General features: G+C 72.1%; 118 protein-coding genes, 1 tRNA gene and 1 pseudogene (2 of these 120 only partly in view). 64 read left to right on the forward strand and 56 right to left on the reverse strand.

What is annotated here, in order from left to right:
* Together FHU33_RS18160 and FHU33_RS18165 are read left to right on the forward strand one after the other, a co-directional pair.
* On the forward strand, nucleotides 1-553 hold the 3' portion of the coding sequence (locus FHU33_RS18160) for a biliverdin-producing heme oxygenase (protein WP_142026617.1). 83 nt of this gene lie to the left of the window's left edge; the window shows 553 of its 636 coding nt (coding positions 84-636); its start codon lies beyond the left edge, outside the window; it ends in the stop codon at nucleotides 551-553.
* 205 nt (nucleotides 554-758) lie between these two features.
* Nucleotides 759-1,061, forward strand: coding sequence for a SpoIIE family protein phosphatase (locus tag FHU33_RS18165; RefSeq protein ID WP_246063963.1), 303 nt, complete (start codon nucleotides 759-761; stop codon nucleotides 1,059-1,061).
* 311 nt (nucleotides 1,062-1,372) lie between these two features.
* On the opposite strand, the gene FHU33_RS18170 is transcribed toward FHU33_RS18165, so the two are convergent.
* The gene (locus FHU33_RS18170) at nucleotides 1,373-2,341 is read right to left on the reverse strand and encodes a ribokinase (RefSeq protein WP_142026620.1); all 969 of its coding nucleotides are present in this window, start codon (nucleotides 2,339-2,341) and stop codon (nucleotides 1,373-1,375) included.
* A 137-nt stretch (nucleotides 2,342-2,478) separates the two neighbouring features.
* Here FHU33_RS18170 and FHU33_RS18175 point away from each other — a divergent pair, with 137 nt between their 5' ends.
* Nucleotides 2,479-3,573, forward strand: coding sequence for a M20/M25/M40 family metallo-hydrolase (locus FHU33_RS18175; protein ID WP_211355183.1), 1,095 nt, complete (start codon nucleotides 2,479-2,481; stop codon nucleotides 3,571-3,573).
* On the opposite strand, the gene FHU33_RS18180 is transcribed toward FHU33_RS18175, so the two are convergent.
* Nucleotides 3,542-4,606: a LacI family DNA-binding transcriptional regulator gene (locus FHU33_RS18180; RefSeq protein WP_142026621.1), complete on the reverse strand. Its 1,065-nt coding sequence runs from the start codon at nucleotides 4,604-4,606 to the stop codon at nucleotides 3,542-3,544. The genes FHU33_RS18175 and FHU33_RS18180 overlap by 32 nt on opposite strands.
* A gap of 111 nt (nucleotides 4,607-4,717) precedes the next feature.
* On the opposite strand from FHU33_RS18180, the gene FHU33_RS18185 reads away from it, so the two are divergent.
* From FHU33_RS18185 to FHU33_RS18220, 8 genes are read left to right on the forward strand one after another with little or no spacing between them, the layout of a single operon-like run.
* Nucleotides 4,718-5,554: a BtpA/SgcQ family protein gene (locus FHU33_RS18185; protein WP_246063817.1), complete on the forward strand. Its 837-nt coding sequence runs from the start codon at nucleotides 4,718-4,720 to the stop codon at nucleotides 5,552-5,554.
* A complete protein-coding gene (locus FHU33_RS18190; protein WP_142026625.1) occupies nucleotides 5,551-6,435 on the forward strand; it encodes a carbohydrate kinase family protein in 885 nt (294 codons plus the stop codon). Before FHU33_RS18185 ends, FHU33_RS18190 begins: the two co-directional genes overlap by 4 nt.
* Nucleotides 6,436-6,490: 55 nt before the next feature.
* Nucleotides 6,491-7,504: a substrate-binding domain-containing protein gene (locus FHU33_RS18195; RefSeq protein ID WP_142026627.1), complete on the forward strand. Its 1,014-nt coding sequence runs from the start codon at nucleotides 6,491-6,493 to the stop codon at nucleotides 7,502-7,504.
* 3 nt (nucleotides 7,505-7,507) lie between these two features.
* Nucleotides 7,508-8,266, forward strand: coding sequence for an ATP-binding cassette domain-containing protein (locus FHU33_RS18200; RefSeq protein ID WP_142026629.1), 759 nt, complete (start codon nucleotides 7,508-7,510; stop codon nucleotides 8,264-8,266).
* Nucleotides 8,266-9,297 carry an ABC transporter permease gene (locus FHU33_RS18205; protein WP_142026631.1) on the forward strand — a complete coding sequence of 344 codons (1,032 nt, stop codon included), beginning with the start codon at nucleotides 8,266-8,268 and terminating at the stop codon, nucleotides 9,295-9,297. The genes FHU33_RS18200 and FHU33_RS18205 overlap by 1 nt, the downstream gene beginning before the upstream one ends.
* A complete protein-coding gene (locus FHU33_RS18210) occupies nucleotides 9,294-10,346 on the forward strand; it encodes a phosphotriesterase family protein (protein WP_142026633.1) in 1,053 nt (350 codons plus the stop codon). Before FHU33_RS18205 ends, FHU33_RS18210 begins: the two co-directional genes overlap by 4 nt.
* Nucleotides 10,347-10,353: 7 nt before the next feature.
* On the forward strand, nucleotides 10,354-11,103 hold the full coding sequence (locus FHU33_RS18215) for a glutamine amidotransferase (protein ID WP_142026635.1): 750 nt from the start codon (nucleotides 10,354-10,356) through the stop codon (nucleotides 11,101-11,103).
* Entirely contained in the window at nucleotides 11,100-11,750 is a 651-nt protein-coding gene (locus tag FHU33_RS18220) for a TenA family protein (RefSeq protein ID WP_142026637.1), read from the forward strand. Before FHU33_RS18215 ends, FHU33_RS18220 begins: the two co-directional genes overlap by 4 nt.
* 376 nt (nucleotides 11,751-12,126) lie before the next feature.
* On the opposite strand, the gene FHU33_RS18225 is transcribed toward FHU33_RS18220, so the two are convergent.
* The 3 genes from FHU33_RS18225 to FHU33_RS18235 all read right to left on the reverse strand — a co-directional run bounded on the left by FHU33_RS18225 (nucleotide 12,127) and on the right by FHU33_RS18235 (nucleotide 14,129).
* On the reverse strand, nucleotides 12,127-12,411 hold the full coding sequence (locus FHU33_RS18225) for a hypothetical protein (protein WP_246063820.1): 285 nt from the start codon (nucleotides 12,409-12,411) through the stop codon (nucleotides 12,127-12,129).
* Between the two features lie 22 nt (nucleotides 12,412-12,433).
* Entirely contained in the window at nucleotides 12,434-13,216 is a 783-nt protein-coding gene (locus FHU33_RS18230; RefSeq protein WP_246063822.1) for an SDR family NAD(P)-dependent oxidoreductase, read from the reverse strand.
* 76 nt (nucleotides 13,217-13,292) lie between these two features.
* The gene (locus tag FHU33_RS18235) at nucleotides 13,293-14,129 is read right to left on the reverse strand and encodes a polysaccharide deacetylase family protein (RefSeq protein WP_142026639.1); all 837 of its coding nucleotides are present in this window, start codon (nucleotides 14,127-14,129) and stop codon (nucleotides 13,293-13,295) included.
* Nucleotides 14,130-14,476: 347 nt separating this feature from the next.
* Between FHU33_RS18235 and FHU33_RS18240 the strand changes: the two genes are divergently transcribed.
* On the forward strand, nucleotides 14,477-16,345 hold the full coding sequence (locus FHU33_RS18240) for a S8 family serine peptidase (protein WP_170182516.1): 1,869 nt from the start codon (nucleotides 14,477-14,479) through the stop codon (nucleotides 16,343-16,345).
* 4 nt (nucleotides 16,346-16,349) lie between these two features.
* Nucleotides 16,350-18,989, forward strand: coding sequence for a putative bifunctional diguanylate cyclase/phosphodiesterase (locus FHU33_RS18245; RefSeq protein WP_142026643.1), 2,640 nt, complete (start codon nucleotides 16,350-16,352; stop codon nucleotides 18,987-18,989).
* A gap of 4 nt (nucleotides 18,990-18,993) precedes the next feature.
* Here FHU33_RS18245 and idi read toward each other — a convergent pair whose 3' ends face one another.
* Nucleotides 18,994-19,521 carry an isopentenyl-diphosphate Delta-isomerase gene (gene idi, locus FHU33_RS18250; RefSeq protein ID WP_142026646.1) on the reverse strand — a complete coding sequence of 176 codons (528 nt, stop codon included), beginning with the start codon at nucleotides 19,519-19,521 and terminating at the stop codon, nucleotides 18,994-18,996.
* A 244-nt stretch (nucleotides 19,522-19,765) separates the two neighbouring features.
* Here idi and FHU33_RS18255 point away from each other — a divergent pair, with 244 nt between their 5' ends.
* From FHU33_RS18255 to FHU33_RS18275, 5 genes are all read left to right on the forward strand, one after another.
* On the forward strand, nucleotides 19,766-20,596 hold the full coding sequence (locus FHU33_RS18255) for an alpha/beta fold hydrolase (RefSeq protein WP_142026647.1): 831 nt from the start codon (nucleotides 19,766-19,768) through the stop codon (nucleotides 20,594-20,596).
* A gap of 6 nt (nucleotides 20,597-20,602) precedes the next feature.
* Complete coding sequence (locus FHU33_RS18260) at nucleotides 20,603-21,952, forward strand: MFS transporter (protein ID WP_142026648.1); 1,350 nt, start codon at nucleotides 20,603-20,605, stop codon at nucleotides 21,950-21,952.
* 52 nt (nucleotides 21,953-22,004) lie between these two features.
* The gene (locus tag FHU33_RS18265; RefSeq protein WP_142026649.1) at nucleotides 22,005-22,343 is read left to right on the forward strand and encodes a cupin domain-containing protein; all 339 of its coding nucleotides are present in this window, start codon (nucleotides 22,005-22,007) and stop codon (nucleotides 22,341-22,343) included.
* A 109-nt stretch (nucleotides 22,344-22,452) separates the two neighbouring features.
* Nucleotides 22,453-23,571 carry an NAD-dependent epimerase/dehydratase family protein gene (locus FHU33_RS18270; protein WP_142026650.1) on the forward strand — a complete coding sequence of 373 codons (1,119 nt, stop codon included), beginning with the start codon at nucleotides 22,453-22,455 and terminating at the stop codon, nucleotides 23,569-23,571.
* Between the two features lie 72 nt (nucleotides 23,572-23,643).
* Complete coding sequence (locus tag FHU33_RS18275; RefSeq protein WP_142026651.1) at nucleotides 23,644-25,146, forward strand: RNA-guided endonuclease InsQ/TnpB family protein; 1,503 nt, start codon at nucleotides 23,644-23,646, stop codon at nucleotides 25,144-25,146.
* Nucleotides 25,147-25,184: 38 nt separating this feature from the next.
* Here FHU33_RS18275 and FHU33_RS18280 read toward each other — a convergent pair whose 3' ends face one another.
* A complete protein-coding gene (locus FHU33_RS18280) occupies nucleotides 25,185-26,339 on the reverse strand; it encodes an acyl-CoA dehydrogenase family protein (RefSeq protein WP_142026652.1) in 1,155 nt (384 codons plus the stop codon).
* A 154-nt stretch (nucleotides 26,340-26,493) separates the two neighbouring features.
* On the opposite strand from FHU33_RS18280, the gene FHU33_RS18285 reads away from it, so the two are divergent.
* Nucleotides 26,494-26,940 carry an STAS domain-containing protein gene (locus FHU33_RS18285; RefSeq protein WP_170182517.1) on the forward strand — a complete coding sequence of 149 codons (447 nt, stop codon included), beginning with the start codon at nucleotides 26,494-26,496 and terminating at the stop codon, nucleotides 26,938-26,940.
* A gap of 3 nt (nucleotides 26,941-26,943) precedes the next feature.
* Here FHU33_RS18285 and FHU33_RS18290 read toward each other — a convergent pair whose 3' ends face one another.
* Entirely contained in the window at nucleotides 26,944-27,798 is an 855-nt protein-coding gene (locus FHU33_RS18290; RefSeq protein WP_142026654.1) for an aldo/keto reductase, read from the reverse strand.
* Between the two features lie 131 nt (nucleotides 27,799-27,929).
* On the opposite strand from FHU33_RS18290, the gene FHU33_RS18295 reads away from it, so the two are divergent.
* Complete coding sequence (locus FHU33_RS18295; RefSeq protein WP_142026655.1) at nucleotides 27,930-28,529, forward strand: histidine phosphatase family protein; 600 nt, start codon at nucleotides 27,930-27,932, stop codon at nucleotides 28,527-28,529.
* A 34-nt stretch (nucleotides 28,530-28,563) separates the two neighbouring features.
* Here FHU33_RS18295 and FHU33_RS18300 read toward each other — a convergent pair whose 3' ends face one another.
* Nucleotides 28,564-29,628 carry an EAL domain-containing protein gene (locus FHU33_RS18300; protein WP_246063823.1) on the reverse strand — a complete coding sequence of 355 codons (1,065 nt, stop codon included), beginning with the start codon at nucleotides 29,626-29,628 and terminating at the stop codon, nucleotides 28,564-28,566.
* A gap of 182 nt (nucleotides 29,629-29,810) precedes the next feature.
* Here FHU33_RS18300 and FHU33_RS18305 point away from each other — a divergent pair, with 182 nt between their 5' ends.
* On the forward strand, nucleotides 29,811-30,422 hold the full coding sequence (locus tag FHU33_RS18305) for a TetR/AcrR family transcriptional regulator (RefSeq protein ID WP_142026657.1): 612 nt from the start codon (nucleotides 29,811-29,813) through the stop codon (nucleotides 30,420-30,422).
* A 62-nt stretch (nucleotides 30,423-30,484) separates the two neighbouring features.
* On the opposite strand, the gene FHU33_RS18310 is transcribed toward FHU33_RS18305, so the two are convergent.
* Both FHU33_RS18310 and FHU33_RS18315 read right to left on the reverse strand, forming a co-directional pair.
* Nucleotides 30,485-30,979, reverse strand: a complete 495-nt coding sequence (locus FHU33_RS18310) for a DUF427 domain-containing protein (protein WP_142026658.1) — start codon at nucleotides 30,977-30,979, stop codon at nucleotides 30,485-30,487.
* A 4-nt stretch (nucleotides 30,980-30,983) separates the two neighbouring features.
* Nucleotides 30,984-31,238, reverse strand: a complete 255-nt coding sequence (locus FHU33_RS18315; protein WP_246063825.1) for a DUF3618 domain-containing protein — start codon at nucleotides 31,236-31,238, stop codon at nucleotides 30,984-30,986.
* 64 nt (nucleotides 31,239-31,302) lie between these two features.
* Between FHU33_RS18315 and FHU33_RS18320 the strand changes: the two genes are divergently transcribed.
* Nucleotides 31,303-31,383: transfer RNA gene (locus FHU33_RS18320), tRNA-Leu, on the forward strand.
* A 19-nt stretch (nucleotides 31,384-31,402) separates the two neighbouring features.
* Here the strand turns inward: FHU33_RS18320 and FHU33_RS18325 are convergent.
* The 3 genes from FHU33_RS18325 to FHU33_RS18335 all read right to left on the reverse strand — a co-directional run bounded on the left by FHU33_RS18325 (nucleotide 31,403) and on the right by FHU33_RS18335 (nucleotide 34,925).
* Nucleotides 31,403-33,400 (reverse strand): putative bifunctional diguanylate cyclase/phosphodiesterase, encoded by a 1,998-nt coding sequence (locus tag FHU33_RS18325; RefSeq protein ID WP_142026659.1) that lies wholly within the window; start codon nucleotides 33,398-33,400, stop codon nucleotides 31,403-31,405.
* A gap of 105 nt (nucleotides 33,401-33,505) precedes the next feature.
* Nucleotides 33,506-34,441 carry a DUF6910 family protein gene (locus tag FHU33_RS18330; RefSeq protein ID WP_142026660.1) on the reverse strand — a complete coding sequence of 312 codons (936 nt, stop codon included), beginning with the start codon at nucleotides 34,439-34,441 and terminating at the stop codon, nucleotides 33,506-33,508.
* 43 nt (nucleotides 34,442-34,484) lie between these two features.
* Nucleotides 34,485-34,925: a cupin domain-containing protein gene (locus FHU33_RS18335; RefSeq protein WP_170182518.1), complete on the reverse strand. Its 441-nt coding sequence runs from the start codon at nucleotides 34,923-34,925 to the stop codon at nucleotides 34,485-34,487.
* 126 nt (nucleotides 34,926-35,051) lie between these two features.
* Here FHU33_RS18335 and FHU33_RS18340 point away from each other — a divergent pair, with 126 nt between their 5' ends.
* The gene (locus FHU33_RS18340) at nucleotides 35,052-35,663 is read left to right on the forward strand and encodes a class I SAM-dependent methyltransferase (RefSeq protein WP_142026662.1); all 612 of its coding nucleotides are present in this window, start codon (nucleotides 35,052-35,054) and stop codon (nucleotides 35,661-35,663) included.
* Nucleotides 35,664-35,742: 79 nt separating this feature from the next.
* Nucleotides 35,743-36,009, forward strand: a complete 267-nt coding sequence (locus FHU33_RS18345) for a hypothetical protein (protein ID WP_142026663.1) — start codon at nucleotides 35,743-35,745, stop codon at nucleotides 36,007-36,009.
* 22 nt (nucleotides 36,010-36,031) lie between these two features.
* Here the strand turns inward: FHU33_RS18345 and rdgB are convergent, their stop codons facing one another.
* Nucleotides 36,032-36,658: an RdgB/HAM1 family non-canonical purine NTP pyrophosphatase gene (rdgB, locus tag FHU33_RS18350; protein ID WP_142026664.1), complete on the reverse strand. Its 627-nt coding sequence runs from the start codon at nucleotides 36,656-36,658 to the stop codon at nucleotides 36,032-36,034.
* Nucleotides 36,655-37,392, reverse strand: coding sequence for a ribonuclease PH (gene rph / locus FHU33_RS18355; protein ID WP_142026665.1), 738 nt, complete (start codon nucleotides 37,390-37,392; stop codon nucleotides 36,655-36,657). Before rph ends, rdgB begins: the two co-directional genes overlap by 4 nt.
* Nucleotides 37,393-37,469: 77 nt before the next feature.
* On the opposite strand from rph, the gene FHU33_RS18360 reads away from it, so the two are divergent.
* Both FHU33_RS18360 and bcp read left to right on the forward strand, forming a co-directional pair.
* Nucleotides 37,470-37,874: a YjbQ family protein gene (locus FHU33_RS18360; protein WP_142026666.1), complete on the forward strand. Its 405-nt coding sequence runs from the start codon at nucleotides 37,470-37,472 to the stop codon at nucleotides 37,872-37,874.
* Between the two features lie 57 nt (nucleotides 37,875-37,931).
* The gene (gene bcp, locus FHU33_RS18365; RefSeq protein WP_142026667.1) at nucleotides 37,932-38,432 is read left to right on the forward strand and encodes a thioredoxin-dependent thiol peroxidase; all 501 of its coding nucleotides are present in this window, start codon (nucleotides 37,932-37,934) and stop codon (nucleotides 38,430-38,432) included.
* Between the two features lie 32 nt (nucleotides 38,433-38,464).
* Here bcp and FHU33_RS18370 read toward each other — a convergent pair whose 3' ends face one another.
* The 6 genes from FHU33_RS18370 to FHU33_RS18395 form a co-directional block, all read right to left on the reverse strand.
* Nucleotides 38,465-38,950, reverse strand: coding sequence for a DUF4262 domain-containing protein (locus tag FHU33_RS18370; protein WP_142026668.1), 486 nt, complete (start codon nucleotides 38,948-38,950; stop codon nucleotides 38,465-38,467).
* 83 nt (nucleotides 38,951-39,033) lie between these two features.
* A complete protein-coding gene (locus FHU33_RS18375; protein ID WP_142026669.1) occupies nucleotides 39,034-39,987 on the reverse strand; it encodes a DNA polymerase domain-containing protein in 954 nt (317 codons plus the stop codon).
* 9 nt (nucleotides 39,988-39,996) lie between these two features.
* The gene (locus FHU33_RS18380; protein ID WP_142026670.1) at nucleotides 39,997-40,737 is read right to left on the reverse strand and encodes an MBL fold metallo-hydrolase; all 741 of its coding nucleotides are present in this window, start codon (nucleotides 40,735-40,737) and stop codon (nucleotides 39,997-39,999) included.
* Between the two features lie 117 nt (nucleotides 40,738-40,854).
* Nucleotides 40,855-41,805 (reverse strand): PLP-dependent cysteine synthase family protein, encoded by a 951-nt coding sequence (locus FHU33_RS18385; RefSeq protein ID WP_142026671.1) that lies wholly within the window; start codon nucleotides 41,803-41,805, stop codon nucleotides 40,855-40,857.
* Between the two features lie 41 nt (nucleotides 41,806-41,846).
* The gene (locus FHU33_RS18390; RefSeq protein WP_135133421.1) at nucleotides 41,847-42,122 is read right to left on the reverse strand and encodes a ubiquitin-like small modifier protein 1; all 276 of its coding nucleotides are present in this window, start codon (nucleotides 42,120-42,122) and stop codon (nucleotides 41,847-41,849) included.
* Nucleotides 42,123-42,257: 135 nt separating this feature from the next.
* Nucleotides 42,258-42,731 (reverse strand): M67 family metallopeptidase, encoded by a 474-nt coding sequence (locus FHU33_RS18395; protein ID WP_142026672.1) that lies wholly within the window; start codon nucleotides 42,729-42,731, stop codon nucleotides 42,258-42,260.
* Nucleotides 42,732-42,833: 102 nt separating this feature from the next.
* Between FHU33_RS18395 and FHU33_RS18400 the strand changes: the two genes are divergently transcribed.
* Nucleotides 42,834-43,187: a hypothetical protein gene (locus FHU33_RS18400; protein WP_142026673.1), complete on the forward strand. Its 354-nt coding sequence runs from the start codon at nucleotides 42,834-42,836 to the stop codon at nucleotides 43,185-43,187.
* Here FHU33_RS18400 and FHU33_RS18405 read toward each other — a convergent pair.
* Both FHU33_RS18405 and clpS read right to left on the reverse strand, forming a co-directional pair.
* Complete coding sequence (locus tag FHU33_RS18405; RefSeq protein WP_142026674.1) at nucleotides 43,126-43,626, reverse strand: DUF2017 family protein; 501 nt, start codon at nucleotides 43,624-43,626, stop codon at nucleotides 43,126-43,128. The genes FHU33_RS18400 and FHU33_RS18405 overlap by 62 nt on opposite strands.
* A gap of 73 nt (nucleotides 43,627-43,699) precedes the next feature.
* A complete protein-coding gene (clpS, locus tag FHU33_RS18410) occupies nucleotides 43,700-43,996 on the reverse strand; it encodes an ATP-dependent Clp protease adapter ClpS (protein WP_142026675.1) in 297 nt (98 codons plus the stop codon).
* Nucleotides 43,997-44,056: 60 nt separating this feature from the next.
* Between clpS and FHU33_RS18415 the strand changes: the two genes are divergently transcribed.
* Together FHU33_RS18415 and FHU33_RS18420 are read left to right on the forward strand one after the other, a co-directional pair.
* A complete protein-coding gene (locus tag FHU33_RS18415; RefSeq protein WP_142026676.1) occupies nucleotides 44,057-45,364 on the forward strand; it encodes a nicotinate phosphoribosyltransferase in 1,308 nt (435 codons plus the stop codon).
* 14 nt (nucleotides 45,365-45,378) lie between these two features.
* Entirely contained in the window at nucleotides 45,379-45,948 is a 570-nt protein-coding gene (locus FHU33_RS18420) for a nicotinamidase (RefSeq protein WP_142026677.1), read from the forward strand.
* A gap of 102 nt (nucleotides 45,949-46,050) precedes the next feature.
* On the opposite strand, the gene serB is transcribed toward FHU33_RS18420, so the two are convergent.
* A complete protein-coding gene (gene serB / locus FHU33_RS18425; protein ID WP_246063828.1) occupies nucleotides 46,051-47,310 on the reverse strand; it encodes a phosphoserine phosphatase SerB in 1,260 nt (419 codons plus the stop codon).
* Nucleotides 47,311-47,419: 109 nt separating this feature from the next.
* Nucleotides 47,420-49,171, reverse strand: a complete 1,752-nt coding sequence (gene ctaD / locus FHU33_RS18430; protein WP_142026679.1) for an aa3-type cytochrome oxidase subunit I — start codon at nucleotides 49,169-49,171, stop codon at nucleotides 47,420-47,422.
* Nucleotides 49,172-49,392: 221 nt separating this feature from the next.
* On the opposite strand from ctaD, the gene FHU33_RS18435 reads away from it, so the two are divergent.
* On the forward strand, nucleotides 49,393-49,656 hold the full coding sequence (locus tag FHU33_RS18435; RefSeq protein ID WP_142026680.1) for a GlsB/YeaQ/YmgE family stress response membrane protein: 264 nt from the start codon (nucleotides 49,393-49,395) through the stop codon (nucleotides 49,654-49,656).
* Here FHU33_RS18435 and FHU33_RS18440 read toward each other — a convergent pair.
* Nucleotides 49,626-50,516: a putative RNA methyltransferase gene (locus tag FHU33_RS18440; RefSeq protein WP_246063830.1), complete on the reverse strand. Its 891-nt coding sequence runs from the start codon at nucleotides 50,514-50,516 to the stop codon at nucleotides 49,626-49,628. The two genes, FHU33_RS18435 and FHU33_RS18440, sit on opposite strands and share 31 nt — an antisense overlap.
* Nucleotides 50,513-51,022: a metallophosphoesterase family protein gene (locus tag FHU33_RS18445; protein WP_142026681.1), complete on the reverse strand. Its 510-nt coding sequence runs from the start codon at nucleotides 51,020-51,022 to the stop codon at nucleotides 50,513-50,515. Before FHU33_RS18445 ends, FHU33_RS18440 begins: the two co-directional genes overlap by 4 nt.
* Nucleotides 51,023-51,098: 76 nt before the next feature.
* Here FHU33_RS18445 and FHU33_RS18450 point away from each other — a divergent pair, with 76 nt between their 5' ends.
* A complete protein-coding gene (locus FHU33_RS18450) occupies nucleotides 51,099-51,281 on the forward strand; it encodes a hypothetical protein (RefSeq protein ID WP_142026682.1) in 183 nt (60 codons plus the stop codon).
* Between the two features lie 94 nt (nucleotides 51,282-51,375).
* On the opposite strand, the gene FHU33_RS18455 is transcribed toward FHU33_RS18450, so the two are convergent.
* The 3 genes from FHU33_RS18455 to FHU33_RS25975 form a co-directional block, all read right to left on the reverse strand.
* Nucleotides 51,376-52,335 carry a cytochrome c oxidase assembly protein gene (locus FHU33_RS18455; RefSeq protein ID WP_246063831.1) on the reverse strand — a complete coding sequence of 320 codons (960 nt, stop codon included), beginning with the start codon at nucleotides 52,333-52,335 and terminating at the stop codon, nucleotides 51,376-51,378.
* 121 nt (nucleotides 52,336-52,456) lie between these two features.
* Nucleotides 52,457-53,374 (reverse strand): cation diffusion facilitator family transporter, encoded by a 918-nt coding sequence (locus tag FHU33_RS18460; RefSeq protein WP_142026683.1) that lies wholly within the window; start codon nucleotides 53,372-53,374, stop codon nucleotides 52,457-52,459.
* Between the two features lie 97 nt (nucleotides 53,375-53,471).
* Nucleotides 53,472-55,082, reverse strand: a complete 1,611-nt coding sequence (locus FHU33_RS25975) for a M23 family metallopeptidase (RefSeq protein ID WP_246063833.1) — start codon at nucleotides 55,080-55,082, stop codon at nucleotides 53,472-53,474.
* Nucleotides 55,083-55,370: 288 nt separating this feature from the next.
* On the opposite strand from FHU33_RS25975, the gene FHU33_RS18470 reads away from it, so the two are divergent.
* The 3 genes from FHU33_RS18470 (at nucleotide 55,371) to FHU33_RS18480 (ending at nucleotide 58,959) form a co-directional block, all read left to right on the forward strand.
* A complete protein-coding gene (locus FHU33_RS18470; RefSeq protein WP_142026684.1) occupies nucleotides 55,371-56,552 on the forward strand; it encodes an alcohol dehydrogenase catalytic domain-containing protein in 1,182 nt (393 codons plus the stop codon).
* Nucleotides 56,553-56,751: 199 nt separating this feature from the next.
* Nucleotides 56,752-57,945, forward strand: coding sequence for an MFS transporter (locus FHU33_RS18475; RefSeq protein ID WP_142026685.1), 1,194 nt, complete (start codon nucleotides 56,752-56,754; stop codon nucleotides 57,943-57,945).
* Between the two features lie 165 nt (nucleotides 57,946-58,110).
* Nucleotides 58,111-58,959, forward strand: coding sequence for a DUF4190 domain-containing protein (locus FHU33_RS18480; RefSeq protein WP_142026686.1), 849 nt, complete (start codon nucleotides 58,111-58,113; stop codon nucleotides 58,957-58,959).
* Between the two features lie 54 nt (nucleotides 58,960-59,013).
* Here FHU33_RS18480 and FHU33_RS18485 read toward each other — a convergent pair whose 3' ends face one another.
* From FHU33_RS18485 to FHU33_RS18500, 5 genes are all read right to left on the reverse strand, one after another.
* Nucleotides 59,014-60,636, reverse strand: a complete 1,623-nt coding sequence (locus FHU33_RS18485; RefSeq protein ID WP_142026687.1) for an ABC-F family ATP-binding cassette domain-containing protein — start codon at nucleotides 60,634-60,636, stop codon at nucleotides 59,014-59,016.
* Between the two features lie 49 nt (nucleotides 60,637-60,685).
* Nucleotides 60,686-60,895, reverse strand: a complete 210-nt coding sequence (locus tag FHU33_RS18490) for a hypothetical protein (RefSeq protein ID WP_142026688.1) — start codon at nucleotides 60,893-60,895, stop codon at nucleotides 60,686-60,688.
* Between the two features lie 163 nt (nucleotides 60,896-61,058).
* Nucleotides 61,059-61,484 carry a DUF1801 domain-containing protein gene (locus FHU33_RS18495; RefSeq protein ID WP_142026689.1) on the reverse strand — a complete coding sequence of 142 codons (426 nt, stop codon included), beginning with the start codon at nucleotides 61,482-61,484 and terminating at the stop codon, nucleotides 61,059-61,061.
* A gap of 9 nt (nucleotides 61,485-61,493) precedes the next feature.
* Complete coding sequence (locus FHU33_RS26280) at nucleotides 61,494-61,619, reverse strand: hypothetical protein (protein WP_281281661.1); 126 nt, start codon at nucleotides 61,617-61,619, stop codon at nucleotides 61,494-61,496.
* Between the two features lie 29 nt (nucleotides 61,620-61,648).
* A complete protein-coding gene (locus FHU33_RS18500; protein WP_246063835.1) occupies nucleotides 61,649-62,245 on the reverse strand; it encodes a class I SAM-dependent methyltransferase in 597 nt (198 codons plus the stop codon).
* 20 nt (nucleotides 62,246-62,265) lie between these two features.
* Here FHU33_RS18500 and FHU33_RS18505 point away from each other — a divergent pair, with 20 nt between their 5' ends.
* Nucleotides 62,266-63,330: a winged helix DNA-binding domain-containing protein gene (locus FHU33_RS18505; protein WP_142026690.1), complete on the forward strand. Its 1,065-nt coding sequence runs from the start codon at nucleotides 62,266-62,268 to the stop codon at nucleotides 63,328-63,330.
* A 4-nt stretch (nucleotides 63,331-63,334) separates the two neighbouring features.
* On the opposite strand, the gene FHU33_RS18510 is transcribed toward FHU33_RS18505, so the two are convergent.
* From FHU33_RS18510 to FHU33_RS18520, 3 genes are read right to left on the reverse strand one after another with little or no spacing between them, the layout of a single operon-like run.
* The gene (locus FHU33_RS18510; RefSeq protein ID WP_142026691.1) at nucleotides 63,335-63,781 is read right to left on the reverse strand and encodes a nitroreductase family deazaflavin-dependent oxidoreductase; all 447 of its coding nucleotides are present in this window, start codon (nucleotides 63,779-63,781) and stop codon (nucleotides 63,335-63,337) included.
* Between the two features lie 18 nt (nucleotides 63,782-63,799).
* Complete coding sequence (locus FHU33_RS18515) at nucleotides 63,800-65,044, reverse strand: glutathionylspermidine synthase family protein (protein ID WP_170182519.1); 1,245 nt, start codon at nucleotides 65,042-65,044, stop codon at nucleotides 63,800-63,802.
* Nucleotides 65,045-65,069: 25 nt separating this feature from the next.
* Nucleotides 65,070-65,471 carry a hypothetical protein gene (locus FHU33_RS18520; protein ID WP_142026692.1) on the reverse strand — a complete coding sequence of 134 codons (402 nt, stop codon included), beginning with the start codon at nucleotides 65,469-65,471 and terminating at the stop codon, nucleotides 65,070-65,072.
* Nucleotides 65,472-65,599: 128 nt separating this feature from the next.
* On the opposite strand from FHU33_RS18520, the gene FHU33_RS18525 reads away from it, so the two are divergent.
* The 11 genes from FHU33_RS18525 (at nucleotide 65,600) to FHU33_RS18570 (ending at nucleotide 74,213) form a co-directional block, all read left to right on the forward strand.
* A complete protein-coding gene (locus FHU33_RS18525) occupies nucleotides 65,600-66,304 on the forward strand; it encodes an SIMPL domain-containing protein (protein WP_170182520.1) in 705 nt (234 codons plus the stop codon).
* Nucleotides 66,305-66,636: 332 nt separating this feature from the next.
* Nucleotides 66,637-67,437 (forward strand): hypothetical protein, encoded by an 801-nt coding sequence (locus tag FHU33_RS18530; protein WP_142026694.1) that lies wholly within the window; start codon nucleotides 66,637-66,639, stop codon nucleotides 67,435-67,437.
* A 3-nt stretch (nucleotides 67,438-67,440) separates the two neighbouring features.
* On the forward strand, nucleotides 67,441-67,962 hold the full coding sequence (locus FHU33_RS18535; RefSeq protein ID WP_142026695.1) for a phage holin family protein: 522 nt from the start codon (nucleotides 67,441-67,443) through the stop codon (nucleotides 67,960-67,962).
* 23 nt (nucleotides 67,963-67,985) lie between these two features.
* A complete protein-coding gene (locus FHU33_RS18540; protein ID WP_142026696.1) occupies nucleotides 67,986-68,654 on the forward strand; it encodes a DUF3618 domain-containing protein in 669 nt (222 codons plus the stop codon).
* A gap of 201 nt (nucleotides 68,655-68,855) precedes the next feature.
* A complete protein-coding gene (locus tag FHU33_RS18545; protein WP_211355184.1) occupies nucleotides 68,856-69,284 on the forward strand; it encodes a response regulator transcription factor in 429 nt (142 codons plus the stop codon).
* Nucleotides 69,281-70,597 (forward strand): PAS domain-containing sensor histidine kinase, encoded by a 1,317-nt coding sequence (locus FHU33_RS18550; protein ID WP_142026697.1) that lies wholly within the window; start codon nucleotides 69,281-69,283, stop codon nucleotides 70,595-70,597. Before FHU33_RS18545 ends, FHU33_RS18550 begins: the two co-directional genes overlap by 4 nt.
* A gap of 296 nt (nucleotides 70,598-70,893) precedes the next feature.
* Nucleotides 70,894-71,511, forward strand: coding sequence for a TasA family protein (locus FHU33_RS18555; RefSeq protein ID WP_170182521.1), 618 nt, complete (start codon nucleotides 70,894-70,896; stop codon nucleotides 71,509-71,511).
* A 32-nt stretch (nucleotides 71,512-71,543) separates the two neighbouring features.
* Complete coding sequence (locus FHU33_RS18560) at nucleotides 71,544-72,152, forward strand: signal peptidase I (RefSeq protein ID WP_211355185.1); 609 nt, start codon at nucleotides 71,544-71,546, stop codon at nucleotides 72,150-72,152.
* Nucleotides 72,149-72,745, forward strand: a complete 597-nt coding sequence (locus FHU33_RS25115; RefSeq protein ID WP_170182522.1) for a hypothetical protein — start codon at nucleotides 72,149-72,151, stop codon at nucleotides 72,743-72,745. The genes FHU33_RS18560 and FHU33_RS25115 overlap by 4 nt, the downstream gene beginning before the upstream one ends.
* A complete protein-coding gene (locus FHU33_RS25120; protein ID WP_170182523.1) occupies nucleotides 72,739-73,416 on the forward strand; it encodes a response regulator in 678 nt (225 codons plus the stop codon). The genes FHU33_RS25115 and FHU33_RS25120 overlap by 7 nt, the downstream gene beginning before the upstream one ends.
* Nucleotides 73,417-73,472: 56 nt before the next feature.
* A complete protein-coding gene (locus FHU33_RS18570) occupies nucleotides 73,473-74,213 on the forward strand; it encodes a response regulator transcription factor (RefSeq protein WP_142026700.1) in 741 nt (246 codons plus the stop codon).
* Here the strand turns inward: FHU33_RS18570 and FHU33_RS18575 are convergent.
* The 5 genes and pseudogenes from FHU33_RS18575 to FHU33_RS18595 form a co-directional block, all read right to left on the reverse strand.
* On the reverse strand, nucleotides 74,195-74,902 hold the full coding sequence (locus FHU33_RS18575; RefSeq protein ID WP_142026701.1) for a response regulator transcription factor: 708 nt from the start codon (nucleotides 74,900-74,902) through the stop codon (nucleotides 74,195-74,197). The genes FHU33_RS18570 and FHU33_RS18575 overlap by 19 nt on opposite strands.
* A gap of 385 nt (nucleotides 74,903-75,287) precedes the next feature.
* Complete coding sequence (locus FHU33_RS18580; RefSeq protein ID WP_142026702.1) at nucleotides 75,288-76,718, reverse strand: glycosyltransferase family 2 protein; 1,431 nt, start codon at nucleotides 76,716-76,718, stop codon at nucleotides 75,288-75,290.
* Complete coding sequence (locus tag FHU33_RS18585; RefSeq protein ID WP_142026703.1) at nucleotides 76,708-77,988, reverse strand: HEAT repeat domain-containing protein; 1,281 nt, start codon at nucleotides 77,986-77,988, stop codon at nucleotides 76,708-76,710. Before FHU33_RS18585 ends, FHU33_RS18580 begins: the two co-directional genes overlap by 11 nt.
* Nucleotides 77,989-77,990: 2 nt before the next feature.
* Nucleotides 77,991-78,383 carry an ANTAR domain-containing protein gene (locus FHU33_RS18590; protein WP_142026704.1) on the reverse strand — a complete coding sequence of 131 codons (393 nt, stop codon included), beginning with the start codon at nucleotides 78,381-78,383 and terminating at the stop codon, nucleotides 77,991-77,993.
* 218 nt (nucleotides 78,384-78,601) lie between these two features.
* Nucleotides 78,602-79,383, reverse strand: a pseudogene (locus tag FHU33_RS18595) (isocitrate lyase/PEP mutase family protein).
* A gap of 149 nt (nucleotides 79,384-79,532) precedes the next feature.
* Here FHU33_RS18595 and FHU33_RS26505 point away from each other — a divergent pair.
* On the forward strand, nucleotides 79,533-79,766 hold the full coding sequence (locus FHU33_RS26505; RefSeq protein ID WP_142026705.1) for a (2Fe-2S)-binding protein: 234 nt from the start codon (nucleotides 79,533-79,535) through the stop codon (nucleotides 79,764-79,766).
* Entirely contained in the window at nucleotides 79,699-80,235 is a 537-nt protein-coding gene (gene bfr, locus FHU33_RS18605; protein ID WP_246063837.1) for a bacterioferritin, read from the forward strand. Before FHU33_RS26505 ends, bfr begins: the two co-directional genes overlap by 68 nt.
* A 78-nt stretch (nucleotides 80,236-80,313) precedes the next feature.
* Here bfr and FHU33_RS18610 read toward each other — a convergent pair whose 3' ends face one another.
* Nucleotides 80,314-81,270 (reverse strand): ABC transporter substrate-binding protein, encoded by a 957-nt coding sequence (locus FHU33_RS18610; RefSeq protein WP_142026707.1) that lies wholly within the window; start codon nucleotides 81,268-81,270, stop codon nucleotides 80,314-80,316.
* 134 nt (nucleotides 81,271-81,404) lie between these two features.
* Between FHU33_RS18610 and FHU33_RS18615 the strand changes: the two genes are divergently transcribed.
* Complete coding sequence (locus FHU33_RS18615) at nucleotides 81,405-82,343, forward strand: siderophore-interacting protein (protein ID WP_142026708.1); 939 nt, start codon at nucleotides 81,405-81,407, stop codon at nucleotides 82,341-82,343.
* Between the two features lie 127 nt (nucleotides 82,344-82,470).
* Here the strand turns inward: FHU33_RS18615 and FHU33_RS26410 are convergent, their stop codons facing one another.
* Nucleotides 82,471-83,157 (reverse strand): GNAT family N-acetyltransferase, encoded by a 687-nt coding sequence (locus tag FHU33_RS26410; RefSeq protein WP_342778671.1) that lies wholly within the window; start codon nucleotides 83,155-83,157, stop codon nucleotides 82,471-82,473.
* A 292-nt stretch (nucleotides 83,158-83,449) separates the two neighbouring features.
* Here FHU33_RS26410 and FHU33_RS18625 point away from each other — a divergent pair, with 292 nt between their 5' ends.
* The 4 genes from FHU33_RS18625 to FHU33_RS18640 all read left to right on the forward strand — a co-directional run bounded on the left by FHU33_RS18625 (nucleotide 83,450) and on the right by FHU33_RS18640 (nucleotide 86,921).
* Nucleotides 83,450-83,869 carry a hypothetical protein gene (locus FHU33_RS18625; protein ID WP_142026709.1) on the forward strand — a complete coding sequence of 140 codons (420 nt, stop codon included), beginning with the start codon at nucleotides 83,450-83,452 and terminating at the stop codon, nucleotides 83,867-83,869.
* A 380-nt stretch (nucleotides 83,870-84,249) separates the two neighbouring features.
* Nucleotides 84,250-84,789 carry a class F sortase gene (locus FHU33_RS18630; protein ID WP_246063838.1) on the forward strand — a complete coding sequence of 180 codons (540 nt, stop codon included), beginning with the start codon at nucleotides 84,250-84,252 and terminating at the stop codon, nucleotides 84,787-84,789.
* Between the two features lie 273 nt (nucleotides 84,790-85,062).
* Nucleotides 85,063-86,538 (forward strand): HNH endonuclease signature motif containing protein, encoded by a 1,476-nt coding sequence (locus FHU33_RS18635; RefSeq protein ID WP_142026711.1) that lies wholly within the window; start codon nucleotides 85,063-85,065, stop codon nucleotides 86,536-86,538.
* A 176-nt stretch (nucleotides 86,539-86,714) separates the two neighbouring features.
* A complete protein-coding gene (locus FHU33_RS18640; RefSeq protein WP_142026712.1) occupies nucleotides 86,715-86,921 on the forward strand; it encodes a hypothetical protein in 207 nt (68 codons plus the stop codon).
* Here the strand turns inward: FHU33_RS18640 and FHU33_RS18645 are convergent.
* A complete protein-coding gene (locus FHU33_RS18645; RefSeq protein ID WP_170182524.1) occupies nucleotides 86,899-87,672 on the reverse strand; it encodes a MerR family transcriptional regulator in 774 nt (257 codons plus the stop codon). The two genes, FHU33_RS18640 and FHU33_RS18645, sit on opposite strands and share 23 nt — an antisense overlap.
* Nucleotides 87,673-87,781: 109 nt before the next feature.
* Between FHU33_RS18645 and FHU33_RS25125 the strand changes: the two genes are divergently transcribed.
* The 4 genes from FHU33_RS25125 to FHU33_RS18665 all read left to right on the forward strand — a co-directional run bounded on the left by FHU33_RS25125 (nucleotide 87,782) and on the right by FHU33_RS18665 (nucleotide 91,901).
* Nucleotides 87,782-89,629: a hypothetical protein gene (locus tag FHU33_RS25125; RefSeq protein ID WP_211355188.1), complete on the forward strand. Its 1,848-nt coding sequence runs from the start codon at nucleotides 87,782-87,784 to the stop codon at nucleotides 89,627-89,629.
* A 28-nt stretch (nucleotides 89,630-89,657) separates the two neighbouring features.
* On the forward strand, nucleotides 89,658-90,092 hold the full coding sequence (locus FHU33_RS18655) for a cupredoxin domain-containing protein (RefSeq protein ID WP_142026714.1): 435 nt from the start codon (nucleotides 89,658-89,660) through the stop codon (nucleotides 90,090-90,092).
* A gap of 10 nt (nucleotides 90,093-90,102) precedes the next feature.
* On the forward strand, nucleotides 90,103-91,407 hold the full coding sequence (locus FHU33_RS18660) for a hypothetical protein (protein ID WP_142026715.1): 1,305 nt from the start codon (nucleotides 90,103-90,105) through the stop codon (nucleotides 91,405-91,407).
* Between the two features lie 143 nt (nucleotides 91,408-91,550).
* Nucleotides 91,551-91,901, forward strand: coding sequence for a flagellar FlbD family protein (locus tag FHU33_RS18665; protein ID WP_142026716.1), 351 nt, complete (start codon nucleotides 91,551-91,553; stop codon nucleotides 91,899-91,901).
* A 43-nt stretch (nucleotides 91,902-91,944) separates the two neighbouring features.
* Here FHU33_RS18665 and FHU33_RS18670 read toward each other — a convergent pair whose 3' ends face one another.
* Entirely contained in the window at nucleotides 91,945-93,417 is a 1,473-nt protein-coding gene (locus FHU33_RS18670) for a protein kinase domain-containing protein (RefSeq protein ID WP_142026717.1), read from the reverse strand.
* 111 nt (nucleotides 93,418-93,528) lie between these two features.
* The gene (locus FHU33_RS18675; protein ID WP_142026718.1) at nucleotides 93,529-94,074 is read right to left on the reverse strand and encodes a gluconokinase; all 546 of its coding nucleotides are present in this window, start codon (nucleotides 94,072-94,074) and stop codon (nucleotides 93,529-93,531) included.
* 628 nt (nucleotides 94,075-94,702) lie between these two features.
* Between FHU33_RS18675 and FHU33_RS18680 the strand changes: the two genes are divergently transcribed.
* From FHU33_RS18680 to FHU33_RS18695, 5 genes are all read left to right on the forward strand, one after another.
* Entirely contained in the window at nucleotides 94,703-96,193 is a 1,491-nt protein-coding gene (locus FHU33_RS18680) for a SulP family inorganic anion transporter (protein ID WP_142026719.1), read from the forward strand.
* A gap of 23 nt (nucleotides 96,194-96,216) precedes the next feature.
* Nucleotides 96,217-96,669, forward strand: coding sequence for a MerR family transcriptional regulator (locus FHU33_RS18685; protein ID WP_246063841.1), 453 nt, complete (start codon nucleotides 96,217-96,219; stop codon nucleotides 96,667-96,669).
* 6 nt (nucleotides 96,670-96,675) lie between these two features.
* A complete protein-coding gene (locus FHU33_RS25515) occupies nucleotides 96,676-96,837 on the forward strand; it encodes a hypothetical protein (RefSeq protein WP_211355189.1) in 162 nt (53 codons plus the stop codon).
* Nucleotides 96,834-97,325, forward strand: a complete 492-nt coding sequence (locus tag FHU33_RS18690; protein ID WP_211355190.1) for a class I SAM-dependent methyltransferase — start codon at nucleotides 96,834-96,836, stop codon at nucleotides 97,323-97,325. Before FHU33_RS25515 ends, FHU33_RS18690 begins: the two co-directional genes overlap by 4 nt.
* 80 nt (nucleotides 97,326-97,405) lie before the next feature.
* Complete coding sequence (locus FHU33_RS18695) at nucleotides 97,406-97,738, forward strand: hypothetical protein (RefSeq protein WP_142026721.1); 333 nt, start codon at nucleotides 97,406-97,408, stop codon at nucleotides 97,736-97,738.
* A gap of 269 nt (nucleotides 97,739-98,007) precedes the next feature.
* Here the strand turns inward: FHU33_RS18695 and FHU33_RS18700 are convergent, their stop codons facing one another.
* Nucleotides 98,008-99,501, reverse strand: a complete 1,494-nt coding sequence (locus FHU33_RS18700) for a TIR domain-containing protein (protein WP_170182525.1) — start codon at nucleotides 99,499-99,501, stop codon at nucleotides 98,008-98,010.
* A 91-nt stretch (nucleotides 99,502-99,592) separates the two neighbouring features.
* Nucleotides 99,593-102,769 (reverse strand): type I restriction endonuclease subunit R, encoded by a 3,177-nt coding sequence (locus tag FHU33_RS18705; protein WP_142026723.1) that lies wholly within the window; start codon nucleotides 102,767-102,769, stop codon nucleotides 99,593-99,595.
* Nucleotides 102,770-102,907: 138 nt separating this feature from the next.
* On the opposite strand from FHU33_RS18705, the gene FHU33_RS18710 reads away from it, so the two are divergent.
* Entirely contained in the window at nucleotides 102,908-103,249 is a 342-nt protein-coding gene (locus FHU33_RS18710) for a hypothetical protein (RefSeq protein ID WP_142026724.1), read from the forward strand.
* Nucleotides 103,250-103,316: 67 nt separating this feature from the next.
* On the opposite strand, the gene darG is transcribed toward FHU33_RS18710, so the two are convergent.
* Genes darG through FHU33_RS18735 form a run of 5 tightly spaced genes read right to left on the reverse strand, consistent with a single transcriptional unit; the run spans nucleotide 103,317 to nucleotide 109,637 of the window.
* Nucleotides 103,317-104,372, reverse strand: a complete 1,056-nt coding sequence (darG, locus tag FHU33_RS18715; protein WP_142026725.1) for a type II toxin-antitoxin system antitoxin DNA ADP-ribosyl glycohydrolase DarG — start codon at nucleotides 104,370-104,372, stop codon at nucleotides 103,317-103,319.
* 18 nt (nucleotides 104,373-104,390) lie between these two features.
* Nucleotides 104,391-105,017, reverse strand: a complete 627-nt coding sequence (gene darT, locus FHU33_RS18720) for a type II toxin-antitoxin system toxin DNA ADP-ribosyl transferase DarT (protein WP_142026726.1) — start codon at nucleotides 105,015-105,017, stop codon at nucleotides 104,391-104,393.
* A gap of 28 nt (nucleotides 105,018-105,045) precedes the next feature.
* Nucleotides 105,046-106,236, reverse strand: a complete 1,191-nt coding sequence (locus FHU33_RS18725) for a restriction endonuclease subunit S (RefSeq protein WP_142026727.1) — start codon at nucleotides 106,234-106,236, stop codon at nucleotides 105,046-105,048.
* Complete coding sequence (locus tag FHU33_RS18730; RefSeq protein WP_142026728.1) at nucleotides 106,229-107,857, reverse strand: class I SAM-dependent DNA methyltransferase; 1,629 nt, start codon at nucleotides 107,855-107,857, stop codon at nucleotides 106,229-106,231. Before FHU33_RS18730 ends, FHU33_RS18725 begins: the two co-directional genes overlap by 8 nt.
* A 4-nt stretch (nucleotides 107,858-107,861) precedes the next feature.
* Nucleotides 107,862-109,637, reverse strand: a complete 1,776-nt coding sequence (locus tag FHU33_RS18735; protein ID WP_142026729.1) for a hypothetical protein — start codon at nucleotides 109,635-109,637, stop codon at nucleotides 107,862-107,864.
* Between the two features lie 356 nt (nucleotides 109,638-109,993).
* On the opposite strand from FHU33_RS18735, the gene FHU33_RS18740 reads away from it, so the two are divergent.
* Nucleotides 109,994-110,127 carry the 5' end (the start) of a hypothetical protein gene (locus FHU33_RS18740; protein WP_142026730.1) on the forward strand. The gene runs 841 nt beyond the window's last position, so 134 of the gene's 975 nt are visible here — the first part of the coding sequence; the start codon lies at nucleotides 109,994-109,996; the stop codon falls past the right edge of the window.

The following is a 110,127-nucleotide window of genomic DNA, read 5'->3' on the forward strand; positions in this document are numbered from 1 at the left end:
CGAGCACGAGGACGTCGAGCACACCCTGGCCCTGCTCGACCCGGGGCTGGAGCGCAGCCGGCTGACCGACGTGCTCGACCGGATGCACGGATTCTGGGTGGCCGCCGAGGCGGGCCTGGACCGGTGGGGCTCCCAGTACCCGCAGGACGCCGCGGCCGTGGACTGGCCCCGCCGTCGCCGGGCCGGCCTCTTCGCCGCCGACCTGGCCGCCCTGGGCGGGACCCCGACGGGCGACGAGCCGCACCTGCCCGCCGTGAACGGCACCGACGCGGCCCTCGGCCGGCTGTACGTGCTGGAGGGGTCCACACTCGGCGGCGTCGTCATCGACCGGCACCTGGCCTCGCTCCCGCAGGTGGCCGACGTCCGGCTCCGTGCCTTCACGCCCTACGGCAGCGAGACCGGAGCGATGTGGGCGGCGTTCCGGCGGGTGACCCGCGCGCGCGTCGACGCCGGCGGGGACGCCGACGCGATGATCGACTCCGCGCGCGGCACGTTCCGCGCGCTCGCCGCCTGGTGCCGCCCGGCGGCGTCGGCGCAGGCCCTGCCCGCGTGAGCGACCCCGGCCGGCAGATCGACTTCCTGACCCCCGGGACGCCGGTCGACCTCGGCAAGGACTGGACAATGCTGGTCATCGGCGGCGTCGTCGGCCACGACGCGGAGTGGAAACCCGCATGGGCCAGCTGCGTGCCCCCCTTTGAAGCGTCGCCTACGACAGCGGCGACGGCCCCACCCACGTACTGGTCCGGCTGGGCGTGGCGATGGAGGGCCTCGGGCTCGTCATCACGGCTCCGCTCCTCGTCGGGCGACTGGAGCCGACCGAGGAGGGTGCCGGGGCCACCCGCCCCCGCTGGGCGAGTCCCGGCCATCTCCCGCCGCTGCTGATCGGACCCGACGGCGCCCCGCAGGTGCTCACCGCCCGCCGGGCGGACCTCGTGCTCGGGGTCGATCCGCACGCCGACCGTACGGAGCAGATGGCGGTCATCGTCCACGGCAGCACGCAGTCGCTCTACACCGACGGCTGGTCGAGCGCCGGGACCAGGCCTTCGACGACGGGGGTGTAGCTCTCGGTCGTGCACTGGTCGGCCTGCGGGAGCGGTCGATGGAGCTCGTACGCGACGAGCTGCTCGGCCGATTGCTGCCCGAGCGCGCCGAGGACGGCGCCGTCCGCCTGCGCCCGCAGGACCGTTGACCAGCCGCGCAGAAGGTCCACTCGTTGCTCGACACCGACGGGCTGCTCGAGCAGTCATGGAGCACAGCCTGACTGCGGCAGAGCCCCCGGTCCGCTTCCCGGCGCGCAGGTCCTGTCCGCTCGGGCGCACGCGACCTCGACAGCGGCCTGGCAAGGTTGACCGAGCTGCTAGCCGAGGCCTTCCTACGGCCCCGAGGTGGCTGCCGTCCTCTCCGAGAGGACGGCTTCGAGCGCGGACTCCTCGACGTAGGCCGACTGTGCGCCCAGCCGGGTGACTGCCGCACTCGCGAAGGCAGCGGCGACGCGCGCGGCGTCGGAAAGGCTGTCGCCTCTGCTCAGCCGGGCAGCGAGCGCACCTACGAAACCGTCCCCGGCCCCGGTCGTGTCGACAGCCCGCACGCGGGGCGCCGGGATGTGCTCCACACCCGCCGCGGACGCGACCAGGGCGCCTTCGGGCCCGAGTGTCACGACGGCCGACCGAGCGCCGAGTGCGGTCAGCGCCGCCGCGGTGGCCTTGATGCCTTCCAGATTTGCGCCGAGGTCGACGCCGGCATGCGCAACGATGACTCCGGCCTCGTCCTCGTTGACGACGAGCGGATCGCACAGCGCGAGCACCTCGGGGGCCACTGCCGCAGCCGGTGCAGCATTGAGGACGAATCGCGCTCCCACCTGCGCTGCGCGGCGAGCAGCTCGCGTGACGGTCTCCATCGGAATCTCGAGCTGGGCGACCACGACGTCGTCGCCGGTCCACCTGGCTGCGCTGCGGTCCACGGCGTCCGCGTCGAGGGAGGAGTTCGCGCCCGGTGTCACGATGATCGAGTTCTCGCCGTCAGGAGTGATGACGATGACCGCATGGCCGGTCGGGGCGTCGACGACCGCGACTCCCGCCAGATCGACCCCTGCCTCATGCATGGATGACTGCAGCAGCCGGGCGTGCCCGTCGCGACCGACGCAGCCGACGAACGTTGCCCGTCCGCCCATGCGGGCCGCCGCGACTGCCTGGTTCGCACCCTTGCCACCCGGTGTCGTCGTGGACGTACCGGCCAGCACCGTCTCACCCGGTGCCGGTCGATGATGGACCTGCAGCACCAGATCGGCGTTGGCTGAACCGACGACGACCACGCGCCCTGTCTCCGCCTCGGTCCTGCTCATCGGGCTCCTCTCACAGCGACCCTGCCACCTCCGTGGCCCCACCTACTGACGCCATCAGCCTCGCAGGGCCGCCAGGCATCCCGGCTGGTGGTAGGCGAGTGTGGACGCCGGCAGTGAGATCTGTGCAGGATCGGACCATGGACCCTGCTGCCGCGGAGCTGGACGCGTCGGTTCTGGTGCGCGAGCTGGTCCGCCGCCCGACGGTGTCGGGGAACGCCACCGCCCAGCGCGACTGCATGGGGCTGGTCACCGAGGTGCTGCGTGAGCGGGCCCCGCATCTCGACGTCCGCGTCGGTCGCGACCCCGACCAGCCGTGGACCCTGCTCCGGACGCCGACCGACCCCGCTCGCGCGCAGCTGCTGTTCGCCTGCCATGTCGACACCGTCCCGGTGCCCGACCCCGGCGTCTGGCAGCGCGACCCGTTCGGTGCCGACGTCGAGGACGGCCGGGTGTGGGGCCGCGGCAGCAGCGACATGAAGTCGGGCTTGGTCGCGGCGGCTGCCGCGTTCGCCGCGACGGACCCGCAGACCCCGATCGCCCTCCTGCTGACCAGTGATGAGGAGGTCGGCTCGAAGGGCGCGATTGCCGCGGCAGCGGCCGTGGCCGAGCAGTCGGTCGGTGCGGTCGTCGTCCCCGAGGCCACCGGCAACCAGGTCGTGCTCGGCCACAAGGGCGCCCTGTGGCTCGCCGTCCGGACCGCCGGGCGGGCTGCCCACGGCAGCACCCCGGAGCGTGGTCACAACGCCGTCCTCGACCTTGTCGCCGTCCTCGCCCGGGCGCGGAGCGCCTTGCCGCTGGCCCGCGACCCCTTCCTGGGAGTTGAGACGTGGAACTGCGGGATCGTGGCCGGAGGCACGGTGCCCAACGTCGTGCCCCACCGGGCGGAGGCGGTCATCGACATGCGCACCGTCGCAGACGGCGCCGAGCTGCTGGCCTGGTGGCGCGCCCAACCCGAGGTCGCCGACGTGGAGGTGCGAGTCGACCTGCCCCCGGTGGGCACCACGGCCGACGATCCGTGGGTTGCCGCCCTGCCCGCGCCGGTGCTGCGGACGCCGGCCACGTACTTCACCGACGCCTCGGTGCTCGGGCAGGTGGTCAATGGCGCGCCGATCGTCGTGTGGGGTCCGGGAACGCCCGCGGTCATGCACGCCGTCGACGAGTACGCGGAGCTGGCCGAGTTGGAGGAGGCGGCCACCCTGCTCACCGAGGTCGCCGCCCGCTGGTCCCGCTGACCGGAGCGCCCGGGTGTGCCTGTCTCGGCGCCGGACCAGTGCTCGCGCGGACCACCAGGCTGGGACTCAGGGAGATGCGCGCCGGCTCGACGACAGAGGGTTCCAGGGCGCGTTGCAGCAGCCGGACCGCCTCCGTGGCGATGAGTTCCTGGGGTTGGCGCACCGTCGTCAACGGCGGAGCCGACAGCGCGGAGAACGGGATGTCGTCGAAGCCGGTGACGAGGACATCGCCGGGGACCTCGACCCCCGCCTCGGAGCAGGCCTGCACGACCCCGAGGGCGATGAGGTCGTCGGCGCAGACGATCGCGTCAGGCAGTCGCCGCGACCGGAGCAGCCGCGCGGTCCCTTCCCTGCCCCAGTCGATCGAGTACTCCCCCAGGAGCACGTGCTCGTCGTCGACCGCGATGCCGAGCCGTTCGGTGTGCCGGCGGAAACCCGCTAGTCGCAGTTCGGTGGAGGAGTTGGTCAGGCGCGAGCTGACGAAGGCCGCCGACCGGGCACCACGCGCGGCCAGGTGGTCCATGACGAGGACCATGCCGGCCTCGTCGTCCACCCCGACCCAGTCGCTGGGCACCCCCGAGACGTAACGGTCCACCTGCACGAGCGGCAGCTCCGCGGCGGCCCACGCCACCGCCTCGGTGCTCTCCGTGCCGTGGACCGGACTGATGACGATCCCGTCGACCTGCCGGGCGACCAGGCTGCGCAGTCGCTGCGCCTCGAGTGCCGGGTCCGAGCGGGACGAGCAGAGGAAGAGCTGGCGCCCGGCCTGCTGCAGCGCGTACTCGACGTTCTCGACCAGCGACGTGAAGAACGGGTTGGCGACGCTCGGCACGACCATGCCGACCGTGTCGGTGCGGCTACGGCGCAGGGCGCTGGCGATGCCGTTGCCCGAATAGCCCAGGTCCTGAACCGCCCGGTGCACCTGATCAGCCACCTCAGGGGAAACGGGGCGGGCCCCCGACAGCGCCCGCGAGACGGTGGCCGTCGAGACCCCGGCCCGGGCGGCTACGTCCCGGATGGTCACTCTCGGCACGGCTCTCCTCCTCGCGTCGCAACCGGAATGTAATCGATTGCTCTTGACATGGGCAGCGCGCCGCCCGCTACGGTTCTCGGCACTTGTAATCGATTACATGAGGTGCGCCACGTGGCTGCGTTCGGTGTCTTCCCGCCCAAACCGTCGGCGGTCAGGGCCCTCTTCGGGGAGGGCGAAGCGCTGATCGGGGCGGTCCATCTCCCCCCGCTGCCGGGAAGCCCGGCCTACCGCGGCCAGCCGGTGGCGGACATCTGCCGCTTCGCCGTCGAAGAGGCACGGGCCTACGTCGGCAACGGCTTCGACTCCGTGATCGTGGAGAACCACGGCGACCTGCCGTTCCTGAAGCCCGGCCAGCACGGCTACGAGGTCGCCGCCACCATGGGCGTGGTCACCGCGGCGGTGGTCGCCGAGCTCGGCCCGCACGTCGGGGTCAGCGTGCTGTCGAACGCCGGCGAGTGCGCGGTAGCCGCCGCCTGGGCCTCCGGCGCTGGATGGATCCGGGTCAACCAATGGGCCAATGCCTATGTCGCCAACGAGGGCATCATCGAGGGCCAGGCCGCCCGCACCACCCGGTACCGGCACGGCATCGGGGCCGACCCGGTCAGGGTCTTCGCCGACGTGCACGTCAAGCACGGGGCGCACGCGATCGTCGCTGACCGCACGCTGGCCGAACAGACCGAGGACGCCGAGTTCTTCGACGCCGACGTCCTCATCGCCACTGGTTCCCGCACCGGTCACCCGACGTCGGTCTCCGAGGTGGTCGGGATCCGCGACCACACACAGCTTCCGGTCGTCATCGGCAGCGGCATCGACCCGAGCAACGTCCGCGTGCTGCTCGACGAGTGCGACGGCGCCATCGTCGCCTCCGCCGCCAAGGAGAACGGTCGGTGGTGGGGGCGGGTGTCCCCGGACAAGGTCCGTGCCGTCGCCCGTGCCGCCGGTCGATGATCGTCTTCTGCGGGTACGCCAACCTCGACGTCGTCGCGCGGGTGCCGACGCTGCCGCGCCCCGACGAGAGGGTGCACGCTGCCGGGATCACGCACTCGCCCGGCGGCATGGCGGCCAACGCCGCGGTCGCCGCGGCCCGCGCCGGAGCGCGGGTCGCCTTCGCCGGCGTCGTCGGGAACGACCCGTTGTCCGGCCGCTTCCTCGAGGAACTGCAGGCCGAGAAGGTCGACGTGAGCTGGACCGACCGCTCGGCGTTCCTCTCCACGGCGATCGTGCTCGTCGACGCCGAGGGCCGCCGAGCGGTCGTGAGCCAGGACGACGCCCTCGGTCCCGCGCACGTGCTCTCCTCCGCCGCGCGCCTCGCCGCTGCCGGGGGTGGCCTGTTCTACCTCGACGGCTACCGCGCGGCGCAGATCGGCGCGGCGTCCGGGCCGGGCGTCGTCGTCGCGGTCGACCTGGACGGCTGCGACGACCGCGGCCTCGCCCTCGCAGGGTTGCGAGCCGCCGGGCACGTCATCGTCGGGCGGCGTCGGCTGGAGGAGCTCCTCGGCGTTCCACGCGCGGAGTGGGCGCGGCTGGCCCGCGAATCGGCCGCCTGCCTGCTGGTCACCGACGGCCCCCGCGGCTGGACGCTGCACGAGCCCGATGGCTCCGTGCTGACCGGCGAGGCGCTCACCGTCCCGGTGGTCGACGACACCGGCGCCGGCGACTGCTTCGTCGGCACGTACCTGGCCGGCATCGACGCAGGTCTGTCCCCGGCGGAGGCGGCGAGCCGGGCCGGTGTGGCCGCCAGCCTGTCCTGCACGGTGCCCGGGGCGCGCGGCGCTCCCCGGCGGTCCGACGTCGACGCCGCTCTCCCCCCGCTGCCGGCCACGTCCTGAGCAGCCCCGCGATCGCACCACGGCACTCCCACCGCACCCCACCTTGGAGGACGCAATGAGACGCACTCTCGCCCTTGCCGCCGGCGCCAGCCTGTTGGTGCTGAGCGCCTGTGACAGCAGCTCCCCGGCCGAATCGGGTTCGGCATCGGACGACGGCAGCAGCAACGCCAGCTCGCTGCCCGAGCCCAGCATGCAGCCCGAGGGTTGCGAGACCACCGACGAGCTGGAGATCGGCCTGGTGACGATCAACCTCCAGGCGCTGTTCTTCAACCAGATCAACGAGGCCGCCCAGGCGATGGCCGACGAGTACGGCGTCGACCTGCAGATCATCAGTGGCGAGAACGACTCGGTGACCCAGGCCAACGCGATCAACACCCTCGTCGCCGACGGCGTCGACGCGATCATCGTGGCCGCCATCGACACCGAGGGCATCAAGCCCGCCATCCGCGCGGCCGACGAAGCGGGTGTGCCGGTCGTCGCGGTCGATGCGATCGTCGAGGACCCGGCGGTCGACACCCAGGTCGGGACGGCGAACGCCGAGGGCGGCGCGCAGATCGGCGAGCTGTTGCTGGAGGAGTCCGGCGGCGAGGGCGAGGTCGGCATCGTCGGGGCGCTCAACAGCACGATCCAGCTCGAGCGCCAGCGCGGGTTCGAGGAGGCGGTCACCGAGGGTGGCATGACCATCGGCACCGTGGTCGACGGCCGCAACATCCAGGAGAACGCGCAGACGGCGGCCGAGAACCTGCTCACCGGCAACCCCGATCTGCAGTACCTGTACGCGACCGGGGAGCCGGCACTCATCGGGCTGGCCGCGGCCGTGCGGAGCCAGGCGGCGCAGGACCGCGTCACCGTCGTCGGGTGGGACCTCGCCGAGCCCGTGGTCGACGGCCTGGAGGAGGGCTGGATCGCCGGTGTCGTGCAGCAGAACACCTTCGAGTTCGGCTACCAGGCGATGGCGGCGGCGATCGACCTGGCCTGCGGCAATCCGGTGCAGGAGGAGTACCCGGTGGACACGCAGATCGTCACGCCGGAGAACTACGAGGACTACCTCTACTACCTGGAGGGCTGAGGCATGACTGACGAGACCGGGGACCTCCTCGTCGAGCTCAGGGGGATCACCAAGTCCTACGGACCGGTGCAGTCGCTCCGGGGCGTCGACCTGACCCTGCGGCGCGGGGAGGTCCTCGGCCTCGTCGGCGACAACGGCGCCGGGAAGTCCACGCTGATGAAGGTCCTGGCCGGCGCCGTGCAGCACGACGGCGGAGAGATCCGGGTACACGGCCGCCCGGTGAGCTTCGCCAGCCCGGCGGACGCACAGGGCGAGAAGATCGGCATCGTCTACCAGGACCTCGCGCTGTGCGACACGCTCGACGTGGCCAGCAACCTGTTCCTGGGCCGGGAGCCGCACCGCGGGCCGTTCGTGGACAAGCGGAAGATGCACGAGCAGGCGGCCCAGATCCTCGCCGACCTGCACGTGAAGGTCTCCTCCACCCACCAGGAGATCGGCACCCTCTCCGGGGGGCAGCGGCAGACCGTCGCCATCGCCCGGGCGGTCTCCTTCGCCCCGGACGTCCTCATCCTCGACGAGCCGACCGCCGCGCTGGCCGTCGCCGAGGTGGAGTCGGTGCTGCGGCTGATCACCGACGTCGCATCCCGCGGGGTCGGCGTCATCCTCATCACCCACCGGTTGCAGGACCTGTTCCGCGTCTGCGACCGGATCACCGTCATGTATGAGGGCGAGAGCGTGGACGACGTCCCGATCGGCGAGCTCGACATCGAGAAGCTCGTCGCCCTCATCACCCGTAGCGAGCCGCAGCAGGGAGTGGCCTGATGACCGCGACCACCCTTCCCGGAGAGGCCGACACCGCCAGCCGCCGATTGGCCCGACCGCAGTCGTGGTGGCAACGGGCGAACAAGGCCACGCTGATCATGGCCGTGGTGACGCTGGCCGTCTGCGCGTTCTTCGCGCTGTCGTCGGACACCTTCCTGACCTTCGCCAACATCTCCAACCTGGCCACCCAGGTCGCCCCGGTGCTCATCGTCGCCGTGGCCATGACCTTCGTGATCACGGCCGGCCAGATCGACCTGTCGGTCGGCTCGATCATCGCCTTCGTCTCGGCGGTCTGCGCGCAGCTCCTGGTCGCCGGCTGGGACTCCTCGCTGGTCCTCATCGCCGGACTGCTCATGGGCGCCGGCTGGGGGCTGGTCAACGGCTGGTTCACCGCCTACGCCGGCATCCCGGCGTTCATCGTCACGCTGGCCACCCTCTCGGTGATCCGCGGCATCGCGCTCCTCACCACGCAGGGCTTCTCCGTGCCGATCGATTCCAGCACCTTCTTCGCGCAGCTCGGCAGCGCCCGGTGGCTGGGCTTCTCCAGCAGTGCCTGGATCGCCGTGCTGATCGTCGCGCTGGGCCTGGTGACGCTGCATCGGCTCCGGTTCGGGCAGTACGTCGTCGGCATCGGAGCTGCCGAGGAGTCCGTCCGCCGGGCCGGGGTCAACGTCCGCCGGGTGAAGATGTGGACTCTCATGCTCAGTGGCCTGGCCGCTGGTATCGCGGGCATCCTGGTCGCGGCCCGGCTGGGCTCCGGCTCGGCGAACTCCGCACAAGGTTTCGAGCTGACCGTGATCGCCGCGGTGGTCCTGGGCGGAACCAGTCTGTTCGGCGGGCGCGGCACGGTGGTCGGCACCCTGATCGGCGCCGTGCTGATCACGGTGATCGCCAACGGCCTGACGCTGATCGGCGTGAGTCCCTTCCTGACCCCGATCATCACCGGCACGGTCCTGCTGCTCGTCATCTGGGTGAACCTGCGCAGCGTCGGCATCGCCCACGCGCTGCGGAGACTCGGCGTCCGCTCATGACGACCGTCCGGACGGTGCTCGGCGAGGTCGACTCGGCCGACCTCGGGCTGGTCCTGCCGCACGAGCACCTGGCCAACGACAACGCCGCCGCGGTCCGGACGGCGGAGGACCCGCGCGTCGCCGCACTGCTCGACGGTCCGGTCGGGGCCGAGCTGGCCTGGCTGCTCTCCGACCACCCGTACGAGAGCGCGGACAACTGCCGGCTCGACGACGACGACGCCATGGCCGCCGATCTGCGCGGCTTCGCCGCCGCCGGGGGCCGGACGGTGATCGACCTGACCCCGCCGGGCCTGGGCCGGGACCCCGAGCGCCTGGTATCCCTCTCCCGCGCCAGCGGGATGCAGGTGGTGATGGGTTCGGGGTGGTACCTGCAGGCCACCCATCCGCCGGACCTGGCGGCCGTCGCGGTGGACGACCTCGCCGCCGAGCTGACCGCGGAGTTCGAACCGGACCGCGCCGTCCGACCCGGTGTGATCGGGGAGATCGGCGTGTCCCCGGCCTTCACCCCTGACGAGCGGAGGGCTCTGCGGGCCGCCTGCCGTGCCCAGCGGCACGTGCGGGTGCCGTTGTTCGTGCACCTGCCCGGCTGGCAGCGGCGGGCGCACGAGGTGCTCGACCTCGTCCTCGAGGAGGAAGGTGTGGACCCCGGCGCCGTCGTCCTCTGCCACATGGACCCCTCCGGCGATGACCGGTCGTACCAGCAGGCGGTCGCGGCGCGCGGAGTGGTGCTGGAGTTCGACATGGTGGGCATGCCCTTCCACTTCCCCGGTGAGGGGCAGTCCCCGTCACCGGCCGAGACGGCCGCCGCCGTCAGTGCGCTCGTCGACGCCGGCCACGCAGAGCAGGTGCTGCTCTCCCACGACCTCTTCCTCAAGGCGATGCTCACCCGGTTCGGGGGCAACGGCTTGGCTTACGTGCCGGTGGTGTTCGCCGATCGGCTCCGACGCGCCGGCCTGGACCCGGCCCTGGTGACCTCTCTGATGACCGACAACCCGCGCCGGCTGTTCGAGCGCGCCCACTCCCCTGCCACACCACACGAAGGACACTGACCGCACCATGGCCCGAATCCTCATCGCCGGCGAGAGCTGGATGACCACCTCCACCCACGTCAAGGGCGTCGACGAGTTCTCGGTGCACTCCTACGTCGAGGGCGTCGGGCCGCTGCGGGAAGCGCTGACCGCCCGCGGCCACGAGGTGATCCACCTGCCCGCCCACCTGGTGCCGACCGACTTCCCCGGCGACGCGGAGGCGCTGTCGGCCTACGACCTCGTGGTGCTCTCCGACATCGGCGCAAACTCCATCCAGCTGGCCCCCGGCGTCTTCGAAGGCTCCCGTCCGGGCCAGGACCGGCTGGCTGTCCTGCGGGACTGGGTCGCCGACGGTGGAGCCCTGCTCATGATCGGCGGTTATCTGTCCTTCAGCGGCTTCCAGGCCCGTGCCGCCTTCCGCCAGACGGCGATCGCCGAGGTCCTGCCGGTCACCATGCTGCCCGAGGACGACCGGGTCGAATGCCCGGCCGGCGTCCACCCGACCGTGGTCGACGCCGACCATCCCGCACTCGGGGACGCCGGAGATGAGTGGCCGCTGCTGCTCGGCTACAACCGCGTGGTGGCCCGCGAGGGCGCCCACGTCCCGGTGCGCGTGGGAGACGACCCGCTGATCGCCCTGGGCGAGCACGGCCGCGGCCGTGCGGCCGCGTTCACGTCCGACTGCTCGCCGCACTGGGCCCCGCCGGCGTTCTGCGAGGAGTGGCCCGGCTACGCCGGGATGTTCGACGGCCTGGTCCGCTGGCTGGTCCGCGCGTGACCGGCCGGTCCGCCGCCCTGGTCGCCCGGCAGGCCGCGGCCCTGGACGACGCGTGCGGATGCCGGTTCGTGCGAGAGGCGACCGAGGGGGAGCTGTCGGACGGCGACTTCGCGCGGTACCTGGTCATCGAAGAAGCCTTCGTCCTCACCGCCGCCCGCGTACTGGGACGCGTTGTCTGGGAGTCGCCGTCGTGGGGGACCCTGCTCCCCCACGCCCGGTCGCTGACCAACCTGGTCACCGACCAGCGCGACTACTTCGCCGCCCTGCGCGATCGCTGGCCGGTGGACGCCGTGGACGCCGCTGCCACCCAGGTACGGGCTCGGTCGCTGTCCGACGTCGTCCTGACCCAGGTGGCTGCCGACGGCCGCCCGGCCGCGGTGACCGGGATGCTGGCCGCCGAGACCATGTACGCCCGCTGGTGCACGGCCGCCGCCGGAGCTGCCGCGGACGCCGTGACGCGCCGACACCCGGACCTGCAGGCCTGGATCGACCTGCACACCGGCCCGGACTTCCTCGCCCAGGTGAACGCCCTCAGCGACGACGTTGACGCTCTCGACCCTGACGAGGTCACCGACGAAGACCTCGATCGCTGGTTCCGCTCGGTACTGCGCGCGGAGATCGAGTTCCACGACGCCGTCCACGGCTGAACGCCACTCCACTTGCCGGGCCTACACCCGCCCCTATGGGGAGGAGGGCCACAGGGGGCCGAGGACATGGCAGCGGCAGGGCCCATCCCGAGTGGTCCGGTCGCCTGCGGCGGGCGATCCGCGTCAGCTCGGCTCGGCCGGTGACCGCCAGCAGGAACCCGGTGGGTCAGTGACCGCGATGTCCAGAGATCGCCGGTGGGTGGCTGCAGCCCGTCCAGGCACGTTCCGGCAGCGAGACGACGAAGAGATCCAGCCGCCTATGGCGACGAGATCCCCCGCACGAGGACGCGGCGACAGCGAGGAGGAGAAGTCGCGTTCGCGGGAACGCGTCCCGCCTGGGCGAGGGCGGCGACCGAGCCGCTGTTCACGTGGCGACTCAGTCGTCCAACTCCGGTGCGGTGAACACCGGCGTCAGCCCGTCGTCGGGCGGACCACCCCTGCCCGGCAACGGGCCCTCGTCCTCAGCGGCGCGGACCTGAGGCAGCGACTCCTCCACGGTGGGTTCCCGCAGGCCGCGCGCGTCCCGCTCGAGTGCCGCCAGGAGCCGCTCCTCGTCGGGCGCGAGGTCGCCGGGGCCCAGGTGGCCGCCGGCTCCCCCCGCGTCGGAGCCCGACGCCATGCCGGTCTCCGGGTCCCTGCCGTGCGGTCCGGCCATGCTCATGACGTCTCCTGGTCAGCGTGGCTCATCGAGGGAAGTTCGGCTCCAGCCGAGGCACGATCTGCATCTCCGGCACGAAGCTCGTGGGGTGCAGCGACACCAGGGTGCGGACCATGTCCGCGACCGCCGAGGGCGGCATCATCAGGTGGGACGGGATCCCCCACTGCTCCATCATCGGAGTGTCCATCGCGGCCGGGATGACCGCCTGCACGCGGCAGGGAAAGGGTCGCTCGGAGCCGTCGGGCTGCTGCACCGCCTTCTCGCGCAGCTCCCGCTGGATGCACCTCGTGGCGTTCAGGAAGCCGGCCTTCGAGCCGTTGTAGGCGATCGCCCCGCTGCCCGAGGTGATGGCCGACAGGGACACCACGTGCACGACGTCGGCGGTCCTGCCCTCGGGCAGGTGCTGCACCCGCTTGATGAACTCGCTGGTCAGGAAGACGGGGCCCTCGAAGTTGACCGCCTGGACGCGGCGGTAGTCGGCGAGGTCGATGTCGGTGACGTAGCCCGGGCGGTCGATGCCGGCGACGTTCACCAGGACGTCGAACGCGTCGCCGTGCCGGTCGAACAGGTCGGCGACGACCGCGCGCCGGTTCGCGTCGTCGGTCACGTCGAGCGGGACGACCTCGGCCGATCCGCCCGCATCGGCGACCCGGGTCCGCGTCTCCTCGCTGCCTGCCGCGTCGATGTCGGCGATGACCACGTGCGCACCGGCCTCGGCCAGGGCCACCGCCGTCGCACGGCCCAGCCCGCTGGCTGCGCCGGTCACCAGTGCCACCCGGCCCTTCAGGGCACCGTCGTCCCCCATCATGCCTCCGTTCCCCGTCGATTGCCGTCCCCCACAGCCTTGCCGAAGACGCGGCGGACCGCAGGTCGGCCGGGAACCGTCAGGAGGTGGCGGCGCGGCCGGTCGCGACGCTGCCGCGGAGTCGCTGCGCGGGAGTCGCCCACACGTCGGCGAGGGTGACGGTGCGCAGCCCGCGCTCGGCGATCAGCGCGAGCAGGTCCCCGTAGACGGTGGTCACCGTCGGGTGGTTGGCATGACCGACGACGATCCGCTGCGCTGTGCACCACTGCCGGGCAGCGGCCATCAGCTGCTCGGCGGTCAGGACGCGGGAGTCCTCGAGCGTCCCGTCCCACATGACGACGGTGGGATGCCCCTGGTCGGCGGCGATCCGGTCGATGCGCTCGTTGCGCGACCCGAAGGGCGGCCGGAAGAACGGGCTGTCGCGGATGCCGAAGACCGAGCGCAGGAAGTCCCGGTTGCGGCCGATCTCCTCGGCGACCTCGCGGTCGCCGAGGGTCCGGAGGTCGGGATGGGACCACGTGTGGTTGCCCATGGCCACCTGCCCCGACTCGACCAGGGGCCGGAGCCGCCCGGCGTTGTCCTCCCACGACCGGTAGCAGCCGTTGGGGAAGAACGTCAGCCGGACGCCGCTGTCGGCCGCGAAGGTGGCGAAGGCGGCCACGACCTCGGTGCTCGTGCCGTCGTCGATCGTGAGCGCCAGCGAGGCGCCGTCGCCGGGCAGGCCCTGCACCACGCCCGCGGGCGGCAGGAGGTGGAGGGCCGCGGGCACCTCGACGGTCGTCGCCGCGGCCGCGGCGAGCGGCGGTGCCGCGGGAGCCGCTACCGGGACGGGCCTGTCCTGGCCGACGGTGCCACGGCCCACGGCGGCACCGGCCAGCCCGGCCGCGAGGGCGAGCAGGAACCTCCGTCGCTCCATGCCGCGGGACCGTATGCAGCCCTCCGCGCGTGTCCCGGAACCGACTCCCGCGACGCGCCGCACCACTTCGCAGTGCCACCGGACAGCGGCGGACGGTGACCGTTCTCGTCACCGCTCGTATGTAACGGCTCGCAGTTAGTCACTCGCGTGGGTGTATCCGCTCCAGTCGAGTCCTCAAACGTTTCAGCACCTCCCGATCGCTGCCGAAGGGACGTCGCACACACATGGAAGTGCGGATCCACAAGGAGGTGTACGGAATGAGCAGCAGCAACCTGCATGGAGGTGCTCCAGACGCGCCGAGTCACGGCGTGACCTGGGGCGGCGTCCCCCTGCATGCCACGCGAGCGATGACCGTCGCCGTGGCCACGCTCGTGGCGGCAGGGCTCACCGGCCCCGCTACCGCGAACGCAGCCACGCTGATGTCGTCGGCCGACCCGGTGTCGGTCATCGTGCGCGAGGCCACCGGCTCGGGGAACGCCCCCGAGCGGGCGGTGGCCGCGTTCGGCGGCTCCGTCAGCCGGCAGCTGGGAATCATCGGCGGCTTCACCGCCGACGTCCCGGTCGACCGGGTCGACGCGCTCCGCGCGGTGCCCGGCGTCCAGTCGGTCACCGAGAACGCCGGGCTCGCCCTGCAGAGCACCGACGTGGAGAGCCAGCTGGCGCAGCCGGGTTCGCTCTACACGATCGCCAACGAGGTCACCGGCGCCTCCGCGATGTGGGACGCCGGGTTCACCGGCGAGGGCGTGGACGTGGCCGTCATCGACTCGGGCACCGTCCCGGTCGACGGGTTCACCGCGCCCGGCAAGCTGGTCTACGGGCCGGACCTCTCCTTCGAGGTCGGCACGCCGTTGGAGAACCTGGACACCAACGGTCACGGCACGCACATGGCCGGCATCATCGCCGGCCGGGACGACGCCGCGACCGGGGCGTACTCCGGGGACTCGAGCAACTTCGTCGGCATGGCGCCGGACGCCCGCATCGTCAGCATCAAGGTCGCTGACGCGCTCGGGCACACCGACGTCTCGCAGGCGATCGCCGCCATCGACTGGGTCGTGGAGCACGGGGACGACAACGGCCTGAACGTCCGTGTCGTCAACATGTCGTTCGGTACCGACGGCGTGCAGAGCTACCACCTCGACCCGCTGGCCTACGCGGCCGAGCAGGCGTGGCACAAGGGCATCGTGGTCGTCGTCGCCGTCGGCAACGAGGGCTTCGGGACGGGCAGGGTCAACAACCCGGCCACCGACCCGTACGTCATCGCCGTGGGCAGCAACGACGCCAAGGGCACGGCCGACCCGGCCGACGACGTCGTCTCGGCGTTCTCGAACGACGGTGACGGCACCCGCAACCCCGACGTGGTCGCCCCCGGCGAGCGCGTGGTGAGCCTGCGGAGCCCGAATTCGTTCCTGGACCAGGAGGCTCCGGCCGCCCGCATCGGCGAGCGGCTGTTCCGCGGTAGCGGCACCTCGCAGGCGGCAGCCGTCGTCTCGGGCGCCGCGGCGCTGCTGATCGACCAGCGTCCGGACATCACGCCCGACGAGGTCAAGGCCCTGCTCATGGGGACCGCCACGACGCTGCCCAACGCCACGGCGCGGCAGCAGGGTGCGGGCCTCATCGACCTGGCCGCGGCCATGAACGCGCCCACGCCGGAGAACGCGGTGCAGTCGTATCCGCGCTCCACCGGTGCGGGTTCGCTCGACGCCGCGCGTGGGTCGGTGGTCGTCGAGGTCGACGGCCAGGCGGTCACCGGTGAGGTCGACGTGGCCGGCAAGGCCATCGGCCAGTCCAACGCCCAGAACCTCGCCAAGGGCGTCAAGGAGAGGGTCGACAAGCAGGCGCGCGGACACGCCGCGGCGATCGGAAGGATGCCGGCCCACAAGCAGGCCCGGGAGATCGCCAAGCTCCCGGCAGCGCAGAAGGCCAAGGTCATCGACGCGCTCCCGCCGGGGCAGCGGAACAAGGTGCTCGCCCAGATGCCGGCCGAGGAGCAGGCCGCGCTGTCCGGGGTCACGTGGTCCGGGGTGACCTGGTCCGGGGTGACCTGGTCCGGGGTGACCTGGTCCGGCGTCACGTGGTCCGGCGTGACCTGGTCCGGCGTGACCTGGTCCGGCGTGACGTGGTCCGGCGTGACCTGGTCCGGCGTGACGTGGTCCGGCGTGACGTGGTCCGGCGTCACGTGGTCGGGCGTCACCTGGTCCGGTTCGGGCTGGGCGTGACCTGATGACGACGATGACGAACGGCTCCGACGCCGTGCAGATCACCCTCCTGGGCCGGCTCACCCCGTCCCAGCGGATCATGCTGCTCACTGCGACCGTGGCAGTGGCCGCGGTGGCGCTGTTCGTCATCGTCGTCCACCCGCTTCCCGGAGCCCCCACGGCCCTGAACCTGCCGTGGGTGCTCTGGGCGGCCGCCTTCGCCCTGGGCGAGGTGCTCGTCGTCCACTGGCAGTGGAAGCGGGACGCACACAGCTTCTCCATGGGCGACCTCGTACTGGCCGTCGCCCTCTTCCTGGCCACCCCCACCCAACTCGTGACCGCGATGGCGCTCGGATCGGGCGCTGCCCTGGTCCTGCACCGGCGTCAGCGCGGGCTGAAGCTCGCCTTCAACGTCGCCGAGTACGCCCTGGGCGCTGCCATGGCGCTGATCGTCTTCCACAGCCTCTCGGGTGTGCTCGGCGAACGGCTCGACTGGGTGGCCGCTCTGGCTGCCGTCCTGACGGCGACGCTGACCGCCGACCTGTGCATCTTCGGCATCATGACCATCCTCGAGGGCCGCATCGACACGGCGAAGCTCGTGGAACTGCTCGGCCTGTCCGTTCCGTTCGCACTGGGCTCGGCCGGCATGGGACTGGTGGTCGCCCGCACGGTGGTCAACGACCCGGCCTCCCTGGCGCTGCTGACGCTGCCGACCCTGCTCATCGTCGTGGCCTATCGGGCCTACACCGGCGCGAAGGAGCAGCAGGACAACCTGCGCCTGCTGCACGAGGTGACCTCGCTCCTGCACGCCGGGGACACGCAGGAAGCCCTCGGCGACTTCCTCGACTCGGTGCGCTCGGCCTTCCGGGCCGAGATGGCCGAACTCGTCCTGCTCGGCCCCGCCGGGCGCGAAGGCGCCACCGTGAGCCGGAGCCGCGAAGGCACCGAGCCCATCGTCATGGCCCCGCTCGACGACCCGGACGACCACCACCGGCTGCTGCGCCTGGCCACCTCGTCGGGTGCCCTCACCACGCGGACCGGCACCGGGCCGGGCGCGCAGCTGGACAGCTACGCCGCCGACCGCGGCCTCAAGGACGCCGTCGCCGCGGCGCTGCGCACCGAGGACCGGGTGCACGGCCTGCTGCTCGTCGGGGGTCGCATCGGCGACGTCACCACCTTCACCTCGCGCGACCTCGCCCTCCTGGACACCTTCGCCCGCCACGTCGCCACCTCGCTGGAGCGCGGCCGCCTGGAGGAGAACCTCCGGCAGGTCACCGACCTCAAGGAGCAGCTGCGGCACCAGGCCCTGCACGACCCCCTGACCGGGCTGCCCAACCGCACCCTGTTCCTCGACCGCGTGCGGCACGCCGTCGACAGCGCGGGGCGCTCCGGAGTCGCGCCGGCCGTCCTCTACCTGGACCTCGACGGGTTCAAGCCGGTCAACGACACCTACGGCCACGAGGCCGGCGACGTCCTGCTGCGCACGGTCGCCGACCGGCTGCGCGGCTGCCTGCGGCCGGCCGACACCGCCGCCCGGCTCGGTGGCGACGAGTTCGTCGTCCTGCTCAACGGCCCGATCGACCGGTTCGGCGTGGCGCGGGTCGTGGAACGCATCCGCGCGCAGCTCGACGTCCCTGTGCTCCTCGGCGCCGACGTCGTGACGACCGTAGGGGCCAGCATCGGTGTCGCCCTCGGCGACGATGTCCCGGACGCCGGCACCCTCGTCCGGCACGCCGACGTCGCGATGTACGCGGCCAAGCGCTCGAGCGGCAACGACTTCATCGTCTACGAGCCGGGCCTCGGCAACACCACGTCCACCCGCAAGGACTCCACGGCCGAGCTGGCCGCGGCGATCGACGCCGGCGAGCTGCGGACGGTCTACCAGCCGCTCATCGACATGCGCACCGGGCGCCCGATCGGCGCCGAGGCGCTCGTGCGCTGGCAGCACCCGGTCGACGGGCTGCGGTCGCCGGACCAGTTCATCGGCCTGGCCGAGGAGAGCGGCCTGATCACGCGGATCGGCGAGCTGGTCCTGGGCGACGCCTGCACGCAGGCCGCCCTCTGGGTGGCCGAGTCGCCGGACCAGGAGGACCTGCTGGTGACGGTGAACCTCTCGGCCCGCCAGGTCGCCGACGAGCAGATCGTGGAGCAGGTCAGCGCCGCGTTGGCCGCTTCCGGGCTCGAGCCGCACCGCCTGGTCCTGGAGATCACCGAGACCGTCCTCATGCACGACCGTGACGCCGCGGCCGCGACCCTGTGGCTGCTGAAGGGTCTGGGCGTGCGGATCGCGATCGACGACTTCGGCACCGGGTACTCGTCGCTGGCCTACCTGCGCCGCTTCCCGATCGACATGCTGAAGGTGGCCCGCGAGTTCGTCGACGGGCTCGGCCGGGACGCCCACGACGACGTCATCACCCGCGCGATCGTGGAGCTGGCCGGGACCCTGGGCCTGCTCACCGTGGCCGAGGGGGTCGAGACCACCCAGCAGTCGGAGACCGTCGCCGCCCTCGGTTGCGACATCGCGCAGGGCTACCTGTTCTCGCGGCCGATCGAGGCCGACGCCGTCAGCGCCGTCATGTCGGCGTCGCTGGTCGCGGCGCACCTCCGCCCCCGGCCGGTCGACCTCGGCCGTTCCGGCTCGACCGGAGAACTGGCGTCGGCCTGATCGATCAGGCGGCGGGCACCAGCCCGGCGTCCTCGATCATGCGCGCCTGCTCACGGCACCACGGCGACCAGGCGTCACCCTCGGACTCCTGCCGACGGCGGAATCCGGCCCAGTCCAGCAGCTCCCACTCCTCCACCTCGGAGGCGTCGGGCTCGGGCGAGCCGGTGAAGCGGCCCAGGTAGACCGGGCAGATCTCGTTCTCGACGACGCCCTGGAACTCCGCGCGGTAGCGGTACCCGGGCAGCGCAGGCCGGATGTCGGCCACCCCGAGGCCGAGCTCGAACCGCGCGCGCCGGGCGATCGCGTCGGCGTCGTCCTCGTCGGGGCCCGGGTGCCCGCAGACCGTGTTGGTCCACATCCCCGGGAACGTCGCCTTGTCCACCGCCCGGCGCGTGATGAGCAGGCGGCCGGCGTCGTCGAACAGGTAGGCGGAGAACGCGCGGTGCAGCGGTGTCTCGCCGTGGTGCACCAGCGGCTTGGGCATGGTGCCGATGGCCAGCCCGTCGTCGTCGACCAGCACGATGAGCTCCATGCCTCATTGTCTCCCTACCGGTCGACGACCGCGGCCAGGGGGCGTTCCCCGGTTGCGCTGAGCCCCTTTCGGCCCTCGTCGGGGACCCTTCGGGCCCCGCTCGTCACGCCGCCTCGCGGGGCGGCTCCGCGTCGCTCCTCGGGGAGCCTCCGGCCCCCACTCGTCGCGACGCAGCCTCCGGCCCCCGCTCGTCACGACACCACTCCTCACGACACCGCTCCCGCACTTTGGCAGCATCTGGGAGGTGGACAGCTTCCGCCGCGACGGCCTGACCTTCGACGTCCTCGACGCCGGTCCCTCCGACGGTGATCCCGTCGTCCTGCTGCACGGCTTCCCGCAGGACGCGACCGCCTGGGACCGGGTGACGCCGGCGCTGCACCAGCACGGACTCCGGACCCTGGCGCCGGACCAGCGGGGCTACTCCCCCATGGCCCGTCCCCGGGGCCGGGCCCACTACCGGCTGCGGGAGACGACCGGTGACGTCCTGGCCCTGCTGGACACCGCGGGGCTCGATAGCGCGCACGTCGTGGGTCACGACTGGGGTGGCCTCGTCGCCTGGGCGCTGGCCGCCTGGCACCCCGACCGGGTGCGGACGCTGACCGCGATCTCGGTGCCGCACCCGGGGGCGATGGCGAAGGCGATGGTGACCAGCGACCAGGCGCTGCGCTCCTCCTACGTGGGGCTGTTCCAGCTGCCGATGGTGCCCGAGCGGCTGATGCTCGCGGGCGACGGCGCGGCTCTCCGCCGGGTGCTGCGCCATGGCGGGCTCCCCGACGACGCCGTCGACCGCTATGTCGCCCGCATGTGCGAGCCGCGGGCGTTGTCGGGGGCGCTCGGCTGGTACCGGGCCCTGCCCTGGAGCGGGCGCGACCCGGTGGGGAAGGTCCGCGTGCCCACGTTGCACCTGTGGAGCACCCGCGACGCCTTCCTCGGGCGGGCCGCCACCGAGGCCACCGCGCAGTTCGTGGAGGGCCCCTACCGGCTCGAGGTGCTCGACGACGTTCCGCACTGGATCCCCGAACTGGCTCCCGACCGGGTCGCGGAGCTGGTCACCGCCCACGTCCGCACCACCTGAGGAACGATGACGGCGACCGACGCTCCGCTCCCCCGGGCCGAACGGCTCGACCGGCTTCCCTTCACCCGTGAGCACGGCCGGCTGGTCGTGGGCTCGGGGCTCGGCTGGGCGCTCGACGCCATGGACGTCGGGCTCATCTCCTTCGTCATGGCCGCGCTCGCCGTGCAGTGGCAGCTCTCCCCCACCGAGCTGTCCTGGATCGGCTCCATCGGCTTCGCCGGGATGGCGCTCGGCGCCACGCTCGGCGGCCTGCTGGCCGACCGGTTCGGACGGCGACAGGTCTTCGCGATCACGCTGCTGATCTTCGGCTTGGCGACCGGTGCCGCCGCGCTGTCCTGGTCGGTCGGCGCGCTGCTGGTGTTCCGCTTCCTCATCGGCCTGGGCCTCGGCGCCGAGCTGCCGGTGGCGTCCACGTTGGTCAGCGAGTTCGCGCCGGCCCGCGTGCGCGGTCGCGTGGTCGTGCTGCTCGAGGCGTTCTGGGCGGTGGGATGGACGCTGGCGGCGCTGATCGGCTACTTCGTGGTCCCCCGCAGCGACGACGGCTGGCGCTGGGCGCTGGCGATCGGCGCGCTCCCGGCGCTGTACGCCGTCGTCGTCCGGCTGGGGTTGCCCGAGTCGGTGCGCTTCCTGGAGACCCGCGGCCGCGTGGAGGAGGCCGAGGCGGCCGTCCGCCGGTTCGAGCGGGCCGCCGGGGTCGCACCGGTCGAGTCGCCGCTGCCGGAGCCGGCGCAGGCCCCCGGCCCCGGCGCGTTGTGGGCCGCGGCCACGCGAGTGCGCACGGCCGCGCTGTGGGTCGTCTGGTTCAGCATCAACTTCGCCTACTACGGGGCCTTCATCTGGCTGCCGACCCTGCTCGTGGCGAACGGCTTCTCGCTGGTCCGGTCGTTCGGCTACACCCTGGTCATCACGCTGGCCCAGCTGCCCGGGTACGCGGTGGCCGCGTACCTGATCGAGGTGTGGGGACGGCGCGCCACGCTCGCGACCTTCCTCGCCGGCTCCGCCCTGGGCGCCGGCCTGTTCGCGGCGGCCGACGGCGAGACCGCGGTCCTGCTCACCGGCATGGTCCTGTCCTTCTTCAACCTCGGCGCCTGGGGCGCGCTCTACGCGGTGACGCCGGAGGTCTACCCGACGGTCCTCCGGGCGACCGGAGCCGGCGCGGCGGCAGGGTTCGGCCGGCTGGCGTCCATCGCCGCACCGCTGTGCGTGCCGCCGCTGCTGGATGCGGGTGGCACCGGCCTGGTCTTCGGCACGTTCGCGGCGTTCTTCGTCCTGGGCGGCATCGCCACCCGGTGGCTGCCCGAGCGGCGCGGCCAGGCCCTGGACGACGTCGTCGGGGCCCCCGCCCGGTCGGCCTGAGCGGCGTCGCGGAGCCTGGTCACGGCGCCGTCGCCGGAGAACAGTGACGGCCATGAGCCTGGACCCGGTGCAGAGCAACCCCGAGCGCTACACGGTGGTCTACGAGAACGACCGGGTGCGCGTCCTGGAGTACACCGACCGACCCGGCGATTCCACGACCCCGCACCAGCACCCGGACAGCGTCATGCACACGCTGAGTGCATTCCGGCGGCGGTTGCGCTCGGGGGACGCCCACCGCGACGTGGAGATGCCGGCGGGCCTGACCGGTTGGTTGCCGGCGCAGGTGCACAGCGGGGAGAACATCGGCGACACCCCGACCCACGTGCTCTTCGTCGAGCTGAAGGACACACCGGCGGGGCCGGCCGACACCGCTCGCCTGGGACCGGACTGAGCGGCAGGATCGCCGGGTGACCAGCCCGCTGGCGTTCCCGTGCGCGGGCTTCACTCCGCTGAGACCTGCGGCCCCGGTTGGCGCAGGACGCGTCGGGTAGCGGCAGACCATGGCTGAGCTCTCCCCCGATCATCTCCAGGGCATGACGGTCGCGGTCACCGGCGCCACCGGGAACGTGGGCACCGCGCTCCTGCGCCGGCTGACGTCGCCGCGGTCGGGGATCGCCGAGGTCCGCGGTCTCGCGCGGCGGCAGCCACCGGACACCGAGCCGTACAGCGAGGTGCGCTGGCACCTCGCCGACCTGGGCGAGGCCGCCAGCGAGGAGGTCCTCGCGGAGTTCCTGGACGGTGTCGACGCCGTCGTCCACCTCGCCTGGGCGTTGCAGCCCGGACGCCGTCCCGACGACCTCCGCCAGGTCAACGTCGAGGGCACCCGCCGGGTGGTGCGGGCCGCGGCGGCAGCCGGGGTGCGGCAGTTCGTGCACATGTCCTCGATCGGCGCCTACGCCGCCGGCGCCGTCGGGCAGAAGGTCACCGAGGACTGGCCGACGACCGGGATCCCGAGCGCTCAGTACAGCCGGGACAAGTCCGAGGCCGAACGGGTGGTCCGGGAGGTGCTGTCGCGGCACCCGGGCACCACGCTCACCGTCGCCCGCCCCACGCTGGTCCTCCAGCCCGAGGCGAGCAGCGAGATCGGCCGCTACTTCCTCGGGCCGCTGGTGTTCGGCGCCGCCCGCCTGCTGCCCGGCGCCGTGGCCAAGCTGCTTCCCCTCCCGCTGCCGAAGGTGGCGGTCTCCTTCATCCACGCCGACGACGTCGCCGATGCCCTCGAGCGGATGCTGGACCACCGCGCCCCCGGCCCGTTCAACCTGGGCGCCGAGCCCCTGCTGGACTCCGACGCCATCGCCCGCGCGCTCGGCACCGTGCGCATCCCGGTCCCCGCCGTCGCGCTGCGGACCGCACTGAGCGCTGCCTTCGCGGCACACGTCGTCCCGACCGAGCCGGGGTGGCTCGACATCGGCACCGGTGTGCCCGCCCTCGACACCTCCCGGGCGCGGAGGCTGCTGGGGTGGACGCCGGTGCACCGCAGCGACGAGGTGCTGGCGCAGTTCGTCGCCGCCCTGGGACGCGGCAAAGGTGCGCCGGGCCCGCTCCTGCGCCCTGCGGGCGGGCCTTCCCTCGATCCGTCCGGCGACCCGGCCAACGCCCCCGACCCGCGCGAAGGCTAGTACCGCGGCCGGCAACGTTCGCCTCGTCGGTGCCGTCGTCGTTGTGTCGGTGGTGTGGGGCATGGTGCGGGTGTGCCTCGTCGTCGGGAGTCGTCCGCGCCACCGGTGGTGTACCGGACGGCGCGGGTGGCGCTGCGGGTGACGGTCGGTCAGCGGCGGCGGCTGTTCGGGCTGCTGCGGTCGGGTGGGGATGTGTGGGCGGCGGTGCTGCTGCTCAACCGCTGGCGCCGGCAGCGTGGTGACCGGCCGATCGTGGGCTATCAGGAGCTGTGCCGGGAGCTGGCCGCCGCCGGGGAGGGCGCCTTCGGTGAACTGTCCACCGTGGGCGCCCGGTCGGTGCTGCGCGCCTACTCGGATGCGTGGATGAGCGCCGCCCGACGCCGCCGGGCCGGCGACGAGACGGCGCGGTTTCCGCGGCGGCGGCGGGGGCTGGTGCCGGTCCGCTTCTACGCCGGCACCTTCACCGTGACCGGCGGGCGGGTGCGGCTGCCGGTGGCCCGGGGCCGCCCGCCGTTGTGGGTGCGGCTGGCCCGCCCGCTCCCGTACCCCGCGGAACAGGTGCGCTCGGTGCGGCTGACGTGTGCTGGGCGGCGGCTGTGCCTGGAGGTCACCGCCGAGGTCCCGGTCGCGGTCTACCCGGCGGGGGCGGGCCCGGATCCGGACCGGGTCGCGGGCGTGGATCTGGGCATCATCCATCCCTACGCCGTCCTCGCTCCCGGCGGCGGCGAGGGGCCGGATGCGGCGCTGCTGGTGTCGGGGCGGGCGCTGCGGGCCGAGCACCGGCTGCACCTGGCCGAGGCCAAGGCCCGCGCCCGCGCCGCCGCCCGACGCGCCCCGGCCCGAGGGCAGCGCGGCTCCCGGCGGTGGAAGCAGTTCCGCCGGCGCAGCCGCGTGCTGGAGGGCCGGCACCGCCGGCGACTCGGTCAGGCCCGGCACGAAGCCGCCAAGGCGGTCGTGTCCTGGGCCGTCGGGCAGCGGGTCGGCACCCTGGCCGTGGGCGATCCGCGCGGCGTGCTGGCCCGCGACGCCGGGCGGCGGCAGAACAAGGCCGTCCGCGACTGGGCCGTCGGTGACCTGCTGCGGGCGCTGGCCGACAAGGCCGCACAGGCCGGCATCGCCGTCGAGCTGGTCGACGAGCGGGGCACCTCCTCCTCCACCTGCCCGTCCTGCGCCGCCCGCGTGGCCAAGCCGCGGGGGCGGGTCTTTGACTGCCGGCACTGCCGGTTCACCGGGCACCGCGATCTGGTCGGTGCCGCCAACATCGCCACCCGCACCACCGCCGTCGCCGGTGGCGGCACCGGTGGTGGACCTGTCGTCGGCGGTTCGTCGCCGGTGACCACGCACCGTCGAGCCGGCCGGCACCTGCCCGGTGCCGGCCGGTCCCGGCGTGATCCCCGCCGCGGACTGATCAGCCGGCCCCCGGCCGGCCGATCTCCACCGATCCGGTGGGACGCGGCGGCGGGTCCATCTGGCCCGCCGTGGCCCGCCCCGGAACCGGTCCCGGTTCCGGGGAGTCGCTCGCCGGCACCCGCCGCGAGGATCAGGCACCGCCCCACCGGGGCGAACCTTGCCTGACACGGCACTAGGGCGCCGCGACGAACCCGGGCGCCGGGTCAGCCACGGGCCATGCCGGCCTCGCGCAGCAGGCCGCTGCCGATGATCACCCGCTGCACCTCGCTGGTGCCCTCGTAGAGCCGGAACAGCCGTGCGTCGCGGTAGAACCGCTCCACCGGCGTCGTCCGCAGGTATCCCATGCCACCGTGCACCTGCACCGCCGCGTCGGTCGCCCGGCCGACCATCTCGGTGCAGAAGAGCTTGGCCGACGACGGGCCGATCGACATGTCCTCGCCGCTGTCGTACCGGGCAGCGACCTCGCGCACGAGGCTCCGGCCGGCGAGCAGCTCGGCGTGCATGTCCGCGATCAGTCCCTGGACCAGCTGGAACCGGCCGATGGGGGCGCCGCCCTGCTTGGCGGTCGCGGCGTAGGCGACCGACTCGTCGAGCACCCGCTGCGCCATGCCCACGCACAGGGCGGCGATGTGCAGGCGGCCGCGGGAGAGCACCGTGAGCGCCTTCGCGTACCCCCGGCCCTCCTCGCCGATGAGCGCGTCGGCGGGCACGCGGACGTCGTCGAAGAACACCTCGGCCGTCCAGGCGCCCGACTGCCCCATCTTCTTGTCCTTGGGGCCGACGCTGACGCCGGGCGTCGTGGTCTCGACGACGAAGCTGGAGATGCCGCGGCCACCCCGCTCGTCGGGATTGCTGCGGGCGAAGACGACGAACAGGTCGGCGATCGGCGCGTTGGTGATGTAGCGCTTGCTGCCGTTGATCACCCATTCCTCGCCGTCGCGGCGGGCCGTCGTCCGCAGGCCGGCCGGATCGGAGCCGGCCTCGGCCTCGGTGAGGGCGAAGGAGCCGATCATGGAACCGTCGGCCAGCCGCGGCAGGTACTTCTTCTTCTGCTCGTCGGTGCCGAACTTGGCGATGACCTGCCCGGCGATGCCGTTGTTGGTACCGAACAGCGACCGGAACGCCGGGGTGGTGTAGCCGAACTCGAAAGCGAGCTGGACGTCCTCGGTCATGGTCACGCCCAGGCCGCCGTGCTCCTCGGGGAGCGCGTAGCCGAACAGCCCCATGTCGGCCGCCTGCGCCCGGAGGTCGTCGGGGATGCGGTCCTCGTCCTCGATCTGCTCCTCGCGGGGCACGACGGAGTCGCGGACCAGCTGGCGCACGGCGTCCCGGATCTGGCGGAAGTCTTCAGCGTCCACGCGGCCATGGTGACGCCTGCGCCGTCGCGGTGAGCGGCCGGGGTCCATCGACGGCGCGCCGCCCGCAACACAAACTTCTTGCAATCGAACGGTCGCTCTCCGTTGTGGAAGAGAGGGAGACGACCTAGCCTCGGAACTGGCCACCGTCGTCCGGGTGGCCGACGCGTCCCAGTCGTCGGAGGCATGTGTGCCCCTGCTCAACGCCACGCTCGTCCCGGCACCGGACCAGGTCGTCGTCCGGCTCACCGGGGACGCCGACCTGTCGACGGCACCGTTCGTGGCCGACGTCCTCACCCAGGCCGGGAGCCTGGGCACGCGGCAGGTCGTGGTGGACCTGGGCAGCGCGCGCTTCTGGGACTGCTCCGGCCTGCACGCGCTGGCCAGGTTCACCCGGGAGCTGACCGTGGCCGGCCGGGCCTGCCGGATCGTGGGTGCACAGCGGGAGACCCGCCGGCTGATCGGCATGGCGAACCTGGCCGGGGATCTCCAGCTCGACGGCCTCCCGACCGCACCGGCCAGGCGCGTCACCTCGACCGGGCGCACGCCCCTCCGGGAGCCCGTGGCCGTGGCCGACGGCCTGGTGGCCGCCGGTCACCGCTGAGGGTCAGGCGAGGGCGTCCAGCCGTGCCATGTCCTCGTCGGAGAGGGTCAGCCGCGCCGCACCGAGGTTCTCGGTGAGGTGGTCCACGGACTTGGTGCCCGGGATCGGCAGCACGACCGGCGACTTCTGCAGCAGCCAGGCCAGCGCCACCTGCGACGGCGTCGCATCCAGTTCACGGGCGATGTCGGCGACCGGGCTGGCGGGTGCGGCGAGGTCGCCGGTGGCGATCGGGAACCACGGGATGAAGGCGATGCCCTCGGCGGTGGCGTGGTCGAGGACGTCCTGGCTCTGCCGATTGATCAGGTTGTAGAGGTTCTGGACGCTGACGATGTCGACGATCTCGCGGGCGGCCTGCAGTTCCTCGACCGAGACCTCGGAGAGGCCGATGTGGCGCACCTTGCCCTGCTCCTGCAGCTCCTTGAAGGCGCCGAGCTGGTCGGCCAGCGGGACCTCGGGGTCGATGCGGTGCAGCTGGATCAGGTCGATCCGCTCCAGCCGGAGGTGCCGCAGCGACAGCTCCACCTGCTGCTTCAGGTACGCCGGCCGGCCGACGGCGGTCCAGATGCCGGGGCCCTGACGGGTCAGACCGGCCTTGGTCGCGATGACGAGCTGCTCCGGATAGGGATGCAGCGCCTCGGCGATGATCTGCTCGCTGACCTCGGGGCCGTAGGAGTCGGCGGTGTCGATGAAGTCCACGCCCTGCTCGACGGCGGCCTGCACGACCCGGACCGCGGCGGCCCGGTCGGCCGGCTCGCCCCAGACGCCCGGGCCGGGCAGCTGCATGGCGCCGTAGCCGAGGCGGTGGACAGGGAGGTTCCCGCCGATGGAGAAGGTGTCAGCGGGCGCGACCGTGGTCATGGGTCCTCCTGGGATGGGGGCGGCCCCGGGCGGATGCGCTCGGGGGTCTCCTTCGGCCAGCGCAGCAGCCGGTGATGCTCTTCCCGTCGTCCCGCGATGTGACCGGCGCCACGATCGATCGAGGAGGCCCCATGGGCGAGGTGGTGGTCGTCCGGCACGGGGCGACGGAGTGGAGCCGGAACGGGCAGCACACCGGGATGAGCGACCCGCCCCTGCTCCCCGACGGCGAGGACGACGGCCGGCGGCTGCGCCCGGTGCTGGCCGACCGGCAGCTCACGCACGCCTTCGTGAGCCCGCTCGCCAGGGCCCGGCGCACCGCCGAGCTGGCCGGGCTGCTCGACGGCTCGGTCGACACCCGCACCGAACCGGATCTGGTCGAGGTCGACTACGGCGGCTACGAGGGGCGGACGACGAAGGAGATCAGCGCGGAGCTCGGTCGCCCCTGGTCGCTGTGGGCCGACGGCACGGTGCCCGGGGAGACCCTCGGGGAGGATCTCGCACAGGTGGCCGAGCGGGTCGACCGGGTGCTCGCCCGGGTACGGCCGTTGCTCGACGACGGAGACGTGGTCCTGGTCGCGCACGGGCACGTGCTGCGGATCCTCACCGCCCGCTGGCTGGGGTTGGCACCCGAGGCCGGCGCGCTGTTCCCCCTGGCCACCGGGCGTTACGGCGTCCTCGGCACCGAGCACTCCTGGCCCGCCCTGACCGGCTGGAACACCGGTTGCCCCTGACGCCGCCGGTCAGCCGGATCGCGGCGGCTACCCCTCACCGCCGCGCGGGGGTGACCGGCTGCCAGCGCCCCTCGAGCTCCTCCACCGGCGGGTCGGGCCGCACCGGCCGGCCGAACAGCCAGCCCTGACCCAGGTCTGCACCGAGGGCGGTGACCTCCTCGGCCAGCCGCTCGGTCTCGATCCCCTCGGCCACGACCACGGCCCCCAGCTGGTGGGCCAGCTCGGTCACGGCCTTCAGGACCGTGCGCGCTCCGTCGTCGGGCAGTTCCTGCACCAGCCGCTTGTCGAGCTTCACCACGTCGGGCCGGACGGCGGCCAGCAGTGACAGGCTCGACCAGCCGGCGCCGACGTCGTCCAGGGCGACCCGCCAGCCCAGCGACCGGTAGTGGTCGAGGATCGAGACGAGGTGGCCCCGGTCGGCGATGGCGTGGGACTCCACGACCTCGAAGACCAGCTGCTCCGGCGCGATCCCGGTGTCGTGGACGACGCGCTCGGTGCCGACCAGGCAGACCTGCGGCCGGTAGATGGAGGTCGGGTTGAAGTTGACGAACAGGTCGTCGTCCCCGAGCCAGGGCACGGCTCCGGCGATCGCCGACTCCCGGCCGATCCGGTCGAGTCGGTGCAGCCAGCCCGCCTGCTCGGCGACGAAGAAGAGGTCACCGCCGCCGACCTCGCGGCCGTCGACGACGCCGCGCAGCAGCGCCTCGTGGGCGACGACGGAGCGGTCGGCGAGGGAGACGATCGGCTGGTAGACCGACCACAACTCCGCCTCGGCCAGCACTCCCACCTCGACGGTCACGCCGCGGCGAGCCAGCTCCACGGCCAGGGTCGGTGCCGTGAGCAGCCGGGCGGTGAGCGGGGCGCCGTCGGCCGGCGGATCGGTGACCACCCGAACCGCCTCGGTTTCGGCGGCGGTGAGCTCGCGGGCGAGCCGCTGGAAGAGCATGTCCAGGCGCCGCCCACCGCGGTCGTCGCGGATGTCGACGAGCTGCGGCGACGGGTGGACGGTCATGCCCATCGCCTTGGCCAGGCGTGAGACGGTCGGCAGCACGTGGCCGATGGAGGTCGCCAGCAGGGCGCGGGTCGCGGGCCCCGGCACCTCCCAGTTCTGGCGACATCCACAGACACCGCCGCAGATGGTTCCCACGAACGCAGGATGACTCACGGTGCGTTCCCGACCGGGCAGGCGCGCGGCGGTCGTCCGGCCCGTCCAGGTGATTGCCAGTCAAGTGACAGCGAAGTTCTGGAACGTTGCCAGCTTTATTGTCTAAGGTCAGCCGCATGATCGCCGTTCCGACAGCCGACGTCGTCCGCCCGAGCCGTGGTGGCCGCCCCCGCGACCCCAGTCGCGACGGAGTCATCCGCGCCGCCATCCTGCGGCTGCTCGCGGACGTGGGCTACGGCTCCCTCACCATGGACGCCGTCGCATCGGAGGCCGGGGTCGGCAAGGCGACGATCTACCGCCGCTGGCGGACCAAGCAGGACCTGGTCGTGGACACCATCTCCGACCTCAACCGCATCGAGGCCGCTGCGGTCGACACCGGCTCCCTCGAGGGCGATCTGCGCGCGATGATGCACAAGATGGTGGCGATGATCGACGGCCCGTCGGGCGCGGCCACGCTGTCGCTGCTGTCCACGATCCCGCACCAGCCGGCGCTCGCACAGGCCTTCCAGGAGGGCCCGCTCGCGGTGTGGCGGAAGGCGTTCGAGGACCTGTGGGCGCGCGCCGAGGCGCGCGGGGAGATCCGGCCGGGCCTGGCGAACTCGGTGATCGCCGAGACGACGAGTGCCCTGATGGTGCAGCGGTGGCTCCTGACCGGGCTACCCGTGGACACGGCCTTCGCCGACGAGGTCCTCGACACCGTGGTCATGCCCCTGATCCGCACCGCCTGACCGAGTGGCCCTGGCGGGCGCCCCTTCCGCATGGCGGAGGGGGCGCTCGGTGCGTCAACGGCCTACCAGCCGAGGGTGCCGGGCTCGCCCTTGAAGGGCCCGACGACCTCGTCGGTGATCCAGCCGCCGTAGAAGCCACCGGCCTGCGGGCGGACGTGCTCGCCGTCGAGGGTCGCCCGGCCGACCCGGCCGGGATAGAAGGCGACCGCACCCCGCAGGTGCTCGAAGCCGCGGGTGGGGTCCTCGTAGGACCAGCCGACCGCCGGGAAGCGGCGCCCGTCGACGACGGCGTCCCAGTAGGTCGCCGCGCCCTTCCACTCGCACCACGAACTGCCCGAGGCCTGCTCGAGCACGCCGTCGGCGACGTCGTCGCGGGGGACGTAGTAGACCGGCGGGTGGCTGGTCTCGCAGACGCGGACCGCGCGCACGGTGTCGGCGACCACGCGGCCACCGATCTCGACGACGACCCGCTTCGGGATTCGGTCCGCCGACGGCGGGCGGGGGTAGTCCCAGACCGACTCCTGGCCGGGACCGACGGGATCGCGGCGCCGGGGCACCGGATCAGTCGTTGCGGTGCCGGATCTTCTGGACGACGACGACGGTGACCAGCAGCCCGACGGCGGCGACCGTGGCCTGGCCGGCGGGCGTCTGCAGGAAGCGCTGGACGGCGAGCCTGCCCTTGGCCTTGATGCGCGTCGGGCTGGTCCGGTAGGTCAGCTGGTCCAGGGTGGCGGCCAGCGACTCGCGGGCGGCGTCGATCTCCAGCTGGATCTGTCGTGGGTCGCGAGGCACGGCGACAGCCTGCCAGACGTTCATCGGTCCAGCTCGCCCGGGAACGGCAGCGACACCCGCGTGGGGTACTTCTAGACTCCTGCGCTGAGCGGGAGTGGTGTAACGGCAGCCACGCCAGACTTAGGATCTGGTGCCTTCGGGCGTGGGGGTTCGACTCCCCCCTCCCGCACCGAGACGGCCGGGTGCCGTCAGCTGCGGAGGACTCCCCGGGTGGCGTCGTACCAGCCCTCCAGCTCCGACGCCGGCATCGGTCGGGCCAGGTGGTATCCCTGCGCGAGATCGCAACCGGCCGCCCGGAGCCGCTGCCAGGTGGCCTCGTCCTCGACCCCCTCCGCCACCGTCGTCAGGCCGAGGTTGTGCCCGAGCTCCACGACCGCGCGGACGATCAGCGCGTCGCTGCGGTCGGTGGTCATGGAGGCGACGAACGAGCGGTCGATCTTCAGCTGGTGGATCGGCAGGTCCTTGAGGTGCGCCAGCGACGTGTAGCCGGCACCGAAGTCGTCGATCGACAGCGTGATGCCGGCGTCGGCGAGCCGGCCGAGGATCTGCTGCGCCCGGGCGGGGTCGGCCATGATCGCGCTCTCGGTGACCTCCAGTTCCAGGCAGGCGGCCGGCACTCCGCGGCGGACGAGCAGTTCCAGCACGTCGTCGACGAAGCCGTCGTCGAGCAGGTTGCGTGCGGAGACGTTGACGGCCACCTGCAGCGTTCGACCCTCCGCCTGCCAGCGCGCGCACTGGGCCAGCGCGGTGTCGATGACGTACCGGGTCAGCGGGTGGATCAGCGGCGTGCGCTCCGCGAGCGGGATGAACAGCGCCGGCGGGATGATCCCGCGCTCGGGATGCTGCCAGCGCACGAGGGCCTCGACGCCGCAGACCTCCTCGCTGACCATCGCCATCTTGGGCTGGTAGTGCAGCACCAGCTCACCGGAGTCGATGGCCCGGCGCAGCTCACCGAGCAGGCCGAGACGTTCCGGGCTGTGGTCGTCCAGCCCCGTGTCGAAGACGCACACGCCGACACCACGGTCCTTGGCGGAGTACATGGCGATGTCGGCATTGCGCAGCAGCGACTCCACGTCGCCCCCGTCCACCCCCGAGAGCGCGATGCCGATGCTGGCGTCGACGTCCAGGGTGGCGCCCTCGGCCTCTATGGGAGCCTCCATCGCGGCCTGCGCCCGGGCTGCCAGCTCGAGAGCGGCGTCCGCCCCATGCACGTTCGGCAGCAGGATGGCGAACTCGTCGCCCCCCAGCCGGGCCACGGTGTCCGTGGCCCGCACCGCACCCAGCAGCCGCTCGCCGACGACCTGCAGCACGACGTCGCCGTACGCGTGCCCCAGCGTGTCGTTGATCTCCTTGAACCGGTCGAGGTCGATCAGCATGAGGGCCACGGTTCCCGGGCCCGCGGCTGCCGCGTCCAGCGCTGCTGCTGCACGCTGGCGCAGCAGCGTGCGGTTCGGCAGTCCGGTGAGGGCGTCGTGCAGGGCCTGCTGCCGGTTCTCCTCGGCCCGCGCGGCCGTTTCGCGGCGACTGCGATGCAGGACGGTGGTGCACCAGGCGACCAGCGCCAGGCCGACACCGAACACGGCCGGCGTCACCCACAGCAGCACCTGGTGGGCGCCGCGCAGGTCGGCCAGCGCTTCGTCGGCGGCACTACGGTGCTCCCACACCTCGGCCTGGACGACCTCTTCGACGGCGTCGAAGTGCACCTCGACGTGCTCCTCCTCGAACTCCTCTGCAACGGTCGGGTCGGTGCGAGCCACGTCGAGAAGTTCCGCGACCGTCGCCTCGTACCGGGCCTGCAACCCCAGCCAGCGCTCCAGCTGCTGCAGATCCTCGCCGTGCGCGGTGCCGATCCCCCGGAGCGCTTCACGGGTGGCCCCGGCGGCCGCCTGGTACGCGGCTCGTGTCCCGGCGTCGTCCTCGACGACGAGGTCGTCGACGAGTTCCTCCTGCATCGCCAAGGACTGCTCGGCCGCATCCGCCAGCTCCGAGACCTCGACGCTGAGCTCTGCCTCGGTCGCGGCAGCGGCGTTGGTGATCGCCGCACCCACCGAGAAGACGGTGAGCACCAGCAGGACGGCGACGAGGCCGGCCGAGGCCGTGTGAGCCGAGAGCCGCAGCCTCCGTCCCGCGCTATCCGCGGTCCGCCGCTCCCTCGAAGCGGGGACAGCGGTCGGCTGGCTCGTCATAGGGGCTGGCGTCCTCGTGTCCGGCGGGTCGCCCGATGCGGCCGCGCACCCGGGACATCGGCGGGAGGACGCCGCACCTGCAACGGCGCCGAGGCAGACCTCCCCCTATCGGGGGAACGACCTAGGAAGCTCGACGCGCAGGTCGATCGCGGCCGACGGCGTGTCCGGATCGTCGTCGTCCACGACGGCCAGCAGGTGCACGTGTCCGTCGCGGACCTCGCGGAGCGCCAGCCCCTCGACCTTGTGCACGTGGCCGTCCACCTCGGGGATCGGCGCGACGGCCAGCACCTCCTCGCCGTCCACCAGCGCGAGCGCCGTCGCGACGACCGGCCCGTCGTCGACCGCGTTGGGGCTGTCCTCCGCCGCCGCGCTCAGGAGCACCCGGCCGTCGGGCAGCGTGACCGCGTCGGTGACCGCCAGCCCGACGCCGTCGACCTCACCCAGGTCGTAGACGCGCGGCGACCCGACGGAGACCGACGCCGCATCGGTGCGTCCGAGGACCACGGGAACGAGCTCCTGCAGCGGCACGTCCACGCTGGCGGAGGAGACGCCTGCGGCGAGGTTGCCGCGGTTGAACCAGCGCACCAGGTCGCCGTGCCGGCTCGCCCCCTCGAGGTTCAGCTGGTCCATCGGCAGGCCGAGCCGGGCGGCGACGTGTGCGTACAGCGGACCGAGACCGGTCACCTGGACCTGCGGCTGCCCGTCGACGAGTCGCACGAGGGCGCCACGCATCCGTCGATCCGTCGAACCAGACCCGAGCAGGAGGACGGCGGGCTCGCCGTCGACCTCGGCGGGGCAGGCCACCTCGAGGTCGGGCTTGAGGCGCTTGGTGCCGGCGGCCTCGGTGAACCGGTCGAGGCCCGCCACGGGCGGCAGCACCCGCACCGGTGTCACCGAATCCTCGTGCAGCCAGGCAGCGACGGTGGCGTCGTCCTGCGCCACGAGCCAGCCCGCGCCCAGCGGCGCGATGCCGGAGGCGGCGGTCACCGGCGACCCGTCGTCGAAACGCAGCGCCCTGACCTCGTCCACGTAGATGAGCACCGGCGCTCTGTGCCCGGGGAGCGGCGAGCGCACGCCTGACCGGTCAGCCCGGGTAGTCGCCCACGATCTCGGTGCCGTGCTCTGCCGCCAGCGCGACGAGCCGCTCAGGGTCGGCCAGCAGCTCCTCCTCCCCCGCTCGCACGACGGCCTCGAAGAAGTGCTCCATCCCCGCGGGCGAGACGACGGTCAGCATCCGCACCGCGTCGTCCCCGAGCCGCCGCAGCGCATGCGGCGTGCCCCGCGGCACGAGGAGGAACGCACCCGGCCCCGCCTCGGTCTCCGCGCCGTCCATCCACACCCCCGCCCGCCCGGAGACCACGTAGAAGGCCTCCTCCGCGCCGGTGTGGGTGTGCAGGGGCGTGCTGTCGCCCCAGAACTCCTCCTCGACCAGCCAGTACGCGCCGCCGGTCGCCGCCCCGTCGGCCTTCGTCGTGTACGTCGAGCCCAGCGCGGTCAGCCGCCGGCCTTCCGTCGGTTCCAGCACGGGCACGAGCCACCTCCGACCGCCGCCTCCAGCACGGACGCCCACCGTGCCGACGGCCGCGCCCGGCGTCAACCGCCTGACGGACCACGGCTTCCGTCGCGCGGCGCCGCGGGGCATGCTCCGGCGATGGGCCTCTACGGCAACCACCTGCGGCCCCGGCTGCACGCCTACGCGCTGGACGACCGCATCACCGGCGAGGTGCGGGCCCGGGTGTGCGCCGGGCTCACCGGCGACGTCCTGGAGATCGGCTACGGCGCAGGGCTGAACCAGCCGCACCTGCCGGCCGCGGTGACCGGCGTGTGGGCGGTGGAGCCGTCGACGACGGCGCTGCGCCTGTCGCAGGAACGCCGGGACGCATCAGCAGTTCCGGTCGTCGTCGCCGGCGACGACGCGCAGTTCCTCGACCTCCCCGACGACCGCTTCGACGCCGCGCTCTGCACCTGGGTCCTCTGCGGCATCCCGGATGCCGGCGCCGCGCTCGCGGAGGTGGCGCGCGTCCTCAAGCCGGGCGGGAGCCTGCACTTCGTCGAGCACGGTCTGGCCCCCGATGCGGGCGTCGTCCGCTGGCAGCGCCGCGTCAACGGGGTCAGCAGGGTTGTCTCCGGATGCCTCCTGGACAACGACGTCGACGCGTTGCTCGCCGCCTCCCCGCTGACCGTCACCGCACGCACCACCTGGTACGAGAAGGCGGCACCGAAGGCGGCCGGTCACATGTACGCGGGTCGCGCCACGGCCTGACCGCCTCGTCCTCACCCGTCCGGGGTGGGAGGGGGCAGCGGTCCTCAGGACGGGCGCCGGCCGGTCCGAACACCTGACCATGACCACCCGCCCCTCCTCGGCCTCGTGGCTGCCCGCGGCGATCGCTCGCGCCGCCGTCGTGAACGCGCCTCCCGCCCAGGACGTCCCCCGCTCCGGCCGCCACAGCGCCCCCGAGGTGCCCGGCACGATGCGGATCGCCACCCCGGAGGGTCTGCTGCGTACCGGCCGGCACGCCGAGCCCGAGTGGAGCCGCGACCTGCACGACCCGAAGCGCGACGAGGCCGACTCGCTGTCGTGGCTGGGCTTCCGGCCCACCCGCCACTGAGATCCAGCGCGGCGAACCTGACTCAGCGCCGCGCGAGCACCCCGGCGAGCACCGGCACCAGGGCGGCGAAGGCCTGCCCGCGGTGGCTGCGCGCGTCCTTCTCCCCGGGGGACAGCTCCGCGGAGGTGACGTCGAGCCCTTCGGGCACGAAGACGGGGTCGTAGCCGAAGCCGTTGCTGCCGCGCTTCTCACGGATCAGCCGGCCGCGCCACTGCCGTTCGATGACCTGCTCCGCACCGTCGGGGGTGACCAGCGCGGCCGCGCAGACGAACGCCGCGCCCCGCCTCTCGTCGGGCACGTCGGCGACCTGCCCCAGCAGCAGGGCCGTGTTCGCGTCGTCGTCGCCGTGCCGGCCCGACCAGCGCGCCGAGAGCACGCCCGGCATCCCGTTGAGCGCGTCGACGGTCAGCCCGGAATCGTCGGCGACGGCGGGCAGCCCGGTGTGACGCACGGCCTCACGGGCCTTGAGCAGGGCGTTCTCCTCGAAGGTCGCCCCGGTCTCGGGCGCCTCCGGGTACTCCGGGACGTCCCGGAGGCCGATCACCTCCACGCCGGGGACGGCGTCCTCCAGCAGCCGCTGCAGCTCGGCCAGCTTGCCCGCGTTCCGGGTGGCCAGGAGCAGCCGGGTGGTCGCGCGAGCGCTGCTCATCGATGCGCCGCAGGTGAGGACAAGGCGTCGGCCTGCAGCCGGGTCAGCTCGCCGCACCCCGCGACGGCGAGGTCGAGCAGCGCGTCGAGCGTCCTGCGGTCGAAGACGGCCCCCTCGGCGGTGCCCTGCACCTCCACGAAGTTGCCGTCGCCGGTGCAGACGACGTTCATGTCGGTGCCGGCCGTCACGTCCTCCTCGTAGGCGAGGTCCAGTCGAGGCTCGCCGTCGATGACGCCGACGCTCACGGCCGCCACCGACTGCACGATCGCCGTCGGGCGGGCCAGCTTCTTCCGCTCCCCGAGCCACGAGACGGCGTCGGCCAGTGCGACGTAGGCGCCGGTGATCGCCGCGGTGCGGGTGCCTCCGTCGGCCTGGAGGACGTCGCAGTCGATGGCGATGCTGTTCTCACCCAGCGCGGCGAGGTCGATGGAGGCGCGCAGCGAACGGCCGATGAGCCGGCTGATCTCGTGGGTCCGCCCGCCGATGCGCCCCTTGACCGACTCCCGGTCGCTGCGAGTGTGGGTCGCGCGCGGCAGCATCGAGTACTCGGCGGTCACCCAGCCCAGCCCGGAGCCCTTCCGCCAGCGGGGCACGCCCTCGGTGACGCTGGCCGCACAGAGCACCCGCGTCCGGCCGAACTCGACGAGCACGGAGCCTTCCGCGTGGTCGAGCCAGTTGCGGGTGATGGTCACCGGGCGGAGCTGGTCGGCGCTTCGGCCGTCGGGGCGAGTCACGGGAACCGAGAGTAGATGGCCCGTGATCGCGGCCTGCCGGCGTGCACGCGTCGGCAGGCACGGCCAAGATCGACCGCATGCGATCGGAGCTGCGTGCGGTCCGGACCGGCGGCGCCCCCGTGGTGGTGGACCTGACCGACGAGTGCGCCGGCTTCGTGAAGGAGGAGACCGACGGGCTGCTGCAGGTGTTCGCCCCGCACGCGACCGCCGGCATCGCCATCCTGGAGACCGGCGCGGGCAGTGACGACGACCTGCTGGCCCAGCTCGACGAGCTCCTCCCCCGCGACGACCGCTGGCGGCACCGGCACGGCAGCGCCGGCCACGGCCGCGACCACGTCCTCCCGGCGTTCGTTCCGCCGCACGCCACCGTTCCCGTGCTCGAGGGCCTGATGCAGCTGGGCACCTGGCAGCGCATCTGCCTGGTCGACACCAACGTGGACAACCACACGCGCCACGTCCGGTTCTCCTTCCTGGCCGGCTGACCCGATCCCGCCGCCCCCGGTGCCCGCCCACGGGCCGGACACGGCAGGATGCCGGACATGAGCGAGACCGACAGCGGGCCGGGCACGGCGCCCGTCCGCCTCTCCCCCGGCGACCCGGCACCGGCCTTCACCCTTCCCGACGCCGACGGCACGCCGGTGTCGCTCGCCGACCACCGCGGTCGCCGCGTGATCGTGTACTGCTACCCGGCGGCGTTGACCCCGGGCTGCACCACGCAGGCCGTCGACTTCACCGCGGCCGCGGGCCACCTGGCCGAGGCCGGCCTGGACATCATCGGGATCAGCCCCGACCAGCCGGAGAAGCTGCTGCGCTTCCGGGAGAAGGAGGAGCTCGGCATCACGCTGGTCTCCGACCCCGAGAAGGCCGTGCTCCGGGCCTACGGCGCATACGGGCCGAAGAAGCTGTACGGCAAGGAGGTCGTCGGCGTGATCCGCTCGACCTTCATCGTCGACGCCGAGGGCCGTATCGAGCAGGCCTCCTACAACGTCAAGGCGACCGGCCACGTCGCCAAGCTGATGCGTGACCTGGGCATCGACTGATGGGACACGACCGGCGGGACGTGGACTGATCCTCACGCCCGCCACGTCCCGGGACGGGGCTGGCACTCGGGCCCGCACGGATAGCCGTCGTCCCACGGGAACATGCCGTCGGCGTGGTCCCAGGTGAGCTGGTAGGCGGGCACCGAGTACTCGGCCGGCCGCTCGTAGAACCGGTTCGCGGCCAGGAGCACCTCACCCGCGTTGGGCAGGCGCTCGACGACGAGCCGCCCCTCGTGGTCGGGCCAGGTCAGCAGCTCGCCGGCCACCAGGTCGCGTCCGTCGGCCACCATGCCCGCGACCCGGCCGAGCATCGCGTGCGCCGTCCCGGCCCCCACCCCGACGACGACCACCTCCGGGTGGCCGAGGCCGAACAGCCCGATGGTGTAGCCGAAGGCCGGCTCGCCGGGCTGCTCGCCCTCGCCGACGTACTGGACCGCCCAGCGGTGGGCCCGGATGGTCTGCGCGAGGTGGGCGTCCTCCTGGTCCAGCCAGGCGATGGTCTGCGGGTCGCTCGTCATGCGCCACAGCGTCCGCCGCAGCACCGACAGAACGCCCGGTCGGCCGCGGACCTGTGGATCGAGGTCGGACCTGGGGACGGCGGTCAGCCGCCGTCGCTCTCCCGCTTCGCCCGGGCCCGGCGCCTGCCCTCGTGCATGGCCTGGACGCGGGCGATCGGGATGGTGTGCCCCTCCGCGACCACGTCCGCGGGCAGCTCCTGCGGCGCCGGAAGGGCGGCCGCCCACGGATCGTCGTCGCCCAGCACCCGCCGCGCCGTCGTGACCGTGACCGCCCCGGGACGCGCCTGGTCCACCGAATCCCAGGACACCGGCGCCGACACCGGCAGCCCGCGCCGGATGCGCGGGCTGTAGGCGGCCACGATCGTCGACTGGCCGGCGCGGGTGGAGTCGACGAAGACCTTCCCGCCCCGGTCCTCCTTGATGTACGCCGTCGTCGCGAGCTCCGGGTCCAGCCGCTCGGTCCTGGCCGCGAGCGCCCGGGTCGCCGCCGCCACGTCCTCGAAGGGCGCGCCCCGGACGGGAACCACGACGTGCAGCCCCTTCGCCCCGCTGGTCTTCACCGCCCCGGCGAGTCCGGCGTCCTCCAGCGCTTGCCGGACGAGGTGCGCCGTCCGCACCACCACGTCGAAGTCCGTCCCCTCGGGCGGGTCCAGGTCGAGGACGAGGCCCGTGGGCTCGTGCTCGCCGACGCGGAAGTTCGGCACGTGGAACTCGACCGCCCGCTGGTTGGCCAGCCACAGCAGCGTGCGCCGGTCGTCGCAGAGCACCTGGTGCACCTCGCGGCGCGCGGCCTCCGACCACACGGTCACGGTGCGCACCCAGTCGGGAGCGCCCTTGGAGACGTTCTTCTGCATGAACGGCGCGGAGCCGGGGCGCACCCGCTTGATGGTGAGCGGACGGCCGGCGAGCAGTGGCACGATGCGCTCGGAGAAGGCGTCGAGGTGGTCGACGAGGTCGCCCTTGGTCACGTCGAGGCCGTCACCCAGGGGCTGGTCGAGGCTGGTCAGCCGAACGCCGTCCCGTTCGTCGTCGGCCATCGTCGCCCCTCAGATGTCGTAGGTGGCGCCCGAGCGGACCAGCTCGGTCTCGGAGAAGACCGCACTGGCGGCGAAGAGCTGCCCGATCTCGTCGACCCAGGCGGGGATGTGGGTGAGCAGCAGCCGGCCGACCCCGGCCGCGGCGGCGTGCTCGCCCGCCTCGCGCCCGGTGAGGTGCAGGCCCTTCGGCAGGCCGGGGCCGGGCGGGTGGGCGGCCTCGGCGAGCAGCACGTCGGCGCCCCGGGCCAGTTCCACGACACGCTCGCACGGGCCGGTGTCACCGGTGTAGACCAGCGACCGTCCGCCGACCGTCAGCCGGATCGCATAGCACTCGATGGGATGGGCGGTGCGGGCGAGCGTCACCTCGAACGGGCCCAGCGTGAACGAGCCCGGTCCGACCGGCACGAAGTCGAAGACGTCGGTGATCCCGTCGCCGTCGACGTCGTAGGCCAGGGCGAGGCGCCGCTCGGCGGCCACCGGCGCGTAGAGCGGCACGTGCTTCTTCGTGGCCCGTCCGGAGTACCGGTGCCAGACGACGAACGGCGCGACGTCGAGGCAGTGGTCGGCGTGCAGGTGGGACAGGTAGACGGCGTCGATCGAGTCCGGGTCGGCCACGCCCTGCAGCGCGCCGAACGCCCCGCTCCCCAGGTCGAGCAGCAGCCGGAAGCCGTCGTGCTCGACGAGATAACTGGACGCCGCCGACTTCGGCCCCGGCGCGCTGCCCGAGCAGCCGACGACGGTGAGCTTCACGCGGCGACTCCCGAGCGCCCGCCGCCGCTCCGCGCCCCTGCTGCCACCGCCACGATCATCATCGCCGGTCAGGCTAACGGCCGGCGCCGACGCTCTGCAGACCGCGTACCGCCGGGCTCACGCCCAGAGCTGGCCCTCCAGCGAGGAGGTGGCGTCCTCCAGCGAACCGGAGTAGGCCCCGGTGGAGAGGTACTTCCAGCCGCCGTCGCAGACGATGAAGACGATGTCGGCGTGGCGGCCGGCGGCGACCTCCTTGTCGGCGATGCCGAGCGCGGCGTGCAGGATCGCGCCGGTCGAGATGCCGGCGAAGATGCCCTCGCGCTCCACCAGCTGGCGGGTGCGGTGGATGGCGTCCTCGGGACCGACGGAGAAGCGGGAGTCCAGCAGCGAGGCGTCGTAGAGCTCGGGGATGAAGCCCTCGTCGATGTTGCGCAGGCCGTAGACCAGCTCGCCGTAGCGGGGCTCGGCGGCGATCACCTGCACCTCGGGCTTGTTCTCCCGCAGGAAGCGGGAGACGCCCATGAGGGTGCCGGTCGTCCCGAGCCCGGCGACGAAGTGGGTGATCGACGGCAGGTCCGCGAGGATCTCCGGGCCGGTGCCGTCGTAGTGCGCCTGCGCGTTCGCCGGGTTGCCGTACTGGTACAGCATCACCCAGTCCTCGTGCTCGGCGGCGAGCCCCTTGGCGACGGCCACCGCCTGGTTCGAGCCACCCGCGGCGGGCGAGAAGATGATCCTCGCGCCGAACATCTCCAGCAGCTGCCGCCGCTCCACCGAGGTGTTCTCCGGCATGACGCAGACCAGCTTGTAGCCGCGCTGCTTGGCGACCATGGCCAGCGAGATCCCGGTGTTGCCGCTGGTCGGCTCCAGGATCGTCGCACCGGGCTGCAGGGAGCCGTCCTTCTCCGCCGCCTCGATCATCGCGATGGCCGCACGGTCCTTGATCGACCCGGTCGGGTTGTGGTCCTCGAGCTTGGCCCACAGCCGGACATCGGGGGTCGGCGACAGGTTCGGCAGCCCCACGAGCGGGGTGCCGCCGAGGGAGTCGACGAGGGAGGCGAAGCGGGCCATCAGAGCTCTTCCGTGTCAGGGAGCGGGTCGTGGACGGCCGTTCAGCCGCCGGCGACCGCCGGGAGGATCGTGACCGAGTCGCCGTCCTTGACCTGGGTGTCCAGGGCACCGGTGAAGCGGACGTCCTCGTCGTTGACGTAGACGTTGACGAACCGGTGCAGCTTGCCCTCCTCGGTGACGAGGCGGTTCTTCAGACCCGGGTGCTGGCTGTCCAGGTCGTCGACGAGCGCGCCCAGCGTGGCGCCGCTGCCCTCGACGGTCTTGTTGCCGCCGGTGTGGGTGCGCAGGATGGTCGGGATCCGGACCTCGATGGCCATGGCGTGTGGTTCTCCTCGCGAGCTGGGATGTCAGGGCGCCGCGCAACAGCATGGAACTGCGGCGGCGTTCGTGCGTCTGGACGGGCCAACGCCCGTTCCCCGCCGCCGATTCCGGACGGCGGGGCAGATCACCCGTCAGTCGTAGACGACGGTCGTGGGCGAGTGACCGAAGAGGTAGGACTCGACGATCTCGACCTCTTCCTCGCGCACCTCGCCGTCGACGATGCGGAAGCTGCGGAACTCGACCTCGTCGTCGGCCACGCCGGTCTGCGCCTCGTGGTGCCGCGTGGAGACCAGCACGTAGTGGGCCTCGGGCTCGGAGGCGTAGCTGATGTCGGTGCGCGACGGATAGGCCTCGGTGGCCGTGTGCGAGTGGTAGATGACGACCGGGACCTCGTCGCGGTCGTCCATGTCGCGGTAGAGCTTCAGCAGGTCGCCGGAGTCGAACTCGTAGAACGTCGGAGACCGTGCGGCGTTGAGCATCGGGATGAAGCGCTCAGGGCGGTCGCTGCCCTCGGGACCGGCGACGACGCCACAGGCCTCGTCCGGGTGGTCCTCCCGGGCGTGGGCCACGATGGCGTCGTAGGTCGCGCGGTCGATGCGCAGCACACCAGCAGTCTAGGCGGGCGCGGGCAGCGCCCCCTGCAGGGTCCCGCCCAGGGCCTGCGAGGGGTGGGGGGCAGGGGTCCTTCGTCCGATACCTTCCGGTACGTGCTGGTGAAGCTTCTGGTGGCCCTCGGGGTCCTCGTCTTCCCCGTGCCCGCGCTCGTCCTGGGCGCGCGGGGCTGGCTGAAGCGACCCGGTTACAGCGTCGACGAGCCGGCCGACCGCGTCTCCTACGTGCTGCTGGTGGCCCTGCGCGCGCTGGTGCTGCTCCTGCTGCTTGCCCTCTCGGCGGTGGTCCTGGTGTCCGCCGTCGGCGCGGCCGTCGTCGACGTCCAGTTGCACGGCATGGTCTACGTGTTCTTCGGCCTCGACCTGCTCCTGGCGCTGCTGGTCGTGCTCAGCTTCGGCCGCCCCGCCCGGCGACCAGTGCGTCGACGAGCGAGCCCTGCAACGCGGTGAGCCAGTAGTAGACGGCCAGCTGCTGGTCCTCCTCGCCGGCGATCTCCTCGGGCGGCTCCGTCTCCTCGCTGATCTCCAGGCGGGTGCCGAGGGCCAGCCTCAGATCGTTGGTGCTGCGCAGCCAGGCCGCCGCCTGGTCGGCGTCCAGACGGACCTCTCCCCCGGCCTCGGGCAGCGTGGCCCGCACCGTCGCGAGGTCGTCGGCCTTGCCGCTGCGCAGCGAGGCCTCGGTGAGCTCCCGGTAGTCGGCGGCCGCCTCCGGATCACCCCGGTGCCCGTCAGGCAGCAGCCGCGCGATCACCGGGTCGCCGCCCACGTCGTCGACGTCGGCCTCCAGCAGCTGCTCGAGCTGGTCGAGCAGCAAGCCGACGATGCCCGCCTCGGCCGCCTCCAGGCGTGCGACGAGGTCGCCACCACGGGCAGCGCGGAAGGGTTTCACGCACCCCTCCCCGCTGCGCTCGTCGGACGCGTGACACCTGGGTGCTCTGTCGTCAGTGAGCTCGCGGGCTCGCTCATGAATCCCTCTGGAAGCTGGCCCACAACCCGTACGCGTGCAGCCGGCTGGTGTCGTGCTCCATCCGCTCGCGCGGGCCGGAGCTGACGATCGCCTTGCCCTCGTGGTGCACCTGCAGCATCAGCGTCGTGGCCGTCGGCTCGTCGTAGCCGAACAGCTCCTGCAGCACGAAGGTCACGTAGGTCATGAGGTTGACCGGGTCGTTCCACACGATCGTCACCCACGGACGGGCGAGGTCGCCCAGTTCCTCGTCCGTGGTCTCCGGCGTCCGAGTCGGAGCGAGAGGTCCGGCCACGGGTCCACCTTAGGACGCCGATCTGCCCTGATCCCCGGCCCCGCCTACGCTTCGTCGATCATGACTGTGGACACCGGGCTCACTCCCCCGCCGGCACCCGCACTCTTCACCGACCGCTACGAGCTCACGATGGTGGCCGCGGCCCTCGCCGACGGCACCGCCGACCGGGAGTGCGTGTTCGAGGTCTTCGCCCGCCGGCTGCCGTTCGGCCGCCGCTACGGCGTCCTGGCCGGCACCGGGCGCCTGCTGGAGGCCCTCCCGCACTTCCGCTTCGGCGAGGACGAGCTCACCGCCCTGCGCGACCAGGGACTGACCGACGAGCGGCTGCTCGACTGGCTGGCCGGCTACCGCTTCTCCGGCGACATCGAGGGCTACGCGGAGGGCGACCTGTACTTCCCGGGCTCGCCGGTCCTCACCGTCCGCGCCCCGTTCGCGGAAGCTGTGCTGCTGGAGACCCTCGCCCTGTCGGTGCTCAACCACGACAGCGCCATCGCCTCGGCCGCGGCCCGCATGGTGGCCGCCGCCTGCGAGCGCCCCTGCATCGAGATGGGGTCCCGGCGCACGCACGAGGAGGCGGCGGTGGCGGCGGCCCGCGCCGCCCACCTGGTCGGTTTCGCGTCCACGTCCAACCTGGAGGCCGGCCGGCGCTACGGCATCCCGACCTCGGGGACCAGCGCGCACGCCTTCACGCTGCTGCACGACGACGAACGGTCGGCCTTCCAGGCCCAGGTGAACGCCCTGGGCCCCGGGACGACGCTGCTCGTGGACACCTACGACGTCGACCAGGGCATCCGGACGGCGGTCGAGGTGGCCGGCACCGGGCTCGGCGGCATCCGCCTGGACTCCGGTGACCTGCCGACGCTGGCCACCCACGCCCGGGAGCTGCTGGACTCCCTCGGCGCCACGACGACCCGCATCGTGGTGACCAGCGACCTCGACGAGTACGCGATCTCGGGGCTCATGGCGGCGCCGGTCGACCGCTACGGGGTCGGCACCTCCCTGGTGACGGGCTCGGGTGCCCCCACGGTGGGGATGGTCTACAAGCTCGTCGAGCGCGACGGCGTGCCGGTGGCGAAGAAGTCCGAGGGCAAGCGGTCGGTGGGTGGGCGCAAGTACGCCGTCCGCCGGCACGACGCCGACGGCGTGGCCGTCGCCGAGGTGGTCAGCAGCGCGCCGGTCACGCCCCGGGACGGCGACCGCGACCTCGTCGTCCCCCTGGTGGCCGGTGGTGAGGTCTGCGAGCCGGCGAGCCCGGTGGAGGCCCTCGCACGGGCGCGGGCCCACCACGAGCGGGTCCGCCAGGCACTTCCGCAGGAGGGCTGGGCGTTGTCACGGGGGGAACCCGTGCTGGAGACGGTCTCGTCGTGAGAGGAGGGACGGAGATGACCCGCGCACTGATCGTGGTCGACGTCCAGAACGACTTCTGCGAAGGCGGCAGCCTCGCCGTCGCGGGCGGTACCGCCGTGGCCGGGGCGATCACCGAACTGCTGTCCGGCTCGCACGGCTACGCCCACGTCGTCGCCACCCGTGACCACCACATCGACCCGGGCCACCACTTCGCCGAGCAACCGGACTTCCTGGAGACCTGGCCGGCGCACTGCGTCGTCGGAACCGGCGGCGTGGAACTGCATCCGGCACTGGACCGCGAGCCGCTCGATGCGGTCTTCGACAAGGGCGAGTACGCCGCCGCCTACTCCGGCTTCGAGGGCCGGGCGGGCGACGTGCCGCTGGCCGAGTGGCTGCGCGAGCGCGGCGTGGACGCGGTCGACGTCGTCGGCATCGCGACCGACCACTGCGTGCAGGCCACGGCACTCGACGCCGTGGGGAACGGCTTCTCCACCCGGGTGCTGCTGAATCTCACCGCCGGCGTCAGCGAGGCGAGCACCGAGGCCGCGCTGGAACAGCTGCGGACGGCCGGCGTGCAGCTCGAAGGTTCGGTCCACCGGGCCTGACCAGCTCCTTGCGACGTCCTCCCTCACCGCGCGGGGTCCTACCTCACGGTCGACGCCGAGGTAGGACCCTCGTCACCTGATCGTCGAGGCGCTCGAGCAGAATCACGGCGCCGCGTCGAGGACCTCGTCGCGGGTGAAGCCCAGCACCTGCAGGACGGCGTCCAGGTAGGGCTGGTTGAGCGCGGTGTGCGCCTGCTCGCGGACGAACGGCTTGGCGTTGAAGGCGATGCCCAGACCGGCGGCATTGAGCATGTCGAGGTCGTTGGCGCCGTCCCCGACGGCCACGGTCTGGTCCAGCGGGATGCCGTACTGCTCGGCGAACCGGGCCAGGGCCCGCGCCTTGCCCGGCCGGTCGACGATCTCCCCCACCAGGCCCCCGGTGAGCTTCCCGTCGACGACCTCCAGGGTGTTCGCGGCCGAGAAGTCCAGTCCCAGTGTCTCGGCGAGCGGCTCGGTGATCTGGGTGAACCCGCCACTGACGATCCCGCAGCGGAACCCCAGCCGCTGCAGCGTGCGGATCAGTGTCCGGGCGCCCGGGGTCAGCACCAGCGCCTCGCGCACCTCGTCGAGCACCTCCACCGGCAGACCGGCCAGGACGGCGACCCGCGCGCGGAGCGACTCGGCGAAATCCAGCTCGCCGTTCATCGCCGCCGCGGTGATCCGGGCGACCTCGGCGGCCCGGCCGGCACGAGCGGCCAGTTCGTCGATGACCTCGCCCCGGACCAGCGTCGAGTCGACGTCCAGCACGATCAGGCGCTTGCTGCGGCGGGCCAGGCCGACCTGTTCGACGGCGATGTCGGCGCCGGTGGCGGCGGCGACCGCCGCCAGGCGGGTGCGCAGGGTCGTCGCGTCGGCACCCGAGACGGTCAGCTCGAAGCTGGTCACGGGATAGTCCGAGAGCCGCCGGATGGCGTCGATGTTGCCGCCGATCCCGGCGATCGCCCGGGCGGCTCCCGCCACCGCGTCCGGGGGCACCGGCCGGCCCAGCACGATGACGTGGTGGGGGCGCCCCGGCAGCGGTGGCGAGCCCCCCGACGACGCCGCCTCGACCTGCACGTCCATCCCGGTCTCGTCGGCCACCCGGGCCGCGAGGTCCACGAGCCGGGCGACGAACACCGGTTCGGGTTCCGGGACGGCCCCCGCGGTGGGCGACGCCGCGACCACCACCCCGAGCACCAGGTGCCCGTGGACGACGACCTGCTCGACGTCGACCACCTCCACCGGGGCGCCGTCGCCGTCGGCGAGCGCGGAGAACAGCCGGGCGGTGACGCCGGGTCGGTCCTCCCCGGTCACGGTCAGGACGGCGCGCGCGACGGAAGGATGGTCGTCGACCGGGCGGCGGGAGATGGGGTCGAGCGGCACGCGCTCATCGTGCCGCACCGTCGTCGGGGCGCATGCACCCGGACCAGTGGACCGGAGAGGCCCAGAACCATGACGGTTCTGGGCCTCTCCGGTCCACTGCCCTGCGGACTCAGGTGGGGTCGGGGTCCTTCGGACCCTGGCGTGGGCCGGTGCCCCCGACCAACTCGCTGGCGTAGTGGCCCTTCCCCTTGCCGGCGTGCGCCTCGTCCTGCAGCCGCTGGAGGAGGTGCGGGTAGTGGGCCTCGAACGCCGGTCGCTCGGAACGGATCTTGGGGATCTCGACGAAGTTGTGCCGCGGCGGCGGGGACGACGTCGCCCACTCCAGCGAGTTGCCGGCCCCCCACGGATCGTCGCGCAGCGCGAGCTCCCCGTACTTCCAGGACTTCACCACGTTGTAGATGAACGGGATGACCGAGGCGCCGAGGATGAACGACCCGATGGTCGACACCATGTTCAAGGCCGTGAAGGTGTCGGTCTCCAGGTAGTCCACGTAGCGGCGGGGCATGCCCTCGCCGCCCAGCCAGTGCTGCACCAGGAAGGTGGTGTGGAAGCCGATGAAGGTCAGCCAGAACTGCAGCTTGCCCAGCCGCTCGTCCATCATCCGGCCGCACATCTTCGGGAACCAGAAGTAGATGCCCGCGTAGGCGGCGAAGACCACGGTGCCGAACACCACGTAGTGGAAGTGGGCGACGACGAAGTAGCTGTCGTTCACGTGCCAGTCCAGCGGCGGGCTGGCCAGCAGCACACCGGTGAGGCCGCCGAGCAGGAAGGTGACCATGAAGCCGATCGAGAACAGCATCGGCGTCTCGAAGGTCATCTGACCCCGCCACATCGTGCCGATCCAGTTGAAGAACTTGATCCCGGTGGGCACGGCGATCAGGTAGGTGAGGAAGGCGAAGAAGGGCAGCAGGACCGCGCCGGTGGCGTACATGTGGTGCGCCCACACCGCCAGCGACAGCGCGCCGATGGAGATGGTGGCGAAGACCATGCCCTTGTAGCCGAACAGCGGCTTGCGGCTGAACACCGGGATGATCTCGGTGACGATGCCGAAGAACGGCAGCGCGATGATGTAGACCTCGGGGTGGCCGAAGAACCAGAACAGGTGCTGCCACAGCATCGGCCCGCCGTTCTCATCGGAGTAGATGAGGGCGTCGAGGTTGCGGTCGGCCAGCATGCCGAAGATGGCGGCGGTCAGGATCGGGAAGGCCAGCAGGACGAGCACGCTGGTGACCAGCGCGTTCCAGGTGAAGATCGGCATCCGGAAGAGCGTCATCCCGGGCGCGCGCAGGCAGACGATCGTGGTGATGAAGTTGACGCCACCCAGGATCGTGCCCAGGCCGCTGACGGCCAGGCCGGCGAACCACAGGTTCGCTCCGGGACCCGGCGAGTGCACGCCGTTGGACAGCGGGGCGTAGGCATACCAGCCGAAGTCGGCGGCCCCGCCCGGGGTCAGGAAACCGGAGACCGCGATGAGGCTGCCGAAGAGGAACAGCCAGAAGGAGAAGGCGTTCAGCCGCGGGAACGCGACATCGGGAGCGCCGATCTGCAGCGGCATGATCAGGTTGCCGAACGCGAAGAACAGCGGCGTCGCGAACATCAGCAGCATGACCGTGCCGTGCATGGTCAGCAGCTGGTTGTACTGCTCCGGCGACAGGAACTGCAGCTCCGGCCGGGCGAGCTCGGCGCGCATCAGCAGCGCCATCAACCCGCCCCCGATGAAGAACGCGAACGAGGTGACCATGTACATCAGGCCGATGGTCTTGTGGTCGGTCGTCCGCAGCAGGTTGGACAGCCGCGAACCCTTGTCCGCCACGTGGACCGGACTCGGCCGACTCACGATGGGCGCCGGTGCAATCGTCACGCAGCGCAGCTTAGACGGTGCCCGTGCAGCAGCTCCGACCGACGAGGGAGGCGCGCCGGTCGGTGTCCCTGCGTGCCGCGCCGACAGGGACGCGGACGTCGTTCTGTGACCTAGGACACGATAGCGCCGAGGCCCCGGTCGTCACCAGGGTCCGGGCCCGAGGGCGGCCCTACGATCCCGGCACCTCGTCCGCATCCGCGGACCAGCACCGGGAGGTCGGCGTGGACGTCGGCGGCATCGTGCTCACGCTGGCCATCGGCCTGGTGGCCGGACTCATCGCCCGCGCCGTCGTCCCCGGCAAGCAGGACCTCGGCATCATCGCCACGCTGGTGCTCGGCCTCATCGGCTCCGTCGTCGGCAACCTGGTGGCCGGCCTGCTCCGCGACGGGCACGTGCAGTTCGACCTGGGCGGCTGGTGGGCCTCGATCCTCGGCGCCGTCCTCGTCCTGGCCCTCTACGTCGCCGTGGCCGGTCGCCGCCGGTAGGCGGTGACGTCGACCGAGACGGTGACGTCGACCGAGACGGTGACGTCGATCCGCTCGGGCAGCCTGGCCAGCCCGGCGTCGACCGCGGCCGGGGTCGTGTGCCGGGCGTGCGGCCCCATCCCGACCAGCGTGGCGGCGGCCGCCCGGGACAGTGACAGCTCCCACCGGTGCGTCGTGGCCCCGACCGGCTGCAGGTGCGGCTGCAGGGATGCCGCCAGGCGCGCGGCCTTGTCGGGATCCACCCGCAGGAGCTCCAGCGGGCCGACCAGTTCCCGCAGGTGCTCCGCCGCCGGGGTCACCACGACCAACCGGCCGTCCGGCCGGAGGACCCGGGCGATCTCCGGCCCGTTGCGCGGCGCGAAGACGACGAGGACCCGGTCGACGGCGTCGTCCCGCACCGGGAGCCGGGCCCAGCTGTCGGCGACGACCGCCACCGCGCGCTCGTGCGCCCGGGCCGCCCGGCGGGCGGCGTAGGGCGAGGAGTCCAGCACCACACCCACCGCGTCGGGCAGGCGGTCCAGCACACCGGCCAGGTGGTGCCCGGTTCCACCGCCGAGGTCGAGCAGGGAGGCGGGGACCCCGCCCGCCTCCACCGCATCGGCCACCGCCGCGGTGATCCCGGCGTAGTGACCCACCTCGAGGAAGGCCACCCGGTCGGCGACCATGGCTGCCGAGTCCCCCGACGGTGCCCGGTGCCCGGGCGGCAGCAGCGTGACGTGTCCCTGGCGGGCCCGGTCGAACGCGTGGCCCTCGTCGCAGCGCAGACCCGAGTCGTCCGGCAGCGCCTCCAGCGCCCGCCCGCACACCGGGCAGGCCAGCAGGGCGACGGCCCGCCGGTCCAGCGTCGGGCGCGGGCTCACCGCCGCGGCGGAACGGCGTGGAAGACGACGTCCCGCAGCTTCCCGTCGTCGGCGACGGCGGTGACGTAGGTGCCGTGCGGCTGGCGGCGTCGATCGGTGGGCGAGCCGGGGTTGAGCAGCCGCAGCCCGGAGGCCGCGGTGGTGTCCCAGGGGATGTGGCTGTGCCCGAACACCAGGACGTCGGTGCCGGGGAAGCGGGCCGCGCAGCGCAGCTCCCGCCCCTTGGCATCACCGGTCTCGTGGACGACGGCGAAGCGGATGCCCTCGAACTCGGTGCGCGCGATCTCGGGGAGACGCTCGCGGAGGGGTCCGTGGTCGTTGTTGCCGTACACCGCCACGAGCCGCCGCGAGCGGGCCTCGAACAGGTCGAGCAGGGCCGCGTCCACCCAGTCGCCGGCGTGGATCACGACGTCCGCCTCGGAGATCGCCGTCCACAGGGCATGAGGCAGGTCACGCGCGCGCTTCGGGACGTGCGTGTCCGAGGTGAACACCAGCGAAACAGGCACGACCACATGGTTGCAGGCCGCTACGTTCTCTCCCCGCCGGCGATCCGGCTCGATCCGCACGACCTGAGGACCTCCCGTGACCGAACCTCCCCGCTACCCCGCTGCGCCGGTCGGCCTGGCCGCGCAGGTGGAGGGCTACACCACCGCGTTCAGGTGGGCGGCCGCGCTGCTGCTGCTCGGTGCCGTCGTCGCGGTGGGGGTCCTGATCAAGGTGACCAGGGACGACCTGCCGGCCGAGATGGTGGTGCACGCGGGGTAGCGCTGATGATCAGGTTCCCTGATCACGATGGGACCTCCCTCGCGGTCGACACCGAGGGAGGACCCCATACGGCGAGGGAGGACGAACGCCGGCGTCAGCCGTTCCGTTCGGCGAGTGCGCGCAGCCGGGCGTTGTAGGCCTCGAGCTCGGCGTTCCCGTCCCGGTCGGCGGCCCGGTCCAGCGCCTTGGCCCGCCGGTCGTCAGAGCCGGCCCACGAGAAGAAGACGACGGCCAGGACCAGGACGGTCGGCAGCTCGCCGAACGCCCACACGATGCCGCCGGCTTCGCCCTGATCCCGGAGCGGGTCGACGCCCCAGCCGGCCGGGGGCTGGGCAAACGTGTCGACGACCAGTGAGCCGGCCATCATGATCGCGACGCCGAAGAAGGCGTGGAACGGCACCGGCAGGAAGAGCTCGAGCATCCGCCCGGGGTGGCTCAGCGTCCGCGGCCACGGGTCCTGCCCCACGATCGGCCCGAAGAACAGCAGCCCGGTGACGACGAAGTGGGCCAGCATCAGCTGGTGCCCGGCCGGGTTGGACATGAGCGCGTCGAAGAGCGGCGTGAAGTAGACGCCGTAGAGGCTCGCGATGAACAGCGGGATCGTGAAGAGCGGGGAGGCGAGGAACCGCGCCAGCCGGCTGTGCAGCCCATTGAGCAACAGGGCTCGCGGGACCCCCGCCGCACCGTGGCCCCGGGGCAGGGTCCGCAGCGCCAGGGTGACCGGCGCGGCGATGAGGAGCAGCAGCGGCGTGATCAGCGACAGAACCATGTGCTGGGTCATGTGGACGCTGAACAGCACCATGCTGTAGCCGTTGAACCAGGTGCCGGTGACGGCGAACAGCGAGGCAGTGCCGCCGATCCAGGCGAGCACCCGCCACCACGGCCAGGAGACGCCGGTCCGCCGCAGCCGCACCACGGCGCCCAGGTACACCAGCAGTCCGACGACGCTCAGGACGGCGAGGACCGACCACGGGTCCAGGTGCGGGAGGAACATCCGTCCCCACGTCGGCGGCTCGGCGGGCACCCACATGCCCGAGTGGTGCCCGTGCTCCACCGACTCCTCCTGACCGCTGCCGTCGCTGCTGCTCCACTGTCCCACCCCCGGCGGCCGGGCGGTGGCCCCCGTGCAGGGGGTCGCCGCGAGCCTGCGAGGGGCGGGGAAGAGGCAGCCTTCTTCAGTCGTGGACCGGCGACTCGTGCCCCGCGTGCGCCTCCGCCTCCAACTGGAACGTGCAGTGCTCCATGTCGAAGTGCTCCCCGAGGCACTCGCACAGCGCGTCGAGGACCCGGCCGCCGTGCCCGGCGGCCAGCGCCTCCTCGGTGACGACCACGTGCGCGGAGAGGACCGGCGACCCGGAGGTGATCGTCCAGGCGTGCAGGTCGTGGACCCCGAGGACGCCGTCGATCCCCAGGATGTGGGTGCGCACGACGTCCAGGTCGACGCCCCGGGGTGCGGCCTCGAGCAGGACGTCGAGCGCCTCGCGGAGCAGGCGCCAGGCACGGGGCACCACCAGGACCCCGATCACGGCCGAGGCGATGATGTCCGCAGGCGTCCAGCCGGTCGTCAGGATGACGACGGCGGCCACGATCACGGCGACCGATCCGAGGGCGTCGGCGAGCACCTCCAGGTAGGCGCCCCTCAGGTTCAGCGACGCGTCGCGCCCGCGGTGCAGCACCGCCAGGGAGCCGAGGTTCACGACCAGGCCGACGGCGGCGACGACCAGCATCAGGCCGGACCCGATCTCGGGCGGCTCCCCGATCCGGCGCACCGCCTCGACGAGGACGTAACCGGCGACCACGAGGAGCAGCAGACCGTTGGCGACGGCGGCGAGGATCTCGACCCGCTGCCAGCCGAAGGTGCGGCGGCCCCGCGCGGGCCGCTGGGCGAGACTCACCGCTGCCAGGGCGAGGGCGATCCCGGCCGCGTCGGTGGCCATGTGGCCGGCATCGGCCAGCAGCGCGAGGGAGCCCGACAGCAGGCCCCCGACGATCTCGGCGGCCATGACGCCGAGGGTCAGGGCGAGGACGACCGCCAGGCGGCGGCGATGGCCTCCTGCCGCGGTTCCCGGCGCGTGCGTGTGCCCGTGCCCCACCGTTCGCCTCCCCCCACCGACTCCTGAGGGCAGTCTCCCCCAACGCCGGCACCCCCCGCCGGGAGGCCGGCAGGGGGCGTCAGCGTTGCGGCGGAGCTCAGATGGCGACGCCGCGCTCCCGGAGCCACGGCAGCGGGTCGATCTTCTGGCCGTCGAGTCCGCCGACGTGCACCTCGAAGTGCAGGTGCGGACCGGTGGACTGGCCGCGGTTGCCCAGCAGCGCGATGGTGTCGCCCGCGCGGACGACCTGACCGGCCTCGACCAGGATCGAGTCCATGTGGCCGTAGACGGTGACGTCGCCGTTCTCGTGCTGGATGTACACGGCGAGGCCGAAGCCACTGGCCGGGCCGGCCTCGAGCACGACGCCGTCCATGACCGCGTACTCGGGGGTCTGCATGGGCGCCGCGAGGTCGATGCCCGCGTGGAGGGTGCCCCAGCGGGGACCGAACTGGCTGGTGAGGCGCGCTCCCTGGACCGGGAGGACGGCCTTGGGGCGGGCGGCCTCGGCCGCCGCCTCGGCGGCGACCCGGTCGGCCTCGGCCTGGACCTGGGCGGCCGCCGCCTGCTCGGCGTCGCGGACGCTGCGGCTGGCCGCCAGGTCCCCGAGAAGCTCCGCCGCGTCGGTGTCGGTGATGGCCTCGGCCGGCGTCGCCTCGATGCCGAGTTCCTCCGCGACGCTCACCGAGTGGCTCATCGTGGCGGTTGCCTGAGCGGCGGGCTCGGTGGTCGTGACCGCGCTGATGCTCATGGCGCCGACCAGGGCCGCCGCCAGGTACAGGGCCGGATGACGGCCGATCGACGGCGGCCGGCGACGCATGAAGCGCGCCCCCCGACGTCCGGTCGGGTCGGCCACCGCCGTCCCGGTGGTGGGGGCGGGCTGCGCGGCGGCAATCGCCTCGGACGACTCGGCCGGCGACGCGAGGACCTGCACCGCGGGAACGGTGCGCTTGTGGGGCGTCGGCCGGACCCGGGTGGGCTCGCCTGCCGTCGCGACGGTGCCGGCCGTCGCGGTCTTCTGCGCGGCCGGAGCAGCCTTCGCCGTGGCGGCCTCGGCGGCAGTGGCGGGCTTCCCAGCGGGGGCGGCCTTCGCAGCGGTCGTCTTGGCCGCGGCAGCGGGCTTCGCGGTGGTCGCGGCCTTGGTCGTGCGCTTGGTCGCGGCGGCAGGCTTCGCGGCCGGAGCAGCCTTCGCCGTGGCGGCCTCGGCGGCAGTGGCGGGCTTCCCAGCGGGGGCGGCCTTCGCAGCGGTCGTCTTGGCCGCGGCAGCGGGCTTCGCGGTGGTCGCGGCCTTGGTCGTGCGCTTGGTCGCGGCGGCAGCCTTGGCGGCGGTGGCGGCCTTGACGGTGGCGGACTTGGCCGTGACCGCCTTCTCCGACGCCGCCTTGGTGGTCGCCGCCTTGACCGTCGCGGCCTTGGCCGAGGCGACCTTCCTGGTCGCCGTCCCGGCAGCCTTGGCGCGAGCGCCCAGCGTGCCGGCGGCCTCGGCACCGGTGGTGCGAGGGGTGCGACCTGCGGCGGCCGTGGCACCGGTGGTCGTCTGGGTGGACCCGGAGCGCTTCGCCGTCCCCTGGCGCTGCGTCGGGACCGAGCTGGTCGCCTCCTCGACAGCCGGCCGGCGCGAGGTCCCGCGGGCCGTGGCGAGGGTCGAAGCGGACCCGGTCTCGGGCTCCGATCCCTCGGCGAGGAGGCGGTCCTGGTGGAGCGAGCTCATGCACCTGACTTCCGTTGGCGGACATTCCACGTGCACTCCCGGGGAGAGGAGCGGGGCCCATGTAAACACGTCGTGATGTTTTCGTGACCTGGCCGCCTGGGTATTCACCTGCAGTTTTGTGTCCTGGGCCACCAGAACGCACGGATGTAGTTCCGCAGCGCGTGCTCGTTTGGATACAGAGCGTCATCGCCACGCCTCGATTTGTTGAAAGTGGCGCGATCCAAGTCACGGAGGGGCAGGAGTGCCTCCAAGGGGGCCGAACCGCGGCCCGATCGAGGGAGTCGAGACATGCGCGCAGTGACATGGCACGGCCGAGCGGACGTCCGCGTCGACACGGTTCCGGACCCCGTCATCCAGGAGCCGACGGACGTGATCATCGAGGTCACCTCCAGCGGCATCTGCGGTTCCGACCTCCACCTCATCGAGGTCATGGCGCCGTTCATGACGGTCGGCGATGTCATGGGTCACGAGCCGATGGGCGTCGTCCGCGAGGTGGGTGCGGAGGTCACGGAGGTGAAGCCCGGCGACCGCGTCGTCGTCCCCTTCAACATCTCGTGCGGCACCTGCTGGACGTGCTCCCAGGGGCTGCAGTCCCAGTGCGAGACGACGCAGAACCGGGAGCGGGGCTTCGGCGCCTCCCTGTTCGGCTACACCAAGCTCTACGGCCAGGTGCCCGGCGGTCAGGCCGAGTACCTCCGCGTGCCCTTCGGCAACACCCTTCCGATCACGGTGCCCGAGGGCCCGGCCGACGACCGCTTCGTCTACCTCTCCGACGTCCTGCCGACCGCCTGGCAGGCGGTGCAGTACGCCGGCATCCCCGACGGCGGCACGGTGCTCGTGCTCGGCCTGGGTCCGATCGGCGACATGGCGACCCGCATCGCCCTGCACCTGGGTGCGGGCACGGTGTTCGGCGCCGACGTGGTGCCCGAGCGCCTCGCGCGGGCGCGCGCGCGTGGAGTCACGGTGATCGACTCCACGAAGCAGGCCGACGTCGTCCAGGCCGTGCGCGACGCCACGTCCGGCCGCGGCCCTGACGCCGTCATCGACGCCGTCGGCATGGAGGCCCACGGTTCACCCGTGGCCTCGATCGTGCAGAAGGCGACCGCCGTCGTCCCGGACGCGATCATGGAGAAGGTCATGCAGGTGGCCGGCGTGGACCGCCTGGCGGCCCTGAACACCGCCATCGAGGCGGTGCGCCGCGGCGGCACGATCTCGCTCTCCGGCGTCTACGGCGGCGCCACCGACCCACTGCCGCTCATGCGCATGTTCGACAAGCAGATCCAGCTCCGCATGGGCCAGGCCAACGTGTGGCGCTGGGTGCCCGACATCCTGCCGCTGCTCACCGACGAGGACCCGCTGGGCGTCGACACCTTCGCCACCCACCACGTGCCGCTCGCCGATGCCCGCGACGCCTACATGAACTTCCGCGAGAAGAAGGAAGGCCACGTCAAGGTCCTGCTCAAGCCGTGACGACGGCGGGGCGCCGGGTCCACCGGCGCCCCGCACCGTGTGACCAGACCCACCACCGTTCCCGGGCATGCCGGGCCGTCCCAGCCCCTTGCCTGTGAGCAGAGGACCGTCGCAGCGACGTCCCCGGTCCAGTGAGGACGACGAAGTCCGCCGGCCCGCTCCCCCGCCCGCGTACCCGCGTCCCCTGGAGTCCCGCCCCGTGCCTCGCGCGCTCCTCGCCCTGTGCATCGGCGCCTTCGGCATCGGCACCACCGAGTTCGTCGTCATGGGCATGCTGCCCGAGATCGCCGAGGGGCTGGGGGTCTCGGTGTCGGCCGTCGGCATCCTCATCTCCGCCTACGCGATCGGCGTCGTCGTCGGGGCGCCCACCCTGACCGCGCTCGGACTCCGCTTCACCCCGCGGCAGACCCTCGTCGCGCTGATGGTGATCTTCGTCGTCGGCAACACCCTGGCCGCCCTCGCCCCGTCGTACGGGCTGCTGGTCGCGGCGCGGGTGCTCACCGCCCTGGCGCACGGTTCGTTCTTCGGCGTCGGCGCGGTCGCCGCGCGCCGGCTCGTGCCGCCCGACCACGCCACCCGCGCGATCGCCCTGATGATCACCGGGCTCACGCTGGCGAACGTCATCGGCGTGCCGCTGGGAACCTTCGTCGCCCAGCACGCCGGCTGGCGGATCGTGCTGGCCGGCATCGCCCTCATCGGCGTCGGAACGATCGCCGGACTGCTCGCCTGGATGCCCGCGGGCCCCGGCGAGCCGACCGACCTGAAGGCCGAGCTGCACGCCTTCCGGCGAGGTCAGGTCTGGCTGGTCCTGGCCCTGACGATGATCGGATTCTCCGCCCTGTTCGCCGTGTACAGCTACGTCAGCCCGATCCTCACCGAGCTGGGCGGCATCCCGACGGAGTGGGTCACGCCGGTGCTCGCGCTCTTCGGCATCGGGACGACGGTCGGGACGCTCGCGGGCGGCCGGCTCGGTGACCGCTACGGCTTCTCCTTCGTCGCCGTCGGGCTGGTGGCGATGGCCGGCGTCCTGGTCGCCTTCGCCTTCCTCGCCCGCACCACGGTCGCCGCCGTCGCCCTGCTCGTGCTCTTCGGCACGCTGTCCTTCGCGATCGGCCCGGTGGTGCAGAACGCCGTCATCGACGCCGCCCGGGTGCCCGGGGGCAGTCTGGTGTCGGCGGCCAACCAGGGCGCCTTCAACGTGGCCAACGCCGTGGGCGCGGCCCTGGGGGCGCTGGTCATCTCCCAGGGGTTGGGCTACACGGCTCCGATGTGGGTGGGCGCCGTCCTCGCGCTCGTCGGCGCGGTGCTCGCCGTCCTGGCCCGCCGGTCGGCCGTCGCCGACGTCGGCCTCGTCGACTGTCGGCCCGAGCCCACGGTGACCTCGGCCGCCTGACCGCGGTGGCCCCGGCTCAGCGTCGGCTGACTCGTCGACGCCGGATCACCGGGGGCTCGTGGGGCGGGTGGTGAGCCGGCCACCCGTGTCGCACGCGACCTCCGCTGTACGGGCCGGTCCGCACATACGGTCCCGTCCGTATCCGTGCCAGTCCGAGGAGTGACCGTGTCCTATCCACCGCAGGCCCCGTACCAGCAGTACGACCCTCCGTCCTACGGCCCGCCGTCCGGCCCGCCGCCGAAGCGGGGGGCGGGGCTCGCGATCGCCTCGATGGTGCTCGGCATCATCGCGCTGCTGCTGAGCTGGATCCCGATCATCAACAACGTCGCCGCGGTCATCGCGGTCGTCGGACTCGGTCTGGGGATCCCGGCCCTGATCCGCGCCCGGCGGGGCACCCACAACGGCACGGGCATGGCGATCACCGGCCTGGTGACCTCCGTGCTCGCCATCGTCCTCGTGATCCTGACGCAGATGCTCTTCGTGAAGGCCATCGAGGAGGTGGAGCAGAGCATCAACGAGGGCCTCGCCGAGGCCGAGGTCGCGCCGGTCGACCCGGGTGCAGAGGAAGCCACCGCGGACGAAGCCACCGCGCAGACGCCGGAGGTCGTGCCCCTCGGTGTTCCGGCTCAGGTCGGTGACTACCAGGTGACCCTCGACGCCATCGAGCTCAACGCCAACGAGACGGTGGCCGGTGCCAACGAGTTCAACGAGCCGCCGACCGGCCAGTACGTCATCACCCAGCTGACCGTCACCTACGTCGGAGCGGACGAGGGCATGCCGGGCTTCGACCTGACGGCGATCTTCCACGGCACCGACTCCCGCCAGTACAGCGACAGCGAGTGCTCGGCACTCCTGCCCGATGACGGCATCGATGCCCCGACGCTGAACAGCGGCGGGTCGGACACCTTCCAGTTCTGCATGGACGTGCCGCCGGCGGCCATCGAGGGCGGACAGCTGTCGATCGAGCCCACCATGAGCTTCGACGACGAGCGCGTCTTCTACGCCATCGGATAGTTCCGCATCGCAGCGCCGCCGGTCCGCCCTCAGGTCGGTCCGGCGGCGCTGTGGTCACCAGCGGGCGCGCTGGACCCGTGTCTCGTCGAAGACGGGCTCGGTCGACTCGTAGACCCGGCCGTCGGCACCGAAGACCACGAACCGGTCGAAGGACCGGGCGAACCACCGGTCGTGGGTGACGGCGAGGACGGTGCCGTCGAACGCGGCCAGTGCCTCCTCCAGCGCCTCGGCGGAGAGGACGTCGAGGTTGTCGGTCGGCTCGTCCAGGAGCAGCAGGGTCGAGCCCGACAGCTCCAGCAGCAGGATCTGGAAGCGCGCCTGCTGGCCGCCCGACATCGTCCGGAACGGCTGCTCGGCGGCCCCGGTCAGCCCGTAGCGGCGCAGCGCCGCCATCGCACGGCCCCGGTCGACACCCGGACGACCGGGCTCGCCGTGCCACAGCAGGTCGACCGGCGTGCGGTCCTGCCACTCCGGATGGGCGTGCGTCTGGGCGAAGAACCCGGGGACGACGCGGGCCCCGAGCCGCCAGTCGCCGGTGTGCGCCACGGACTGCCCGGCCAGCAACCGCAGGAAGTGCGACTTGCCCGCCCCGTTCGCCCCGAGGACACCGACCCGGTCGCCGTAGAAGATCTCCAGGTCGAACGGCTGCATCAGCCCGCTCAGCTCCAGCTGCTCGGCCATGACCGCCCGTACGCCGGTGCGGCCACCGCGCAGCCGCATCGACACCTTCTGCTCGGGTGGACGCTCCGGCGGCGGCCCGGCCGCCTCGAACTTCGCCAGTCGGGTCTGCATCGCGTGGTACCGGCTGGCCATGTCCGGCGAGTTGGCCGCCTGCTGCTGCAGGGTGCGGACCAGGTCGATCAATCGCTGGTGCTCCTCGTCCCAGCGCCGCCGCAGCTCGGCCAGCCGCTCGTGCCGCGCCGTGCGGGCTGCGTGGTAGCTGGCGAAGCCGCCGCCGTGCACCCACGCCGTCCCGCCCTCGACGGTCACCACCCGATCGGCGACGCGGGCCAGCAACTCGCGGTCGTGGCTGACGAACAGCACGGTCTTGCGGGTGTCGAGCAGCCGTTCCTCCAGCCACCGCTTGCCCGGGACGTCGAGATAGTTGTCCGGCTCGTCCAGCAGGAGCACCTCGTCGGGGCCGCGCAGCAGAGCCTCGAGCGCCAGCCGTTTCTGCTCCCCACCGGAGAGGGTCGACAGCTCGCGGTACTTGCAGTGGTCGTAGGGGACCCCGAGGGCGGCGACGGTGACCGTGTCCCAGGTGACCTCGGCGTCGTAGCCGCCGGCGTCGCCCCATTGCGCCAGCGCATCGGCGTAGGCCATCTGCGAGCGCTCGTCGTCGGTCTCCATGAGCGTGAGCTCGGCGGACTCCAGCGTGTCCCAGGCCGTTCGGACGGCGGGCGGCGAGAGGTCGACGAGCATCCGCTGGACCGTGGTGTCGTCACGGACGGAGCCGATGAACTGTCGCATCACGCCGAGCCCGCCGGTGCGCGCGATCGACCCGGCCTCCGGCGTCAGGTCACCGGCGATGATCCGCAGCAGCGTCGTCTTCCCGGCACCGTTCTCGCCGACCAGCGCCGCGCGGGCACCTTCGCCGATGCGGAAGTTGACGTCGTCCAGCAGCACCCGCCCGTCGGAGAGGGTGTGCCGTACCGCGCTCACATCGACGTAGCCCACCCGGACATCCTCCCGGTGCGGGCAACCGCGCTTCCGGGCGCGGGCGGCGTCAGTCCAGGGAGACCCGGAGGCGCTGGCGGGCCAGCCGCTCGACGAGCTCGGGGAGCGCGCCGTCGGGAGAGCCGCGGAGTTCCTCGCGGCAGGTGCGGACGACGAGCACGATCGGGCCGGAACCGAGTTCGGGGAACTCCTGCCTCAACCGCGCGACGGCGGAACGGACGGACGGGTCGGGGACGGTGGGCGGGACAGCCAACGTCATGGACGGTCCTTCGGTGCGCGTGCCGCTGGTGCGGCGGTGGATGTTTCCCCCGACAGCCGCCTCGCCTGGCGGCCGATGTCGTGCTGGAACACCGTGACCTGTGTGGTTCCTGGGAACCAGGGACCAAGGTCCCCAGGGCTGCTCGGCCCCGGCGTGGCGCGGATCAGACGGTGGCGTAGCCGTTGTTCCCGGCCGCGGTGGCCGCCACGGCGTCCCGGACGAGGGCGCTCAGCTCGCCGGTGTCGACCGCGTCCAGGGACGTGAAGCGGATGCAGCTCCTGCCACAGGACACCTTCCCGAGCCGCTCGGCCCGCTGCTCGGCGATGTACTCGCCGTCGACGACTGCGCACACGTACAGGGAGAGGTGCCGCTTCTGGGCCGCCAGCGAGATCAGCGGCCACCTGGTCGTCTCCTTGGCCGACCTCGGCCGGTAGGGCATGAGCCCGTAGCCGAGCATCGCCGAGGAGCTCATGGGCACCAGCTGCCGGTCGATGCCCGGGGCGGCCGCCATGACCAGCTCGTCCACCCGGCGCAGTTCCTGACCGCGGGTTCCCGCGGCGTCGAACCAGGCTTCGATCTCGTCGGCCATGCGGGCGGCTCAGGTGAGGAGGATGGAGAACAGCGTCGCCCCGACTGCCAGGACCATCCCGAACACGACGACCACCGCGACCATCCGCCGACGCCGTTCCGCCCGCGAGCCGCGGGTACCGCTCATCCTCGTCATGGCCGCACGCTACCTCCGGAACCGGCAGTTCAGGACCCCTTCCGCCCCCACAGCACGGTGTCCAGGGCGGTGCCGGCCGGCGTCTCCCGGCGCACCTGGTCCAGCCGGTCGACGACGAGCAGCTCGGCGACCGGCGCCAGGCGGGCGACGCTGTGCAGGATCGCCGGTTCCTGCGGTCCGCCGACGCCGGCCTCGATGTTGGCCACGTCGTGCCCCAGGACCAGCAGCCGGCCGCCGGTCCGCAGCCAGGTGACCGCCCGGTCCAGAACGGCGACGGTGTCGGGCTCGGGCAGGTGCAGGTAGGCCACGAGGACCAGGTCGACGCTCGCGGGAGGCGCCGTCCAGGTGGTGACGTCGGCGGTCACCCAGCTGACCCGCTCCGCGCCGGACCGCTCCTCGCCCCGTGCGAGGCCGACGGCGGAGAAATCGACGGCCGTCACCCGCCAGCCACGCCCGGCCAGCCAGAGCGCGTGCCGCCCCTCCCCCGCGGCGAGGTCCACGGCGTCCCCGGGCGGGAGGCCGGCCAGCAGCTGCGCGATCAGCGCGTTGGGCTCCGACGACCACTGCTGCCGTTCGGCGTACCGCTCGTCCCAGTCCTCCGCCCGCACCCGTGGAGTCTGTCGCACCCGCCTGCCACGGTGTCCACGTGACGACGCTCCAGGAGATCGGGCTGCTGCGGCTGGCGGCTCTCGGGCTGGCGGGTCCGGGAGCGCCTGCCGCGGTCGAGGCCGTCCGGCGGCTCGGCGCCGTGCAGGCGCAGGACTTCCCCGGGGCGCTGACCTCGGTGGCCCTGCGGACGGCGGCCCGGCTGCGGGCCGACGTCGAGGCGGCACTCGACGCCGGGGACGTCGTCCGCTCGTGGCCGATGCGCGGCACCCTGCACCTGGTCGCCGCCGACGACCTGCGCTGGTTCCTCGACACCGTCGGCGTCCGCGCCCTCACCGGGATCGGCAAGCGGTGGGAGTACCTGGAACTCGACGAGGCCCAGGCCGAGCGGTCCCGGGAGGTGGTCCTGGGCGCGCTCGCCGGAGGGGGACGGGCGACCCGCGCGGAGCTGCTCGCCGCGATCGCCGAGGGCGGCGTCGCCGTCACCGGTCAGCGTGACTACCACCTCCTCTGGTACCTCTCCCAGACCGGCACCCTGTGCCTGGGCCCCACGGACGGCGCCGGCGAGCAACTGTTCGTCCTGCTCGACGAGTGGGTCGGCAACCGGCGCCGCCTCGACCGCGACGAGGCGCTGGCCGAGCTGGCGCTGCGCTTCTTCTCCGGCCACGGGCCGGCCACCGTCGCCGACCTGGTGCGCTGGGCCGGCTGCACCGCCCGCGACGTGCGGGCCGGGCTGGCCGAGGTGCGGGACCGGCTGGCGGTGCTGACGGTCGACGGCGCCGAGTACCTCATGGACCCCGGCACGCCCGACCGCCTGTCCACCGCGCGGGCCGAGGCCGAGGGCGTGTTCCTCCTACCGGGCTTCGACGAGTTCGTCCTCGGCTACGGCGACCGCACCGCCGTCGTCCCCGCCGAGTTCGCCGACCGGCTCGTGCCGGGGAGGAACGGCATGTTCCGGGCGACCGTCGTGCATCGCGGGCAGGTCGTCGCCGTCTGGCGGTGGCACGGGCGCGGGACGAAGCGGGCCCCCGCCGTCGAACCCTTCACCGAGCTGCCGCCCGACGTCGCCGCGGCGATCCCCTCGCTGGCCGCAGCCCTGCCCTGACCCGTCAGCTCCGGCGCTCGAAGAGGAAGACGGGGATCTCGCGGTCGGTCTTCTCCTGGTAGTCCGCGTAGGAGGGGTACGCGGCCACCGACCGCTCCCACCAGACCGCCCGCTCCTCACCGGTGATCTCGCGGGCGACGCCGTCCCACGGCTCGGGCCCGTCCTGCAGGGTCACCTGGTCGGGGTGCGCGCGGAGGTTGTGCACCCAGCCCGGGTCAGTGGGGGCACCCCCCTGCGACCCGACCATCGCGTAGACCCCGTCGTGCTCCACCCGCATGAGCCCGAGCTTGCGGACCTTCCCGCTCTTCACCCCGCGCGTGCTGACGACGACGATCGGCAGCCCGGTGTCGCGCAGGGTGCCGGCCTCCCGCCCGCCGGTCGACTCGTAGCGCTCGACCTGGTCGCGGACCCAGGCCGCCGCGCTCGGCTCGTACTCACCCTCCAGTGGCATGGCCCGAACCTAGGGCGGCTACCGCACGCCCGCCTGCGGGGGGCGGTAGTCGACGGCGTGCGGCACGAAGTAGCTCAGGTTGTCGGTGATCAGGCCGTCGCTCTCGCGGATGCCGAGCCCGGCCGGCTCGCCGTCCACCACCCAGGCCCCGAGCACCGGGTGGTGCGGCCCGTCCACCCCCCGGAAGTCCGGCAGCGGAGCGAGCTCCTGGACCACGAAGCCCTCGGTCCCGTAGCGACCCGGGAGCTCGTCGGCGACCGCCCCGCCCCGGACGATGGCGACGTTGGCGCCCTCCCGGCCCCACAGCGGCTTGCGCACGTAGTCACGCCAGGACGACGGCATCTCGTCGGCGAAGTACGCCGGCAGCAGGAGCTCGCCGAGCACCGGATCGCTGCCGAACAGCTGCCACAGGACCGGCAGCAGAGCCTTCGTGCTCCACAGCATCTTGTAGGCCGGCTCCACCCACGTCGTCCCGCCCGGGCGCATGCCGTCGGCGAGCACGGCCGGGCCGAACTCGTCCTCGATCAGCCACTCCCAGGGGTAGAGCTTGAAGACGACGTCGAGGTGGCGGCCCTGCGCGTCGTAGAACCGGCCGTCGCCGTCGTCGAGCACGATGTCCTCGACGACGAGCTCGATCGCCTCGTAACCGGCCTGGACGACGGTGTCCATGAGGTAGGCGACCGTCATCCGGTCCTCGCCGGACTTCTCCTCGCTGGTCCACGCCAGGTGCACCCGTGGCCGGACGCCGGTGCGGCGTTCCCACTTGAGCAGGTTGCGCTGCCAGGCGGCGACGAGCTTGTCGTGCAGCGCGTTCCACTGGTCGCTGCCCTGGCCGGTGAACAGGTGCCAGTTCCACTGGGTGACGGCGGACTCGACCAGGCCGGTCGGGGTGTCGGCGTTGAACTCCAGCAGCTTCGGCGGCCCCTCGCCGTCGTATCGCAGGTCGAACCGGCCGTAGACGCTCGGCGGTTCGGCCTCCCAGGTGCGGCGGATCGGCGGGCGCGCCATCGGCGGGATGCGCATCCGGTCGAACAACTCGTTCTCGACGATGTGGTCGCCGGCGGCCACGCACATCTCGAACAGCTGGGCGACCGCCCCCTCCAGGCGCTGGATCTCGGCCATGGAGAAGTCGTAGAACGGACCCTCGCGCCAGTAGCTGCGCACCTCGCCACCCGGCAGGTGCGTCCGGTTGTAGACCAGACCCTGGGCCTCGATCTCGGCCTCCCAGCCCGGCCGGACGATCCCGCTCTCGATCCGTCTCATCGCGCCACTCGCTGCCGCCGCGACGTCAGCTGCCGGCGCCGGTCCCGGCCCGGTTGCCGACCCCGCTGCCGATCCCGCCGCTCACCCGCTGCCCGGCGCTCACCGTGCCCGTGGCCGGCAGCCCCGCGCGCTGACGGGCGACGGAGTCGTTCGGGTTGATCCGCGTGCCGCCCGACGGCAGGACCGTCCCCACGGGGAGGCGCGGCCGAAACGCACCGAGATAGAGGAAGAACAGCCCCCCGCCGCCACCCACCCGGTCGTCGTCGCAGAGGTCCTCGTCGACGATCTCGCCGTTCTCGTCGGTGCAGTAGGCGACCTGTTCCTCTTCCTCCTCGCCCCCCGCTCCGCAGCCCGCCATGAAGCCGGTGGCGGCGGTGGTGAGCACGGTCGTCGTCAAGGCGGCACGGATGCGGTTGGAGACCGCCACGACCACTCCCCCTTCATCGGTTGGGACCGACCCTAGGTCGTCGCGGCGCCGCTGTGGGCCCTCCACCCCGCCCGGTGGATCCGGCGGTCTGCCAGAGTCCCTGCGCCGAGCCGTCCCGGGAGGTCGTCGTGAGCAGTTCCGTCCCGCAGGTCCCCGCCCCCGAGGCGGGAGGTCCTCAGGTCGTCGTCCGCGGTGAGGCCGTGCTCCAGGTGGAGCCGGAACTCGCCGATGTCTGGGTCACCGTCCGCGTCCGCGCCCGTGACCGGCAGACGGCGCTGGAGCGCTGCCAGGCCGCTCAGGAGCAGGTGTCGGCCGTGGCGAACGGGGCCGGGGACGCGGTGGAGACCCTGGAGACCACCGCCGTCTCGGTCCACCTGGAGGTCCGTGACCGCCGAGCACCCGGCGAACCGGTCGCCACGGTCTCGACCCGGCTGACCGTCTCCCGCCTGGACGCCGTCGGCGACCTGGTGGTGAGGCTCGGGCGGCTCGACGACGTCGACGTGACCGGACCAACCTGGCGGCTGCGACCCGAGAGCCCCGCCGTGGAGCGGGCCCGGCTCGACGCCGTGACCGACGCGGTGCGCCGGGCGCGGCAGTACGCAGCCGCCTTCGGGGCGCACCTCACCGGGCTGCTGGAGGTCAGTGACGCGGGGCTCGGCGGAGGCGGCCTCCGAGCCGCGGTGTCCATGGCGTCGATGACACGGTTCGAGAGCAGCGAACCGCACCTCGACATCACCCCACCCCGCCAGGAGGTGCACGGCGCGGTCGAGGTGCGGTTCGCGATGTCGGCACCGGACAGCAGCCTGTGGCGCACGGAGGTCCTCCCGGGTTGAGGTATCGCGAGAGCGCAAGCCTCGACACATCGTCGGGGTGTCGACGTCCGACGAGTGCCGTCCGCCGCTCATCCGCTGGTCGGGCTGGACGACCGCTTCCGTTTCGATCACCGCGGCCCCGGGGTACCAGGGCCCTGCGACGCTCCCCTCCGGAGGCAGGCTCGGCGCGGTGTGCACCCGTGCCGCCGACTGTCTCCCCGCCCGCCCGTGACGCACGGATGCGCCGGGCGGCAAGCCCCCGTTCCCGCAGGCTCTGCCACTGGTGGCAGGTGTGGCGGCACGGCGGGGGGGTAGCGCCTCATCCGACCACGAAACACTGCCGAGGAGGACCGATGACTCACAGCATCGACGCCCCATTCCCGCCCCCCGCCACCGCGGGGTCCACATCCCCGTCGAGCACCAGCCAGTCGACCACCGGCGGCAAGGCCCAGGAGACCAAGGACGTCGCGATGGGCGAGGCCAAGAACGTCGGCCAGACCGCCGCGCAGGCCGGTGGCCAGGTCGCGTCGACCGCGGCCGACGAGGCCAAGAACGTCGCGCAGGAGACCCAGCGCCAGGCCAAGGACCTGCTCGACCAGGGCAAGTCGCAGGTGAAGGACCAGGTCGTCTCCCAGCAGCAGAAGGCGGGACAGAGCCTGTCCGCCCTGGCGCAGGAGCTGCGCAGCCTGGCCGACGGCACCAGCGAGGGCGCCCCCGGCCCCGCCCGGGACCTGCTCCAGCAGGCCTCGAGCTCGGTCGAGAACTTCGCCTCGATGCTGCAGAACCGCGAGCCTGCGCAGCTCCTCGACGACGTCCGCAGCTTCGCCCGTCGCAAGCCGGGCCTGTTCCTGCTGGGCGCCGCCGCGGCCGGTGTGCTCGCCGGACGGCTGACCAGCGGCGTCAAGGCCGCGCACAGCGACACCGGCCCGGCCAACGGCTTCGCCGCCCAGTCGAACTACGTCGACCCCGCGCCGACCTACTCCGACTACTCGGCGCCCACCACCAGCACCTACGCCACCACGGGTGCGGCCACCGGCGGCGCTCCGCTCCCGCCGCCGCCGTACGGCACCGTTCCCCCCGAGGGCAGCATGGTGCCCCCGGCCACCCCGGCCGGCTGGGACGACCCGGCCCGGCGTTCCGGTGGGGTGAGCTGAGGAATGAGCACTCCCTACTCCGGGGCGACCCCGGCCGGGGCCCCGCAGGGCTATGCCGAACCGGGAGTCGCCGACCCGACGCCTCAGAACTACGCGGCGGACTACAGCGGCGGCATGGGCACTCCCACGACCGACTCGGGGCACCCCGACGTCCAGGGCGTGTCCGTCGGCCAGCTGATCGGTGAGGTGAGCAAGGACCTCTCGACGCTGATGCGCCAGGAGCTCGAGCTGGCCAAGGTCGAGATGAAGGCCGAGGCGAAGAAGGCGGGCACCGGTGCAGGTCTGTTCGGGGTCGCCGGCTTCGCCGGCTACATGGTGGCGCTGTTCCTCTCCCTCGCCCTGATGTGGGCGCTGGCCAGCGCCATTCCCACCGGCTGGGCCGGGCTCATCGTCGCCGTCCTCTGGGCCATCGTCGGCGCCGTCGCCGGACTGATGGGCAAGAAGAAGTTCCAGCAGGTCAACCCCAAGCCCGAGCGCACCGTGGACACCCTCCAGCAGGTTCCCGGCGCCCTGAAGCCCAACTGACCCCCCGATTCCGAGGAGTACCGATGACCACCAGTGACCCGGACGTCATCCGGCGACAGATCGAGGACACCCGGCGCGAGCTCAGCTACGACGTCGACGCCCTCAACGAGAAGGTCAACCCGGCCCGCGTCGTCGACCGCCGCGTGACCGCGGCCAAGGGACGCATGAGCACCCTCAAGGAGAAGGTCATGGGTTCCGCCCAGGACACGTCGGCGACGGCGCAGCATCGGGCGTCGAACGTGGCCGGCTCCGTCCAGGGCTCCGCGTCCAGTGCTGCCGGCACCGTGCAGGATGCGGCGTCGAACGCGGTCGGCGCCGTGCAGCAGGCTCCCGACACGGTCATCCGCCAGACCCAGGGCAACCCCCTGGCCGCGGGCCTCATCGCCTTCGGCGTCGGCTGGCTCGTCTCGAGCCTCCTGCCGGCATCGGAGAAGGAGAAGCAGCTGGCCCAGCAGGCCGAGACGGCCGTCAAGGAGCACAAGGACACGCTCCTCGAGCCGGCCAAGCAGGCCGCCCAGGAGATGGGCGAGCAGCTCAAGCCCGCCGCTCAGGAGGCCGTGGAGTCGGTGAAGGCCACCGCTCAGGACGCCGCCACCACGGTCACCGAGGAGGGCAAGTCCGCCGCCGCGGACGTGCAGGGCCAGGCCCAGCAGTCCAAGGAGACGGTGCAGAGCAAGGCACCGACCTCCTGAACCGCGGGTCGATCCGACCCGCCCCAACGCCTGCGCCCCGCCCGGTTCTCCCGGCGGGGCGCAGTGCTGTCCGCCCGCCTCCTCACCCCACGGGGTGAGGAGGCGCCGCACCGACCTGCAGGGCCCTGATCAAGACGCCGTTGTCCCTCGTGACGACGCCGTGTCGGCTCCACCGAGCCGCCTGATCGACAGGAGCTCCCCGTGGACGAGACCGTGTCCGTCCTCGTCCCCCCGGCGGCTCCTGCTCCCTCTCCCGTCCGCGTGCTGGTGGCCGACGACGAGGAGGACATCCGCGCCCTGGTCTGCCTTGCGGTCACCAAGGCCGGCTGCACCGTCATCGGCTCGGTCGCCGACGGAAGCGCCGCCCTGGCCACCGCCCGCGCCGACGTCCCCGATCTGGCCGTCCTCGACGTCTCCATGCCCGGGGCCACCGGCCTCGAGGTCTGCACCGCTCTGCGGGCCGACCCGGCCACCGCGGGCATCCGCATCCTGCTCCTGTCGGCCGGCGCGTCCTTCGAGGACGTCGCCCGCGGGCTGGCTGCCGGCGCCGACGCCTACCTCGCCAAGCCCTTCGGGGTCGCCGGGCTGGTGCACCAGGTCCGCGCGCTCACCACCAGGCAGCCCGCATGACGACCGTCGACCCACGGACGGCCGCGGCACGGCCGGGACGGCTACCGCGGCCGAGGGCCGCCCGCCCGGACGTCCCGGACGCCGAGCTCGAACGGCTGCGCGAGGAGAACGCCGCCCTGCGCGCGCAGGTCCGGACCCGAGCCGACGAGCTCGACCTCGCCACCCGGATGCTCGCCGCCCGCGCTCAGACCATGACCAGCGTCATCGACGCGGTCACCGAGCAGTCGATCATCGGCACCGACCGCGACGGCGTGATCCGCGTCTGGAACCCCGGCGCCGAGAAGATGCTGGGGCTCCCGCGTCCCGACGTCGTCCGGAAGCGCTCGATCGTCGAGTTCCACCAGCCCGAGGAGCTGGAGGCGGCGGCGGAGGGGTGCGGCTCGGCCACCGGCCTCGCCGCTCTCGTGCACGCGGCGCAGGAACACGGCAGCGACGTCCGCGACTGGACGTACGTGGCCGCCGACGGGCAGGAACGAACGGTCTCGGTCGCCGTCACGCCGCGCACCGACGACCGCGGCGTGCACGCCGGCTGGAACTTCGTGGGCACCGACATGACCGAGGCCCGTGCCACCGAGCGGATGAAGGACCAGTTCGTCAGCCTGATCAGCCACGAGCTGCGCACCCCGCTGACCTCGATCCTCGGTTACCTGGAACTGGTCCTCGAGGACGAGGGCCAACCGCTCACCGAGGAGCAGCGCAAGTACCTGACGACCGTCGAGCGCAACGCCGACCGTCTGCTGCGGCTCGTCGGCGACCTGCTGTTCACCGCGCAGGTGGACGCCGGTCGTTTCAGCCTCCAGCCGCAGGACGTCGACCTGGCCGGCGTCCTCCGAGCGGCGGAGGAGACCGCCCGCGTCACCGCGGACGCCGCCGGCGTCGAGGTCGTCGTCGAGATCCCGGAGGACGGCGTCGTCGTTCCCGGTGACGCCGTGCGGCTGGGCCAGGCGTGCGACAACCTCGTGTCCAACGCCGTGAAGTTCACGCCCTCCGGCGGCCGGGTGACCCTCTCGCTGCGCAGCGGCTGGGCGGCCCCCGACGGCACGGTGGGCGACGAGCCGCGGTTCGGCTCGGCCCCCGTCGCCCAGCTGGCGGTCAGCGACACCGGCATGGGCATCCCCACCGGCGAGCAGGGCAAGCTCTTCGCCCGCTTCTTCCGGTCCTCCACCGCCCAGCGCAACGCCGTCCCCGGCGTGGGGCTCGGCCTGGCCATCACCAAGGCCATCACGACGGCGCACGGCGGCACGCTGGATGTCGTGAGCGCCGAGGGCGAGGGCACGACCTTCACCCTGACGCTCCCCCGCGCCACCGCCTGATCCCCCGGCGCGGTCGCCCTCCGCCGTCCCCGCGCCCGCAGTCGACGCCCCCGGCGATTCCCGCGCTCGCACGCATGCGGGCGGTCGAGAGGGCACGCATTCCCGCTTCCTGGCGCATTCAGGCGACGTCGCGACGGCCCGGGAAACCGGCGAAAGGGCCCGATTGCGCCTCGTTCCCCCCATTCCTTGCGGATTCCTTGCGGAACGCTGGCGGGTGCCCTGCGGTACGGCACCCAGAGTTCTCCTTGTCGCCGGGAACGCCGGTCGACGAACCGGACGCAGGGAGACAGACGGACATGAGCACCAAGACCATCGCCACCAGCTCCACCGCCCGCAAGGTCGTCGGCTCGCTCGGCGTCATCGGCGCCGCCGCCGCGGTCGCCGGTATGGGCACCTTCGGTACCTTCACCGACAGCACCGCCCCGGTCACCACGACCGTCTCCTCGGGCACGGTCAACATCGACCTCGCCGCCGCCGGCGAGGCCATCCCGGCGAACGTCGCCGGCTTCGTGCCCGGCGACTCGCTCACCCGGGCGGTCAACCTGGTCAACGCCGGCACCTCGGCGCTGGAGTCGGTCATGCTGAACACGACCGTCACGAACCCGAGCATCCTGACCACCGACACGGTCAACGGCCTGAAGCTGACCGTCAGGTCCTGCTCGGTCGCCTGGACCGAGGGTGGCACCCCGGACGCCCGGACCTACACCTGCTCGGGTACCTCGCGTCTGCTCGGCTCCGTCCCCGTCAGCTCGGGCATGACCCTGAGCAGCCCGGCCTCGCTGGCCGTGGGCGGAACGGACCACCTCACGGTCGACATCACGCTGCCGAGCGGCGCCGACAACACCTTCCAGGGCAAGTCCTCCGGGCTGAGCCTGGTCTTCACCGGCACCCAGCGCGCCGGCACCGCCCGCTGATCACGGCCTGACGACCCCACGGAGATCTCGCCATGACCGCCGTCCTCCCTGTCCGTCGCCCGGGGGCAGCTGACCAGCTGCCCCCGGCCGAGGACACGCGCTCCCGCGCCGCCCGGACCCTGGGCCGCGTGGCCCCGTGGCTGGTCCGCGGAGTCATGGGCCTGGCCGTCCTGGCGTTCCTCGTCCTGGCCGTCGGACCGCACCTGCTCGGCTACCGCACCATGACCATGCTGACCGCCAGCATGTCGCCGGAGATCGACCCGGGTGACGTCACCATCGTCACGCCGATCGCGATCTCCGAGGTCACCGAGGGCATGGTCATCACCTACCACAAGCCCATCGGCGACCGCGGCCTGGTGACCCACCGGGTCGTCTCGGTCGAGACCGGCCCGGACGGCGCGATCCAGGTCCAGACCAAGGGCGACGCGAACAACGGCATCGACCCCTGGACCGCATCCCTCCAGGGCGACATCGCCTACGAGGTCCGCGCCGTCATCCCCGAGGTCGGCCACCTGATCCAGGCCCTGCGCGCCCCCGTGGTCACGCAGGTGCTGCTCTACGGCGCCCCGGCACTCCTGGCCGGCTGGCTCCTGCTGACCATCTGGCGCCCCACCCGTGAGGAAGAGGAGGACAAGGCATGACCGGCATCCGTCGAGTCCTGATCCTGATCGGCCTCACGCTGGCCGTCGTCGTCGGCTCCAGCATCCCGGCCTCGGCCACCTTCGCCGAGATCGTGGCGCTCCCGCAGACCTCCATCGCCACCGGCACCGTCGCGGCGCCCACCTCACTGTCCGTCGACGACTGGTGCATCACCACCACGACCACCACCAAGCGGACGGTCTACACCGACCCGGTCACCGGGGTCCAGACCCAGACCGCCTGGAGCCAGACCTCGAGCGACGCCGCCAGCAGCACCAACGTCAACAGCGACACCAGCAGCACGACGGCGGGTCCCGGCGCGTACGAGACGACGACCACCAGGATCGTCGAGGACACCGAGCTGTACGTGTCGATGACCTGGACGGCCAGCGGTTCGCGTGGCGTCACCGGCTACGCGGTGGCCGCGCACCTGTCCAACGGGTCCGCCTACCTCATGGCCAGGACGGCCGGCACGAGCATGAGCGGCCACGAGGACGCCGACGCTCTCTGGTACAGCCCGCGCCTGTCCGTGACGACGCTGACCAGCTACAACTGGACTGCGACGTCGGCTCCGACCCGGGTGCTGTCGTGCTGACCGCCCTGGTCGTCGACGACGAAGCCGACGCCCGCCGCCGCGTGGCCGGCCTCCTCCGCCTCGGCGGCTGGCAGGTCCGCGAGGCCGCCGACGCCGAGAGCGCCCGCCGCGTCACCGCCGCCGACGACGTCGACCTCGTCGTCACAGATGTGTCGGTGCCCGGCGGGACCGGCCCGGCGATGCTCCGCCGGATGCGGCACGACGGATCCCGCGCCCGCTTCCTCGTGGTCACCACGGATCCCACGGACGAGGTCCGGGCCGATGCGATCACCGCCGGCGCGATGGCCTGCCTGGCCAAGCCGGTCGGGGCACGGATCCTCCTCGACTTCCTGCGCAGCCGGACCACGGGGCCGGCTGCGCAGGATCACCTCGCCGAGCTCCGCGACTGGGCCGACCTCCACGACGAGGACGTCGACGCGGGGCTGATGGACCGGCTGCACGAGATGTACCTGGACGCGCTGCCCGCCCGGCTCCGCGCCATCGCCTCCGGCACCCGGTCCGGGAACGCACCGGCCGTCGTGTCGGCCGCGCACACCCTCGCCGGCACCAGCGGCCAGTTCGGTCACCCGGAGGTCGCCTCGATCTGCCAGGCCATCGCCGCCGACGCCCGCCGCGGGGTCATGGCCCACGCCCGGGTCGTCGAACTGCAGGAACTCGCACAGGTCTCCTGACCCGCACCTCGGAACCCGCCCCCCACCCCCACTGACCAGAGACGGAGGACCGGACCATGTCCCAGCCCCACGTCGACACTCACGTCGTCCGGACCGCCCTGGTCGTCGACGACTCCGCCGCCGCACGACACCGGGCCGCCACCCTGCTCCGGCTCGGCGGCTGGCAGGTCGTCGAGGCCGTCGGTACCGACGCCGCACTACGCATGGCCGCGATCGCCGACTTCGACCTCGTGGTCACCGAGATGGCGATGCGGAACGGCCACGGCGCGACCCTGATCCGCAAGCTGCGCGAGAGCGGCAGCCGTGCCCGCTTCCTCGTGACGGCTTCCCGTCGCACCCAGCAGGTCCGGTTGCTGGCCGCCTCGGCGGGTGCGGTGGCCTGCCTGGCCAAGCCGGTGGACCCACGGCTCTTCGTGGACGTGATGCGCGGTCTGGCCCCCGTCGTCCACCAGCCCGTCGAGGCCGCCGCACCGGCGCCGGAGCCTGGTGCCGGTGCGCGGCAGCGCGCCGAGGAGATGTACGCCAGCGCGCTCCCCCACCGGCTCGCCTCGATCGCGGCCGGCGCACGGGAAGGCGACGCCGACGCCGTCGCGTACCTCGCTGACCTGCTGGCGGCGGCCAGCGACCGGATGGGCTACACCGAGGTGGCAGTGGCCGCCCACGCCGTCGCGGACGACGCCCGTCGCGGGGTCGTGCCGCAGTCGCGGCTGATGGCGCTCGTCGGCGTCTGCTCGCGCGTCGAAGGGACCCGCTGGGGCGCCGTGGGCCAGGAGGCGACTCAGGCGACGAGCCGGTAGCCCACTCCGCGCACCGTACGGATCTCAGGAGAGCTGAGGCCGGCGGCGACGAGCTTGCGGCGCAGGTTGGACATGTGCGCCTCAACCAGCCGGAGGTTGCCCTCCCAGTCGGTCTGCCAGACCTCGCGCAGCAGTGTCTCGCGCTGCAGCACCCGGCCCGGCCGGGAGGCCAGGGCGGCCAGCAGGTCGAACTCGGTGCGGGTCAGGTCGACGACGGAACCGTCGACGCGGACCTCGCGGGTCTCCTCGTCCACCTCGAGCTCGGCGAGCCGGCGCACCGACTCCTCGGCCGCGGCGGCGGTCTCGACGGGGGCGGGCGCGGTCCGGGGGAAGCGCAGCATCGCCTGCACGCGGGCGACGAGCTCCCGCGGCGAGAACGGCTTGGCCATGTACCCGTCCGCACCGACGGCCAGCCCGATGAGCAGGTCGACCTCCTCGGCGCGCGCGGTGAGCATCAGGACGTAGCACTGGGTCTCGGCCCGGATCTGCCGGCACACCTCGGTGCCGTCGGCGTCCGGGAGGCCGAGGTCGAGCACGATCAGGTCGGGGGCGTCGCGCCGGACCTCCTCGAGGCACGCGGCCCCGGAAGCCGCCTCGCGGACATCGAACCCGGCCCGGCCCAGCACCGTGGTGACGAGCTCGCGGATCTCGTCGGTGTCCTCCACGACGAGCACGGACTGTGCGGGCACGACCTCTCCTCCTCACCGGCGGCGGGGTGCGGAGGACAGCCCTCCGTTCACCTGTCCGGGTGATCGGCAGCGGGGCGCCCCGGCTTGAGTCCAGCGTGTGGGTCCGGGCCCGGCTCCCCCCTCCGAGTGAGGGTGCCCTCGGCGTCCGCCCGGTTCCCGGCCACTGCCGACGGAGGAGCCGGCGCCTGCCCCCACAGCCGCTCGAGGCCGCCTGGGGCCGGAAGTCCTGGCGAGACGGAACTCTCGGGACGGGCCGGGCAGCGAACATGCGGGCCCCTCGACCACGCAGCCGTGTTCCCTCACCGGGCGGGGCGTCCGGCATCCCACACGGGTCGCACGCGGATCTCTCCAGGCAGTGCAGCCTGCCGGCTCGGGCAGTTCGCGCTCAGGTCGCCTCGACGAATCCCTTGCGCGGCATGGCGCCCCACTGGGTGCTTCCGGGCGCCAGCGCCCGCAGCCGCCACCACAGCGTGAGCGGCCGGTAGAGGAACGGCTCGGCCAGCGCGACGAGGAACAGCCGCGCCAGGTCAGCGGTGTCCCGGTATCGCCCGAAGCGGCGCTCCTGCAGGTAGACCGCGACACCGGTGGTCAGCCAGCCGGCCAGCAGGGCACAGCCGGCCACGGCCGCCGCCACCACCAGGTCCAGGGCTCCGGTCGCGGCCGCAGCGACGAGGGTCAGGTAGCCGATCGCCTCCATCAGCGGTGCCAACAGCTCGAACGCGGTGAGGTAGGTCATCCCGAGCAGCCCGAAACCGCGGTAGCGCGGATTGCCGATGAGCCGCCAGTGGTCGCGCAGGCACGTGATCAGCCCCCTGTGCCACCGGATCCGCTGGCGGCCCAGTACCCGGAGCGTCTCCGGCACCTCGGTCCACAGCACGGCCTCGGGAACCTGCAGCACCGGACCACCGGGCATGTCACGGCCGGCGTCCATCGCCTGCTGGACCAGCCGGATGGTGATGTCGAGGTCCTCCCCCAGGTGTCCGACCGCGAACCCTCCGACGCGGCGGAGCTCCTCGGTGCGGAACAGGCCGAACGCTCCGGAGACCAGGGTCACCGACGCGAGTGCGCCCATGCCGGCCTTGCCGACCACGAAGCTGCGGAGGTACTCCAGCAGCTGGCAGGCGGCCAGGAAGTTGCGTGGCACGCGCGGGCGCACCACCTGCCCGGCGGAGACCTCGCAGTCGTTGACCGGCAGGATCGTGCCGCCCACCGCAACGGGGTCGCCCCGGTGGTCGCGCAACGCCGCGACCGCCCTGGCCAGCGCCTGGGGCTCGACGAGCCCGTCGCCGTCGCCCACCACGATGAGCGGCGTGTCGGCCAGGCTGACACCGACGTTGATCGCGTCGGCCTTGGAGCCGCCGGCCTCCTTGTCCACGACCCGCAGCGGGATACCGCGCCTGCAGGGTTGCCAGACCGCGCGGACCGGCCGGCCGGGCAGTGCCGCGAAGGCCTCCGGCGGCAGCTGCGTGGGCAGCAGGTCGAATGCGGTGACCAGGCGCTCGAGCGTGTCGTCGGTGGAACCGTCGTTGACCACGACGACCTGCAGCGCCGGGTAGTCCAGTGCCAGCAGGGAGGTGACTGCGGGGACGATGACCGGGCCCTCGTTGTACGCGGGGACCACCACGGTGACCGGGGCGGGGTCTGCGGTGCGGCGGAGCTCGGCGAGCCGCCCGGATCGCCGGGACGGGCCGAGCCGCGCCAAAGACACCGCGGCGGACGCCGAGAGAAGGAGCATGACGGCCTGCAGTGCCACGGTGTAGCCCAGGCCCGCGACCCCGAGGACGACCAGCAGCTCCGTGCTGAGCTCAGCGAGCATCGGCGCGATCCCGCGTGACGGCGGGCTGCCGGTGATCCCGCTGCTGCGGGACCGGCACCGCGAGCAGCGCGCCCAGCCGCTCCCGGACTCCCGGGTGGGGATAACGAGCCGCGGCCTCGGTGAGCAGCGCGGTCATCTGCCCGCGCTGCACCAGGGCCGCGACGGCGGCCTCGGCCACGCCCCGGCGGGCCGGATCGTCGGCGATCAGGTCGGTCAGCAGTCCCGTGCCGACGAAGGCCTGCTGCAGTCCGGTCGCCGCCGCGGTGGTGACGAACTGCGGGCTGCGGCCGATGAGGTCGGTGAGCACTGTCACGCCCCCGGGAACCGCCGCGACGGCTGCGGCCGCGCGCTGGCGCACCGACCACTGCGGGTCGTCGAGCAGTCCGACGAGCGCGGGCACGACCTGCGGCACGCCGATCTGCCCGAGGGCGGTTGCCGCATGGGCGCGCACCTCCTCGTCGGGGTCGCCGAGAGCCGCCAGCAGTCCGGGCACGGCGAGCGTCGTCGCCCCACGGGTCAGTCCGCGGGCGGCCTCCACGCGCACCCGGCTGTCCGGCGCCGCCAGCGCCTCCACCATCACCGGCTGGGCGATCATCGGGTCGCCACAGGCGACGAGGACCCGCAGCATCCGGGGAGTCCGCTCGCCGGCCCCGATCTGCTCCAGGACCGCCGGCGCGGCCGCAGGTCCCAGCAGGCTCACCAGGTCGGCGAGCCGCTCTGCGGCGCGCTCCTCCTCCGTGCCCAGCATCCGCAGCAGCGCGGGGGCGGCCCGGTGCGCGTCCAGCCGGATGTAGGCGGTGGCGGCCGCCACCCGCACGTCCGCGGCATCGTCCCGCATCGCGATGTGCAGCGCCTCGACGGCCATGGGCAGGCGTAGGGCGCCGATGGTCTCGGCGGCGGCCGCACGCCGGTTCTGGTCGGGGTCCCGCAATTGCTCGAGCAGCTCGGCCTCGATGCCGACGGCCGCGGCGAGTTCCGACAGACGACCGTCAGCCTCACCGCGGACCGTGCCGGCGACCGACGTCGCCAGGTCGCGCAGCAGGTGGCGGCCGGACTTCCGCCGTGCCACGTCCTGCAGCCGGCGGCGCGCCTCGCTGTCGTCCTCGCGCCCGAGGACGACGGCCAGCAGGTCTCGGCGGACGTCGGCACGGATCGCCGTCACGCGGCGGATCCGTCGGCGACGCCCCCCGCGCAGCACCGCGACGGCCACGACGACGGCCACGACCGCGGCCGACAGAAGCGGCAGCGCGGCCAGGAATGTGGTGCGCACTGTCACGCCTCGTCCGCCGTGCGGCGCAACACCGCGGCCAGCGAGGAGCGAAGTTCTCCTGCGTGCACGGGAAGTGCCAGCACGGCGTCGGCTCCGGCGTCGAGCGCGGCGATGCGGGCGGTCGGGCTCTCCTGGTCCACCAGGGCGAATCGGGCGGCGCCCGGTGCCGTCTCCGCGCAGGCTGCCAGCGCCGCCGACAGCGAAGTTCCGGGAAGCGGAGCAACGAGGACGACCGCGACGGGCGCGGGGGAGCGCGCAAGCCTGGCCGTGAGCGCGGCGCTGTCCTCCGCGATGTCGATGTGCGCACCGGTGCCGGCGAGGATCTCGGCGAGCACGAGCGCGGAGACGGGATCGGGGTCGGCCACGACCACAGGTATGTCCAGCGCGGGGACCACGGGTCCTCCTCCGGGATCTGCAACGTCGGGCCGCGGGATCGGCCGTCAGGTGTCCTTCGCGCAGGTCATCGACCGGTTGCCGGAGATGCTTGAGGGGTGCGCCGCCGCAGCGCTCTCTCCGGGTCATGTCCGAAGCCGCAGCTCCACCTCACCAACCGCGGTCGCGACGACGTCCGCCGCCCGCGCCAGCCGGTCGGAACCGCCGCGGGCCGGCACGGTCAGTTGAGCGACCGGGTCTCCTGCGGCAGGACGCCGCCGGCGACCAGCTCGGCCGTGGCGTCCTGCAGGGCGGTCAGCGCGACCCGCTGGGTGAACGGGCCGGTCGACACCCGTGCGACGCCGAGTTGCTGCAGGTCCCGGGCGGGCAGCGAGCGCCCGGGCACGCTGATGACGCTGAGCTTCTGCGGGCCCAGCGCATCGACGAGGGCCGCGATCTCCTCGCGGGCCGCCGCCCCCGGCACGAACACCACCGGAGCTCCGGCGTCGAGGAAGGCCCGGCCGCGCCGGACCGCCTCGGCGACGAGGTCCTCCCGTGACGCCGCGGGAGCGGCCCGCAGGAAGGCGTCCGTACGGGCGTTGAGGACGAAGTCGATGCCGGCGTCACGGCCGGCGCGCAGCACGGCCTCCACCGCGGCGACGGCGTCGTCCAGGGGCTTCATCTGGTCCTCGAGGTTGCCCCGACGACACCGACCGCGATCGCCCGGCGGGCGGTCTCCCCCGGATCGCCGTAGCCCGCCTCGACGTCCATCGTCACCGGCAGGTCGACGGCGTCCACGATGCGGCCGACCATGTCCAGGTGGAGGTCCAACGGGATGTTCTCGCCGTCCTCGTAGCCGAACGTGGCCGCGATGGAATGGCTCGCCGTGGCGAGGGCGTGGACGCCCTCGGTGCCGGCGACCACCCGGGCGGAGACCACGTCCCAGACGTTGGCCAGCACCAGGATCTCCGGGGCGGTGTGCAGATCGAGCAGGGTGCGCGCACGGGCGGCGAGGTCGGGCATGGGCCGAACGTAGATCACGGCTCCGACAGGCACGGTGGTGTTCGGCGCTCTTGACGGAGACCGCTTAGGTCAGGCTAACCTGCATCCAGTGCCCAGGGTCGAGCCTCTGGGAGGCAGACCTGTTCCGCACTACCGGTGAGGCGACCGCCATGTACGTGTGCCACTGCAACGTGGTGACCGACCGCGACATCCTCGAGTCGATCGCGAACGGCGCCCGATGCGTCGCCGACGTGGCCCGCGAGACCGGTGCCGGCCGCACCTGCGGCAACTGCATCAGTTCACTCCGCGACCTCGTGTGTCAGCATTGCCCGGTCCGTGCCGAGCGCCGTACCGAGCCCGATGCGGCCGAACGAGAAGTGGGAGTGGCTGGTGCAGCCCGTTAGCCCCCGTGTGGTCGAACTGCTCAATGACGCGCTCACCTTCGAGCTGACCGTCACCAACACGTACTTCCTGAACGCCCGGATGCTGGACGCCTGGGGCCTGCCCAAGCTCGGCAAGGTGTTCTACGACCTGTCCATCGACGAGATGCGCGACGCCGACGACCTGATCCAGCGCGTCCTGCTCTTCGACGGCCACCCCAACGTGCAGCGCCTCGGCGCGATCCGCGTCGGCGAGTCCGCCGAGGAGATGCTGGTCCTGGCCCTCGACAGCGAGAAGGCCGCCGTCGCGCAGTTCAACGCCGCCGCCAACGAGTGCCACGACCTCGGCGACCACGGCACCGCGGCCGTCTTCGAGGAGTTGGTGCGGGACGAGGAGAAGCACGCCGACTGGTTCGAGGCCCAGCTGGCCGCCATCGAGCGGGTGGGTGCGCCGCAGTACCTGGCCGCGCAGATCTCCACCGAGACGCCCTGACGGCGTCCCCGCCACGCACCGAGGGCCTCTCTCCCGGACGGGAGAGAGGCCCTCGGTCGTTCCACGGCCGGAAGCCGATCAGCTGGCGAGCAGCTCCTGCAGCGCCTCCAACTGGAGGTTGGCCGCCATGAGCCCGATGCCGGTGTAGAAGACGTCGTCCTCCACGGCGAACGCCTGCCCGTTCTGCACCGCGGTGAGCTGCGACCACAGGGGGCCGGCGACGACGGCGGCCTCACCGGACTCGTCGGCCGATCCGTACGAGGAGTACAGGACGACCTCACCGTTGGCCAGGGTCAGCTGCTCCTCGCTGAGCTCGGCGAAGGTCTCGCCCTCGCCACCGGGCAGCTCGACGATGTCGAGCCCGATGTCGGTCAGCACCGTGCCGATGAACGACTCCGGCTGATAGGCGCGGATCGGGCCACCGACGAAGCGCAGGGGGCTGACCGTGGTGCCTCCGGGGTCGCCGATCGCCTCGCCGAGCTCCGCCGCCTGCTGCTCGTACTCCTCGAGCAGCTCCTGCGCCTCCTCCTCCTTGCCGAGCGCCTCGGCGTCGAGCAGGAAGTTCTCCTTCCACGTGTCACCGAGGTCCGCGGCGAACACCGTGGGGGCGATCTGTGACAGCTGGTCGTAGATGTCCTCGTGCCGCACCGAGTTGGACAGGATGAGGTCGGGCTGCAGGGCGGCGATCTCCTCGAGGTTCGGCTCCTGGATGGTGCCGACCACCTCGATCCCCTCGGCGTCCTCCGCCAGGTAGCTGAGGAACTCCTCGGACACGTCGGTGGTCACCGCGCCGACCGGGGTCACGCCCAGGGACAGCGCGGCGTCCAGCTCCCCGGTGTCCAGGACGACGACACGCTCCGGCTGTTCCGGGATCTCCGTGCTGCCCATGGCGTGTTCGACGGTGCGCGGGAAGGCCGCGCCCTCGGCCGCCGAAGACGGCGCGGCGGAAGCGGTGTCGTCCCCGCCTCCGCAGGCGGTGAGGGACAGGGCGGCAGCCAGGGCCAGACCGGTCGTTGACAGGGCAGTGCGTCTCATCGTTCTCCTCGTGAGCGGGCACGCACATCGGTGGGTCGTGCCTCTGGATCCGTCCGCGACCGTGTGCAAGACTCCGTCGCGAGCCAGGTGAGGCTAACCTAACGCTTTCGCCTACCGGAGATCGGGAGAGGTGCATGACGGTCGAGGCAGTCCAGGTCCCCGTGTACCGCCCGTTCCCCGCGCAGGTCGCAGGCCTCCAGCGGATGAGTCCGAGCTTCCTGCGGGTCACCTTCACCGGCGCCGACATGGCCGACTTCGCGTCGAACGGCTTCGACCAGCGGATCAAGGTCATGCTCCCGCTGCCCGGCCGCGGGATCGACGACTGTCCGTCCGATGCCGACTGGTACGGCGCGTGGCGGGCCCTGCCCTGCGAGCGGCAGATGCCGATCCGCACCTACACGGTCCGCGCGATGCGGCCGGAGCGCGGCGAGGTGGACGTCGACTTCGTGCTGCACGGCGCGACCGGCCCGGCCTCGGCGTGGGCCGAGACCGCCGGGATCGGCGACGAGGTCGTGCTCATCGGCCCGAACGCCCGCTTCCCCGGCCCGACCGGCGGCTTCGAGTGGCACCCGCCGGCCGACGCGTCGTGCCTGCTCATCGCCGGAGACGAGACCGCGGTGCCCGCCATCTGCGCGATCGTCGAGACGCTTACCGCCGGGCAGCGGGCCCGGGTCCTGCTCGAGGTCCCGACCTCCTCCGACGTGCTGAACGTGGTGGCACCGTCGGGCGTGGAGATCACCTGGCTGCCCCGGTGGCCGGACGACGGCGCGCCCCCGGCGCCGCGCGGTGCGCTGTTGACGGCGGCGGTCGTCGCGGCGGTCGAGGAGCTGGGCGACGACCTCACCCCGACGCCGGTCGCCGACCTCGACGACGTCGACGTGGACGCCGGCATCCTGTGGGAGGTGCCCGAGGAGGACGGCCTCCCCCGGCGCTCCTCCGGTGTGTACGCCTGGCTCGCCGGGGAGGCCGGCGTGGTGAAGGGCCTGCGCCGCCATCTCGTGCAGGAGCGCGGGGTCGACCGCCGCTCGGTCGCCTTCATGGGCTACTGGCGGGACGGCAAGACCTCCGACTAGTACCCCGGCCGCCAACGTTCGCCCTGCCGATGCGGCGCGAGCAGGGGCCTCGGGGTCTCTGAGCGGCCCACCACGGGACACCGTCCGCGCTGCACGACCGTCAGCGGGTACAGGCCCGGCGCTGGCCTCAGAAGTCGACCCGCACCACGGCGCGTCGCACTGTCGGCCGACTGACCTCGATGAAGCCGGCATCGGCGAAAACGCCTTCGGTGCCGACGTGGAGCTCTTCCAGGATCACGTTCTTCGTGGTCACGGGGTAGCCCTCGATGGCGCTGGCGCCGCGCTCGCGGGCGAAGTCCACCGTGGCGCGCGCAAGGGCCCGGCCGACGCCGCGCTTCCGGAAGCCTGCGCGCGTGAACACGTAGGTCACCGCCCACGCGCTGTCGTCGGTCTTGTCCTCTTCGCGGCCCCTCCAGGGGACGCGGTTGTTGCGTACCAAGCCTCGTAGGCGTGCATGGCTCGACGGCGCACCAGCCGACGGGCTCGGTGTCGAGGTACGCGAGGAGCCCACTGGTCCTGGTTGCCTCCGGCCGGCCGCAGTCGGTCTGCTGGCGCAGCCGTTCGGCCCGTTCTTCGGCGGGGAACCCGGCGAAGAACTCCCCGGGCCGGAGCTTGTATCGCTGGCACTGGCACCTGGTCGCCAGGCCGCGAGTGCCGAAGACCATCTGCAGGTCGTCCCAGCTCGCTTCGTTGGCGGGCACCACGGACCGATTCTGCAGGTCAGGTCCACCGTTGGCGGGTGGAGCAGGGCTCCGAACCTCCGTCGTCGTAGACCATCCGACGTTGCTGTCCCTGAAGCCGCCCTCCGTCCCATAGCGGCCCACTCAGGGACACAACACCAGGGGTCGCAGCACTTGGGCGTTGGAACGCCGGGCGCCGAGTTCGTCCATGGGCACGGAGCGCCGCCTCTGTGATGTTGAGTCTGTTACGAGCCTGATGTCGCGGTCTGCGGGACGCGTGAGACCTATGTGGGCAGGACTAGCGAAGGTTGCTAAATGATTGGCTGAATATGGGCGCAAGCGCTTCGACTACGACCCGTATCGGAACGGCTTCGTTGTGCAAGGGTTGACAGCCGCCTCTCCCCACAGATTTACGGAGTCTGAATCATGCGTCGTCGCACCACCGCCGCTGCTGGTGTTCTCTTCACCGCGGCCCTGTCCTTTGGCTTCTCCGGCACGGCCCACGCCGCCGACAGCTACAACTGCCCAGACTTCGTCTCGCAGGCGGACGCCCAGGCTGTCTATAACGCCGACCCGAGCGACCCGAACCAGCTGGACCGCGACAACGACGCCCAGGCCTGCGAGGACCACGACTACGTCGCCAACTCGGGGACCGTCACCAGCGCCATGGCCCTCGGCACCACGAGCCAGGTGACCAGCCGTCCGGCGGGGGCCGTGGCCGCCGGCGACGGCAGCTCGTCCAACGACGAGGCCAGCGTGCTGCCCTACGTCCTGGGCGGCGTTGCCCTGACCGCGGCCGGTGGGGCCGCGTTTGCTGCCCGGCGCAGCTCCCGTCTGACCGTCTGACCGTCTGACCGTCTACCGGCTGACCGTCTGACCGTCTGACCGTCTGACCGTCTGACGTGCACCATCGCGCACGCACCGCCCGCCCCGGTTACTCAGAGAACGGGGCGCGCGGTGCGGTGCGCATCGTCGGGGAGTACCCCCCGCCACTCCCATCGGCGCGAGCGTCGAGCACTGACGCCGAGCTTGGAGCCCTCCTCGCCCGGCCGCCCCGAGTCACCCGCTACGGACAGCCCAGTCGCCGCGGTGCCCGGAGCGCCCGGCCACGCGCCGCCCGTGTCTGGGCGGGCACCTCGGCGGCGCTCGCCGCCGCAGGGATCGCAGCGGTCGTCGTCCTGCCCCAGAACACGAGTGACCCCGTTCGACTCGACGTTCCCCTCGCCGTGGTCGCCCCGCCGGTTCCCGCGACCGCGACTCCGTCCGCGCCTCCTGCAGAGCTGGTCAGTTCGACGGTCACTGCACCGCAACTGCCGGCCAGTAATCCCTCTTGGGTCCAGATACCGGCCCTCGGAGTCACATCCAGGATCGTGGAGCTCGGCCTGGAGCGGGACGGCTCCATGGAGGTTCCGCCGGGCGCCTATCCCGTGGGCTGGTACGACGGCAGCCCCACACCCGGCCAGCTCGGGCCCGCTGTACTTGCCGGCCACGTCGACTGGGAGGGCGAACCAGGCGCCTTCTACGCGTTACGGGAGTTGCGTCCCGGGGACACCGTCGTCGTAGACCGCGCCGATGGCACCGTCGCGACCTTCCTCGTCGACCGCGTCGAGGAGCACGCCAAGGACGACTTTCCGACCGAGGAGGTCTACGGCGACATCGACCACGCCGGTCTGCGCCTGATCACCTGCGGTGGAGCGTTCGACGAAGGCACGGGGGACTATCAGGACAACATCATCGTGTTTGCCAGCCTCGAAGCGGTCGGCTGACACTCGAGCGCCTCCGCCGTCCCAGCGGGCCGTTCTACGTCGGGAGCAGTCAGTTGCAGGCGCTGCGGATGCGCCACCGGCGAAGAGTCGTTGGCAAGTGTGGCCGGGTCGCACTGAAGGCGCCTTCAGGGCGCACGTTGCCCGACGTGGCACTGGTTCGGCACACGACTCCTCCCGCTCGCAGGCACCCCTCTCACTCCCATCGCTGTGCGCCCCGCACGATCCCGCTCTCGACGTGCGAGAACTGTCGTACCCCGACCCTAGCGTGTGGGTGTGCCTCGGATCTCCGGCTCCTCGACCGTCGAGGGCGTGCTGATCGACTGGTTGCTCGACCAGCCGGTCAGCCCGTCGCGGCTGCCGGTGGCGTTGCTGTCGAAGGAGCAGGTAGCCGCGGAGCTGCACCAGCAGCAGCGCCGGCAGGCGATGGCTGCCGCCTATGAGGCGGAGTTGATCGTGCGGCTGGCCGAGCTGACCTCCGACGAGCACGACCCGCCGCCCGGTACCCCGGGGGCGCGCAAGCCCGGCTGGGCGGCCGGGAACGATCCGGTCGGGGTAAGTGAGTTCTTCGCCGGGGAGCTGGCGATGGTGCTCAACCGCGGCCGCGGCACCGCCAACCACCTGCACCACCGGGCGCGGGTGTGGCACGAGAACCTGCCCGCCACCTACCGCGCGCTCTCCCGGGGGGAGCTGGATCTGGCCCGCGCGGCGGCGCTCGCGGACGTGCTCGGGAGCACCCGCCCCGACCTGGCGCGGGCGATCGAGACCATGCTGCTGCCCGAGGCGGTCGACCTGTCCGTGGCCAGGCTGAAGACCCGGGCGCTGGAGCTGCTGCTCGCGCTGGACGCCACGGCTGCCGATGAGCGCCGCGAGCAGGCCAAGCGCTGCGCCGACGTCTTCCTGCAGCCCGGCTCCGACGGCATGGCCACCCTCGGCGCGGAACTGGCCGCCGATGAGGCGGCCGAGGCCTACACGGTGATCGACCAGCTGGCCACGATGGCCAAGGCCGACGGCGACCCACGCCCGATCGCCCAGATCCGCACCGAGCTGTTCTCCCTGCTGCTGCGCCGCCCCGGCGGGCACGACCAGCCCGACGCCACCGCCCATCTGACGATCACCGCCACCCTCGACTCCCTGCAGGGCGGATCCACGCAGGCGGGGTCGGTCAACGGGCTGGCGATCACCGCGGCGCACGCCCGCGACCTGCTCGCCCGGATCGGCGCCCTGGGCCTGCAGACACCGCACGGCGGCACTCTGACGTTCGCGATCACCGACGCCGACGGCCGGCTGCTGGCCACCACCACGGTCGCCGAGCTGCTGCGGGTGGCGAAGAAGGGCTGCGCCGAGCATCCGGGCGGGAACTGCGGCTGCCCGGTGCTCGGCACGCCCCCGGACACCGATCGCTACGAGCCCACCGACCGGCAGGAAGCGTTCGTCAGGACCAGGGATCGCACCTGCCGGATGCCCAACTGCGGGCAGCGGGTGGGTTGGGCCGATCTGGACCACGTCATCCCGCACGCCTGCGACGGTGCGACGACGTGCACGAACCTCTGCTGCCTGTGCCGCTCTGATCATCGGCTGAAGACCTTCGCCCGCGGCTGGCGCTTCGTCATGGACCCAGACGGCACCCTGCACGTCACCACCCCCTCCGGCATCACCCGCACCACCCGGCCCCCGGGCCTGCGCACACCCCCGCCCGAGCCGCCCGAGCCGCCACCGGCCGAATCGAACAGCGACCCGCCGCCGTTCTAGTCGTAGAGGGATCAAGCAGGGCGTGCCGGCCCGCCGAGCAGTCGACGGGCCGGCAGCGTCCCTGGCGACTCAGCCCTGGAACCGAGGATCCGCCGCCGTTCTGACGAGCTCCGCGGCGACTCCCTCGGGGCGATCTCCGTTTGACACCTCGACATCGATCGGTGTCGCATGGAGGCATGACCGGTGCCGTTGACCTGCTGACGATGGACGGCCTGAGCATCATCGGGACGCTGGGCTTCTTCGTGCCTGCGGCGATCCTCGTCGCGCTCGTGGTCGGAGCCGTCGTGCGCGACCGTCGGATCAGCGCGCGGGAAGACGCCGCCGAGGCCGACCGGGCCGCGATGCAGCGCGAGGAGATCCCTACTCCGCCTCGAGCTGACTGAGGGCCGTCTCCAGCGCCGTCCCCACCGCGGCGGCCATCTCCGTGCGGAAGGCGGCGAGGACCGCCTGCGCCGCTGCCGGCTGCAACCGGGTGACGGTGTCCCGCACCGCATCCAGCTGCTCCCTGGGCGCCCCCGCGTCGACGAACGCCTGCCAGCCGGTCGTCACGAACATCTGCACGTACGTCTGCGCGATCTCCCGGACGTGCTCGTTGACCTTCGCCTGGGCGACGATGAGCTCCTCCGGCGGAACACCCAGGCGGACGACCTGCAGCCCCGCCGTCAACAGCGCCGGGTCCATGACGCGCAGGGCGCCCTCGTCGTCCAGCCGGTGCACCAGCCCGATCTCGACCAGCCGGTCGACCAGCGCCGGGTCCTCGGGGACGCCGGCGCGGGCGGCGAGCTCGGCGCCGGTGATCGTCTCGGGCTCCGGGGGGAGCCAGGGAGCCAGCAGCGCCCGGTGCAGGGCGAGCGTCGCGGTGCTCGCGTTCGCCGGCGCCGACGCCAGCGTCCGCTCGATCATCGCCAGCGAGTAGCCCTCTGCCAGCATCTCCCGGACCAGCATGAGGCGGGCCACGTGCTCGCGGCCGTAGTAGCCGGTGCGCCCCACCATGCGGGGTGGCGGGAGCAGCCCACGGGCGGAGTAGGCGCGAAGGTTGCGGACGGTGACCCCGACGCGGGCCGCCAGCTCGTCGACCGTCAGCTCACGACCGGATCCGTCATCGGGCACGGGGAAGTCCGTCGCCGTGGTCACGAACACATCCTCGTCATCGTGACCCCACGGTAAACGCATCGTTCTATGTATCAGTTGTCGATGTCACCGTGATGGGTGTTCCATGGCCGCATGGCCTCAGGAGGTTTCCGTGCTGCTCGCCGCTGACACACGTCCGGCCGGGGGCGCCGCGATCGGCGAGGTGATCCTGGCGACGGGAATCGGCCTCGGACTGACTGCAGTGCTGCTCGGGCTGGTGTTCCTGCACCGGACCCGGAGGTCGACGGTCCTCACCCGGGTCGGGAACCGGCTGGGCGCGGCGACCGGCGTCCCCGCATGGGTCGCCCTGCCGACCATCCTGACGACGGTCTCGCTGCTGGTCGCGCTGCTCGGGATGCTGTGGGACATCGCCCTGCACATCGGCGTGGGCCGCGACGAGGGCCCGCTGGCCAACCCTGCGCACTTCCTCATCCTCTTCGGGCTCTTCGGCGTCTTCGCCGGCGGCGTGCTGGCCTGCGCGATGCCCCTCGACGAGAAGCCCGGGCCGTCCTCGGTCCGCTTCCTGCGTGGCTGGGACGTTCCGGTCGGCGGCATCATCCTGACCGCCGCCGGCTTCTACGCCCTCCTCGGCTTTCCCCTGGACGACGTCTGGCACCGGATGTTCGGCCAGGACGTCACGCTGTGGGGCCCGACCCACCTGATGCTGATCGGCGGCGCCGGGCTGTCCATCGTCGGGCTGCTGCTCCTGGAGCAGGAGGGCCACGGTGGGCTCTCGACCGACGACGGCGACCGGAAGGTCGGCCGGACGGCCCGGTTCGTCCGCCAGGCGTCGGCGATGGGCGGGCTGCTGCTGGGCATGTCGGTCTTCCAGGGCGAGTACGACTTCGACGTCCCGCAGTTCCGGCTGGTGCTGGAGCCGCTGATGATCGCCGGTGCCGCAGGCATCGCACTGGTCGCCGCCCGGCTGTTCATGGGCCGCGGGGGCGCGCTGGCCGCCGCGGCGTTCTTCCTGGTCATCCGCGGAGCGATCGCACTGATCGTCGGGCCGGGGTTCGGCGAGATCCTGCCGAGCTTCCCGCTCTACCTGGGATCGGCGATCGTCGTCGAGCTGCTGGCTCTGCCGGTTCCGCTGGTCCGCCGTCCGCTCGTCTTCGGCGCCGTCGCCGGCGTCGCGATCGGCACGGTCGGGCACGCCACCGAGTGGGGCTGGACGCAGTTCACCCAGACGCTCTCCTGGCGCAGCGACATCCTCGTCGAGGGGACGATCATGGCGATCGCGGGTGGCGTCGTCGGCGGTCTGCTCGGTGCGCTGCTGGCCTCCGGCCTCCGCCGCCGTCTCCCCCGCCCCGCCGTGGCGCGAACCGTCCTGGCCGGCTCCCTGGTGGTGCTGGCCGCCGCCGTCGCCAACGGCCTGCTGGCGACCGTGCCCGACGACCTCGAGGCCACCTTCGGCATCGAGGACGTCCAGCAGGACCCGCGGACGGCGAACGTCACCGTCCAGCTCGACCCGTCCGGCTTCGTCGACGACCCCGCCTGGGTGCAGATCACCTCGTGGCAGGGCGACGGCCTGGTCGTCACCCCGCTCGAGCAGACCGGCGAGGGCGCCTACCGGACGACGGAGCCGGTTCCCCTGCACGGCACCTGGAAGACGCTGCTGCGCATCCACGACGGGCGCGTCCTCACCGCGATGCCGATCTACCTGCCCGCCGACGAGGCGATCGGCGAGGGCGAGGTCCCGGCCGAGGACGGCATGACGCGCGAGGCCATCCCGGAGATCGACATCCTCCAGCGCGAGCTCAGGGACGCCGAGGGCGGTCTCTGGACGGCGTCCAACCTCGTCGTGCTGTTCTGCACACTCGCCCTCATCGGCGTGATCTCGTGGGGTGTCGGGCGCTACTCCCGACGGGCCGACGACCGCGAGCGCTACCCGGACACCTCGGCCGACCCGCCGGCCGACGACGAGACCGTCCGCCCGGCCAGCGAGCTCGGCAGCCGCTGACCCCCCTCCCGGACCCGGAGGTCCGCTCGTGCTCCTTCGTACCGCCCACCTGCGCGTTGCCCTGGCCGGTGTCGCGCTGGCCGCCGTCCTGACCGGCTGCGCCGGCACCGACTCCGAAGCCGCGCCGAGCAGCAGTTCGTCGCCCTCGGCCGCACCCAGCGGCTCCTCCTCGTCGGCATCGGCACCGACGAGTGCGGCGACGGGTCAGCGGATCGAGGTCACGGTCACCGGCGGCCAGGCCGGCGGGGACACCGGCCGGGTCCCGGTCGCCGCCGGCGAGCAGGTCACGCTGGCCGTCACCTCCGACGTCGCCGACGAGGTGCACGTGCACGGCTACGACCTGACGGCGCCGCTCACCCCGGGCGAGCCCGCCGAGCTCACCTTCGCCGCGACCATCCCCGGGGTCTTCGAGGTGGAGCTGCACGACGCGCACACGGTGCTGCTCTCGCTCCAGGTGGGATGAGCGCGGTCGGGTGAACCTCCTCGCGCACGGGGTCGGCTCGCGGACCGACCTGCCGATCCCGCTCGGCCTCGCGCTCTACGGCGCCGGGGCGGCGATCCTGATCAGCTTCGTCGTCCTGCTGACGTTCTGGCGGACGCCGAAGCTCGGCGGGCCCGACTCCGGCCGGCCCGTCCCGGGCGCGCTCCAGCGGGCCGTCGACAGCACCGCCGTCCGGACCGTCCTGCAGGCGCTGGCCCTGGCCGCCGCCGTACTGGTGACCGCCGTGGCCCTCGCCGGTCCGGGGGAGACGTCGCGGAACCTCGCGCCGTGGGTGCTGTACGTGTCGTTCTGGGTCGGTCTGGTGCCGGCGAGCCTGCTGCTGGGCCCCGTCTGGCGGGCGGCGAACCCGCTGCGCCTGCTGTACCGGGTGCTGCGCCCGCTGGCCCCCGCCCCGCCCGCTGCGGCACGGCTGCCGTCGCTCGGACTGTGGCCGGCCGCGGGCTTCCTCGTCGCGTTCCTGTGGCTGGAGCTGGTCTACCCCGGCCGCGCCGAGCCGACGACGGTCGCCGCCTTCCTGATCGGCTACGCCGTCGTGCAGGTCGGGCTGGCGCTCCGGTTCGGCGAGGAGTGGTTCGCCCACGGCGACGGTTTCGAGGTGTACTCGACGGTGGTCGCCCGCCTCTCCCCGTGGGGACGACGGGACGACGGCCGGCTCGTGGTGCGCAACCCGCTGGCCAACGCGACGGCGGTACCGGCGGTGCCCGGTCTGGCCGCGGTCGTCGTCGTCCTGCTCGGGTCGACGGCGTTCGACGGGCTGTCCCGCACCGTGTTATGGCAGACCGGGCCGGGCGCCGCGAACGACACCTTCTCCGGAACGGTCGGCCTCATCGCCTCGATCGCGCTCGTCGCGGTGCTGTACGTGCTCGGCGCCCGGCTGTCGGGCCGTCTGGCCGGCCAGCCGGGAGCGGAGCAGCCGCGGCGGTACGCCGCCACGGTCATCCCCATCGCGCTCGGCTACACCGTGGCGCACTACTTCAGCCTGCTGATGCTCGACGGCCAGACGACCTGGATCCTCGCCAGCAACCCGTTCGGGCTGGCCGGCGTCGACCTGTTCGGCACCTACGACAACCGGGTGGACCTCACCGCCGTCAGCTCCGACGTGATCGCGCTCGTCCAGGTCGGCGCCGTGGTCCTGGGGCACGTCGTCGGCGTGACGCTGGCCCATGAGCGGGCGCTGCTCTCGGCTCGGCGTGCCCGGGCATCGGACCAGCTGCCGCTGGTCATCGTGATGGTGCTCTTCACCGTCGGGGGCCTGGGCCTGCTCTTCGGCTTCTGAGCCCAGGCCTGCAGATCTCCCTCAGCGGAGGGGTGAGGCGGGTGGTTCGGCTACAGCTGCGCGCTCGTCGGGCCGATGCAGAGTGTGCCGCCTACCGGCGCCATCGGGGTCCGCTGCCCCGCCTGAGCGGAAGGACCGCTTCCGTGATCGCTGTCACCTGCCGCAACGGCGAGTACTTCTCCGTCGACCCGACGCACATCGAACGGGTCGAGACCGACCCCGACACCGTCGTCCACCTGGTCGACGGAACCAAGTACGTGGTCAAGGAGAGCTTCGACGACGTGCTGCGCATGGTGCGTGACCACCACTCGGCGCTGACGGTCGTGCAGAAGCGGCTGGCGGGCGGGACGGCCGAGATCGCCGACAACGCGTCGACGGTCCGGAGCTCGGCCCTCTTCGTCGAGCGTCGGCGGTACAGCCGCGACGGCGACTCCATGCGCTCGGCCGCCGACCGGCGCCCGGTCGCCGACCTCCAGGACGACGACACCGACTGACCCCGACGCCGCCCGGCGGGGGCCGGCCGTCCGTCACCGGACGTCAGTCGTCTCCCTCCTCCTCGTCGTCGTCGCCGTTGCCCCTGCCCTCGTCGCCGTTGCCCCTGCCGTCGTTGCCGTTGCCGTCGTTGCCGTTGCCGTTGCCGTTGTTCTCGTCCTCCGGCGGTGCCGGCGGAACGGGTGCGGGTGCGGGTGCGGGTGCGGGTGCGACGGCGTAGGACAGCGTCACGGTGGTGTCCGGCGGGAGATCCCCCTCCGGCGTGGCGGCCGTGACCAGCCCGGCTGCCACGTCGGCGGTCTCCACCGGCGCGAGCTGCACCTGAAGTCCTCGGCCGACCAGCTCCGCCTGGACCTCGTCGACCGGCCGGCCGATCAGATCGGCGGCGAGGACGGCGACCGTCGTCGGCGCACTCGTCGGCGCACTCGTGGGTTCACTCGTGGGTTCACTCGTGGGTTCACTCGTCGGCTCCTCCGACGACGGCTGGTCGCCCGTGGCGCCCTGGCCGTTCATCAGCACGCCGGCGAGGACGACGACCAGGAGGACGGCGAGTGCGCCGACCAGCATCGCGACGGGCGCGCGGCGGGCACGCCCCGTCCGCGGCCCGGCCGATACGGACGCCGGCAGCGGAGGAGGGATCGGGAGCACCGCGGTGCGGGTCCCTCCGGCCACACCGATCGGTGCCGTCGCGCCGACGTCGGTGGCCGCGCCCACTGCGGCGCGCAGCGCGGCCCCGTCGGGGTACCGCGCCGCCGGGTCCTTGGCCATCGCCCGCTCGACCAGCCCGCGGACCCCGGCCGGCACGTCCGGTGGCAGCGGCTGGGGCTGTTCGCGGATCTGCATGAGCGCGATCTGGACGGAGTTCTCCCCGTCGAACGCCCGACGGCCGGCGAGGCACTCGTAGGCCACCGTCCCGAGGGCGTAGACGTCGCTGGCCGGCGTCGCCTTCCCGCCCTCGGCCTGCTCCGGGGAGAGGTAGTGCGCAGTGCCCACGACCTGACCGGTGCCGGTCAGGGGCACGCTGGACGCGGACCAGGCGATGCCGAAGTCGGTGATCTTGACGACCCCGTCGGTGCGGACCAGCACGTTGCCCGGCTTGATGTCGCGGTGGACCACACCGGCCTCGTGGGCGGCGGCGAGCGCGGCGGAGGTCTGCCGGAGGATGTCCAGCGTGTGCGCGGCGTCCAGCCGCCCCTCCCGCTCCAGCAGGGCTGACAGCGTCTCCCCCTCGACGAGCTCCATCACCAGGTAGGCGAGATTCTCGCCGTCCACCTGCAGCTCGCCGTAGTCGAAGACGGACGCGATGTTCGGATGGTGCAGTGCCGCGGTGTGCTGGGCCTCGGCGCGGAAGCGGGCGCGGAAGGTGGCGTCCTCGGTGAACTCGCTCCGGAGCACCTTCACCGCCACGGGCCGCTCGAGCAGCGTGTCGCGCGCCCGCCAGACCCGGCCCATCCCGCCGCTGGCCAGCGGCACCAGGAGCTCGTACCGGTCGCCGAGCAGGCGGCTGCGCGGTTCCACGGTCCTCCCCCGGCGCTCGACTGGCTTCCCTCGGACCCCGCCAGCCTGCCAGCACCCTGTTCCGGCGGCCCGGCAACGCCCCGTTCGGGTGACCGCGGGTGCGCCGCGAGCTCAGGGGCCGGGCGGTGATCCCCGCTCGGCGCCGAGTCTGGCGAGGACCTCGGCCACCACGACGTCCGGTGCGCCCTCGCCGGAGATGCTCGTCCCCGGCTCGTCCTCCTGCAGCGGCTGCAGCGTGGCCAACTGGCTCTCCACCAGGGACGACGGCATGAAGTGGCCGGTGCGGTGCTCCACCCGTTCCCGCAGCAGCTGCGCGTCCACCGTGACGTGGGCGAACCAGACCGACGGGTGCCCCTCGCGCAACAGGTCCCGGTAGCTCCGCTTCAGTGCCGAGCAGGTGACGACGACGGATGTCCCCGCCTCCTCGTGCTCCCCGATCCAGGCGGCCAGCCTGCGCAGCCAGGGCCACCGGTCGTCGTCGTCCAGCGGTTGGCCGCTGCGCATCTTCTCCACGTTGGCCTTCGGGTGGAACTCGTCCCCCTCGGCGAACTTCCATCCCAGCCGCTGGACGAGGCCGGTCGCGACCGTCGACTTCCCCGACCCCGACACCCCCATGACGACGACGGACGTGGTTGCCACCTGGGCATCGGACTGCATGGGCCGACCGTAGGCCCGCAGGCCGCCCCCCGGCACCTCGTCCGTCGACGAACACGCAGATGAGAGCAGCCTCATCGGCGTCTCACCCGGCCGTCACCGCGACGGTGCATCGTCCTCCGGTGCCCTCCTCCCTCGCGAACGCGGATGCCGGACACGCAGCGGCATGGCCCGCCTCCCTCCAGCTGCTGCCGCCGTGGTCTCCCCCCTGCCGTGCCCATCGGCCTTGCCGACCTCGAGGCCGTCGGGCTCCGACACGCCGGTCGGCGAGCCGATCCCACCGGCGGACCCGGTCCCGACCACTTCGGGCGCCGTGGACGACGATCGGGCTCCGGACGGGCCCAGGCGGGATCGTCGACCTTCCGGCACGCGCCGCCGAGGGCCGTCGACGTGACGAACGGCGCACAACCCTTCCCTCACGTGACGGACGAGTGTGCGGCAGACTGTCCGTGACGCCGCGCCACCGTCCAGGCGCACCGATGCACCACTCGGCTGATCCCGACCGCATCGCTGCCACCGGTGGCGCGCCCCAGACCTCCGGGTGCACCGCCGCACCCGACCACAGGACTCGGCACTGCTGCCGGTGCCGCTCCGCCTGCGTTCTCCGGACGCACGAACCTGGAACGGAACCATGTCTTCTGCTCTGCCCGCGCTGCCCAGGCCGCGCCTGACCCGGCCCCCCTGGCTCTCGCCCCGGACCGCCCGTACGGAGATCCTCGCCGGTCTCGTGGTGGCGCTCGCGCTCATCCCCGAGGCGATCAGCTTCTCGATCCTCGCCGGCGTCGACCCGCGGGTGGGTCTCTTCTCCTCTTTCGTGATGGCCGTGGTGATCGCCTTCACCGGTGGCCGCCCGGCCATGATCACCGCCGCCACCGGCGCGATCGCCCTCGTGGTCGCGCCACTCGCTCTCGAGTACGGCGTCGAGTACCTGTTCGCCGCGGTCATCCTGGGCGGGATATTCCAGATCCTGCTCGCTGCAGCCGGCGTCGCGCGGCTGATGCGGTTCATCCCGCGCAGCGTCATGGTGGGCTTCGTCAACGCCTTGGCGATCCTGATCTTCGCCGCGCAGCTGCCGCAGTTGATCGACGTGCCGTGGCTGGTCTACCCGATGGTCGCCGCAGGCCTGGCGATCATCTTCCTGCTGCCTCGCATCACGAAGGCGATCCCCGCACCGCTGGTCTCCATCGTCGTGCTCACCGTGCTGACGGTGGCCGCCGGCTTCACCCTGCCGAACGTCGGCGGTGAGGGCGAGCTGCCCGACGCTCTGCCGTTCTTCGGCCTGCCCGGCATCCCGCTGACCTTCGAGACCCTCGGCATCATCGCGCCCTACGCGCTCGGCGTCGCGCTGGTCGGGCTGATGGAGTCGCTGATGACGGCGAAGCTCGTCGACGACCTCACCGACACCCCCTCCGACAAGACCCGCGAGTCATGGGGTCAGGGCGTGGCCAACATGGCCTCAGGCTTCTTCGGCGGCATGGGCGGCTGCGCGATGATCGGCCAGACGATGATCAACGTGAAGTCCGGCGCCCGCACCCGGCTCTCGACCTTCCTCGCCGGCGTGTTGCTGCTGGTCCTCGTCGTGGCCCTCGGCGACATCGTCAGCATCATCCCGATGGCCGCGCTCGTCGCCGTCATGATCTTCGTGGCGATCGCGACCTTCGACTGGCACAGCCTGCAGACGATCCACACGATGCCCAAGAGCGAGACCACCGTGATGCTCTCGACGGTCGCGGTCACGCTGTTCACGCACAACCTGGCGATCGGCGTCGGCGTCGGCGTCCTCGTGGCCTGCGTGCTCTTCGCCCAGCGGATCGCCCACCTGGTCGACGTCACCAGCGTGACCGACCCCGACGGCAGCACCCGCTACTACACCGTGCACGGGGCGCTGTTCTTCGCCTCCAGCAACGACCTCTACACCCAGTTCGACTACGCCGGCGACCCGGAGAACGTGGTCATCGACCTCTCGAACGCCCACATCTGGGATGCCTCGACGGTCGCCGCGCTCGACGCCATCACCCACAAGTACGAGACGCGCGGCAAGAAGGTCGAGATCGTCGGACTCAACGGGCACTCCTTCGACCGGTACGAGCGGCACACCGGCCAGCTCGCGGGCGCCCACTGATGGGCCCGCGGACCGGATCGACCGTGCGGCAGCCCACCGATGGCACCACCCGCCGCGGGAAGCTCCACGAAGAGGGGGCGGCGGCGACTCCCCGGGGCGATCTGATGCAGATCGGGCAGGTGGCTGAGCGCACCGGCCTCAGCCTGCGGACCATCCGCTTCTACGAGGAGAACGGCCTGGTCATCCCGACCGCCCGCTCCGACGGCGGGTTCCGCCTGTACAGCGAGGCCGACGTCGCCCGCCTCGACGTCGTCAAACGGATGAAGCCGCTGGGCTTCACGCTGGAGGAGATGCAGGAGCTGCTCGGCCTCCTGCACGACCTCGAGCACGCCACCGCAGGCCGCTCGGAGCTGGTCGACCGCCTGCGCATGTTCCACGAGGCCGCCACCGCGCGGGTCACGGCGCTGCGCGAGCAGCTCGCGGTGGCCGAGGGCTTCGCCGGCAACCTCGCCGAGCACCTGCACAGCCAGCGCTGACCACCGGTGGGCCCGCGGTTCGAGGAGCTCGACCGGAGCCCCACGCCGATCGGTGAGGTGAGTCTGCGTCGACGCCGCGACCCGGCCACCGGGAACGACGTCTTCGAGGCCGAGCTCGGCGACGAGCACCTCATGTCGTCGCTGTTCACCGTGCGCTCTAACCGGTGATCCGTTGGCACGAGCACGGCCTGGTCCCGATCGGACCCGCGCTCACCGGCGACGCTCGTTGCCGGTTCGTGCACGGGGACTTCTTCGCCATGGCGGACGGCGACGGGTTCGACCCCACGGCACCCGACCGGGTCTTCGACGCCGTGCTCGTCGACATCGACCACTCGCCCCGTCACCTGCTCGACGACGGCAGCACCGGCTTCTACGGCGTGGACGGGAGCCGACGGCTGGCCGGGCGCGTACGGCCGGGTGGCGTCTTCGCGCTCTGGTCCAACGACCCGCCCGACGACGAGTACCTCGCCGTGCTCCGGCAGGTGTTCGTCGACGTCGCCGCGGAGGTCGTCAGCTTCCCCAACCCGCTCCAGGGCCGCGTGGCGACCAATACGGTCTACCTGGCGACGGTTCGGCCTGGCGACAGCCATCACTCCGCCGGGCCATGCGCAAGGTCCCCCCACCCCGTCCGCAACGAGTTCGCAAGGAATCCGTAAGAGAGAGCCGTCTTCAGCTCGGCGCCGCCGGTGCCGATGGGGGTGGAGAAGAGTTCGTCAGCACCCGGGGGGCAGCACCAGTGATCGTCAGCAGCAAGTCAACCCTGCATGCCGGAGACCTGGTGGTGGCTGCCGAGGTCTCCGACGTGCTCGAGCGCCGCGGCGCGCTCGAGGATCCCCCCGTCTCGCTGGCGGTGTCCGACGCCGTCGCGCTCGGCATCGCCGGCATCTTCCGGAGCGACAGCGACTCCGGCCGGGTGATGCAGCGCTTCTACCGGAGCGGCTCCGTCGACAGCGACGAGCTCATCGAGGCGGCGCAGGTCGAGCAGGTCTTCGCCTCGCCCGAGGGCCATGCCTCGCTCTACTGCCTGATCGGCTGGGTGCGGAGCCGCATGTTCGAGGTGGCGCGCTAGCAGTTCCCGAGAACGCGAGAGGGCGTCCCTCCGATGGAGGAACGCCCTGCTCTGCGGGGTGGAGCTGAGGGGACTCGAACCCCTGACCCCCACACTGCCAGGCCGTCATGATCGCGTTCGTGGCGGTTCGCTGGGGTTCCGTAAGCCGACTGAGCTGTAGGTTTGGACGAGGGCGGATTTTGGCGCACGACCACGAACGAGCTCAACTGCAACCAGAACTGCAACCAGCTCCGGACGCCGCAAACCGGAGGTTCAAGGGGAGGGCAGACTCACATCTGTCCGTTCGACTGGACCTTGAAGCTCGTCGCGTCCTGGATCATGCCGAGGCTTGTGAGGCGGAAGGACTTCGCCGCGCCTCCTGGCAATCCGTTGACGGCGCCGTCCGCTGTGCCAACGATGCGCCCGGCCCCGTCGAGAAAGGTGGCGCCCAGGAGAACGACGTTCAGTGCGGTGCTGGACTCGTTGGTCAGCTCTCCTACTACGTCCGTACTGAAAGGCGTGTCCAGCCGACGGAGCCTGGACGCCACGAGGGTGTCCGTGAGACGGATCGTCTCGAGTTGCTGCTCAGTGTGATCCGCGGCCTGACCGGAACGGTCCTGAGGGGCCGCTGACTCCACCGACAAGTCGCTGACAATAAGGGGCGGCCGATCAAAGGTGCCCACGGTCCGCCACTGCTCTCCCTCGGTGTCCACGGTCAACCCCGCGTCACGGAGCCGGGCGGCGAAGTCCCTCCGGGACTCCACGTCGTCCCGCAACCGGATCGTGTGGATCCCTGCGGTGTCGCTGAGGTCACGGGTGGCGCCCACCTCCACGATCACGACACGTTCACGACCGAGAGCCATAGCCATTCCCGCCTCGAAGATGACGTTAAGGCGGGCCTGACCGGTCGGCCGCAGCTCGTCCGGGCCGTCTCGATCCTGACGGAAGACTGGGCGCACATATCCGACGTCGTCGGGGGTCAGCAGAACGACCACGGCGTCGGCCATGTTCATGCCGGCCCTCACAATGTCCCCGGTATAGGGCGTGCCGCCCCCACGGGCCCGGCTGGCAGCTTCCCGCCACGTGACCACTCGGAGGTCGAAGGCGCGCAGCAGCTCGATGAGCGCGTCGCGAGCCTTATGGTCACGGCCGTGCACCAGGAAGATGATTCGGTTGCTCACGCTGCTCCTCGAGTCGGGCTGTCCTGTGCCGCGCGCGGCCACGACGGAAAGCGGCGGCGCATCCGCGCCGCCGAGCGTCTGGGACGGAGGATGAGCCCGGGTCCAGAAATCTTCCACGTCGGCTACTCCGCGAAACCGGCGGACACTGCGATCGATACTGAACGACCATGCATCCGGCGCCACACCGTGGCTGGCGGCCTTCCAGCCCCAGTTCTCCGTCCGAAGCAACGCGCCTACCCGGGCCAGCAGCAACGCACGATCCGCGACGGGCTGCTGTACCTCCCGGGCTAGGTCGGACGCGGTGAAGGCGAGTTCGGCCTCTCGATCGTCCGCCGGTGGCTCCCAGGCTCGCTGCATTTGGGCGGCCAATGCAACCGCGGCAACAACCAGTCGCAGGTACTCCGCGGAGCCCTCTGCTGCCGCAGCCCCGGCGACGGTCAAGCCGACGGTCTCCTCATCGGAGGTCACCCGCCCTGGATGAACGCCGTAGAGCAGCGGAGCTGGCACGTCGGGCAAGGCCTCCTCAAAGGCTAGGTCATGCAGGCGATCCAGCCGATTGGCGACCTGTCCCACCGTCGGCCAGTTGCCCAGCTGCTCGAACACGTCCCATACGCCCTGAACCAGCCGTCTGCCGTCGTCAGATCCTGGTTTCGGCATCACTGGCACTCAGCGATTCTGGCGGACCACGGCGTCGTCATGCGGCGAAGCGGGGTGCCATCGCCTCCATCTGCTCGATGACCAAGCTAATCGCTTCGGGCTGCTGATCCGGGGGGTAGTTGTGGCTTACCAGGAGCCGCTTGATGGACGAGCGCAGCTTGGCCCGGACATCGTCGCGCACCGTCCAGTCGGTCTTGACGTCGCGTCGCATGACGGCGACCAGGTCGCGGGCGATGTTCGCGAGGACGTCGGAGCCCTGCAGGTCCACAGCTGACTCGTTGCTGCTCACCGCGTCGTAGAACGCCAGCTCGTCCACCGAGAGCGGGGGGTCGAACGAAGCCCCTCGTTCCGCCTCGGCGGCGACGTCGTGCGCCATCTCGATCATCGCGGCGATGATCTCGGCCGAGGTCAGCTGCTGGTTGGTGTACTTGTTCATCAGCTCCTGCAGCCGCTGTGAGAATGCGCGCTGGCGCACCAGGTTGTGCTGCGTCGCGACGCCCGACTCGGCGACCAGCAGGTCTCGCAGCGCTTCGATCGCCAGGTGGGGGTTGGCGGCCTGCTGCACCGAGGCGGTGTACTCCGGGGTCAGGTCGGTCAGTTTCGGCCGCTCCATGCCCGCGGCCTCGTAGATGTCGAGGATCTCCCCGGCTGCGGTCGACGAGGCCACCAGACCGGCGAGCATCAGCTCAATCTCGGCGGGTACCGGGCGCCCCTCGGCCATGCGGGCCGCGGCGTCGAACTTGCCCATCCACACCCGCACCTCCTCGTAGAACTGCGCGGCGGCGCGCAGCTCGGGGAGGGTGGTGCCGCCGGCAGCCAGCGCCCAGGCGCGGGACAGCGAGTTGGCCAGTTCCCGGAAGCGGTCGACCAGCGGCTTCTGGCCCTCACCGACCTGGTTGCCCGGTGTGGCCGGCGAGCGGACGTAGTTCGTCAACCCGAGCAGGGCGTCACGGTAGCTACGCCTGTCGCCGGTCAGCTTGGACCGCCACGGATACCCGGCAGACAGCGCGTCGAGTTCACCGACCAGCTGCCGGGTGAGCTCAACGGACTCCTCGACGTCGCGCCCCACCGGTCGGTCGGTCTGGTCTCGCACGGTGTACTCGGCGAGCGCGGCGGCGAGGTTCTCGGTGATCGGTGCGTAGGCGACCAGCAGTCCGGCGTCCTTGGCCCGGAACGTGCGGTTCACCCGGGCCAGCGTCTGCATGAGCAGCGCGCCGCGCAGCGGGCGGTCCAGGTAGAGGGTGTGCAAAGGGGGCGCGTCGAAGCCGGTGAGCATCATGTTCTGCACGATCACCAGCGCCAGCGGGTCTTCGCCGGCTTCTTCCTTGAGACGCGCCTGGATGACCTTGTTCTGCGACCCGCGGCGCACGTGCGCGGAGACCGGCGGCTGGTCCGTCGCGTTCCCGGAGTAGACAACCTTGATCACGCCGCTGTCGAGGGCATCGGAGTGCCAGTCGGGGCGTAGGGCGACGATCTCGTCGTAGAGCCGAGCGCAGATCTCCCGGGTGGCGCCCACGATCATCGCCCGACCCGACCAGCCGAGGAACGGCCGGACGGCGGCGCGGCGGCGCTCCCAGTGCTCGACGATGTCGGCTGCCAGGGTCTTCAGCCGCGCCGGGGCCCCGTAGACGGCGTTGAGGGCGGTGACGGCGGCTTCGACGCGGGCGCGTTCGACGTCGTCCAGACCCGTGGTCGCCTCGTCGGCTGCGGCGTCGAGGTCCTCGGCGGTGACGTCCGCGGTGCGTTCGACGGTGATGAGCCGGGGTTCGAACACGACCGGGACGGTGGCGCCGTCGGTGACGGCGCGGGTGAGGTCGTAGGTGTCGATGACCGGACCGAACACCTCGGCGGTGTTGCGATCGGCCTGCGCGATGGGGGTGCCCGTGAAGGCGATGAAGGTGGCGTGCGGCAGGGCGTCGCGGATGTGCCGCGCGAACCCGTCCAGATCGTCGTAGTGGCTGCGGTGTGCCTCGTCCACGATCACGATGACGTTGCGCCGGTCGGACAGCAGCGGATGGGCCTGGCCGGTCTGGCGTTCGGCGTCGGTGCGACCAAACTTTTGCAGGGTGGTGAAGTAGATGCCGCCAGTGTTGCGGTCGGCCAGTGCGCTGCGCAGCTCCTCGCGGGTGCCGACCTGCACCGGGCTCTCACGCAACAGCCGCGACACGGTGAAGCCGGTGTAGAGCTGGTCGTCGAGCTCGGTGCGGTCGGTGACGACGACGAGGGTGGGGTTGCCCAGCTGCGGATGCTCGGCAACCGCGTGGGCGTAGAGCTCCATCTCCATCGACTTGCCGGAGCCCTGGGTGTGCCAGACGACGCCGGCCCGCCCGTCGCTGCGAACGGCGTCCACGGTGCTGCCGACGGCCTTGGTGACGGCGAAGTACTGGTGCGGCTTGGCGACTCGCTTGAGCCAGCCGTCGCCGAGTTCGTCGAAGGCGACGAAGTTGCGGAGCAGCTGGCCGAAGCGTTCCTGGTTGGCAAGGCCGTCGATGAGCACGTCGAGGGCGATCTGGGCGTCCTGGTCGGTGGGGTCGTCCCCGGTGGCGACGACGATTCCGTCGTCGTCGACGTTCCAGGGGGCGTAGTGGTTGAGCGGGGTGAACGGGGTGCCGTACCTGGCGGCGATGCCGTCGGTGATGACGGTGAGCACGCAGCCGCGGAAGGCCAGCGGGAACTCGCGCAGGTAGGTGACCAGCTGAGCGTGGGCGGAGGAGAGATCGGCGTGCTCGGCACCAGCCCGCTTGAGCTCCACGATGAGCACGGGGATGCCGTTGAGGTACAGGACGACGTCGAAGCGCCGCTCGACGTCGTGATCGCGGATGGTCACCTGCCCGGCGGCGAGGTACTCGTTGTCCTCGATTCGGTGGCTGATGACCCGGATGGTGGGGTTCTGCTCGACGCCCTCGGCGTCTGTGTAGGTGAGGCCGCGGAAGCCGCCGACCATGATCTGATGCAACCGGAAGTTCTCGGCGGTCGCATCCGCCGACTGCGGCGCGACGATGTCCGCGACGGCCTGCTCGCGGAACTCCAAGGGGACCTGCGGGTTGAGCCGGTGGACGGCGGCGAGCAACCGGCCGCGGCAGAACAGGTCGCTCCAGCTTGTGCGGCCGCTGTCGGTGCCCGGCGCGATGGCCTTGCCCTCGACGTGCTGCCAGCCGTGCTCGGCGAACTGGTCGAGCGCGATGGCCTCCCAGTCGGACTCACTGAAGGTCAACGTGGCTCCCCTGTGAACGGTGTCGTTGCTGGTTCCGATCGTGCCCGGTGACGCTGCCGAGCGGCCTTCATGTGAGGGATAAGGCGCCCTATCGAGGGTTCCGCTCCGGCGTCAGGATTGCGGCGTAGAACGAGCTCCATGGCAACCGAACCAGAACTGCCCCCGGACGTCGCCGGCATCGCTGAGCATCTGGCCAGGTGGGCTAGGGGATACAGCAACCACCTGAAATGGAACGAGCAGGCCAAGTTCAAGGCCGACTTGATGAATGCACGGCCGCGATGGTGTGCCGTCTCGCCTGCATCCTTCGCGGCGAAGCTCAGGCACGAGGGCATGCGCGAGGAGGACGTCGCGGAGCTCGTCGACTGGCTCACCCGAGCCCAAGCCGGCCGCCGGCTGGTCCCGCACAGCTCGTACCGGTCTTTCGTCTTCAATCCGCCCCCGAACCCGGCCGGCGCCCCTCTCAGCGACTCAGACTGGTGACCACTGCGCCCACCCAGGCGCGTGCTTGTGTCGGTCCTGTCAAGAGCAGCTGTCGCGGGCCTTTAGGTCAGACCAAGACCGGAGTGCGAGGACCCCAGCCGCGTGCGGCCAGGGTTTCGAGGGCGAGCGTGACGTCGCGTTCGGTGAATAGCATCTCCTTGCGGGGACTCCAGGCGCGGACGGCGCTAGCCACGTCCTCGGTGTCCGACGTATGCGTCCAGACCCAATGCGCCGTAGCAAGCAATTCCAGGCCGTATGGCGACTCGAAGCCGGCGACCAGATGGAGAACTCGCTGCACGCGCTCAGCCGTGACTTCCTCTTGGGTCAGCGCAGCTCGGGCCGACTCCTCAGCTCCCGGGAGCAAGCTGATGGGCTCTGCCTCGTGCACGGGACGCGACCCGTCACCGAACCCGCTGAGGTAGTGGCCCTCGAGGTTGACCAGGGCATGCCGCAGGTTGTCGGCGTACGGGCCGTAGTGGTGACCCACAAAGGCGAGCTTCAACGGCTCACCTGCCTCCTGCAGGAAATACGTCAGCTTCTGGACTTCGACCAGGGTCGGCTCTTCACCTGCGTACCGGGTGTACTCGTCGAGCAGCGCAATCACAGCAGCCCGTGAATGAGTCATCCTCGGACGTCGAGTGCGGGTCACCATGGCAGCCGCAGAGGGAGGGCCCTCCGGCGGGTACACGAGCACCTCGACGCCAGGCAGTTGGCCGAGCTTCCGCTGGATGAGCGGCTCGACGTCGGCCCAGCGCAGGCCGCCGTTTCCGCACCCCAGCGGCGGAACCGCTATCGAGCGGATCCCCTGGGACGCGATGACTTCGACGAGCGCGTCCAACCCGCGCTCGATGTCCGCCAGCTTCGAGCCGGACTTCCAATGACCCTTGGTTGGGAAGTTCACGATCACGCGCGGACCATCGAGCTGGCCGGTCTCCCAGACATGCATCTGGCCCAGCGCGATCTGGCCCGTCTTGGCGGCGCGCGCGTAGGCCTTGAACATCGCGGGATAGGCCCGCTTGAACTGCAGGGCGATGCCCTTGCCCATAACACCCACGGTGTTGACCGTGTTGACCAGAGCCTCGACATCGGCGTCGAGCAGGTTGCCATGCGCCACCCTGATCATGCGCGCGTGCTCCATGGGTCAGAAGTACCAGTGAGGTATGACATCGACGGCCACGCTACGGCCAGCAGCGTCCAGGATCGACCTCACCTCGGCCTTCACGGCAGCCGTCTTCGTCACGACCCGCTCAACAGCCTCCCAGGGCAGCACCCGATGCACCAGCAACTCAGCCTGTCGACGGGAAGGCCGATCCGGGTCACCGTCGGTGCGGCCCCACGACGACGACCTGATGACATCCCAATCGACGTGGGTATCGAGCTTGGACGCGTCGTCGGTGAACTCCGCCAGGGCCTGCGCAGCGTTTCGGTTGCTGACGACCCAGGTCAGACCAACCTCCTGCACCCTTTCCACGCTGGTAACCAGGTAGATGACCCGATCGAAGGAGACGCCCTGCTTGTGTAGGCGATACGACATCGCGTTGCGAGCGGTGTAGTACATCGGGACGTAGTCACCGACGTTGCCGCCGGCGCCGCAGCCGACCGGTTGCGCTCGACGACGCTCCTTGATGGCGGGATCGCCGACCTCGACGACGGTTTGCGGCGACGCCCTGACCATGGCGTCCGACTGCAGACCGCCGGCGACGATGCCGGCCAGGTTCTCGATCCGGGTGAAATGCACGGCCGGCGTCGGCCGGGGACGACCGGTCATGGTGATAGCAGCCGGCGGTTGGTCTGATTCACGTCGCGGCCTCGGCGACTTCTTCGGCGTCGCGGACAGTGATGCGCCCTGACATCAGCAGCGGCAGCAACTCGTCCCGCGTCGCCGCCAACCGCTCGCGCTCGAGCTCAGCAGCCAAGGCGGTGTCCCAGAGACCGGTCATGATGCCGTCGATGCGCTCGACAACCTCGGGTGACGGGATGGCGACTGGTTGTTCGAGGTGCCGCCGCTGGATGTGGCCCATAGTCGTGGCCTTGTCGGCGGCGATGGCCTTGAACTCGGCGAGCTTGCTGCGGACGGCCTGGTTGACCAGCCACAGCGGCCGGCCGCGGTCCGCTACCACCTTGAAGATGTGCTGATTGATGATCGCCTCTGTACGGAACCAGCGCGCTGCCGTTAGTGAGCCCGACCAGGCGAACAGCAGGTCACCCGGCCTCGCCACGTGATCGTCGGCGACCTCTATGTCGTTGTAGACCGTGGAGCCACCCAATCCAGAATTCAGCTCAGCGATGCGGATAACAACTCGGCCCGTGCCACTTGCACCCTTCGTGAAAGCCTTCCCGTTAACGAAGCGTGCCAACGATGACAATGGTATATTTTCCGTTGCCACGGACTCATATGTGGTACCCGCCAACGCGTCGGCCTTCTCGGTGATGGCTGCGCTGGCGGCGATCTTGTCGTCGAGGGCGCCCAGCACCTCCGCGATCGCCCGCTGCTCGGGAAGCGCGGGAAGGCGTAACTCTAGGGACTTGATCGTTGCAACTGGCTGTGCGATGCCAGGGACACCTACCGTGGAGGCGCGTTCGAGAATAGATCGACGGCCGGCCGGTGAGAGGAACCAGTAATAGACGTACTCGGGCAAGGCGCGACGTTCGTTGAGTCGAACCTTTACGTGGCTCGTCGAGGCCGCATAGGTCTCGAATCTGGAGCGACGCGGAATCATGGAGACTTGCCCGATGGTCCCGCGATGGGTCACGACCAAGTCTCCTGATCGCAGGCGAGCGCCAGGCATGCGAGCGGCCACGGCCTCATCGATGTAGACGAACTTATCGTCCAAGAATCGGCCTTGGGCCAGATTCACGCCGCGGACGACTGGGATGCCCTGCAACCGGTAATCCGATTGCAGGATCGCCGAGCCGTAGGGCTTGGAGATTGCGCTCGGCTCGGCCGCGGCGATGTCGATCAGCTTGACCGTGGTCCACTCAGACACTGAGGCGCTCCAACTGAGCGCGGACGACCACTTCCAGGCGGTTGTTCTCGTCGAAGGCGGCCAGTAGCTCGCCGCGCAGTCGCTTGATCTTCGCGTCCAGCGGCTCGCCGTCGTCCTCGACTTCGGCGGAACCGACGTATCGGCCCGGCGTCAGGGCGTAGTCGGCCTCCTTGATCTCCGCCAGCGTGGCGCTCCGACAGAAGCCCGGTACGTCTTCATACGTCAAGCCCTTCGCCAGAGCTGATGGTGATCCGCGCCAAGCGTGGAAGGTGTTTCCGATCCGCACGATCTCCTCGTCCGACAAGGCGCGTTCCGCCCGGTCGACCAGGTAGCCGAGCTCCCGAGCATCGATGAACAGCACCTCGCCGCGCCGGTCCACCGACCCGTGCGCCCCCGCAGCCTTGTCGCGGGCGAAGAACCACAGGCACACGGGGATGCCGGTCGAGCGGAACAGCTGCGTCGGCAGCGCCACCATGCACGAGATCAAGTCGGCTTCGACTATCGCCGCGCGGATGTCGCCCTCCCCGTTGCTCTGCGACGACATCGAGCCGTTGGCCATCACCACGCCGGCCTGCCCACCCGGCGCCAGCTTGGAGATCACGTGCTGGATCCACGCGTAGTTCGCGTTGTTCGCCGGTGGCACCCCGTACACCCAGCGCGGGTCGTCAGGATTGCGCGTCCAGTCCTTGACGTTGAACGGCGGGTTGGCCAGCACGTAGTCCATGCGCAGGTCGCCGTGCTGGTCGCGGGCGAATGTGTCGCCCCAGCGCGCACCCAGCCCCTTGTTCTCGATGCCGTGAATGGCGAGGTTCATCTTCGCCATCCGCCACGTCTCCTCGATCGACTCTTGACCGAAGATCGCGATGTCCTTCGGGTCGCCGTCGTGCTCGCGAAGGAACCTGTCCGTCTGCACGAACATCCCGCCCGACCCGCAGCACGGGTCGTATACCCGCCCTTTGCTCGGCTCCAGCACCTCGACGAGCACCCGCACCACCGACGGGGGGGTGAAGAACTCCCCGCCTCGCCGCCCCTCGGCCCGGGCGAAGGTGCCCAGGAAGTACTCGTATACCTCGCCCATCAGATCACGGGCTCGGTGCTCGCCCTGCCGACTGAACCGGGCGCTGTTGAACAGATCGATCAGCTCACCGAGCCGCCGCTGGTCGATGTTGTCGTTGTTGTAGAGCCGCGGCAGGGTGCCCCGCAGACTTTCGTTGGCCACCATGAGCGCGTCCATTGCGGCCACGATCAGTTCGCCGATGGTCCGGTCGGGCTCAAGTCCCTCGGCCGGCTTGCCCTTGGCGTACTGCGCCAGGTAGGTCCACCGGGCGACTGGGGGCACCACGAAGACGCCGTAGCCCTGGTACTCCTCGCGGTCGTCGATGATCGAGGCGATCTGCGCCTCGCTCCACCCGTCGGCCAGAGCATCGGTGCGGATCTGCTCGCGCCGCTCGTCGTAGGCGTCGGACACGTACTTGAGGAAGACCAGCCCCAGGATCACGTCCTTGTACTGATGGGCCGACAGCGAGCCGCGCAGCTTGTCGGCGGCCTTCCACAGGGTGTCCTTGAGCTCCTTCATGGTCGAAGGCTCGGCCGGGGTCTGCTTCTTGGTGCGTGGAGGCACTGATTCACCTGTTCTCTGCGGATGCGGTCTGCTGATGGGTCGAAGGGAGGGCGAGCGAGCCGGCTGCCACCCCAGCCACCAGGGCGGAAGCCCACGTGTCTAGGGCCCGCTCGCGCCGGAGCAGCTCGTCGCGGTACGACGCGACCTCAGCCAGCCGGGCATCCAGAGCCTCCGCATCGGCGCGAGAGAGTGCGGGCACGTCCCACGTGCGCCACTCGCTGCCCGGCACCGACCGATTGATCCGCTCGGCCAGCACGTGCGGACCCACCGGGGCGCTGTCGGCCAGCCGCAGGATGCGGCTCGGGGTGGCCACCAGGCTGCCGCCCCGGGTGTCGACAATGGCCCGCGGCCGAGGCTTCTCGATGAAGACCACGTCACCGGGTTCGGTCCAGGTGGCCCGGGCGTACCGGTCGCGCGCGTAGAAGGGGTCAAGCCGCAAATCTGCGTCGGCGCCGTCCGCGGAGAGCACGTGCACTGTACCGCGGGGGTCTGCACCGGCCGGGTCGATCCGACGGCCCTGGCGCAGGACGAGCCGCTTGTCGTTCACCAGTTCGCCCAACGACAACCAGCGGACCACCGGTAGGGCGTGGCAAGCAGCCACCGAGGTATCGAGGGGCGGCAGCGGCCTTTCCAATTCCCGGGCGGCGGAGTGCGTCGTCTCCAGGTGTTCGTCGGCGGTGTGCAGGCGCACTGCCCGCGTGCCGCGTGGCACCAACTGCCCGCCGGCCAGTACCCGATCGAGCGCACGTGGGCGCAGGTAGCGATAGGTGCGGGCTTCCGTCGGCAGGGGCCCGCTGGTCGTCAGCGGCGCCAAGGCTTGTGCGACGTCGGCGGCGAGATCATCGAGATCGAGATCGACGCCGTCCAGGTCGGCCAGCCGGGCCTCGGTGCGACCGGTACCTTGGGTCAGCACCCACACGGCAGAGCTCTGCCGGTGCGCCGCCTTCCACAGGCCGCGCGGCAGCCGGAGAGCAGTCGCCAGCGGTCCCGGCCGGAGGGTCTCTGCCCGCGCCCGCTCGGCGGATCCCACCAAAGCGTCGGTCAAGGCGGTCGCGGGGCCCAGTACCACGGCGACGTCCCCCGGACCGAGGCTGACCACCACGTCGTCAGCGGAGAGCAGGGCGTCGTCGGTCGCCATGCCGAGCAGTGACCGGACCCGGACGATGGGCACGCTGCCGGGCTCTGGGAGGACCGCCCACTGCAGCGCGGCGGCGCGACGGCGCAGACGGCGGGCCGAGACACCGGCAGAGTCGTTGATCAACACGGCCGGGAAGTGCGGGGCCAGGGCTTGATCGAACTGCAGATCACCGCTGGCGTCGAGCACCGCACCGGTGCCTGCGTGATCGCGGCAGGCAGCGGTCACGCTGGCGACGAGCGACACCAACTCGGGAGCGCAGCCGCGGTGCCCGGCGCCGCGAGCGAGCCGCCCGCTGTCCAGCCGGGCGAAGGCGTCCTCGGCGCCGAACGACGCGGCCACCAGCTCGTCGACGTGCCCCGGCAGGTCCGGGTGCCAGCTCTGCTCCCTCGCCTCGCGCAGCAGAAATTGGTCGTTTTGATCGACTTCTTCGGCGAGCGTGACCAGCTCGGCGGGGCTCAGGCTTGCGAGGTCCGCGCCGGTCAGCACGGCGAGCGAAAGCAACAGCTCAGCGGACTCGTGGCCAGCCGCGACCGGGGCAGCCAAGGTGGCCGCGTCCACGGCTGCCTCCGGATTCTTGCCGCGGCCGGTCGCCGCGAGATAGGCGACGATGTCATCGAGCGCGAAGTGCTCGACCTTGCCCACCACGTCGACCGCGGCCGGGAAGGGGACCACGGCACCGCGCACAGAGGTGCGGTTCCGCCACATGGAGACGACGGCGCGTTGGACACCGGCCAGGGCCGCGATGTCCGGCAGGGTGAGCAGACGCGGTGACGCAGTCTTCGCCATCATCCGTCACCTCCTCGCGGCCTTGGGCTGACCATACGTGGGCACTTCCTAGCGCCAAGTCCAGGCGCTGATAAGCGGCCTTATCGTTGGACAGCTACGCGCTTGCTTCGGCACGATGACAAGCTTCTCGCGGGCTACCGGCCGGGGCCCTCGCCGTCGGGAGCTACGCCATGGACCAGCCTCAGTTCGCCCAGCAGCACTCAGTCCACGGAGTGAGGCGCGGAGTCGCCGACGATGCGGGGGGAGGACCGATCATCGACGCGTACCGCGAGCTCCAGGAGCTCGGACACTTCGGGACGCACGGGCTTCGGCTGCTCCTCGAGCTGGTAGGCCAGGAGGTGCACCG

Origin of the sequence: Blastococcus colisei (genome assembly GCF_006717095.1) — a bacterium.
Taxonomy (GTDB): domain Bacteria; phylum Actinomycetota; class Actinomycetes; order Mycobacteriales; family Geodermatophilaceae; genus Blastococcus_B; species Blastococcus_B colisei.

What these genes read in the sequence shown, in the direction of transcription:
- FHU33_RS18200 (WP_142026629.1), top strand. Translation starts at nt 7,508, where the DNA reads ATGACTGACGAGACCGGGGACCTCCTCGTCGAGCTCAGGGGGATCACC.
- FHU33_RS18615 (WP_142026708.1), top strand. Translation starts at nt 81,405, where the DNA reads ATGACGGTCGAGGCAGTCCAGGTCCCCGTGTACCGCCCGTTCCCCGCG.
- FHU33_RS18205 (WP_142026631.1), top strand. Translation starts at nt 8,266, where the DNA reads ATGACCGCGACCACCCTTCCCGGAGAGGCCGACACCGCCAGCCGCCGA.
- FHU33_RS18290 (WP_142026654.1), bottom strand. Translation starts at nt 27,798, where the DNA reads ATGACCACGGTCGCGCCCGCTGACACCTTCTCCATCGGCGGGAACCTC.
- FHU33_RS26410 (WP_342778671.1), bottom strand. Translation starts at nt 83,157, where the DNA reads ATGGGACGGAGGGCGGCTTCAGGGACAGCAACGTCGGATGGTCTACGA.
- FHU33_RS18325 (WP_142026659.1), bottom strand. Translation starts at nt 33,400, where the DNA reads ATGACGAGCCAGCCGACCGCTGTCCCCGCTTCGAGGGAGCGGCGGACC.
- FHU33_RS18495 (WP_142026689.1), bottom strand. Translation starts at nt 61,484, where the DNA reads ATGGCCGACGAGATCGAAGCCTGGTTCGACGCCGCGGGAACCCGCGGT.
- FHU33_RS18610 (WP_142026707.1), bottom strand. Translation starts at nt 81,270, where the DNA reads ATGAGACGCACTGCCCTGTCAACGACCGGTCTGGCCCTGGCTGCCGCC.
- darT (WP_142026726.1), bottom strand. Translation starts at nt 105,017, where the DNA reads ATGACCGGTCGTCCCCGGCCGACGCCGGCCGTGCATTTCACCCGGATC.
- FHU33_RS18215 (WP_142026635.1), top strand. Translation starts at nt 10,354, where the DNA reads ATGGCCCGAATCCTCATCGCCGGCGAGAGCTGGATGACCACCTCCACC.
- rdgB (WP_142026664.1), bottom strand. Translation starts at nt 36,658, where the DNA reads ATGAGCAGCGCTCGCGCGACCACCCGGCTGCTCCTGGCCACCCGGAAC.
- FHU33_RS18370 (WP_142026668.1), bottom strand. Translation starts at nt 38,950, where the DNA reads ATGACGAGCGACCCGCAGACCATCGCCTGGCTGGACCAGGAGGACGCC.
- FHU33_RS26505 (WP_142026705.1), top strand. Translation starts at nt 79,533, where the DNA reads ATGTACGTGTGCCACTGCAACGTGGTGACCGACCGCGACATCCTCGAG.
- idi (WP_142026646.1), bottom strand. Translation starts at nt 19,521, where the DNA reads ATGGAGCTCATCGTGCTGGTCGACGACGACGGGCTGGCCATCGGCACC.
- FHU33_RS18195 (WP_142026627.1), top strand. Translation starts at nt 6,491, where the DNA reads ATGAGACGCACTCTCGCCCTTGCCGCCGGCGCCAGCCTGTTGGTGCTG.
- FHU33_RS18560 (WP_211355185.1), top strand. Translation starts at nt 71,544, where the DNA reads ATGACCGCCGTCCTCCCTGTCCGTCGCCCGGGGGCAGCTGACCAGCTG.
- FHU33_RS18640 (WP_142026712.1), top strand. Translation starts at nt 86,715, where the DNA reads ATGACCGGTGCCGTTGACCTGCTGACGATGGACGGCCTGAGCATCATC.
- FHU33_RS25975 (WP_246063833.1), bottom strand. Translation starts at nt 55,082, where the DNA reads ATGAGCTCGCTCCACCAGGACCGCCTCCTCGCCGAGGGATCGGAGCCC.
- bcp (WP_142026667.1), top strand. Translation starts at nt 37,932, where the DNA reads ATGAGCGAGACCGACAGCGGGCCGGGCACGGCGCCCGTCCGCCTCTCC.
- FHU33_RS18390 (WP_135133421.1), bottom strand. Translation starts at nt 42,122, where the DNA reads ATGGCCATCGAGGTCCGGATCCCGACCATCCTGCGCACCCACACCGGC.
- FHU33_RS18230 (WP_246063822.1), bottom strand. Translation starts at nt 13,216, where the DNA reads ATGATGGGGGACGACGGTGCCCTGAAGGGCCGGGTGGCACTGGTGACC.
- FHU33_RS18555 (WP_170182521.1), top strand. Translation starts at nt 70,894, where the DNA reads ATGAGCACCAAGACCATCGCCACCAGCTCCACCGCCCGCAAGGTCGTC.
- FHU33_RS25115 (WP_170182522.1), top strand. Translation starts at nt 72,149, where the DNA reads ATGACCGGCATCCGTCGAGTCCTGATCCTGATCGGCCTCACGCTGGCC.
- FHU33_RS18360 (WP_142026666.1), top strand. Translation starts at nt 37,470, where the DNA reads ATGCGATCGGAGCTGCGTGCGGTCCGGACCGGCGGCGCCCCCGTGGTG.
- FHU33_RS18415 (WP_142026676.1), top strand. Translation starts at nt 44,057, where the DNA reads ATGACTGTGGACACCGGGCTCACTCCCCCGCCGGCACCCGCACTCTTC.
- FHU33_RS18470 (WP_142026684.1), top strand. Translation starts at nt 55,371, where the DNA reads ATGCGCGCAGTGACATGGCACGGCCGAGCGGACGTCCGCGTCGACACG.
- FHU33_RS26280 (WP_281281661.1), bottom strand. Translation starts at nt 61,619, where the DNA reads ATGACGAGGATGAGCGGTACCCGCGGCTCGCGGGCGGAACGGCGTCGG.
- FHU33_RS18170 (WP_142026620.1), bottom strand. Translation starts at nt 2,341, where the DNA reads ATGAGCAGGACCGAGGCGGAGACAGGGCGCGTGGTCGTCGTCGGTTCA.
- FHU33_RS18580 (WP_142026702.1), bottom strand. Translation starts at nt 76,718, where the DNA reads ATGCTCGCTGAGCTCAGCACGGAGCTGCTGGTCGTCCTCGGGGTCGCG.
- FHU33_RS18625 (WP_142026709.1), top strand. Translation starts at nt 83,450, where the DNA reads ATGCGTCGTCGCACCACCGCCGCTGCTGGTGTTCTCTTCACCGCGGCC.
- FHU33_RS18345 (WP_142026663.1), top strand. Translation starts at nt 35,743, where the DNA reads ATGACCACCCGCCCCTCCTCGGCCTCGTGGCTGCCCGCGGCGATCGCT.
- FHU33_RS18510 (WP_142026691.1), bottom strand. Translation starts at nt 63,781, where the DNA reads ATGCCACTGGAGGGTGAGTACGAGCCGAGCGCGGCGGCCTGGGTCCGC.
- FHU33_RS18295 (WP_142026655.1), top strand. Translation starts at nt 27,930, where the DNA reads ATGGGCGAGGTGGTGGTCGTCCGGCACGGGGCGACGGAGTGGAGCCGG.
- FHU33_RS18225 (WP_246063820.1), bottom strand. Translation starts at nt 12,411, where the DNA reads ATGAGCATGGCCGGACCGCACGGCAGGGACCCGGAGACCGGCATGGCG.
- FHU33_RS18165 (WP_246063963.1), top strand. Translation starts at nt 759, where the DNA reads ATGGAGGGCCTCGGGCTCGTCATCACGGCTCCGCTCCTCGTCGGGCGA.
- FHU33_RS18535 (WP_142026695.1), top strand. Translation starts at nt 67,441, where the DNA reads ATGAGCACTCCCTACTCCGGGGCGACCCCGGCCGGGGCCCCGCAGGGC.
- FHU33_RS18375 (WP_142026669.1), bottom strand. Translation starts at nt 39,987, where the DNA reads ATGGCCGACGACGAACGGGACGGCGTTCGGCTGACCAGCCTCGACCAG.
- FHU33_RS18190 (WP_142026625.1), top strand. Translation starts at nt 5,551, where the DNA reads ATGATCGTCTTCTGCGGGTACGCCAACCTCGACGTCGTCGCGCGGGTG.
- FHU33_RS18385 (WP_142026671.1), bottom strand. Translation starts at nt 41,805, where the DNA reads ATGGCCCGCTTCGCCTCCCTCGTCGACTCCCTCGGCGGCACCCCGCTC.
- FHU33_RS18235 (WP_142026639.1), bottom strand. Translation starts at nt 14,129, where the DNA reads ATGGAGCGACGGAGGTTCCTGCTCGCCCTCGCGGCCGGGCTGGCCGGT.
- FHU33_RS18530 (WP_142026694.1), top strand. Translation starts at nt 66,637, where the DNA reads ATGACTCACAGCATCGACGCCCCATTCCCGCCCCCCGCCACCGCGGGG.
- FHU33_RS18265 (WP_142026649.1), top strand. Translation starts at nt 22,005, where the DNA reads ATGAGCCTGGACCCGGTGCAGAGCAACCCCGAGCGCTACACGGTGGTC.
- FHU33_RS18540 (WP_142026696.1), top strand. Translation starts at nt 67,986, where the DNA reads ATGACCACCAGTGACCCGGACGTCATCCGGCGACAGATCGAGGACACC.
- FHU33_RS18340 (WP_142026662.1), top strand. Translation starts at nt 35,052, where the DNA reads ATGGGCCTCTACGGCAACCACCTGCGGCCCCGGCTGCACGCCTACGCG.
- darG (WP_142026725.1), bottom strand. Translation starts at nt 104,372, where the DNA reads ATGATCAGGGTGGCGCATGGCAACCTGCTCGACGCCGATGTCGAGGCT.
- FHU33_RS18515 (WP_170182519.1), bottom strand. Translation starts at nt 65,044, where the DNA reads ATGAGACGGATCGAGAGCGGGATCGTCCGGCCGGGCTGGGAGGCCGAG.
- FHU33_RS18420 (WP_142026677.1), top strand. Translation starts at nt 45,379, where the DNA reads ATGACCCGCGCACTGATCGTGGTCGACGTCCAGAACGACTTCTGCGAA.
- FHU33_RS18175 (WP_211355183.1), top strand. Translation starts at nt 2,479, where the DNA reads ATGGACCCTGCTGCCGCGGAGCTGGACGCGTCGGTTCTGGTGCGCGAG.
- FHU33_RS18305 (WP_142026657.1), top strand. Translation starts at nt 29,811, where the DNA reads ATGATCGCCGTTCCGACAGCCGACGTCGTCCGCCCGAGCCGTGGTGGC.
- FHU33_RS18315 (WP_246063825.1), bottom strand. Translation starts at nt 31,238, where the DNA reads ATGAACGTCTGGCAGGCTGTCGCCGTGCCTCGCGACCCACGACAGATC.
- FHU33_RS18270 (WP_142026650.1), top strand. Translation starts at nt 22,453, where the DNA reads ATGGCTGAGCTCTCCCCCGATCATCTCCAGGGCATGACGGTCGCGGTC.
- FHU33_RS18490 (WP_142026688.1), bottom strand. Translation starts at nt 60,895, where the DNA reads ATGACGTTGGCTGTCCCGCCCACCGTCCCCGACCCGTCCGTCCGTTCC.
- FHU33_RS18210 (WP_142026633.1), top strand. Translation starts at nt 9,294, where the DNA reads ATGACGACCGTCCGGACGGTGCTCGGCGAGGTCGACTCGGCCGACCTC.
- FHU33_RS18680 (WP_142026719.1), top strand. Translation starts at nt 94,703, where the DNA reads ATGTCTTCTGCTCTGCCCGCGCTGCCCAGGCCGCGCCTGACCCGGCCC.
- FHU33_RS18260 (WP_142026648.1), top strand. Translation starts at nt 20,603, where the DNA reads ATGACGGCGACCGACGCTCCGCTCCCCCGGGCCGAACGGCTCGACCGG.
- FHU33_RS18550 (WP_142026697.1), top strand. Translation starts at nt 69,281, where the DNA reads ATGACGACCGTCGACCCACGGACGGCCGCGGCACGGCCGGGACGGCTA.
- FHU33_RS18240 (WP_170182516.1), top strand. Translation starts at nt 14,477, where the DNA reads ATGACCGTCGCCGTGGCCACGCTCGTGGCGGCAGGGCTCACCGGCCCC.
- FHU33_RS18675 (WP_142026718.1), bottom strand. Translation starts at nt 94,074, where the DNA reads ATGCAGTCCGATGCCCAGGTGGCAACCACGTCCGTCGTCGTCATGGGG.
- FHU33_RS18245 (WP_142026643.1), top strand. Translation starts at nt 16,350, where the DNA reads ATGACGACGATGACGAACGGCTCCGACGCCGTGCAGATCACCCTCCTG.
- FHU33_RS18570 (WP_142026700.1), top strand. Translation starts at nt 73,473, where the DNA reads ATGTCCCAGCCCCACGTCGACACTCACGTCGTCCGGACCGCCCTGGTC.
- FHU33_RS18710 (WP_142026724.1), top strand. Translation starts at nt 102,908, where the DNA reads ATGGCAACCGAACCAGAACTGCCCCCGGACGTCGCCGGCATCGCTGAG.